The sequence below is a fragment of the Nocardia otitidiscaviarum genome (assembly GCF_007362295.1).
GTDB classification, from domain to species: Bacteria; Actinomycetota; Actinomycetes; order Mycobacteriales; family Mycobacteriaceae; genus Nocardia; species Nocardia otitidiscaviarum.
The window spans coordinates 2,698,787-2,814,129 of sequence record NZ_CP041695.1 but is presented as its reverse complement, the minus strand read 5'-3'; the positions used below and the strand labels follow the sequence as shown (position 1 = coordinate 2,814,129).

Sequence of the window (115,343 nt, the reverse complement as noted above, 5' to 3'; positions counted from 1 at the left end):
CCTCGAGCGTGCCGACACCCTGTGTCGGCGCGGGCAGCTGCTGTTCGAGTACACCATCGCCACCAGCGGTCCGGCCCGGCCCGGTCTGGCCGCCGTGCTGGCTCCGCTGGATCCGCAGCCGCTGCTCGCCGAAACCCTGGAAGTGTTCGTGGACAGCGGCTTCAACCAGCTGGCCACCGCCCGCATGCTCAATATCCACCGCAATACGGTGACCTACCGGCTGGCCCGCGTCCACGAGCTCACCGGCCTGGACCCGCATCGCCCGACCGACGCCATGACGCTGTCGGCCGCCCGCATCGCCCGCCGACTCGAGGCCGCCGACTTCGCGCCCTGAGCTTCGGCGACCCGACGGCCGCCGCTCGGTGTCGCCCCCGAGCCGAGCGAGTTCGGCCGAGTGCACAAACCGACCAGCCCCGCTCTTGGTTATTGCCGGTAGCAGCGACCGGGAACTGTGCGGTGTGCTGAATCCGACGAAGAGGTCTCCGGTACCGGGCGTGCCCGCACCGCGCGGCGACCTCCCGACTTCCGCAGAGGTAGACCCTTGAGAATTCCGATCCGGCCGCGCAGGGGCGGCCGTCTCGTCACCCTCGCCGCCGCGTGCCTGACCGCCGTCGCCGTGACGGTGACCCTGGCGCCACCGGCCGCGACGGTGCCCGCCGCGGGCCCGGTGCCGACCGCACCGGCGAACTTCGGACTCCCCGACGGCTATCAGCCGACCCCCGAGAAGTACGGTGTCGGTTACGAATTGGGTCATGTGGTGCCGCTCGCCGACGGCACGCAGATCCAGGCCGAGGTGCGCTACCCCACCGATCCGGCCACCGGGCAGCGCGCCGACGGCGAGTTCCCGGTGGTGCTCAACGTCACCACCTACGGCGCGTTGACCAGTGCCCTCACCGCCGCCCTCACCGGCGTGATCGACCAGTTCCAGATCCCGCTGCCCGATCAGCTGCGCGATGTGCGCCGGGTGATCAACCAGGCCACCAGCGCCCAGGATGTGCTGGTGCGGCGCGGTTATATCGAGGTGGTCGCCGATGTGCGCGGCACCGGCGGCTCCACCGGCGCGTGGAATCCGGCGTCGAAACAGGACGGCCTGGACGGCGCGCAGCTGGTGGACTGGGCGGCGAACCTGCCCGGATCCAATGGCAAGGTGGGCATGTACGGGTACTCGTTCCCGGCGCTCACCGCACTGCGCACCGCCCAGTCGGTGGGACCGGATTCGCCGCTGAAAGCCATTGTGCCCATGGCGATGCCGAACAACATCTTCAACGAGGTGCTCGGTCACGACGGCATGATGAGCCCCATCCTGCTCACCGCCATCTCGTTGCTGGTGCCGTATCTGAGCCTGATCGGCCCGTTCCTGACGGCCGTGGTGTCACCGCAGCAGTTCATTCCGGCGCTCGTCGACCACCTGCAGGCGCTGGTCTCCTCCGACAGCACCATCAAACTGCTCATCGAGGCGTACGCGGGCGGGCCGCTGGCCTACGACACCACCTGGTGGCAGGAGCGCCGCTTCGAGACCGAGATGCACAATCTGGTGGACAAGGGCATCGCCATGTACCAGGTGGGCGGCTTCTGGGATCTGTATCAGGAAGGGCCGCTGCGCAATTACGCGCAGTTGCAGAATCTGGCCGCGGGCCGTGACCAGTTCGCGCCCATGGCTCCCGACCAGCGCGCCGACGGCCGCTACCAGTTGCTCATGGGCCCCTGGTATCACGTGGGGCTGGGTGTCGGGCCGGGGTCGCGGCTCGATACCGACATGATCACCCTGGCCTGGTTCGACCGGTGGCTCAAGGACATTCCCAACGGCATCGACGAGACCGAGAGGCCGCTGCATGTCATCGACGCGAACAACAATGCCGCCGACACCGCCCGCTATCCGTTCGAACAGGCGACCATCGAGCAGCGCTGGTTCGACGGTGACCGGCTCACCGCGCGAGCGCCGACCGTCGCCGACGCCTCGGATCGACTGGACTACACCGGCATCGACAACATCTGCAACCGGCAGAGCCTGGCCCAGTACACCGGCGGCCTGCTCGACTTCCTGTTCCGGGTGTTCAACGCCTACAACCCGTGCACGGAGTGGGTGCAGGAACCGACGGCGGGGCTGAAGTACACCACCGATCCGGTGACCGAGGCGACCGTGCTGGCCGGACCGGCGAGCGTCACCCTCTACGCGTCCTCCACCGGAACCGATGCGGCGTTCCAGGTGTGGCTCGACGACGTGGCTCCGGACGGCACCGTCGTCAACATCACCGGCGGCTCGCAGCTGGCCAGTCAGCGCACGCTGAACGAGGACAAGACCTGGCGCGGACCGGACGGCACGATCTACGCGCCGGAGCATGTGCTCACCAAGGAGACCGAGCAGTTGCTGGTTCCCGGCGAGGTGACCCGGATGGAGATCAAACTGCGCCCGGCCTTCCACCGCCTGGAACCGGGTCATGCGCTGCGCCTGCGCATCACCACCGGTACGTTCCCGTCCACCATTCCGATTCCGACGGATCTGCCGCGCCTGCTGGGCACCTCGCAGCAGATCCACCGGGATGCCGTGCGGCCGTCGAGCCTGGTGCTCCCCCTGGCACCGGCGGGTGCGTTCACCCACTGAGCCCCGAGCACCTCCGATGGTGGCGCGTCCGGTCGCCGCGCCCGCGCCACCATCGCGGCCGTCCCAGGCAATAGTCGCCAACCTTGGTCGTCGACGGGTTCGGGCACTGTCCTCCGACCGCCGGTCATGCCACACTGAGGCAGTCGATCATCGGAGGTCAGAGATGCCCGATCCGCGACCGGGGGGACTGCGTCGGCTGTCCCGGCGCACCCCAGCCGATTCCAGCGGTGAGCCGCCGACGCGGTCGGCGGTTCGCAATGCCAAACTCGCGGCCCTGCCCCTCGCCTACGCGGGACGCCGCGTGACTGGGGTGGGGCGACGCGCCTTCGGCGAACCGGCCCGTGCCGTCGAACTCGACATCCAGGCCCGCACCGCCCAGCACATGTTCGAGGTGCTCGGCGAACTCAAGGGCTGCGCGGCCAAATTCGGGCAGATCCTGGCGCTCTACGAACTCGCCCTGCCGCCCGATCTCGGCGCGCCCTACCGGGAGGCGCTCAGCCGCCTGCAGGACTCCGCGCCCGCCATGCTGCCGCGTGCGGTCACCGACGTGATGGCCGCGCAGCTGGGGCCGAACTGGCGGTGTGCCTTCACCGAATTCGAGACCCGCGCCTGCGCCGCGGCCTCGGTCGGGCAGGTGCACCGGGCGCGCTGGCACGACGGACGCCGGGTCGCCGTCAAGATCATGTATCCGGGTGCGCGCGAGGCCGTCCGGCACGATCTCGAACACCTGCGCCGCATGGCCCCGCTGACCTCGGTCCTGCTGCCGGGGGCGGATGTGCGCGCCCTCAACGACGCGCTGGCCGCCTGCATCCACGAGGAACTCGACTACGAGCGCGAGGCGCGGACCCAGCGCGTCTTCGCCGACGCCTACGCCGACGACCCGGATTTCGCGGTGCCGCACGTGGTGCATCAGCAGGGCGACGTGCTGATAACGGAATGGGTGGACGGGATTCCGCTGCAGCGGCTGCTGGTGTCGGGTTCGCCCGCGGAGCGCGATCGGGTCGGCAGGCTGGTGCTGCGCTTCGTCGTCTCCAGCATCGTGCGCACCGGATTGCTGTACACCGACCCGCATCCGGGCAATTTCCGCGTGCTGCGCGACGGGCGGCTCGGCGTGGTCGACTACGGCGCCTGCTCCCCCGTTCCGGCCGATTTCCCGGCGCTGGTGGGCGATATCGCCGACGCGGTGTTCAACGGCGGGCCCGACGATCTGGACCGGGCCCTGCGGCAGTACGGATTCGTCCCGCCCGGCGGTGGCTTCGACGCCGTGGCGTTCGGCGAACTCGTCGACCCCATCCGCACCCTGTTCCGCACCGATACGGTGCGCATGACCACACCGTGGCTGCGTGAGCAGGTCCTGCGCATCACCGATCTGAGCCTGTCCAATGTCAGCAGGCAGTTGACGGCGCCGCCCGCACTCACTCCGGTGGGTCGCACCATCGCCGCCACGGCGGGTGTGCTGTGCCAGCTCGGTGCCGGTGGTGCGCTGCGCGCGGAGATCCTGGCCCATCTGCCCGAGGCCGCCGACGCCCTCGACCGCGCCGAGCGGGGTGCGGGTATGCGCCCGCGCACCCCCGACGAGCGGTTCGGCAATTCGGCCTGAATCCGGTTGCCCTGCGCGCCGCCCGACCCCAAGGCCGGCCGCCGCACCAGCTCGCGCGGCGGGTACGGGGAATCTCTCCGCGCGCGCCGAGTCTGCGTGTCATCCGAGCGGGTGCGACCCCGTCGTCCTGGAGGACGAGGTCCGCTCACTCCGCCATGCGTGCCTGGACGTAGTACTCCGCCCGCAGCGCCACCAGCCACTGTCGGATGCCGATCGGGGCCCAGCTCGCGGTGGCGTCGTGGCCGACCACCGGATCGGTGAGCATGATGGTGCGTCCGCGCGTCTCGAAGCCGAAGGCTCCGGCGGCACGAATGTTCTTCAGCCAGTCCACGTCTCGGCCGTAGGTGAGCGCGATGCGGTAGCCGCCGTCCCGCTCGAACACCGCGACCGGGCTGCGGTAGACGCGGCCGGACTTGCGTCCGACGTGCACCACTATCCCGAATCCCGGTGCGCGGCGCGCCAGTACGCCCAGCACCGGATTGGTGACTCGCCGATTGATCCTGGCCAGAGCCTGCGGCAGCGGCATGAGCATCGTCCTCTCCGACGACAGCGATTGCGTCCCAGAGGTTACGCCGGACGGGTCACGAAGACGCGGAACTCGTCGTCCGAATTCGATACCGAGCGTGCTCGGGCAATGGTGTGGACGCGCGTGCGCCGACACGTCCGATCGTGCGCGAGATCCCGCGGGGAGCGCGGATTTCCGACCGGCTATCGTGCCCGGGATACGACAGGACGGCCCCGCGGCGGCACCGTCGTCACGGGAGCGAGCGTCTCCGCGAGCTCGGAGCGGCGGAATGCCACGCCCGGTCACGGTGCGCCGCCGGGACCGCTGCCTCGGATACCCGGGAGGAAGGCAGGGCCGCGATGGCGGAGATGATCGCGCTGTACGACGCGGACGGACGCGAGGTCGGAGCCGAGGACCGGGCCGTGGTGTACGCCCGGGGACTGTGGCATGCCAGTGCTGGGGTGCTGGTTCGCTCGGGAGACGGGACGCGGGTGTACGTGCACCGGCGCACCGAGACCAAGTCGGTCTTCGCCGGTATGCACGACTGTCTGGCGGGCGGGGTGGTGGAACCCGGGGAGCGTCCGGAGCAGACCGCCGTGCGGGAGCTGGCCGAGGAGTTGGGCATCGTGCTGGACGGCGGTGCGCGGCCCCGGCCGGTGACGCGCGCGTCCTGGGACGGCAGCTGGGCCGGTCGGCCCATGCGCTGTCATCTGTTCGCCTACGAGGTGCGCTGGGACGGGCCGATCCGGCATCAGCCCGAGGAGATCGCCGACGGCTGGTGGTGGACCGACGCGCGGTTGCGCGCGCGGCTGGCCGATCCGGCGTGGCCGTTCGTCCCCGACACTCGCGTGCTGGTGCCCGACCTGCTGCGTTGACGCGCGAACACGGCCCGGAAACGCCGACAGCCCACCGGACCCGCGCGATCCGGTGGGCTGTCACAGCTGCGACTACTGGCCGCCGGCGCTGCCCGTGAACAGGCCCTGGACCATCTTGATCAGCACTTCGGCCAGGAAATCGGAAGCGGATCCGGACACGCGTATCTCCTCATCTGTGTGTCTTGCCATGTCGGACATCTGAAGCATGACCGATTCACAAATTTCGGACGAGAATTTCGCACGACTGTGGCGTGGATCACACCGTCAGCTGGACGAGGTCACCCGCCCGATCCACGCCGAGAAAGCCCCGGGATTGCGCGTCTGCAACAGCACCCGGCCCGGTCCGGTGAAATCGAAGACGAACCCCTCCCCGGAGGTCAGCGACTGGAACGACCGCCCCGATACCGCCCGCCGGATGGTGAACCGCATGGCCAGGTCGTAGGCCACCACATGCCCGGTGTCGATGGTGACCGGCTCCCCCGGCGCGAGATCGATCACGTCGATCGCCCCGAAGACGCCGAGCACCACCTCACCCTGCCCGTGCGCCCGCAACCCGAACCCGCCCTCGCCGCCGAACAGATTCGCGAAACCACCCCATTTTGCTTCCACGGTCACCCCGTGCGAGTTGGCGATCCACCCGCCGCGATTGATGAAGAACGGCCGGTCCGGGGTGATGGTCAGCGGCAACATATCCCCCGGCAACGCGGGTGCCACATCCACCCAGCCGCCCTCGTTCGGGGCGGTGAAGGTGGAGACGAAGAACGACTCCCCGGCCAGCACCGACCGCTTGATCCCGGCGAGGATGCCGCCCTCGGCCCGCGCCTGCAGGGTCACCCCGGCCGAATGCGCCACCATGGCACCGCTTTCCACCCGCATGGGCTCGCCACCGGCGAGGAGGCAGCGCGCGATCGTCGACGACGGGCTGTGCCGCAGTTGAACTTTCATATCCGGCGACGCTAGCAGCGCGGGGTGACCGGACGGCCCGGAATCCCGGGCTAGCGTCCGCCCTCGGCCAGCACCACCCGCACCGGCGCGTAGTCGGTGCCGGTGACGTCCACGCCGTCGGCCCGCAGCAGGTCCAGCGCCCGGGTGACATAGGCATTGGTGTAGGCGTCGGCATCCGGTTCCCGGGTGAGCACCGTCGCGCCCTCCTGGTTGCGGGTCTGCCGGGCGATGGTGACGGTCTGGTTCCACGCGTTCTCGTCCACCATGCCGATACCGTCCGGAGAGGGCCAGATGAGCTTGTTCACCTCGTTGATCTGCCACTGCTGATGACTCGCCCCGAGGGTGCTGCCCGCCGCCACGGTGATGTCGCGGCACCGGTCGACATTGTCGCGGCAGAAGATCCAGCCGCGCAGCGAGGCGGCCAGGAACCGCACGGTCAGATCCTGGTAGGCGCTGTCACCCAGCCGCTCGGTATTGGCCCACACCGCGTCCTGAAGCATGGCGACGCCCTGTTCGTTCCAATCGATGGTGGTGAAATCCGCGGCGGTGTAGAGCTGTCCGGTGGCCGGGTTCCTGGTTTCGAGCAGCTGCGCGTACTCGTTGTAGGACATGGCCTGGGCGGCGGCGATATCCCCGGCGAGGAAGGCGTTCATATCGAACTGCTGCTGGACCAGGCGCACATCCGCGGCCGGATCGAGTCCCGCCTTGGTCATTCCGGCGAAGAGTTCGAATTCGTTGCCGTAGCCCCAGTTTCCGACGGTTTTGCCGCGCAGATCGGCGGGACCGTCGATACCGGCGTCGGCGAACGCCACCTGGGTGGTGCCCGAGCGCTGGAAGATCTGCGCCACGTCGGTGATTCCGGCCCCGGCCTCCCGGGAGGCGAGTGCCTTCGGCACCCAGGCGACCGCGAAGTCGGCCTGCCCCTGGGCGAGCACGGTCTGCGGGACGATATCGGTGCCGCCCTCGAGGATGTCGACGTCGAGCCCCTGTTCCCGGTAGAACCCCTGGTCCACGGCGGCGAGATAGCCCGCGAACTGCCCCTGCTTGAACCACTGCAACTGCAACCGCACCTTGGTGAGTCCGTCGGCCGTCGTGGTGGTGCCGCCCTCGGTGGTGCTGCAACCGGTCAGCGCCGCCAGCCCGACCGCCAGCACGGCCAGACAGGTACGCAATTTCCTTACGGTACTGCTCATTTCGATCTCCAACTGATGGTGCGGGGTCGGCGGGTGAATTGTTCGGCGACGACGACGGCGGTGAGGAAGAGCAGGCCCAGCAGCATGGCGGCGGTGACATACGCCCAGGCCCGCGGATAGGCGGTATTGGCGGCGGCGGAGATGATGCGGCTGCCCAGGCCGTGCTGCAGCCCGCCGAAGTATTCGGCGATGATGGCGGCGATGACCGCACCGGGCGCGGCGATGCGCAATCCGGTGAACAGGTGCGGCAGTGCGGCGGGCAGCCGGACGGCGCGGGTGACCTGCCAGCCGGTGGCGGCATAGGAGGTCATCAGGTCCACGTGCACGCGCGGGGCCTGCCGCAGCCCCTTGACCGTGCTGACGTACACCGGGAAGAACACCACGATGGCGGCCACCATCCGGCGCGGCAGGTCGGTGGTGGTGGAGTACAGCGAGTTCAGCAGCGGGGCCAGCGCCACGATGGGGACGGCGGCGGCCGCGGCGGCCAGCGGTCCGAGCAGACCGTCGACGAGCCGGAATCGCACCGCCACCATGGCCGCGGCGATCCCCGCCACGATGCCGACCAGCAGACCGATGAGCGCATTGCGGCCGGTGGCGAGGGTGGCGTCGAGAATGCCGGATCGGTTGTCCCCGAAGGCTTCCGCGATGGCGCTCGGCGCGGGCAGCAGGAACGACGGCACTCCGGCGGCGACCGTGAGCACCTGCCACAGCACCAGGATCGCCACGCCCACCAGCAGCGGTGGCAGCCAGGTGCGCATCACCGCTCCCGTCCCGCGGGGGCGCTCGCGTGCCCGTCGTGCAGGGCCGCGCGCACCGCGGCCACCGCCTCGAAGAACGGTTCGGTCGCCCGGACGTCGACGTCCTCGGATTCGGTTCCCGTACCGCCGGTGTCGAGTACGGCGGTGATGCGGCCGGGGCGCGGCGACATGACCACCACGCGGTCGGACAGGTACACCGCCTCCGGGATGGAGTGGGTGACGAAGACGACCGCCGCGCCGGTCTCCCCGGCGATGCGCAGCAGTTCGCCCTGCATGCGTTCGCGGGTCATCTCGTCGAGCGCGCCGAACGGCTCGTCCATGAGCAGCAGCGGTGGTTTGCGGGCCAGGGCGCGGGCGATGGCGACCCGCTGCTGCATGCCACCGGACAGTTCGGCCGGGTAGCGGCGGGCGAAGTCGCCGAGACCGGCCATCTCCAGGAGTTCGCTACTGCGCCTGCGGCGTTCGCGTTTGGGCACGCGGTGCAGCTCCAGCGGCAGTTCCACATTCTCCTGCACGGTGCGCCAGTCGAGCAGGCCCGCCTGTTGGAAGGCGATGCCGTAGTCCTGGTCCAGCCGCGCCTGCCGGGCCGTCTTGCCGTGCACGGTGACGCTGCCGCCGGTGGGTTCCTCGAGGTCGGCGATGATGCGCAGCAGGGTGGATTTGCCGCAGCCGGACGGCCCGATGAGGGAGACGAACTCCCCGGCGGCGACGGTGAGCGAGACGTCCTCCAGGGCGGTGACGGCACCGGCGGAGTAGATCTTGCCGACCGACGCCAGTGTCACGGCGGCGTCCTGGTGATCGGGTGGATTGTGGTGTGGCACCGTCGCTTCGGGAGCGGCGGTGGATGGTTCGACGGTCAACGGGTACCTCCTGACGAGCGACCGCCCCCGGCCGGGCGGCTGTAGCGGCGCAGCGCCGCTTCCACGAGCGCCACCAGTGCCGCCACGGCGACGCCGAGCAGGGCGGCGGCCAGCACCGCCGCGTACAGGCGCGCGGCGTCACCGGTGGACTGCTGGGAGAAGACGATGATCTGACGGCCGATGCCGCCCGCGGTGCCGGTGGAGATCTCCGCCACCACCGCGCCGATCACCGCCGCCGCACCCGCCAGCCGCAGCGCGGGCAGCAGATGCGGGACGGCGGCGGGCAGCCGCAGCCGCAGCAGGGTCGCCCACCAGCCCGCGGCATAGCTGTGCAGCAGCTCCACCGCGGCCCGCGAGGGCGATTGCAGACCGCGCAGCATGCCGACGGCGACCGGGAAGAACACCAGGTAGGCGGCGATGACCACAATGCTCATCCAGGGCTGCCAGGGCCGCCCGGCGATGGCGATCTTGCCGCCCCACCCGGCGACCAGCGGGGCCAGCGCGATGAGCGGAACCGTCTGCGACAGCACCACATACGGCAGCAGTCCGCGCTCCACCCAGCCGAAGCGCTGCATGAGCACCGCCAGCGCGACGCCGACGACGGTGCCGAGCAGCAGCGCCAGCAGGGCCAGGCCGAAGGTGAATCCGGCGGTGCGCAACAGGGTTTCGCCCACGGTGCCGGAGCCGTCGGGCTCCCCCAGCACGGTCAGCACCGACCAGGTGTGCGGCAGCGCCGCGTCGGTGGTGCGCGGCAGCACGCGCTGCTCGCCGATGCTCACCCCATCGGCCGGGACGAACGCCTTCACCAGTTCCCAGACCGCGGCCACCAGCACGAAGGCGGCTAGCGGGTACAGCACCGCGCCCCAGCGTGATCCGTTCGCCGACCGGCCGGTCCCGATCCCACGCCGGCGCGGTGGGCGCACGACTCGCTGGGCGGCCGCCGCGGTGCGACCGCCCTCCGACAGCGCGGTCATGTCGTACTCGCCGTCGCCACGATCGGTTGCGCCAGCCGCGGCACGATCGACTCCCCGTAGGCGTCGAGGGTGGCGGTCTTGGCGTCGTGCTGGAGGTAGACGGCGAACTGGTCCACGCCCAGTGCCTCCAGCTCACGCAGCCGCACCACATGCTCGTCGGGGGTGCCGATCAGGCAGAACCGGTCCACGATGGCGTCCGGCACGAAGTCGGCGTGCGTATTTCCGGCGCGCCCGTGCTGGTTGTAGTCGTAGCCGCGACGACCGGCGATGTACTCGGTGAGCGCGGCGGGCACCTCGCTGTCCGCCCCGTACTTGGCGACGATATCGGCGACGTGGTTGCCGACCATGCCGCCGAACCAGCGGCATTGCTCCCGAGCGTGTTTCACGCCCGCGTCCGAGCCGTCGGTCACGTAGGCGGGGGCGGCCACACAGATGGTCACCTCCTTCGGATCGCGTCCGGCGCGCTCGGCGGCGGCGCGCACCCGGGCCACCGTCCAGGCGGTGATATCCGGATCGGCGAGTTGCAGGATGAAGCCGTCGGCCACCTCACCGGTGAGATCGAGGGCGCGCGGTCCGTATCCGGCCACCCAGACGGGCAGCCGGGAGGCGTGCGCCCACGGGAACCGCACCGTGGTCTCCCCGACGCGGGCACTGCGGCCGTTGCCCAGTTCCCGGATGACGCCGATGGATTCGCGCAGCGTCGCCAGGGTGGCGGGTTTGCCGCCGAGGGTGCGTACGGCGGAGTCGCCGCGCCCGATCCCGCAGACGGTGCGGTTGCCGAACATATCGTTGAGCGTGGCGAAGGTCGAGGCGGTGACCGTCCAGTCCCGGGTGGACGGATTGGTCACCATCGGCCCGACCACGACCTTGCGGGTGGCGGCGAGGATCTGACTGTAGATGACGTACGGCTCCTGCCACAGCAGATGCGAGTCGAATGTCCACACGTGCGAGAAGCCGTGTGTCTCCGCGATTCTCGCCAACTCCACCACTCGTGACGCGGGCGGTGTGCATTGCAGCACCACACCGATATCCATGGGTCACTCCGTTCCGGATCAGATGAGGTTCTGGGAGAGTTCGCGTTTGACGAATCGGCCGTGGCCCGCGCGGCCCAGGTACGCACCGTCGTCGACGATCACCCGGCCGCGCGAGAGCACCGTGTCCACATGCCCGTCGACCTCGAAACCCTCGTAGGCCGAATGGTCCATGTTCATGTGGTGGGTCTTGCCCACCCCGATGCTGGTGTGGCCGTTCGGGTCGTAGAGCACGATGTCGGCGTCCGCGCCCGGAGCGATGACGCCCTTGCGCGGGTACATGCCGAACATGCGGGCCGGGGTGGTGCAGCAGACGTCCACCCAGCGTTCGAGGGAGATGCGACCGTCCTTGACGCCCTGGAACATCAGGTCCATCCGGTGTTCGACGCCGCCGATGCCATTGGGGATCTTGGAGAAGTCGCCGCGGCCGAGTTCCTTCTGATCCTTCATGCAGAACGGGCAGTGGTCGGTGGCGACCGAGGTGACGTCACCGGTGCGGATATAGCGCCACAGCTCGTCCTGATGCCCCTCCGCCCGCGACCGCAGCGGCGTCGAGCACACCCATTTCGCACCCTCGAAACCCGGTGCGCCCAACTGTTCCTCGAGCGACAGGTACAGGTACTGCGGGCAGGTCTCACCGAAGACGTTCTGTCCGCTGCCGCGTGCGGCCGCGATCTGTTCCAGGGCCTGTTTGGCCGAGACGTGCACCACGTACAGCGGTGCGCCGGTCACCTGGGCCAGCATGATGGCGCGGTGGGTGGCCTCCTCCTCCAGCTGCCACGGCCGCGAGGTGCCGTGGAAGTACGGTGCGGTGTCACCGCGCTGGAGCGACTGTTCGACCAGCACGTCGATGGCGATGCCGTTCTCGGCGTGCATCATGAGCAGTGCGCCGAGTTCGGCGCTGCGCTGCATGGCGCGCAGAATGCGGCCGTCGTCGGAGTAGAAGACACCCGGGTAGGCCATGAACAGCTTGAAGCTGGTCACCCCCTCAGCCACCAATTCCGCCATGCCCTTGAGGGATTCGGGATTCACGTCGCCCACGATCTGGTGGAAGCCGTAGTCGACGGCGCACCGCCCGGCCGCCTTGTCGTGCCACAGCGCGAGGGTGTCCTGCACCGTCTCACCGGGTTTCTGGACGGCGAAGTCCACGATGGTGGTGGTGCCGCCCCAGGCCGCGGCCCGGGTGCCGGTCTCGAAGGTGTCGGATGCCTCGGTGCCGCCGAAGGGCAGCTGCATGTGGGTGTGCGCGTCCACGCCGCCAGGGATCACGTATTTGCCGGTGGCGTCGATGATCTGGGCGCTTGCCGCCACATCGCCGAGGGCGGTGGCGCCGGGTTGCAGGACGGCGACGACGGTTTCGCCGTCGATCAGTACGTCGAGGGGCTGGGATCCGGTGGCCGACACCACCGTTCCGCCCCGGATGAGGATTCGGCTCATGGCTGCACCAGCGGTCCGTAGGCGTCCGGGCGGCGGTCGCGGTAGAAGGCCCAGCGGTCGCGCACCACCTTGATGAGGTCCAGGTCGAGATCGCGGACCACCAGCTCCGGGGCGGTGTCGGAGGCGACCTCGCCCACGAACTTGCCCTCGGGATCGACGAAGTAGCTGGTGCCGTAGAAGTCGTCGTCGCCGTACTCGGCCTCGATGCCGACCCGGTTGATCGCGCCGATGAAGTACTCGTTGGCGACGGCGGAGGCGGGCTGCTCCAGCTTCCACAGGTAGCCGGACAGTCCGCGCGAGGTGGCCGACGGATTGAACACGATCTCCGCGCCGGCCAGGCCCAGCGCCCGCCAGCCCTCCGGGAAGTGCCGGTCGTAGCAGATGTACACCCCGACCCGGCCGACGGCGGTGTCGAAGACCGGCCAGCCCAGATTGCCCGGCCGGAAGTAGAACTTCTCCCAGAAGCCGTTCACGTGCGGGATGTGGTGCTTGCGGTACTTGCCGAGGTAGCTGCCGTCGGCGTCGATGACGGCCGCGGTGTTGTACAGCAGGCCGGGCTGCTCCTGCTCGTACACCGGCAGCACCATCACCATGCCGAGTTCGGCCGCCAGTGCGGCGAACCGGTCCACCGTGGGGCCGGGCACCGATTCGGCGTAGTCGTAGAACTTGGTGTCCTGGAGCTGGCAGAAGTACGGCCCGTAGAACAACTCCTGGAAGCAGATCACCTTCGCTCCCGCCGCGGCGGCCTGCCGGGCGTAGTCCTCGTGCGCCTTGATCATGGACTCTTTGTCGCCGGTCCAGTTGGTCTGAACCAGCGCTGCTCGAACGATTGCCATGCTTTGTGATACTGCATGGAGAACCAATTCCGCTGTGTTACAGAATGACGGAAACAGTTTCGTGACCGTAAATCCTCGGGGTGCCCGTGTTCGCGCCCGTGTCGCCATCGCAGAATGACGCTGTGACAACCGAACTCGGCCCGCTCGACGCGACCGCCCCCGATCCGCCCGGCGGCGGGTTGTTCGCGGGCGTCCACGACCGCACCGCCGCCGGTATCGCCGCCACCGTCGGGGGCCGCATCCGCTCCGGCGCGCTGTCGCCCGGCACCCGTCTGCCCACCGTGCGTGAGGTGGCGCGGGAGCTGAAGGTCTCCCCGGCCACCGTCACCCAGGCGTGGCGGGCGCTGGCCGCGGCGGGTGCGATCGTGGCCCGGGGGCGCGCGGGCACCTTCGTGGCGGACGCGCCCGCGCGGCCGGTGGCGGCGGGTGGGCGCTACCAGCGGCTGCACTCGCGATCCGACAGCGTGTTCCGGGTGGATCTGTCCCGGGGGATTCCGGATCCGGCGCTGCTGCCCGATCTCACCGCGGCGCTGCGCCGACTCGGCGACGATGATTCCATCGACGACCTGTCCGCCACCTATCTGGGCGAGGCCATGCTGCCGGAGTTGGAGCGGGTGGTGTGCGCGGACTGGCCGTTCCGGCCCGACCGGCTCACGGTGCTCGACGGCGCGCTCGACGCCATCGACCGGTTGCTGACCGCGCAGGTGCGCCTCGGGGATGCGGTGGTGGTCGAGAATCCGTGCTTCCCACCGTTTCTCGATCTGCTGGCCCGGCTGGGAGCGCGAGCGGTGCCGGTGGAGATGGACGAGTCGGGCATGCGGCCCGACGAACTCGCGGCGGTGCTGGCCGAGCACGCGCCGACCGCGCTGCTGCTGCAACCCCGCGCCCAAAACCCGACGGGCACGTCACTGTCGGCCGCCCGGCTGCGCGCCCTCGCCGATGTGCTCGCCCCGCACGACCTCGTCGTGATCGAGGACGACCACTCCGCGGGCATCGCCCACGCGCCACCCCGGTCGCTGGGCACCCGGCTGCCGCGGCACACCGTGCACGTGCGCTCGTATTCCAAATCCCATGGCGCGGACCTGCGTCTGGCCATTGTCGGCGGCCCGGCCGAACTGCTCGACCCGGTGATCGAGCGCCGTATGCTCGGCCCCGGCTGGTCCAGTCGCCTGCTCCAGCGCGTGCTGCTGCACATGCTCACCGACGACGCCGCCCGCACCCGGGTCGCCACCGCGCGCACCGAATACCGCCGCCGCACCACGGCGCTGCGCAGGGAGCTCTCCCGCCACGGGATTTCGGTATCCCCCGCCGACGGCATCAACCTGTGGCTACCCGTCCTCGACGAATCGGCCGCCATGATCTCCCTCGCCGCCGCCGGAATCAAGGCCGCCCCGGGCACCCCGTTCGAGGTGATCGGCCTACCGGCCGCCGACCATCTGCGCATCACCCCCGCCGCCGTCGCGGACGCCGATATCCCCCGGCTCGCCGCCGAACTGGCCGCCGCCGCCCAGGCCGCACCGACCTACCGCCGCCTGCGGCGCTGACCGCCGCCGGGCCGCGTGGCCGCGTGCGGAACGCGGCCACGCGGTCACCCCGCGGGCCGACCCCTTCCGTGAACTACATCACCCCGGCAGGTCGGCTCGTTACGGTGATCGCGCAGTACAGCGACCGGAACGGGGTGCGAATTCGCGCGATCGGTAGCGCGGACACCCGTAACAGCGGCATGATCGAGCCTCGATTCCCCAGCGACGGCATGCCGCCGATCGACCGATTGTGACCCGATCGCAGAGAGTGGGAGAGCCGATGACTTCGTTTGCCCGCAGCGTCACCCGCATCACCGCGACCGCCGCCGTCGCCGCCGGAGCCGCCCTGGCCCTGGGTACGGGTACGGCCGCCGCCGACGAATGGCCGGTGCAGCAGCCGAACAGCCCGGTCTCGGTCTTCGAGGCCGAGGGGTTCCTGACCCCGACCGATCTCGACTACTGGAATCCGCTGAACACCGGCTACCGCCTGACCTCGCCCTACGGCAACAGCACCCGCATCGTGTGCACCGCCTTTCACGGCGTGATCATGGAGTGCTACCAGGCCGATCAGGACGGCAACCCGCACAAGCTGGCCCGCCTGCCGTTCAACTTCCCGAACATCACCGGGTCGTCGCAGCCCGGCGGCGGTCCCAGCCACTTCGTGTACCCGGGTTACCTCCCCGGAATCAGCTGACCCGCCACGACCCGCCGGAAAGTCCTCAGCGCACCAACGCCCGGTGGTCCGTCGATGCCGCGCCCGCCACGGATTCCGCGTCCCCGACCGATCCCGCGTCGCCGACCGATCCCGCGTCGCCGACCGATCCCGCGTCGCCGACCGATTCCGCGTCGCCGACCGATTCCGCGTCGCCGACCGATTCCGCGTTCCTGACCGATCTTGCATGCGCGGCCGATCCCGCGCTTGGCGGCGACGCCGGGTTCGGTAGCGATGCCGTGCCCGGCCGGACCGTCATGCCCGGTGCGAGCACGCCGTCGCGCGCCAGCAGATCGGCATAGGCGATGCCGCGCGCGAGCAGTTCCTCGTGGGTGCCACGCTCGACCACCCGGCCGTGGTCGAGCACCACGATCTGATCCGCGTCGCGAATCGTGGAGAGCCGGTGCGCGATGGTGATGGTGGTGCGTCCGGCCGACAGGGCGTCGATGGCGTCCTGCACCTCGCGTTCGGTGCGGGTGTCCAGGGCGCTGGTGGCCTCGTCCAGGATCAGGATCGGCGGATTGCGGAGAATGGCGCGGGCCACCGCGAGGCGCTGCTTCTCACCGCCGGAGAACCGGTAGCCGCGCTCCCCGACCAGGGTGTCGTAGCCCTGCGGCAGACTCGCGATATGGTCGTGGATCCGGGCCGCCCGTGCCGCGGCGCGCAGTTCCTCGTCGGTGGCATCGGGTTTGGCGAAGCGCAGATTCTCGGCCACCGTGGCATGGAACAGGTAGGTCTCCTGCGAGACCACCCCCACGGCCGCGGCCAGGTCGGCGAAACTCAACTCGCGCACATCGATGCCGTCGATGGTCACCCGGCCCGAGGTGGCGTCGTAGAGCCGCGCCACCAGATAGCCGAGAGTGGTCTTCCCGGAACCGGTCTCACCGACGATCGCCAGGCCGCTACCGGCCGGGACGTCGATATCGATATCGCGCAACACCTCTCGGTCGGCGTCGTAGCCGAAACCCACCCGCTCGAACCGCACCGCGCCCGTCACGCCCGCCACCGGCAGCGGGACCGGCCGCTCGGGTTCGGTGATATCCGGTCGCAGATCCAGGTATTCGAAGATGCGGGTGAACAGCGCCAGCGAGCTCTGCACCTGCACGCCCGTGGACAGCAGCATGACGGCGGGCCGCAGCAGTCCCGCCTGCAAGGTCGTGAACGCCACCAGCGTGCCGATGGACACCAGCGGCGTCCCGGCGGCGGCGGTCAGCCCGGCCGCCCAGTACACCACCGCGGGCATGGCCGCCATGACGATGGTGATGGTCGACTGCCGCCACCGCCCCGCCATCCCGGCCCGGATCTCCAGGTCCACCAGTGACCGCGACTCCCGGTCGAAATCGTCGACCAGGGCGGGTGCGCGACCCATGGTGCGCCCCAGCAGGATTCCACTCACCGACAGCGATTCCTCCACCACCGCCGACATGGCGGCCAGTTGCCGCTGCCGCTGCGCGGTGATGCGCCGCCGCTCGGCCCCCACCCGGCGGCTGATCCACACGAAGAACGGCAGCATGGCCAGCGAGATCAGGGTCAGCCGCCAGTCCAGCGCGAACATGGCGACGACGGCGGCCAGCACCGAGGTGAAGTTGGCGATGAGCGAGGTCGCCGTGGAGGTGACGGTCGACTGCATGCCGCCGATGTCGTGGGCGAGGCGCGACTGCACCTCGCCGGTGCGGGTGGCGGTGAAGAACGCCAGTGGCATGGACTGCAAGCGCGCATAGACGGCAGTGCGCAGATCGTGCATGACGCGCTGCCCCACGGTGGTGGACAGATAGGTCTGCCAGACCCCGAAGACCGAGGTGAGCGCGGCCACCGCGATCATGCCCAGCGCCAGCAGGGTCAACAGCCCGGTGCGGCCGTGCGGCAGCGCGTCGTCGAGTACCGCGCGCAGCATGAACGGCGAGGCCAGACCCACCAGCGACGACAGGCCGACCAGGGCGCCCACCAGCGCGAGACGCGCCCGATAGGGGCGGAAGAGCCGGATGATCCGGCGAAGTTCGGATCGGGCGGCCATCGGCACCCTCCTTCCCACGGGAACCCCCGCTATAACTGAGCTTGACTCAATATTATTCCCCAGAACATTGATCTATGCTCACAAATATGACGGAGGCCATCGAGGACGACCTGCCCGAGCTGTTCCTGCGCACCGCCCGCCGCATCCGCCGTGCCCAGCAGGCCGACCTCGCCCCACTCGGCCTCACCCCCGCCCAGGCGCGCGCCCTGCGCATTCTCGGCCACAGCGCCGAACCGCTGCGCATGTCCGCACTCGCCGAACGCCTGGGTATCGTGCCCCGCTCCGCCACCACCGTGGTCGACGCCCTGGAAACCGCGGGCTGGGTCGACCGTGCCACCGATCCGGCCAATCGCCGCGCCACCCTGGTGGCGCTCACCGACTCCGGTCGCGCCGTACTGACCCGCATGTCCGACGCCCGCCGCCGCGCCGCCCGCGATCTGTTCGCCCGCCTGTCCCCCGGGCACCGCGCGTCGCTGCGCGCCATCCTCGCCGAATTGGCCGCCGACGGCGAATAGCCCGCCGACAGCGACGGGGCGCGCCTCCCGAAGGAAGCGCGCCCCGTCGTGTCGTACTGCTTACAGGTACTGCCCCGTATTCGACTCGGTGTCGATCGCTCGGCTGGCCGAGGCGTTCTTGCCGGTCACGAGCGTGCGGATGTAGACGATCCGCTCGCCCTTCTTACCCGAGATGCGGGCCCAGTCATCGGGATTCGTGGTGTTGGGCAGGTCCTCGTTCTCGGAGAACTCGTCCACGATCGAATCGTAGAGATGCTGGAGCCGCAGGCCCGGGTTACCGGTTTCCAGGACGGACTTGATGGCGTACTTCTTGGACCGGTCCACGATGTTCTGGATCATGGCGCCGGAGTTGAAGTCCTTGAAGTACAGGACTTCCTTGTCACCGTTGGCGTAGGTGACCTCCAGGAAGCGGTTGTCCTCGCTCTCGGCGTACATCCGCTCCACGACCCGCTCGATCATGGACTGCACGCACTTGCCGCGGTCGCCGGGGAACTCGTTGAGATCGTCGGCGTGCAGCGGCAATTCGTCGGTGAGGTACTTGGAGAAGATGTCGGCCGCGGCTTCGGCGTCCGGGCGCTCGATCTTGATCTTCACATCGAGTCGGCCGGGGCGCAGGATGGCCGGGTCGATCATGTCCTCGCGGTTGGACGCGCCGATCACGATGACGTTCTCCAGGCCCTCCACGCCGTCGATCTCCGACAGCAGCTGCGGCACCACGGTGGTCTCCACATCGGAGGAGACGCCGGAGCCGCGGGTGCGGAAGATGGAGTCCATCTCATCGAAGAACACGATCACCGGAGTGCCTTCGCTGGCCTTCTCGCGGGCCCGCTGGAAGATGATGCGAATGTGGCGCTCGGTCTCACCCACGAACTTGTTGAGCAGCTCGGGGCCCTTGATGTTGAGGAAGAACGACTTGGCTTCCTTGGCATCCTCACCGCGCGCCTCGGCGATCTTCTTCGCGAGGGAGTTGGCCACGGCCTTGGCGATCAGGGTCTTACCGCAACCGGGCGGGCCGTAGAGCAGCACACCCTTCGGGGGCCGCAGCGCGTACTCGCGGAACAGATCCTTGTGCAGGAACGGCAGTTCCACCGCGTCGCGGATCTGCTCGATCTGGCGCGACAGGCCGCCGATGTCCTCGTAGTCGACATCGGGCACCTCTTCCAGCACGAGGTCCTCGACCTCGGCCTTGGGGATGCGCTCGAAGGCGAAGCCCGCCTTGGTGTCGACCAGCAGCGAATCACCCGGCCGCAGTTTGCGAATCGGGGAATCCGGATCGTCCAGATTGTCGACGTCGACCAGACCCGAGAGCGGTCCGGACAACCACACCACGCGCTCCTCGTCGGCATGGCCGACCACGAGGGCGCGGCGGCCGTCGTCGAGAATCTCGCGCAGCGTGCCGATTTCACCGATGGCCTCGAAATGTCCGGCCTCCACGACGGTCAGCGCCTCGTTGAGGCGCACGGTCTGACCGTAGGTGAGTTCGGAGGTGTCGATATTCGGTGAGCATGTCAACCGCATCTTGCGCCCAGAAGTGAACACGTCGACCGTCTGATCGTCGTACACCCCGATGAGAACGCCGTAGCCGCTGGGCGGTTGCCCGAGGCGGTCCACTTCCTCGCGCAGGGCGACCAGTTGCTGCCGCGCCTCCTTGAGGGTGTCCATCAGCTTGGTGTTGCGAATTGTCAGCGAATCCACCCGGGCTTCCAATTCCCGTGTGCGATCCGGCGTGTCGGCGAGTTGCCTCCGGAGTGCAGCCGCCTCGGCGCGTACTACCTCGAGTTCCCTCCAGGCTGCCGAATCCGAATGTTCGATGGGGCTCATGATGCTGCTCCTCCCAGTCCCGGTCTATCAACGCTACCGGGGACAAGCCGTTCCCGCTTTCCGACATGGTTTCGTCGTGATCACATCTAGGCTGCGGTCACCGGGCCGGACGACCATGTTAGCCTGCCCTAACCTGTTTCCGGCGAGCTATTTCGCCGACCGAGCCGAAAGGGTGCTATCGATGCTCCTTCCCAGCAGTCGTACCCGTTACCGGGTTAACGCCACAAGGACGCTTCGTGTTTCCGTGGCTACCGTCGCGGCGGCCCTCGCCGTTACCGGCACCCTGGCGGGCTGCGGCTCGGACGACACCGATTCCGGGTCCACGACCGCTTCCGGCAGCGTTTCGGCCACCACGGTCGCACCTGACGATCATGCCGCCACACCCGCCGCCAGCGCGGCGGAATTGCAGTCCACGCTGACCACATTCGCCGATCCGGCGGTTCCCGCCACGGACAAGGCGAAACTCGTCACCGACGGCGACCAGCGGGTCGCGCTCATCGAGCGGATGAATCAGGGCCTGGCCAACTACCAGGTCTCCTTCACCGTCACCGAGGTGCGCCAGGACGGCGACCGCGCCGACGCCGACGTGGATGTCACCAGCCCGCACGGCACCATGCCCGGCGTGGCCATGACCTGGGAGTACGACGAGGGCACCTGGAAGATCTCGGACGCCTCCGCGTGCACCATCCTCGGCATGGCGCGCGCCGCCTGCCAGCCGTAGCACCCCGCGGTCCGCGCACCGATCGGCACGGTGCGCCGGACAACGGGTGATCGCCACGGCCCTCAGCCCTTGGACGGCCTCCGCTGCGGCTTGGGGGCCACCACCCCGTCGGCCAGCCGCCGCGCGCTCACCAGGAAGGCCGTATGCCCCTGCATGCGATGCTCCGGCCGCACGGCGAGGCCGACCACGTGCCAGGGCCGGATGAGCGACTCCCAGGCGCGCGGTTCGGTCCAGCACTGCTGGCGACGCAGCGCCTCCACCACCTCGGAGAGCTGGGTGACGGTGGCCACGTAGACGATGAGCACGCCGCCGGGAATGAGCGCCTTGGACACGGTCTCCAGGACATCCCAGGGCTTGAGCATGTCGAGGATGACGCGGTCGACTTGGTCGCCGGAGTATTCGGCGAGGTCGGCGACGGTGAGGTCCCAGTTCGCCGGGCGTTCCCCGAAGAACTTCTCGACATTCTTGACCGCGTGTTCGGCGTGGTCGTCGCGCACCTCGTAGGAGATGACCCTGCCCTCGGGGCCGACCGCGCGCAGCAGCGAGCAGGTGAGCGCACCCGATCCGGCACCGGCCTCCAGCACCCGCGCACCGGGGAAGATGTCGCCCTCGTGCACGATCTGGGCGGCGTCCTTGGGGTAGATGACCGCCGCGCCGCGCGGCATGGACAGCACGTAGTCGGTGAGCAGCGGCCGCAGCGCCAGATACGGCGTGCCGTTGGCGGAGTTCACCACGCTGCCCTCGTCGACACCGATGAGGTCGTCGTGGCGGATCTGCCCCTTGTGGGTGTGGAACTCCTTGCCCTCCTCCAGGATCACCGTGTGCTGGCGGCCCTTGGCGTCGGTCAGCTGCACCCGGTCACCGCTGCGGAAGGGGCCGGTCCGTCTGGCCGTCATGTATCTCCTGTCTCACATTTGCCGCGCTGTCGCCACGGCGGTCGTCCACCGCACCCTGTCGGTGCCTGGGTTTAGCCTGCCAGGTATGCAGGTGCCCGCGTCCACGACCCCGGATTCCGCGGGCGGTACGCCCCCGCCCACCGAACCGTTCGTGGGGCGGCCGCTCGCGCTGTCGCCTTCGCGGGCAATCGATTTCAAACAGTGCCCGCTCAAATACCGGTTGCGGGCAATCGACCGGATACCGGAACCGCCGTCCACGGCGGCGGTGCGGGGCACCCTGGTGCATGCCGTCCTCGAGGCCCTGTTCGGCCTCCCGGCAACCGATCGGCTACCGAAGGCCGCCGCGGCCCTCGTCGAGCCCGCGTGGGCACGCCTGATCGCCGACCGGCCCGAGGTGGCGGACGTGGTGGCCGACGGCGGCCTGCCGGTGCTGCTGGCCGAGGTCACCGACCTCGTCCGCGTGTACTTCACGCTGGAGGACCCGACCACCGTCGATCCGGAGTCGGTGGAGTTCTTCCTCGAAACCGAACTGCCCGATGGTTCGCCGGTGCGCGGCATCGTGGACCGCATCGACCGGGCGGCCGACGACGCCCTGCACATCGTCGACTACAAGACCGGCCGCTCCCCCGCCCCGGCCTACGAGGCCCGCGCGCTGTTCCAGTTGAAGTTCTACGCCCTGGTGCTGTTGCACACCCGCGGCGTGGTGCCCGCCCAGCTGCGGCTGCTCTACCTGGCCGACGGGCAGACGCTCACCTACGAACCGGATGCCGACGAGCTGCGCCGCTTCCAGCGCATCGTGTCGGCGCTGTGGGCGGCCATCGACGCGGCCACCAAGACCGGCGACTTCCCGCCCAACCGGGGCTGGATGTGCGACTACTGCGACTACCGCGCCCTGTGCCCGGAATTCGGCGGCACCCCGCCGCCGTATCCGGGTGTCGCGGCGGCGACCGCGGAATCGAGCGCGGCGGAATCGGGCCCAGCGAGGTCAGGCACAGAAGGCGTGGCCTGAGTCGTCCTGGCGCGCCGTGGTACCGGGCGCGCAGGCGCGGACGGTCCACCGTCCGTCATCGCAGATGGCCAGATGGGTCCAGTCCCAGATGACGGTCTCGCCGAGATCGTGGGCCGGACAGGGCAGCTCCTCGGCCGCCGCCGGACCGCCCGGCACGGCCGTCAGGACCGCAGCGGTGCCGAGAACGATTGCGACGCAGGACTTCCGCAGAATGAACATCGAGCCTCCGTGGTGTCGTTCGAGCGATCGATATGACACGGGTGAAGCAAGATGACGCGAGGCCACGCTAGCAAGCACCCGCCGCGCATCGCCACGGCGGGTGCTGAATCGTGATGTGGTTGTGTGGATGCGGCCGTGCTCAGAAGGCGCGGCAGGAGCGGATGTCGGTGGCCAGGATGGCCTTCGCGCCGAGATCGGCCAGCCGGTCCATGAGTTCGTTGCCGCTCTTGCGCGGGACCAGCGCCCGCACCGCCACCCAGTCCGGATCGGTGAGCGGGGAGACGGTCGGCGACTCCAGTCCGGGGGTGATCGCCACGGCGGCGTCGAGCAGCGTCTTGGGGCAGTCGTAGTCGAGCATCAGGTACTGCTGGGCGAAGACGACACCCTGGACCCGGGCCACCAGCTGGTTGCGCGCCTTGTCGCGCTGGTCCGCGCCCTTCGCCTCGATCAACACGCCCTCGGAGTCGCACAGCGAGTCGCCGAAGGCCACCAGATTGTGCTGGCGCAGGGTGCGGCCCGAACCCACCACATCGGCGATGGCGTCGGCCACACCGAGCTGGATGGAGATCTCCACCGCGCCGTCGAGGCGGATGACCTCGGCCTCGATCCCGCGCGCGGCCAGATCCGCGAGCACCAGATTCGGATAGGAGGTGGCGATGCGCTTGTCGTAGAGGTCCTCGACCTTCCATTCGCGTCCCGCCGGTGCGGCGTAGCGGAAGGTGGAGCGGCCGAAGCCGAGCGAGAGCCGCTCCTGCACCGGCGCACCGGAGTCCAGGGCGAGGTCGCGGCCGGTGATGCCGAGGTCCAGCTCACCGGAGCCGACGTAGATGGCGATGTCCTTGGGCCGCAGGAAGAAGAATTCCACCTGGTTGGCGGGATCGAGGACGCTCAGATCGCGGGAGTCGGTGCGCTTGCGGTAGCCCGCCTCGCTCAGGATGGCGACGGCGGATTCGGAGAGGGCGCCCTTATTGGGGACGGCGACGCGAAGCATAGGGTGTCCTTTCGGGACGGGTGGGGGGACGTGCGGACGGCGGTCGAGTGGGGTTCGGCCGTACGGCGTGTACGGCGATTCGGCGCGTCACAGATGTCGGTACACGTCCTCGAGCCGCAGTCCGCGGCCCACCATCAGCACCTGCACCCAGTACAGGAGCTGCGAGATCTCCTCCGCGAGCGATTCGTCGCTCTCGTGCTCGGCGGCCAGCCAGACTTCCCCGGCCTCCTCCAGCACCTTCTTGCCCTGCGCATGCACGCCGGCGTCCAAGGCGGCGACGGTGCCCGACCCCTCGGGTCGGTTGACGGCACGATCCTGCAGCTCGGCGAACAGGGCTTCGAAAGATTTCACGAGCAAACATTCTCGCAGACCAGGGGCGGCCCACCGCTGCCGGGCCTGCCCGCCCGGCGCATGCCCGCCGGCGGGAACCGGTTCCGGCCGCTGCGGGCGGCGTCGCGGCCACGCCCGCCAACGGTCCGGTACCCCGCCCGACCGGCCCCGCGTGGTGCCGGTCGGGCGGAACTCAGCCGCGCGTCGACGCCTCGGCGTGCAGCAGCTCGGTGAGCTCGGTCACGGCCGCCCGCAGCTTGCTCGCGAAGGTGTGCATCTGCGCGGCAACGGATTTGGGTGTGGCGAGGTAGAGGTTCCAGCGATCGGGCAGCATGACGTAGGCGACGCCGATGCAGGTGGGGCTGGTGGAGCCGAACCCGAAGTACTGGATGTTCACCGACGGCGCGGAACTGGTGCTCAGGTAGTCGTCACGGGTGATGCGCCAGCCGGGGCTGTCGTAGAAGGGCATCGGATCGGTCGCGCCCAGCTGCTCACCGCGGCGGCGCTGGATGAGTTGCAGCTCCCACAGATGCTGTTCGGGCGCCTCCCCGCGTTGACACTCCTTGGCGCGGGCCACATGGGCGTCCGCGGCGGCCCGCAGCGCCTGCCGCCGCCGCTCCGGGTCGGCGTCCGGATCCTCCATGGCGGCAATGAATTCCACGATCTCCGGGGTGACCACGCGCATGGCCTCGGTGCGGCCGTTGCGGAAGTGGCGGGTGGCGATGGATTCGTAGGTGGCCCCGATCATGCCCTTGCTGCGCTGGTGGGCGAGCTGATAGCTGAGCTGGGCGAAGGCATCCGGGGAGATGCCCAGCTGCTTGGCGCGACCGGTGCCGAAATCGGCGAAGGACACCGTCGAGGTGGCGTTGTCGGCCGCGTACTGTGCGAACGACGCCGCCGCGCTCGCGATCTCGCGCTTGCGGTCGTCGTCGAGCGCGAAGACGACGGGTTCGACCGCGGGCATGCCCTGCGGCTGCGCGCCCGACCGGGCGGCGTGCTCGGCCACCGGCGTCTCCAACAGCGCGTCGACGAAGGACAGGATGGTGGTGCCGTCCAGTCCGCAGTGCTCGACATTGATCCCGGCGGTGCCGTCGGCGAAGACGATGAAGGACACCGCCTTGTCGAACCAGCGGTTGCCGCTGTCCCCGTGCAGCAGCTGATCGCACGCCTGCTGGGTGTCGCGCGGCGCGAAATCCTCCAGGCAGACGAGGAACAGCGCGGTCTCGATGGTGTCGAGGGCCGCGACGTTCACCGGCACCGCGCGCAGCGCCCCGCGCACCCGCGCCCAGTCGGCCCGAGCCATGGTGGTCAGATGCCCGGGCGAGGTGTTGATGGGCGCGCGCCGCGCCCCCGCCTTCATGACCGAACGCAGGCCGTCGACGATATCGCCGGGAGCGTAGGGAGCACCGGCCGGGCCGATGACATCCATGCGGAACATATTGCCGCGGTAGCAGACCACGATGTGCCGGGCCTGCGACGGACCCGGCCACTCCGGGCTGTAGGGCACCCGCACCCCGTCCTGCGGATCGCCGGGAATCCGTGTCTCGGAGAACAGGAACTTGTTCTGCGCCATGTTCAGCCGCTGTCCGCGCTGGGTCGCGGGCGGAACCCGCTCGGCGTCGAGTTGCAGTTTGTAGTTCACCGCGGCGCTCACCAGCGCCCCCGCGCGCTCGGCCTGATCGGCGGCGGTGGCGGCGGCGAGCACGGTGTCGTCGCGGAACAGGAAGAAGAAGTTGGCATTGAGCGCGATCCGGTCCCGTCGCCCCAGGTAGCGCGAGGGCCAGAATTCGTCCAGCCAGCTGCCCACCCCGGGAGTGCTGTCGTAGCGCTCGAGGTCGGCCTGCAGCGCGCGGGCCGGGCTGTCGGGGCGGAGCATGAGCTCGACCGCGGCGGCGGTGGCCGCGTATTCATCGCCGGTGAGCAGCGGTGCGCACCAGTGCAGGAACCGCGTGCAGCTGTCCTCCAGGGTGGGCAGCGGCACCCGGGGCAGCTGGTCGTCGTGGGCGAAGGTCGGTTCGCTCAAGAGAGGTCCTCGTGGTCGAAGGATAGGGTCGGGGACGGGCGAGACACGTAGAGCTGCGCGTAGAGCCAGCCGTCGGATTCGTGCCCCTCGGTGTCGACGCCATTGTCGGCCAAGGTATTCAGGACCTGGGTGCGCTCGTCGGCGGCCGCGAAGCGGCGCTGCCGGAACGACCCGGGTACGCGTTCGGTGCGGTAGCCGAGTTCGGCCAGCCGCGCGGCGATCGGATCGAAGGAGAACATGCGCAGCACGAAATGCGCCATCCAGGGCAGCTTTCCGCCGTGCGCGCGGGCGACCCGCAGCAGGGTGCGGTCGGTGATGTAGCCGACGCATCCGGTGGAGATGACGAGGTCGGCGGTGGCCAGGGTGGCGCGTTGCGCCTCGGTGGGGTCGGCGGCTTCCAGGTCGGCGTGCACGGTGTCGTGCAGCAGTCCGGCGGCGCGGGCGTAGTCGAGTGCCGGGCGGGAGGCGTCCATGCCGATGAAGCGAACGCCGGGCAGTCGGTCGGCGGTGGTGAGGCGGGCGCGGTCGCGCGCGATGAGGGCGGCGGCGGGATCACCGTCACCGTCGCCGTCGGAGTCGGCGTCTCGATAGTGCTCGGTGAGTTCGGCCATGCTGATGCCCAGACGCAGCAGGGCCGCGTTCACGCCGTAGGAGCAGCCCAGATCCAGCACGGTCGGGGCGGCGATGCCGGTGGCGGCGCGGTAGTCGGCGATGAGGCTCGCGAAGTGCGGTGTCGCCAGTTCCGGTATGCAGTAGTCCAATTCGGCCATCCGCGCGTAATACTCGCGTGGATCGGGCCGGTCGTAGATGTGGTCGAACGAGGCTTTCCCGGTGCTGTGCAACGAAACCGGCACGTGTTCTCCTTCTTGGTCGAGCACTCAATCCAGCAGTCGATCGCCGCGTACGGCCATCGCGTCGCCGAGGTGTGCGGGCAGCACCCGGCCGAACAGCTGCCGACTGCGCTCCGCGGTGCCGATCACCCCGGTGGTCCGGCTGTAGGCGAAGATGGCGGTGTGCCGCTGCGCCGCGCCGGTGACCGGTGACACCCGGTGCAGCGAGTAGCGGCCCTGGAACAGCTGCAGATCCCCGGGGCGCAGGTCGAGGCGGCGAATCAGGTTCTCCCCCTTGCCTTCCAGCACGGCACGCACGTCGTCGAGATGTTCCGCCTCGGGGGTGCGGATGCCCGGACAGTATTCGAAGACGCCGCCGGATTCCGGACGCTGGGTGAGCATGCTGACGGTGAATTCGTTGGTGTCGAAGTGCCAGGGGTGCGACATGCCCGGCGCGACCACGTTCAGGCAGAGGCCCGCCAGCGGGTCGGTGTACTCGTGCAGCTGCTCGAGCTCGAAGCAGTCGGCCACGAACCGCTGGAACACCGGGCTGGTGTAGAGCCGCTGAATCAGCGTGTGCGCCGGAATGAGATCCCGTGCCACGAAGGCGTTTCCGCGTTCGAGCACGATGCGGCCCGGATGGCCCTCGGGCAGTTCGGCGTCCAGCGGGATGTTGTAGGCGTTGACCCGTTCGACGGTGTAGTAGGCCCGCGGGGCCAGTTCCGCGCCCTCGGCGCGCAGTGTCTCCAGGAACTCCGGGCGCACGAATCCGGTGAGCACGCTGCACCCGTCGGCCGCCAAGTCGGCGCGCGCCGCCCGCACGGCCCGCAGCCAGCCCGCACCGCCGGGCGCGTCCAGCGGGTAGCGCTCGGTGTCCATCACCTCGGTCACCGAATCATCCACTATCCCATCGCCAGTGGATGGGCACGCGTCGGTCCAACCCCCGCTCGTAACCATGCCGACCATTCTCACCAGAGGGGCGTCGGCGCGCCAGGGATTCGCTGGAATCGGTCACCTCACGCGGTCAGAGAGTTTTCTTGCATCCCAACAGAATTCATGCGTGCGGAGATCGCCGTCGGTCCGACGCACGATGGACGGCGCACTATTGCGTGCGGTGGCCATCAGCCGGATGCGCCGCGCGGGCCAGCGCCGCGGCGACCTCCGGGGGTGACAGATAGTGGCCGGTCTGCTCGAAATCGCCGATGGTGTGGGCGATTCGGTCGGTGTAGCCGATGCGCAGGAAGTCGTCACCGGCCAGTGCGTGCAGGGTCCAGTCGAAGACGGTGCGGGTGCGGGCCACCACGGTGCGCAGGGCCAGCAGATGGTAGGCGCGGGTGACGAACTGCGCGGGGACGCCCCGCAGTCCGATGCCGAGCGGGCGGGCGAGGGCGTCGCGGCCGCCCAGGTCGACCACCATGCCGAGATCGCGGTGCCGGTACGGGGTGCGCGCAGCGCCGCGCAGCGTGGCGGTGAGGTTGCGGGCCAGTCGGCGGCCCTGGCGGCTGGCGTGCTGGGCGGTGGGCGCGCAGACGGCGTCGCCGCCGATGGACAGGTCCGGGACGGCGGCGGCGTCACCACAGGCCCACACCCCCGCCAGGCCGGGGACGGTCAGATCCGCGGCCGCGACCACCCGACCGCGGGCGGTCTCGGCGCCCAGGTGGGCGGCCAGCGGACTGGGGGCGACGCCCGCGCTCCACAGCACGGTGCGGGTCGGGATCACGGCTCCGGTGGTGAGGGTGACCGACCGCTCGGTGACCTCGGCCGCCGACGCCCCGGGTCGGAAGTCGATCTCCCGCCGCGCCAGCAGCCGCTTGGCATCGGCTCCGAGCCGTTCGCCCAGTTCCGGCATGATGTGGTCGCCGTGGGTGATGAGGTGCCAGCGCACCATGGTCGGGTCCAGGCGCGGAAAGTACTGCCGCGCGGCGGCTTTGGTGAGCCGATTGAGCACCGCGGCGGTCTCGGTGCCCGCGTAGCCCGCGCCGATGGCGACGAAGGTCGACCGTTCGCGCCGCTCCGCCTCGGTATCGGCGACCGCCGCCAGATCGAGTTGGCGCAGCACGTGGTCGCGCAGGTACACGGCCTCGGCCAGGGTCTTCATCCCGAACCCGTACTCGCGCAGACCCGGCACATCCATGACCCTGGTGATGCTGCCGGGCGTGAGCACCAGATGGTCGTAGTCGAGCGCGTACTCCAGTCCGGACCGCAGCCGCCGCACCACGCACCGACGCGCATCCGGTTCCACGCCCACCACCATGCCCGGCGCGATCACGGTGCGCCGCAGCACCCGCCGCAATGACACCGACACCGCCCGCGCCGTCAGCACCCCCGCCGCCACCTGCGGCAGCAGCGGCAGATACAGCGCCGCGTCATCCGGCGCGACCAACGTCACCTCGGCCTCCCCCGGCCGCAGCGTCCGCTCCAACGTCCGAGCGCACTCCACTCCGGCGAAACCACTCCCGACGATGACGATCCGCGCAGGGGTCATCCGCCCAACGTAGCAACGCCCACCCCCGCGCCGGTGGAGGCTGTCGAAGAGCGGCCGACTCGTCGGCGCTCCTCCCGCCCCTGGAAACACGCACCCGCCCGTGCTTCCATGCGGCGTGGCCAGTGAGCTCGCAGCGGCGTTTCAGCGGTTGATCCGACAGGTCTCGGCGGCGCTGGAATCGGCGGCATCCGGCGTCTCCCAGCGGCTGCGCGCGGTATCCGAGGCGGGCCTGCGCGAACCCGCCCGCGCCCTCCCCGCTGCGGACACCGTCGTCGCGAAGCCGATCAAGTTTCCGCCACCGCCGGAACTGCGCGCACCGACCAGCCGGGAGCGCTGGCACGCCTTGGCCGATATCGCCGAGGGCCGCCTGCCGGAGCCGAAGATCTTCAACTCCCCCGATCTGGACGCGCTCGCGCGCTCGAAACTCCATATCGCGCTGGAGAATCAGTGGCCGGGCACCAAGTCCATCAAGGAGCGGGCCGCGCGTGTCGTGACCTCGAAACTGAACGATCTGCCTCCGGGGGTGCCGGTTCGCATCGCATCGTCGGGCAATCATGCGATCGCCTATGCGGGGGCGCTGGGCCGCCGTCGTATCCCGGTGATCGCGGTGGTACCGGAGAACACGTCCGCCATGAAGATCTCGAAACTGGAGGAGCGCGGCGCGACGGTGATCCGGTACGGGTCGTCCTACGACGACGCCTACTCGCACGCCAAACGCCTCACCGAGGAACAGGGAGGTCGGTTTCTGGACGTGTCGGCGCACGACTCGGTCGCCGCGCTGGGCACCGCGGTCCACGACATGCTGTCGCTGCGGCCCTCCGCCAGCACCTTGGTGTTACCCGCCGGTGGCGGTACGGTCGCCTCGGCCGCACAGGTCGTGCGGGATTTCGAAGAGGTCTGGGGCGGGCGCCGCACGGTACTCGTAGCCTGCCCGGAGAACGCGCCGACGGTCTACGAGTCCTTCAAGGCCGGCGAGCCGGTCACGGTCCCCGCCCACACCATGGCCGAGGCCGTGAACGTCGGCACTGTCGACGCCCATCTGCTTCCGCAGATCCTCGACGCCGCCGACGATGTCGTGCTCGTCCCGGAATCGTCGATCCGGGAGGGGGTGCCGTTGCTGAGCGCCGCGATCGGCAGTCCCGTCGAGGCCGGTGCGACGCTCGGGCCGATGGCCGTCATCGGATCGCAGGGTGTCCTGCACGGGGCCAGCGGAGCCGTGCACGACGTCCGCGGTCAGGAGGTGCTCACATTGGTCACCGGCGGCAATGTCGCCCCTGCGCAGGGGGTGTGATCGGGGAGCACTCGTCGATCAGGGCGGCCGACCACCGACCGTCACGCTGCCGCCCGCCATACCGGGCGGCCCTCACGCCGGTGGGTGACCGCCGCGCGGCCCTCACACCGGGGGGTGACCGGCGGCGAGGTGGCCGAGTTCGGTGACGGTGAGGCCGATGAGGGAGTCGCGGAAGACACGGCCGTCGCGGGCGGGAACGGGGATTTCGCAGGGGACGACCAGGACCGGGCAGCCCGCGGTCTCGGCGGCCTGGACGCCGGTCGGGGAATCCTCGATGGCCACGCAGTGTTCGGGGGCGACGCCGACCAGTTCGGCGGCGCGCAGGTAGATGTCGGGGGCCGGTTTGCCGTGGGGCACCTCGTCTCCGCAGACGGAGATGTGGAAGTGGTGGCGGCCCAGGGTGTCCAGGCCGAATTCGGTGAGCGAGCGTTTGGTGTTGGTGACCAGGGCCATGGGCACCTCCGCGGCGGCGAGAGCGGCCAGGGCGTCCTGGGCGCCCGGCCGCCAGGGGATCGCGCCGGTGGTGAACAGTTCGGTGACGCGGGCTTCCAGCCAGTGGCCCGCTTCGCCCAGGGCCGCCGGGGTCGGGTCCAAGCCCAGGCCGTTGAACATGATGCGCAGTGCGTTGGGTCCGGACGCGCCGATCAGAGCGTGCCGGATCTGGTCGGTCATCTCGCGGCCGAGTTCGGCCGCGAGTTCCCGCACGGCGATATCCCAGAGCTTCTCCGAATCGAGCAGGGTGCCGTCCATATCCCAGAGCACGGCGGCCGGGCGGGTCATCGGAGCAACTCCTCGGGGTCGGTGGTCAGAGGCCGGAGGCGGTGATGAGCATACGGCCACCGCTGTTGTCGACCTCGATCCAGCGGTTCTCGCTGTCGGTGGATCCGTTCTTCAGGACGTAGGTGAGGGCGACGACCGCCCGATTCGCGCCCTGCGGCGTGACGGAACCGACGCGCACCTCGGCGATGGTGCCCCAGAACTGCGCGTAATTGCTGTAGCCGCCGGTGACCGCCTGGTACGACGGTGACAGCATGGACCACGCGCCGCTCACATTGCCCGGCAGCATGCCGTAGTAGTTCCGCACGAACGCACTGACATTGCCCGGATTCGGCGGGGCCGGGGTGGTGGTCGGCGGCGTCGTGGTCGGCGTGGTGGTCACGGTCGTCGTGGTCGGATTCGCACTCGTGGTGGTGGACGGCGGCGCGGTGGTCGTGGTCGGCGCGGCGGTGCGCGACGGCTCCTGGCTGTCGGCCTGGCCGATCACCGCGGGCGAGGTCGGCGCGGCGCTCGAGGTACCGGCGACCGGCGGCGCGACCTCCGACGTGCCGGTGGCGACGGGCGGATTCTCCCCTCCCCCACCGCGGTTCACGGTGGTGGCGATCACCGCGGCGAGCAACAGCGCCGCGACCACCCCCACTCCGGCCAGCGCGAGCCGCCGCCGGTCGGGCCGGGTCCCCTGCGCCGCACCGGAATTCGGCACCACCGGCAGCGGACCGCTCGCCGGGCGCTCGGATGTCCCCGTACCCGCGTGCCGCGCGGGCGCACCCATGTCCACATGCATGGTCGGATCGGTGCTGTTGCCCGTCACACCGTGCGAATTGGACAGCACCGTGGTCTGCGCCGCCGCATCCGCGGCTGCCGCGGCGGGCAGCACCTTGGTCGGATTCGGATGCGCGTGCGCGGGCACACCGCGCCCCTCGGCCACCGCCTCCAACGCTTCGTGCGCCTGCTTCATGGTCGGCCGCGCGTCGCCTTCGGCCGCCAGCAGTTCCATCAGCACCGGGCCGAGCGGTCCGGCCCGCCGCGCTTCGGGCACCCGGGCCCGCGCCACCGAGTGCAGCACGGCGAGCGGGTTGTCGCCCTCACCGAAGGGCGGCGTGCCCTCCACCGCCGCGTACAGCGTGGACCCGAGCGCGAACACGTCGGAGGACGGTTCCGGATTCTCACCCCGCGCCACCTCCGGTGAGAGATATGCCGGTGTGCCCGCGAGGAATCCGGTGGAGGTGACGGTCACATCGCCCACCGCCCGCGAGATGCCGAAGTCGGTGATCTTCACGGTGCCGTCGTCGGCGACGAGGATATTGGCGGGCTTCACGTCCCGGTGCACGATGCCCGCGTCATGAGCCGCCGCCAGCGCCGCCGCCACCTTTGCCCCGATCCGGGCGACCTGGGTGGGCGGCAGCGGCCCCTTCTCCCGCATGACGGCGGCCAGGCTGGGCGCGTTCACGTACTCCATGACCAGCCACGGCTGGCCGTCCTCCTCGGCCACGTCGAAGACGGTGACGGCGTTGACGTGGTGCAGTCGCGCCGCGATCCGCCCTTCGCGCATGGCCCGCATCCGGGCCTCGATGGCCTGGGATCGGGACAGCCCGGGGCCCAGCAGCAGTTGCTTGACCGCGACCGTGCGCCGCAGGCGCACATCGGTCGCACGCCACACGACCCCCATCGCACCGGTGCCGATCGGATCCGTGAGCCGATACCGTCCCGCAATCAGCCGGTCTGCCGTCATGTGGTTGTACCCCTCCTGCTGGCGTCACGCCGAGTCCACCCTGCAACTCTGCGCGATAGCCCGGAAAACTTCCGAAAATCCTATGCGTTGAAGTACTTCGCTTCCGGATGCAGCAGTACGAACGCATCCGTCGACTGCTCCGGATGCAACTGCAACTCCTCCGACAGCGTCACTCCGATGCGGCCCGCTTCCAGCAGGTCCACCAGCTTGGCGCGGTCTTCGAGGTCCGGGCAGGCCCCGTAGCCGAAGGAGTAACGTGCTCCACGGTATCCGAGTTTGAAGTAATCCAGCACATCGGCCGGGTCTTCGTCGGCGACCGAATGTCCTTCCAGCACAAGCTCTTCCCGGATACGGCGATGCCAAAACTCGGCCATCGCCTCGGTGAGCTGCACCCCGATGCCGTGCACCTCCAGATAGTCGCGGTAGTTGTTCTCCGCGAACAGCACGTTCGCGAAATCGGCGATGGGCTGCCCCATGGTGACCAGCTGGAACGGCAGCACATCCACCTGGCCGCGCTCACGCGCCAGCTCCCGGGAGCGGATGAAGTCGGCGATGCACAGGAACCGGTCGCGCTGCTGGCGCGGGAAGGTGAACCGATACCGCTGCGGCGCATCGGGATCCGGCTCGGTGAGCACGATCACATCGTCGCCCTCGGAGACCGCCGGGAAGTAGCCGTAGACGAGCGCCGCGTGCGCGAGCACTCCTTCGGCGGTGAGCCGGTCGAGCCAGTACCGCAGCCGCGGGCGGCCCTCGGTCTCCACCAGCTCCTCGTAGGTGGGTCCGTCTCCGGCGCGCTGTCCGCGCAGCCCCCACTGCCCGAGGAACAGCGCCCGCTCGTCGAGCAGGCCCGAATACTCCTGTACCGACAGCCCTTTCACCACGCGGGTGCCCCAGAAGGGCGGCACCGCCACGGGCAGATCGGCGGCCACGTCGGAACGCGCGGGCACCTCGACGGGCGTCTCCTTGGCGCGGCGTTCGGCGGCGATGCGCTTGGAGCGCTCGTGGCGGGCCTTGCGTTCGGCGGCCTTCTCCCGTTCGGCGATGGCCTCCGGGGAATCCGGATCGGGGCCGCCGCCGCGCTTGCGGGTCATGATCTCGTCCATGAGCCGCAGCCCCTCGAAGGCGTCGCGGGCGTAGTGCACATCGCCCTCGTAGACCTCGGTGAGATCGTTCTCCACGTAGGCGCGGGTCAGGGCCGCACCGCCGAGGAGCACCGGGAACTGCTCGGCCACCCCCTTGGCGTTGAGTTCCTCCAGGTTCTCCTTCATGATCACCGTGGATTTGACCAGCAGCCCGGACATGCCGATCACATCGGCCTTCTTGTCCACGGCGGCATCGAGAATGGTGGCGATCGGCTGCTTGATGCCGAGGTTGACCACCTCGTAGCCGTTGTTGGACAGGATGATGTCGACCAGGTTCTTGCCGATGTCGTGCACGTCGCCCTTGACGGTGGCCAGCACGATGCGCCCCTTGCCGGAGTCGTCGGTGGCCTCCATATGCGGTTCCAGATGCGCCACGGCCGCCTTCATCACCTCGGCGGACTGCAGCACGAACGGCAGCTGCATCTGACCCGAGCCGAACAGCTCGCCGACGGTCTTCATCCCGGCCAGCAGCGTCTCGTTGATGATCCGCAGCGGCGGCACTTCGCGCATGGCCGCGTCGAGATCGGCCTCCATCCCGGCCTTCTCACCGTCGACGATGCGGCGCTCGAGGCGTTCGAACAGCGGCAGCGCGGCCAGTTCCTCCGCGCGCGAAGCCTTGGAGGAGGCCGCCGAGACGCCCTCGAACAGCGCCATCAGTTTCTGCAGCGGGTCGTAGTCCTCGCCGCGGCGGTCGTAGACCAGATCCAGCGCGGTCTGGCGCTGCTCCTCGGGAATCCGGCTCATGGGCAGGATCTTGGAGGCGTGCACGATGGCCGAATCCAGTCCGGCTTCGACGCATTCGTGCATGAACACCGAGTTCAGCACCTGCCGGGCGGCGGCGTTGAGACCGAAGGAGATATTCGACAGGCCCAGGGTGGTCTGCACAGTCGGGTGGCGGCGCTTGAGTTCGCGGATGGCCTCGATGGTTTCGATGCCGTCGCGCCGCGACTCCTCCTGACCGGTGCCGAGGGTGAAGGTCAGGGTGTCGATGATGATGTCGGATTCGGCCAGTCCCCAGTTGCCGGTGATATCGGCGATGAGGCGTTCGGCGATCTCGACCTTCTTCTCGGCGGTGCGCGCCTGCCCCTCCTCGTCGATGGTCAGCGCCACCACGGCGGCGCCGTGTTCGGCGACCAGGCGCATGGTCTGCTGGAACCGCGAGTCGGGTCCGTCACCGTCCTCGTAGTTGACCGAGTTGACCGCGCAGCGCCCACCGAGGTGTTCCAAACCCGCCTGCAGCACCGGGGTTTCGGTGGAGTCGAGCATGATCGGCAGGGTGGACGCGGTGGCCAGGCGACTGGCCAGCTCCCGCATGTCCTTGGTGCCGTCGCGGCCCACGTAGTCCACGCACAGGTCGAGCATGTGCGCACCGTCGCGGGTCTGGTCCTTGGCGATGTCCAGGCACTTCTGCCAGTCCTCGGCGAGCATGGCCTCGCGGAACGCCTTGGAGCCGTTGGCGTTCGTGCGCTCGCCGATCATGAGGATGGAGGCGTCCTGCTCGAACGGCACCGAGGTGTAGATGGACGACACGCTCGGTTCGTGCTCGGGCTTCCGGTGCGCGGGCGTGAGGTCGCGCACCGCCTCGGCCACCTGGCGGATGTGCTCCGGGGTGGTGCCGCAGCAGCCGCCGACCAGCGCCAGTCCGAATTCGGAGACGAACTGCCGCATGGCCACGGCCAGTTCCTCCGGCGTGAGCGGATACACCGCACCGTTCGCGCCGAGTACCGGCAGGCCCGCGTTCGGCATGACCGAGACCGGCAGGTTGGCATGCTTGGACAGATGCCGCAGATGCTCGCTCATCTCGTCCGGGCCGGTGGCGCAGTTCAGGCCGATCATGTCCACGCCGAGCGGTTCGATGGCGGTGAGCGCCGCGCCGATCTCGGAACCGACCAGCATGGTGCCGGTGGTCTCCATGGTGACGTGGGTGATGATCGGAATGCGACGGCCCGACCGCGCCATGGCGTGCTGGCTGCCCACGATGGCGGCCTTCACCTGGAGCAGGTCCTGGCAGGTCTCCACCAGGATGGCGTCCGCGCCGCCGTCGAGCATGCCGAGGGCGGCCTCGGTGTAGGCGTCGCGCAGCGAGGCGTAGGGCGCGTGCCCGAGGGTGGGCAGCTTGGTGCCCGGCCCCATGGACCCCAGCACGTAGCGGGGCGTGCCATCGGCGGAAGGCCCCATCTCGTCGGCGACCTCGCGCGCCAGGCGGGTGCCGCGCTCGGACAGGTCGCGGATGCGATCGGCGATGTCGTAGTCGGCCAGATTAGGCAGATTGCAGCCGAAGGTATTGGTCTCGACCGCGTCGGCGCCGGCCTCGAAGTACGCGCGGTGGATATGTCGCAGCACGTCGGGGCGGGTTTCGTTGAGGATCTCGTTACAGCCCTCGAGTCCCCGGAAGTCGTCCAGGGATAGATCCGCCGCCTGCAACATGGTGCCCATCGCACCGTCGCCGATCACGACACGCTTGCGGAGCGTGTCGAGTAGGGTGGTGTCGAACTCGGCGCGGGGGGACACAGACATGTACTCAAGAGTAGTGGTCTGTCCCGACAATCCGGGCCCCGGTGCCGCCGGTCCACGCTATGGGACGCGGCGTGTCCGCGCGCCTCGCCGCCGACACGTTCGCCACGTCACACCGTGGGCGGCGTCGGCGTGTCCCGGAGGTGCGCGTCGTTGGCGCGTCATCCCGGCCGACACCGTAGGCTGACCGGGTGAACGCCAGTGAACCCCCGGTGCCTGCCGAGACGGACCTCCCCACCCTGCGGGATCCGGTCCTCGTCGCGGCCTTCGAAGGCTGGAACGATGCCGCCGATGCCGCCAGTGGAGCGGTGGAACACCTCGAACTCATCTGGGACTCGCAACCGCTGGCCGAACTCGACTCCGAGGATTATTACGACTACCAGGTGAACCGCCCGACCGTCCGCCAGGTCGACGGTGTCACCCGTGAGATCCAGTGGCCGTCCGCCATGCTGTCGGTGTGCTCGCCGCCCGGCAGCGAACGCGATGTGGTGCTGCTGCGCGGTGTCGAACCGAATATGCGGTGGCGCAGTTTCTGTGACGACATCCTCGAGTTCGTCGAACAGCTCGGGGTGTCGACGGTGGTGATCCTCGGCGCGCTACTGGCCGATACCCCGCATACGCGGCCGGTTCCCGTCACCGGGACCGCGTACAGCAAGGAGGCCGCGGAGCGGTTCAATCTGGAGCAGACCCGCTACGAGGGACCGACCGGTATTACGGGCGTCCTGCAAGACGCCTGCGTCAAGGCCGGAGTCCCGGCGGTGTCGTTCTGGGCCGCCGTTCCGCACTATGTCTCGCAGCCGCCCAATCCGAAGGCCGTGATCGCCCTGCTGCACCGCGTCGAGGATGTGCTCGATGTGGAGGTGCCGCTCAGCGGTCTGCCCAAGCAGGCCGAGGAGTGGGAGGAAACCGTCAACGAGATGACCTCGAGCGATGAGGAGATCACCGAGTACGTGCGCTCGCTCGAGGAGCGCGGCGACGCGGACGTCGATCTCAACGACGCCATGTCCAAGATCGACGGTGATGCCATCGCCGCGGAATTCGAGAAGTACCTGCGCCGACGGGGGCGGGGCAGCTTCGGGCTGTAGCGGGGGCGAAGTTAGGGCACCATTACACTGGACCGAATGACCTCGCCACGGATCGCCGCGCACCTGCACGGGTTCGGTGACCGTATCGCGGCGGTCCAGCATGGTCACGAAGTCCGATATGCCCAATTAGCCGGATCAGTCACCGAATTCGCGGAACGCCTCGGTACCGGACGCCGGCTCGTCGCCCTGGCGGCCCGCAACGACATCGGATCGCTGGTGGCCTATCTCGGCGCCCTCGAGGCCGGGTGCACGGTGCTGCTCACCGAGACGGTGACCGCGGAACTGATCGACAGCTACGACCCCGACGTGGTCATCACGGCCACCGCCGACGGCTCGACGCCCGACCCGCTCGTCCGGCGCGACGGTTCGGCGCACACCCTGCACCCGGAGTTGGCGCTGCTGCTGAGCACCTCCGGCTCGACCGGCTCGCCGAAGCTGGTGCGGCTGTCCTACACCAATGTGCTGTCGAACGCCGCGGCCATCGCCGAATACCTGGAGATCGAGCCGACCGACCGCGCCGCGACGACGCTGCCGCTGTTCTACTGCTACGGGCTGTCGGTGGTGCACAGCTATCTGCTGCGCGGCGCGAGCCTGCTGCTGACCAGCCGGTCGGTGGTGGAGCCCGAGTTCTGGGACGAGTTCGGCGCACAGCGCGCCACCTCCTTCGCGGCCGTGCCGTACACCATCGACCTGCTCGACCGCATCGGATTCGAGCGCATGTCGCTGCCGCACCTGCGGTACGTCACGCAGGCGGGCGGACGGCTCGCGCCCGAACGGGTCGCCGCCTACGCCCGGCTGGGCGTGCGCCGCGGCTTCCGCTTCTATGTCATGTACGGGCAGACCGAGGCCACCGCCCGCATGGCCTATCTGCCGCCCGATCTGGCGACCAGCCACCCCGACTGCATCGGCGTCCCCGTCCCCGGCGGCTCCTTCACCCTGGAGCCGGTCGACGAGGGCGGCCACGAGCTGGTCTACCACGGCCCCAATGTGATGCTCGGCTACGCGGAGTCACCGGCCGACCTCGCCCTCGGCCCCACCCACCCCGCCCTGCGCACCGGCGACCTGGCCTGCCGCACCGAAGACGGCCTGTACCGGGTGATCGGCCGCCGCAGCCGCTTCGCCAAGATCTACGGCCTGCGCATCGACCTGCAACGCATCGAATCCGGGCTCGCCGCCGCCGGTTTCACCACCTGCTGCACCGAGGACGGCGAAGCACTGGTGGTGGCGGTCGAGTCGGCAGCGCCGACGGGCACTGACAGCGCGAGCACGGAACCGACCGGACCGGCAGATCCCACCGCGCGGCCGACGGGATCAGAAGTCACGACCGCACACCGGACAGGCGGGCCCGTCGCGGACACGACGTCGGCGAGTGTGAAGGTCGCGGACGCGACGCTATCGAGCGTCGACATCGCGGACACGACATCAGCGGGCATGCAGGTCGCGACTGCGACGCCAGCGGGCATGGACGTCGCGAACGGGAAGCCAGCGGGCACCGACGACGCGAACAGGAACCCAGCGGGCGAGATCGCGGGCTACTCGGCCTCCGCGAGCGCCGCACGTGGCACGGCCACGAGCGCCGCCATTCCCGTGCGGCACACTACGTCCATCCTCACCCTGCTGCGAGGTACCGCGTGCGGGGCATATCCGCTCGGAAGACATGTCAGCTCGCGCGGAAGCGCCGGGCACGCAGGCGTTCCCGACGCCGGGATGGAGAATGCGGGCGGCATTCATCGCGAAAGTGCCGTACGCGACGAGGCGGCCGGGCCGCACGATGCGGCCGTTGCCCGGGAAGCGGCACGGCTCTCCGGGTTGCCGGTCGCCGCGGTGCGGGTCTGTGTCGTGCCATCGATTCCACGGCTACCCAATGGAAAACCGGACTATCCGAGCATTCGTCGCTTGCCGGGCGCGCCCGGCGAGGCTTCCCCGCCGGGGCCCCACGGCGAATCCAGCACGGACGTCCGCACCCTCTTCGCCCACGCGCTCGGCCTCGATCGCGACCACATCGGCTCCCACGCCACCTTCGCCGATCTCGGGGGCGACTCACTGACTTTCGTCACCCTGGCGGTGCGGCTCGAACGGGCGCTCGGGCAGCTTCCGGCCGACTGGCCGTCCCGGACCATCGCCGAACTCGAGGCACTCCCCCGGCGGCGGACGCGATTCGGGCGGTCGCTCGATACCAGCACTCTGTTGCGGGCGATCGGCATCGTGACGGTAATCGGCTCACATATCGGACTTTTCGTTCTGTGGGGCGGGGCGCATGTGCTGTTGGCGGCGGCGGGATTCAATTTCGCGCGCTTCGCCGTCACCGCGGCTCCGGCCGCGCCGCGGTTGCGCCGCACGCTGCGCAGCGCGGCCTTCATCGCCGTGCCGACGGCCGCGTGGGTGCTGCTGACGCTGCTGGTCAGCGATTATTACGGCTGGCAGAATGTGCTGCTGCTCAACAAGATTCTGGGTCCGCACGACAGCCCGACGGCCGGGCACCTGTGGTTCATCGAGGTGGTGCTGTACCTCATCGTGGCCGCGGCGCTGCTGCTGCGCCTGCCGCTGGCCGATCGCTGGGAACGGTTGTCGCCGTTCTGGTTCGCGACCGGGCTGCTGGCGGTGGCGCTCATCTTCCGATACCGGACATTCGACCTGTACCGGCCGGAGGATGTGCCCTTCTCACCGCTGGTGGCCTGGTTCTTCGTCCTCGGTTGGGCAGCGGCCAAGGCCGAGACGGTGTGGCACCGGCTGTTGCTCAGCGCGATCGCGCTGGCGACGGTACCGGGTTATTTCGGCGAAACCGACCGAGAGCGCATGATTCTCGCCGGAATCCTGCTGCTCGTCTGGTTGCCGTCGGTGCGGGTACCCGCGGTGGTCGCGGGTGCGGCCGCGCTGCTCGCCGACGCTTCGCTGTTCGCGTATCTGCTGCACTGGCAGGTGTATCCGCTGTTCGGGCAGTATCACCTGGCGGCATTGGCGGCCTCGCTGGCGGCCGGGTGGGCCGCCGCGCGGCTGCTGAGCTGGGCGCGTACCGGATGGGCGAGCGCCGGGATCGGTCGGAACGCGGCCGTGGGCCGCCGGTCAGCTGTCGATCGTCCAGACCTTGGCGGACGCCTCCTGGGCCAGCTTCGCGATCAGTATGTCGCGCGGAATCGTCTGACCGGCAAGGTGATCGAGTGACGGCACCACCACATGGTGCGCGTCGGCTCGCTTGAGTTCGGCGGTCAACTCCGCGAACGCGGTGCCGTCGCCGGGGGTCGATTCATGGAACGTGGCGGCGAAGCAGAAACCGGCCGAGCTGGCGAGGGTGCACATGGCGCTCTCCCACTCGTCACCGCGGCCGTCGGCCAGATCGTCACGCACGTACCCATAGATCAACGCTTCCACCCGAACCTCCGTTGGATTGGGGATCTCGCTGTTCTGTTGTGTGCCCACTAACGACTATGGCGTTCTCGAAGATGCAATTGCAGATGTCAACCCACTGACATCCAGATGCCCTATCCGGGTCCACGCGGGGTTAACTGGTGAGATACTACAGAGCGTGTCCGGTGGTGACGATCGACCTGTCTGGGCTGTCCGAATGCGTGCCGAACGGGATGCTCGGGGGTGGTCACAGGCCGACGCCGTCCGCGCCATGCGCGGGAAATCGAGCCACAACCTCCCCACCGACTCCACGTTGCTACGCAACTGGCGGCGGTGGGAATCGGGCGAATCCCGCCCGGACGACTTCTACGCGCCCATTATCGCGGCGGCCTTCGACACCGTCACCGCGGCCTTTTTCCCCAAGTCACGGCCGAATCGGGACGATGAGATGCTCTCGGCGACCGGGATGGACACGCTCGAGTTCATCGGGCGGCTGCGCATGTCGGACGTCTCGGCGGCGACGCTGGACGCCATCCACATCACGGCCGACCGGCTGTGCTCGGAGTATCCGTGCACCGATCCGCACGAGCTGCACGCGGAGGGGACGGCGTGGTTGCGGCGAATTACCTCACTACTGGACGGTCGTCTTACTCTAGCCCAGCATCGCGAGGTACTGGTGCTCGCCGGGTGGGTCGCCCTACTGGTCGGTTGCGTAGATTACGACCTGGGCTGGCGCACCGCCGCCGAGGCCACCCGCCGCGCCGCCCTGTCCCTGGGCCAGGAGGCCGAGCACGCCGAAATCATCGGCTGGGGTGCGGAAATGGCGGCCTGGTTCGCCCTCACCCAGGGCAACTACCGCGGGGCCATCGACGCCGTCGACAGCGCCCTCCCCGGCGCGGGCGCGCTCGGGGTCGGCGTGCAGCTCTCGGCGCAGCGCGCCAAGGCGTGGGCCCGCATCGGCGATCGCCGCGAGGTGGAATCCGCACTGACGCAAGGCCGCTCGATACTCGACAAACTTCATCATCCCACCAATCTGGACAATCATTTCGTGGTGGACCCGCAGAAGTTCGACTTCTACGCCATGGACTGCTGCCGGGTGGCCGGGGACGACCGCCTCGCCGAAAGCTATGCGTGGCAAGTCATCCGCAACTCCACCGCACCCGACGGCACCATCCGCAAACCCATGCGCGTCTCCGAGGCCCACCTCACCCTCGCGGTGGTGGCGGTGCGCGATCGCAATCTGGAGCTCGCCGTGGACGAGGGGCTACAGGCCCTCACCGGCAAGCGCCGCTCCCTGCCCTCCCTCATGTGGATCGCGAGCGAAGCGGCCCGCGAGATGATCGAACGCTTCCCCGGCGACCCCCGCACCCGCACCTACCTCGAGCAACTGCGCACCCTCGCCGCCAGCTGATCCGGACGCGGCCCGACGCATTCGGACCTACCACGCAATACGGCACCGCCACGTCGGCATTCGGGCCGCTGTGGCACGCCGAACAGCGGGCGCATTGGGGACTCGGGCGGGGGCGGTATTAGTCTCACCCCGGTGACCGAGACCGCTGCCGGATTGCTGCCCGACCCGCCCGGGGTCGGTGGAGGGGATCTGCCGCACGCCGATCGGCTCCGGCTGTTCTCCTTCGCCACCGCCGAGAAACGGGCCGATTACCTGTGGGTGTTGCGCGCCTTCGACACCGCGCGCGCCGCCTATGTGGTGCTGCTGCACGCCAGTGACGTCGTGGAGACGCTCGGACGTTGCCCGGGGGCTCCCGCGCTGACCGCGACCGAGGTGGGACCGCTGCTCGAGCAGTTGCACCAGTGGGGTGTGCTGGAGCGCAGTTACGACGGCACCCGGGCGGCGACGCTGGCCGAGTATCGGAACCGGCATTTCGTCTACCAGTTCTCCCAGGCGGGCTATCAGGCGTACCGGGCGGTCTCCGATGTGCTGGACGCGCGACTGGACGAGGCCGCGCTCTCCCGTCTGGTGCTGCCGGAACTGCTGGCGGATCTGCACACCCTGGCCGAGGCCAATCGCACCGGGGACGCGCCCCGGGTGTACCGAGTGCTGAACCGGCTCGACCGGGCGCTGTCGGATCTGGCCGACCGGGCCGCGCACTTCTATCTCACGCTGGGCGATCTGGTGCGCACCACCGAGGTCACCCCCGAGGCCTTCCTCGTCCACAAGGACGCGCTGCTGGCGCATATGCGCGAATTCTCCATGGACCTCGCGCGTTTCGCGCCCCGCCTGGCCACCGCCATCCGCGAGGTCGAGGCGACCGGGGTGGACGAGCTGATCGAGCGCGCCGCCCGCTGCGACGAACGCGTCCTCCTCGATACCGCTGCGCGGCAGGCGGATTGGCGGGCGCGCTGGCAGGGCCTGCACGCCTGGTTCCTGCCGTCGGACGCCGAGGGTGCGCTCACCGAATGCGAGCGCCTGCGCGAGGCCACCATGAGCGCCATCGCGGCGGTGCTGTCGCTGCTGCGCCGCGTCACCGAGACCCGCAAGGGCGGCGTCTCCCGGGAATCGGCGCTGCGCCACCTGGCGGGCTGGTTCACCGCGGCCCCGACCGCCGAGGCCGCACACGCCCTCTACGACGCGGTCTTCGGCCTCGGCCGCCCGCGCCACCTGTCCATGCGGCATCCCGACGCGGACATCATCCCCGCCATCCGCTCCTGGTGGGACGCGCCGCCGCTGGAGATCGCCCGCACCCTCGCCGAGACGGGCCGCCCGCCCACGCCCGGCGCGCCCGCCCGCATCCAACGCAACGACGCCGGTATCCGCCGCCTGCGCCAGGCCCAGCTCGACGCCCAGCGCGCCCGCGCCGAGGCCGCCCGCTCCCTCGCCGCCGCCGACCTCTACGACCGCGTGCTCGACGAGGGCGAAACCGAGGTCCTGCTGAAGCTGCTCGACGCCGCCTCCACCGCCTGGGTTCCGGTCAGCGGCCGCGTCGGCGGCACCACCGGCACCGACAACGGCGTCACCCTCACCGTGCGCGAACACCCCGGCTCCACCGCTGTCCGCACCTCCCGCGGCCTGCTCCACCTCAACGGCCGCACCCTCGAGATCCGCGAGAACACCACCCGCCGCCAACGCGCCGCGACAGCGGGCAAGGCGAAAACGCCCGCCGCACCATCGGATTCGCCCGCCACAGCCACCGCCGCACATGGAACGGCCGCGCCCGAGGCGCGCAGCGGGCGAGCGCGCCGCACTCCGGACGGCGAGACGACGCCCACCATCGTCGCTACCGAGCCCCAGCACCCCGATCCGGCGACCGAAACCTTCGCGAGCGACGGCAGGGGGGCCGCTCCTACGCCCGCTGGGGATTTCCCCGCGACCGCGACATCTCCCGCCGATACCGACCAGGCGGCCGAGCGGCTCACCCCCGACAGCGCATCACCCGCCACCACGGCCGACGACGGGCCGGCGGCCGCCCGAGCCGACACGTCCGCGGATGTCCCGACCGCGGAGGTGCGCGGCTGATGCACGCTCGGACCATCGACTCGCTCGCGCTGGACAGCTATCAGCGTGCCGCCCGGGTGATCCTGGCCAACCACCTCGTCACCCGCACCTATCCGGATCGCATCGCGCTGGCCCTCATCCGCCGCTGGGCCACCGAACTGCGGGAAGACCTCGCCGAGCTCTTCGGCTACCGCCTGGAGGTCACCGAGACCACCGCGCGACTGTTCCCGATCGTGGACCGGCTCGACGGTGCGCGCCCGGCCCGCACGGTAGCCGACCGCGTCTTCGACCGCCGCCGCTACGCCTATCTGTCGCTGGCGCTGGCCGCGCTGGGCCGTGCCGGGGACCAGATCACCCTGTCGGAACTGGCCGACCAGGTGGCCGCCTACGCCGAGCAGGTGGACGGTCTCGAACTCGCTCCGGACCGGGCCGTCGATCGGGACGCGTTCGTGGATGCCGTCGGCTGGCTGGCGGCGCGCGGCGCGGTGGCCCTCGCCGACGGTGACGCGGGCGGTTGGGCGGCGGATCCCGAAGCGGGAGAGGCACTTTACGACATCGACCGGGCGGTGGTCTTCGCCCTGTTCCGCCCGCCGCGCGCCCTCCAGCACCTGCACAGCGTCACCGGGCTGCTGGGCGACGAGGCCACCGCGGCCGACACCCGCTCCCCCGCGGCGGCGCTGGCGGCCCGCCGGGTCCGGCGCGCGCTGGTGGAGCTGCCGGTCGTCTACGCCGCGGACCTCCCGCCCGCCGAGCGCGGCCTGCTGGCCCAGGACAAGCTGGTCGCCGAGGTGGAACTGCTCACCGGATTGCCGGCCGAACGCCGCGCCGAGGGCGTGGCGCTCATCGACAGTTCGGGCCGCCTGTCCGATATCCGTTTCCCGAGCACCGGCACCCTGGCCCAGGTCGCCCTGCTGCTGGTGGGCGAGATCGCGGACCTGGTATTGGATATCGACAAGCCGGTCGAGCGCCGTCCCCGCCCGGAACGCCCGTTGACCGATCTCACCGAGCAACTCGATGCCGCCATTCCGATGCGCACGGTCTTCGCGCCGCTGTCGGATCCGGTGGATCCGTTCGCCGCCGAGGACGCGACCGACGACGACCCCGAACCGGCCGAGATCCCGCCGTACCCGTTCATCGCGTCCTCCTGGATTCTCGACACGGTGCGTGCGCTCACCGACCGCTACGGCGCGACGTTCGCCGCCCAGTGGCAGGCCGACGCACCCGGTCTGACCGGTGAGGTGGTGGCGCTGCTGGAGCGGCTGTGCCTGGTGGAGGTGCTCGACGGCGGTCTGCTCGTGCTACCCGCCCTGGCCCGCTACCGGGGGGCTGTGGTGACCGTCCGCACGCGCGCGGAAACCGAACTCTTCGTGGCACCCGGCGATATAGAAGGGACTGTCTGACCCATGGGCGACCTCATTCACGGTGGTGTGCGCTTCGTCCCCACCCGCGCGGGGATCGTGAACCTGTGGGATTACCGCGATCAGGAATTCTGTTTCGCCGACGGGCGACTGGTGCTGCGCGGACCCAACGGCTCGGGCAAGACCAAGGCGCTCGAGGTGCTGTTCCCGTTCGTGCTGGACGGGCGGATCGAGCCGCGGCGGCTGAATCCGTTCGCCGGTGAAGAGCGCACCATGAAGTCGAATCTGCTGTACCGCAAACAGGAATCGGCGTACTCGTACGTGTGGATGGAGTTCGCGCGCGGCAGCTGGGCCGACCCCGAGGTGGTGACCGTCGGCATCGGGATGCGCGCCACCCGCTCCGCCGACAAGGTGACGCGCTGGTATTTCGTCGCGGACGGCCGGGTGGGCGTGGACTTCTCCCTGCTGGACTCCGAGGACCGGCCGCTGACCCGCAAACAGCTGGCCGAGCAGATCGGCACCGATGCCATCGTGGACCGGCCGGTGGAGTACCGCGCCGCCATCGACGCCCGCATGTTCGGGCTCGGGCAGCAGCGCTACGACCAGCTCATCAATCTCATTCTCACGCTGCGCCGCCCGCAGCTGGCGAAGAACCTGGACCCGCGCGGACTGTCGCAGGCGCTCACCGACGGCCTGCGGCCGCTCGACGAGCAGCTGATCCTCGACGCCGCCCGCTCCTTCAGCGATATGGAGGAGGTGGGCCGCACCCTCGAGGGTCTGGTGCAGGCCGACACCGCCACCCGCACCTTCGTCAACGTGTACCGCAAATACCTTGCGGTACAGGCGAAGACCGATGTCGACCAGGTGCGCACCCGGCTCGACGCGGTCACCCACGCGGCCACCGCCCTGCACGCCGCCTCGGCGCTGCGGCAGCGCCGCGACACCGAACGCGCGGCCGCCGAAACCCGCGCCGACGATGCCGACCGCGCCTACGAGCAGGCCCTCGCCGACCGCGAAACCCTCCAGCGCTCCAGCGCCTACGAGGGCAAACAGCAGCTCGACGACCTCGCCGACGCGGTGCGCCGCCTGGAGACCTCGGCGGCCGTGCACCGTGACAAGGCCACCAAGGCCAGTCAGACCGTCGATCAGCGCGCCGAGGAGTTCGAGCGCGCCCAAGCCGCCGTGCAGCACGCCGCCTCCGCCCTCGCTCGCGGCGAGGACGAACTGCGCAGTGCCGCAACCGAAGCGGGCATCGAATGGGCCGCGCTGCCCGAGCAGGCGCGCGGCGACCAGCTCACCACCACGGTGCGCAGCCACGCCGAGGAGCGCGACGCCGACGTGCGCGCGGTCCGCCGCGCCCTCACCCTGGTCGACACCGCCGCCACCGAACGCACCCGCGCCGAACGCGCCGCCCAGCGCGCCCTGGAACTCCGCGATGCCGCCGCCGCCGAACTCGCCGAGGCCGAGGCCGCCGTCACCCTCGCCCGCTCCGATACCGCCGCCGCCCTGCGCGAGTGGTGGAACACCCACCGCGATGTCTACGGCCCGGTGCGGGAGGGCCTGGTCGAAGCCCTCGAACACGCCCTCACCAGCACCGGCACCGAACCCGCCCCCGCACCCGCTGCCAGCGGCCGCAAGACGCGCAAGAAGTCGACCGCCGGGGCCGAACAGTCGGCACCCGCATCCGGCCCCGCCACCGAGCTCCGGCAGTCCGCGCCGGGGACCCGGGGTCGGCAGCCACAGCACACTCTCGACGGCGACGCGACGCCCACCGCCGACACCGGCCCCACCGACACCCTGTCCGCCACCGGCGCACCCGCCGCCGGATCCGGCAACGAATTCCTCACCCCGGCAGAGGTTCTCGCCGAGCGCACCGAACCCCTCACCGAGGACATCCGCGCCCGCCGCCTGCACGCCCGCACCCGGGCCGACCAGTCCACGGCCCACCTGGCCGAGCTGCGCGCCGAGCAGCAGCGCATCGCGGCCGAACGCGACGACGCCCCACCACCGTTCGCGGCCCGCACCGCCGATCGCGACGCCCGCCCCGGCGCCCCCCTGTGGCGACTGGTCCGCTTCGCCCCGCACCTCACCCCCGCCTCCGCCGCCGGTGTCGAGGCCGCCCTCCAGGCCGCGAACCTCCTGGACGCCTGGGTGCCCCCGGGTTCCGACATACCGGCGCACGATTCCGAGCAGTTCCTGCTCCCCCTCCCCTCGGCGGACCGCCCCACCGGCCCCACCCTGGCCGACGTCCTGGAGGTCGAGGACGACACCTTCGGCGTCCCCCGCACCACGGTCGCCGACATCCTCGCCTCGATCGCCCTGCACGAGAGCACCACGCCCCCGAACGCCGGTACGGAGGCCGGTGCCGCGTCCGGGGCGGACAACGCGCAAGCCCCTGCCGCATCCGGGGCGGACGGTGCCCGCGCCGCCGACCCGGCATCGCTGGCCGCCGTCACCGCGCACCCCCGCCTCACGGTGACCACCGGCGGCCACTTCCGCCAGGGCATCCAGCTGGGCCGCCACACCAAGTCCGACGCCGAATTCATCGGCACCACCGCCCGTGCCCGCCGCCGCGAACTGCGGCTGGCGGAACTGGCGGCCGCCATCGAGGCCACCGAGGCCGCCAATGCCGAGGCCGAGGCCGAGGCGGCCGCCGCCACCGCCGAGCTGACACGCATCACCGCCGCCGCCAAGGCGCTGCCGCGCACCGCCGCCGTCACCGCCGCCCTGCGCGCGGTGTCCGAGGCGGCGGGCATGCTGCGCTCGCGCTCCGAGGCCACCGCGCAGACCGAGCGGGACCTCGATCAGGCGATCGCCGACTGCACGGCCGCGGAGAAGAAGGTGCGCGCCATCGCCGCCGACCATCGTGCCCCGCGCGATCCGGCGGAACTGGACGCCCTGGCCGCCGCCGTCCGGCATTTCGAGAACGCCGGTACCGCCCTGCTGCGTCTGCGCGGCGATCACCAGCGCGAGCACGAACGCACCCGGGAGGCGCGCGACCGCCTCGACGAATCCCGGGATCTGGCCGAGGCTTTCGCCGAGGAGGCCGAGGCCGCCCGGACCGGCTACGAGGAGCAGCTGCGCAAGCTGGAGACGCTGCGCGAGGCGCTGGGTGCGGGCGCGGCCGATATCGACCGCGAACTGGAGGCCGCGCGGGAGAAGATCGACGCCGCCCGCGCCGAGCAGAAGGCCGCCCGCAAGGCCGCGCACGAGGCCATCGAGGCGGTCGGCAGCGCGGAGGGCGCACACCGCGCCGCCCACGACGCGCTCGGCACCGCCCTCGCCGAATTGCGCACCGATGTGCGGACTCTCGCCCCGTACGCCCGCCCGGATCTGCTCACCCTGCTCGGCGCGCGGGCCGAAAGCCGCTGGCCCAGCAGCGATGCCGCCTGGTCCACCCCCGAGCAGCTGCTCTACCGCATCGAGAACGGCGATCCGGAGCAGCAGCCGCAGGTGCTCCCGCCCGAGGTGCTCGAGCTGTTCGAGAACCTTTCCGCCGCAACCGCTTCGGTGCGGGCGGGCGAGGCGGCCCGCAAATCCACCCGCAGCGCGGTCACCACCGCGCTGCAGGAATTCGATGCCGCCCTGGCCGCATCCCGCCAGGACTATCGGCTGCACTGGGACGCCGCCGACGGTCTCACGGTGGTGCAGGTGCACGACGAGCACGGCCTGTCGGCCCTGGCCGATTTCGCCGAGCGCATCGCCGCCGCCCGGCGCGATCAGGAACTGCTGCTCACCGATTCCGAGCGCCGCATCCTGGAGGACGCCCTGCTCACCGGCCTGGCCCAGCAGATCCACGAACGCACCGGCGATGCCCGCGATCTCATCGCCAAGATGGGCGCGGAGATGAAGCAGCGGCACATGTCCTCGGGCAACACCATCGGCGTGCACTGGGTGCTCGCGGATACGCTCTCCGATCCGGCACGGGCGGTCTGCAAGATTCTCGACCGCGACTCCTCGGAGCTCACCGCCGACGATCTGTCGACCATCCGCTCACATTTCGCCGCGGAGATCCGCGCCGCCCGCGCCGCCCATCCAGAGCGGTCGTTCCCGGAGATCCTCGCGACCACCCTGGACTACCGCACCTGGCGAGTGTTCTCCTTCACCATCATCACCGCCGACGGCACCGAGGACCGGCTCACCGTGGCCCGCCACAGCGCCCTGTCCGGCGGCGAACAGTCGGTCTCGCTGCATCTTCCGCTGTTCGCGGCGGCCCACGTCATGCTCGATTCGGCCGATCCGCAGGCGCCGCGCCTGCTCGCCCTGGACGAGGCGTTCGCCGGTGTAGACGACAACGGTCGCAGCGAATTGCTCGGTCTCTCGGTGCAATTCGATCTCGACCTGTTCATGACCGGCTACGACCTGTGGATCACCTACGACCACGTCCCCGCCTGCGCCCACTACGATCTCGCCCACTCCGCGGCCGAGAACACCGTCAGCGCCACCCTGCTCGTCTGGGATGCGGGTGACCTGCTCGCCGAACACGACGGCACCGACCTCACCACCGCCCTCGGCTCCCCCAACCGCCGCCGCACCCCGCACACCATCGAAGGCGGCATCCCCCTCACGGTCGCCTGACCGCGAGGGGGAACTGGTGGCGGAGCCCTCTCGGGCGTTACCGCCACCAGTTCCCCGTGATCGCTCGACCTACTCGGCGCGGGTGGGGGTGTCGAGGGGGACCACCACGGCGGGCTGGGGGTGGGTGGGGCCGGTGGGGTGGGCGTAGCCGAGCCAGCCGGTGCCGATGAAGACGGCGAGCAGGATGGCGGTAGGGAGTTCGAGCAGGAGCCAGCCCGGCGGGTAGAGGGGTTCGCTGCGGGCGGCGCGACGGATCGGGGGTCTCGGGTGTGCGAGGGCGGAGCGTGCCGTGCGGTTGGTGCTGCGGTTGCCGTGCCTGACCACCCGAAAAACCTCCCGAATCGTCCCCGCGGGTGTGCGGGGCGCAACGATGCCTGATCGATGTCGACCGTCGTGACGACGGAGTGCTGGCACGTGCGCCAGCGTCACACTATGCCGAACCACCTGCGCACACACCGGGCGAATGTGCGGACATCGCCTTGTCCGCAAGTTTGTCGCCCGGTGCGGTGTTCAGCGCGCGGAGGCGTCGGGTAGTCGGGCGGGGCAGGGCTGGCCGGGCAGGGTGGCGAGTTCGAAATGCCACCATTCGTTGTCGAAGGTGCGGCACAGACCCCAGCGGTTGCCGTTGGCCTCCAGCCACGCCGCGCCCTCCCGCGGGCCGACGTCCACGGCCTGGCCGGTGACATGGGTGGATTCCTCGGGCGGCAGCACCCAGCGGCGAGCCTCCTCCGGGCTGCCGTAGGTGGCGATGCCGTCCTCCCACATGGCCTGCTGTTCACCGGGGCTGCGGTAGCCGGAGGTGATGGACAGCGGAACGCCCTGGGCGTGCGCCTCGGCGGCGGCCAGATCGTAGGCGATGGCCAGCAGCGGGTCCAGGCCCGCGGTGGTGGCGACGAACTGCGCGGGCGGCTGACCGGCACCGGCGGAGACCAGGTGGGTCGCGAAGTCCGCCACGCGGGTGCCGCCGAAGACGAGCAGGGCGGCGGCATCCGACGGCGTGAAGGACCGCGCCGCCGCGGGCTCCCCGCCCGCGCCCGACGGCCACACCGTGGCGACCACCCCGTCGCGCGGGGACACCGTGGCGTCCGCCACCCCCGCCGGGGCGGTACCGGTTTCCTCGGTGGCGGCGGGAACAGCGGGTTCGGGGTGCGCGTGCGCCACCGATGTGCTCACGCCGCCGAACGCGGTACCGGCCAGCAGCGCGAGCACGGCTCCACGCCGCACCCCGCGCCCACCCTCGGCACCGCGAGAACCACCCTCGCCCTTGTTCATCCGCATCCGCTCACCTCCACGTATTCGTTCGCACACCCGACTCGGATCGGTCCCCGAACCCGACCCGATGCCACCCGACACCCGGCCCCGCAGGAGAACGCCGAAAACTCGCGAACCAGATCTTCCGCACAGCGACCGTCCGCGCATCCTATCGGCCACACACCCCCACGGCGTTTCGCACCGCAGCACGCCGGTGCGCCGTCGGCAGCGTCGGCCCCTCCGGCTACGCGCGACGTGCACGGCGTCGGGCCCGTAAGCGCAGTTCGACTGACCGGGCGCGGGCGCACCCCCGGCGCTCCCGCCACGCCGAGCGTGCCGTACCCGGAACGGTGGGCCGGGCGGCGGGCGAGTGCGGTTGGATGCGGAGGGAGGTCCAGGCGACCAAGCCGTATTCGGTGCGTTGGCGACGGCGAGGCTCGGCCTTGCCGCCCGGGCCACGGTCGCCCCGCCACGGGTGCGGCCCAAGTCGCGGGTGTAGAGGTGGCCAAGCCGTGTTAGGTGCCGTTGGCGACGGCGAAGCCCGACCTGGCTGCCCGGGGCCACGGTCGCACCGCCGCGGGCGGCCATCCGCCGGACTTCGGGTGACGAATCCCCGTCGCGCGCCGACTGTGAGGGGTACTCCGACGATATGGACGCCGATTCGAGGTCACCGCACAGCGGGTCCGATTCGCCTGCTCCGGGTTCGGGTGGCGGGGGCCCAGCGCTGTCGCGGCGCGGGGCGCTGCGGCTGGGGGTCGGCGCGGCGGCGGTGTTGGGCAGTGGCGGGGGTGTGAGCGCGCGGGCCGATCCGGGGATGTGGGCGGAGTTGCGGGATCGGGTGCGGGGGCGGGTGCTGGTGCCCGGGGACGGCGAATACGCTACCGCCGCACGGTTGTTCGATCCCCGGTTCGACGGCCGCGTTCCGGCCGGGGTCGTGGCCGCCGTGGATGCCGACGATGTCCGGGCGGCAGTGGGTTTCGCGGCCGAGCGGGGGCTCGCGGTTGCGGCGCGGGCGGGTGGGCATTCGTATGTGGGCGCGTCCGCTACCACCGATGCCGTGGTGGTCGACGTGCGGCGACTCGACCGGGTGGTAGTCGCGGGCGATACCGTGACCGTGGGGGCCGGGGTGACGCTGTTTCCGCTGCTGCGCGAGCTGGCGCGCTTCGGGCGGGCGCTGCCGGTCGGCACCTGCCCGACCGTCGGTCTCACCGGGCTCACACTGGGCGGTGGTCTCGGCGTCGATTCCCGGGCGTACGGGTTGACGTGTGATCGGCTCGTCGCCGTCGATCTGGTGCTGCCCAACGGTGAGGCACGCACGGTGTCGGATTCCCGGTTCCCGGATCTGTTCTGGGCGCTGCGGGGCGCGGGCGGCACGGTGGGTGTGGTCACGTCGCTGACCCTGCGCACCCATGCCGCGACCGCGAAAGACGTCGTGCGGCTGACCTTTCCGCGCGATGCGACGGTGCGAGCCCTGCTCGGGTGGGCGCGCTGGATGCCGACGGCCGAGCGATCGGTCTGGGCGGGCCTCACCGTCTCGGTCGAGGCCGGGGACGCGGTGTGCCGGGCGCTGCTCGTCTGCCCGGCCGGGCTCGGCGACGCCGCCACCGCCGAATTCGCCGCCGCCGTGGGCGTTTCGCCCAGCGCGAAGGAGAGCTACACCCTGGACCATCTCGACGCGGTGCGCACCCTCGCCGGTGGCACCACCGACACGCCCCGCTCCACCAAGGCCGCCGGTTCCGATGTCGTCACCGATCTCACGGCGGCCGCCGAGCACATCGTCGCCCACGTCTTCGCCGGATCCCGTTCGCGAGCACCGGGTTACGCATTGATCGACCCCCTCGACGGCGCGGTCCGCGACACCGACCCGAGGGCGTCGGCCTTCCCCTGGCGTCGCCACGCCGCCACCGTGCAGTGGCTGGTCGACTCCCCCGCCGACCCGGCCGCCGCCGACCGCTGGGTCACCGAGGCACACACCGCCCTGGGCACTGCGACGGCGGGGGCCTACGTCAACTATCCGGAACCGGATACCCCCGCCGCACGATATTTCGGCGACAACATCGGTCGCCTCCGCACGATTCGCCGCCTGGTCGACCCGGATCGCCGCCTACGCACCGGCGCGGGAGTCTGACCGGCCCGCGCCAGCTCTGTAGCGCCCGCTACGAGCGGCGCGGCGAGCTCACCGCGTCAGACGCGTTCCTTGGACCGTGTCCGCACCCGCAGCGCGATCGGCTTCTGGGTTTCGGCGAAGAAGTCGTTGCCCTTGTCGTCGACGACGATGAAGGCCGGGAAGTCCTCGACCTCGATCTTCCACACGGCTTCCATGCCGAGTTCCGGGTATTCGAGCACCTCGACGGATTTGATGCAGTCCAGGGCCAGTCGCGCGGCCGGTCCGCCGATGGAGCCGAGGTAGAACCCGCCGTGCTCCTTGCACGCGCGGGTGACCTGCGCGGAGCGATTGCCCTTGGCCAGCATGACGAACGAGCCGCCCGCGGCCTGGAACTGGTCGACGTAGGAGTCCATGCGCCCGGCGGTGGTGGGGCCGAAGGAGCCGGAGGCGTACCCGTCGGGGGTTTTGGCCGGTCCGGCGTAGTAGACGGCCATATCGCGCAGGTACTGCGGCATCTCCTCGCCCGCGTCGAGCCGCTCCTTGATCTTGGCGTGCGCGATGTCGCGCGCCACCACCAGCGGCCCGGTGAGCGAAAGCCGGGTCTTCACCGGGTATTTCGACAGTTCGGCGCGGATCTCGGACATGGGCCGGTTCAGGTCGATCTTGACGACGTCGCCGCCCAGGATCTCGTCGGTCTGCTCCGGCAGATACTGCGCCGGTTCGCGTTCCAGCTGCTCCAGGAACACGCCCTCCGGGGTGATCTTGGCCTTGGCCTGCCGGTCCGCCGAGCAGGACACCGCGATGGCCACCGGGCAGGACGCCCCGTGCCGCGGCAGCCGGATGACCCGCACGTCGTGGCAGAAGTACTTGCCGCCGAACTGCGCGCCGATCCCGAAGGACTGGGTGAGCTTGAACACCTGCTCCTCGAGTTCGAGGTCGCGGAAGCCGTGCGCGGCCATGGACCCCTCGGTCGGCATATTGTCCAGGTAGTGCGCGGAGGCGTATTTGGCCGTCTTCAAAGCGAATTCGGCCGAGGTGCCGCCGATCACGACCGCCAGGTGGTACGGCGGGCAGGCGGCGGTGCCGAGCGAGCGGATCTTCTCGTCCAGGAATTCCAGCATGCGATCCGGATTCAGGATGGCCTTGGTCTCCTGGTACAGGAAGGACTTGTTGGCCGATCCGCCGCCCTTGGCCATGAACAGGAACTTGTAGGCCGGATGCGTGGGATCGCCCGCCGCCGAGTACAACTCGACCTGTGCGGGCAGATTGCTGCCGGTGTTCTTCTCGTCCCACATGGTGAGCGGCGCGAGCTGGGAGTAGCGCAGGTTCAGCTTGGTGTAGGCGTCGTACACGCCGCGCGAGATCCACTCGGCGTCGTCGACGCCGGTGAGCACGCCCTCGGACTTCTTGCCCATGACGATGGCGGTGCCGGTGTCCTGGCACATGGGCAGGATGCCGCCCGCGGAGATGTTGACGTTCTTGAGCAGATCCAACGCCACGAAGCGGTCGTTGCCGCTGGACTCCGGATCGTCGATGATCTTGCGCAGCTGCTTCAGGTGATCGGGCCGCAGGTAGTGGCTGATGTCGTGCATGGCCTCCTGGGTGAGCATGCGCAACACCTCCGGCTCGACCTGGAGGAAGGTGCGGCCGCCGGTGGAGAAGGTGCTGACGCCCTCGGTGGTGAGCAGCCGATACGGGGTGTCGTCGGCACCCGTCGGCAGCAGATCCGAGTACAGGAAGTCAGGCGCGGTCACGAATCGCACTCCTCGAGCAGGGCCGGGGGCGGCCGGGGCGTGTTGAAGCACCGGAGAGCCTAGCCAGCACGCCGCCGACCCCGTGTCTAAGGCAAACCTTATTTCTGCGAACCATGCAAAGGTTGCACCTTCAACCCGCACGGTGTTACCTGTCCATGATGCGGTCGTCTGCGGTGGGGAGGGAAACAGCGTGGCAACAGAGTCCGAGAGCGGCACCGTCACCGAGCCCCGGTGGCTCGACGATCTCGAGCGGCGTGCCTGGCTCGGCTTCGTCTTCACCCGCGACCTGATCGCCGCCGCGGTCGGCCGGGACTCCCTACGTGAGTCCGATCTCACCTATGTCGAGTACACCGTGCTGGCCCGGCTCGCCGACGCGCCCGACCACCGCCGCAGCTTCGCCGAACTGGCCGCGGTCCTGGAGTGGTCGCAGAGCCGCCTGTCCCACCAGATCACCCGGATGGAGAAGCGCGGCCTGGTGGCCCGGGAGTCCATTCCCGACGATGCCCGCCGCACCGCCGCCGTCCTCACCGACAAGGGCGCGCAGGTGCTGGAATCCGCCGCTCCCGCCCACGTCGACAGCGTCCGCCGGCACATGATCGACGTGCTGGACCGCGACCAGTTGGCGGCCCTGGCCGATATCTACGACACACTGCTGGACCACCATCGAAGACCGTCGGCCCAGCAACAACCCCGGAACCGTCATTCCGCGTGACGATTTCTCCGCCCCGCCCGTGTTTGGTTTCGCGCCCATCGGGTATTGGGTAAGACTAGGCTCGGCAACGGCTGCTCTGTCATGTGTTCCACGCAGACTGTCGGCAACCGAGCGCACACCGAGCACCCGAACCTGGCCTTAGTGAAAGGGGCAGGAGTTTCCATGTCCGACGTGTCCATCGGCCTTCCGGCGGATTCACTGCCCGCGGGGTCCGTCGACAACCTGCTTCCACAGCTGGTCGAACACCTGCGGCAGAATCGCACCGAGCTGCGCGAGGAGTGGGCCCGCCGTATTACGGACGCCCAGCTGCTGACCGCCATGACCCCGGAGGAGATCTTCTCCGAGGCGACCTCGATCTTCGACAACTACGTCGAGGTTCTCGAGACCGGTAGCGTCGAGGCGCTGCAGGCGTACGCGCGCGACCTGTCCGAGCGCATCATTCCCAGAGGCGTCGAGACCGACGAGGTCCTCGGCATCGTGCTGCTGCTGCGAGACGTGCTGGCCCGCTCGCTGTTCGAGAAGTACCAGTCGAACTTCGAGCTGCTGAACCAGGTGCTCGACGCCTACGAACCCGCGGCCAACCGCATCGCCAACACCGTGGGCGTGTCCTTCGTGCAGGAGCGCGAGCGCGTCATCCGCCAGCAGCAGGAGGCCATCCGCGAGCTGTCGACGCCCGTTCTCCAGGTGCGTGAGCAGCTGCTCATCCTCCCGATCATCGGCGTGCTGGACTCGCAACGCGCCCGGCAGCTGACCGAACAGCTGCTGCGGGCCATACGAGCCAATCGCGCCAAGGTGGTCGTCATCGACATCACCGGTGTGCCCGCGATCGACTCCACCGTGGCCAACCATCTGGTGCAGACCGTCGACGCCTCGGGCCTGATGGGCGCGAACGTCATCATCACCGGCCTGTCCTCGGAGATCGCCCTGACCCTCGTCACCATCGGCCTGGATCTGTCCAAGATGAATGCCGTCGGCGACCTGCAGGGTGGTATCGAGGAGGCGGAGCGGCTGCTCGGCTACGAGGTGTCGCGCGTGACCGCCGAACGCGACGGAAGGTAGACCGGGCCCGCTCATGCCGGTACCCATTCTGAAACAGGGGACCTACCTCATCGCGTCGGTGCAGTCCGCCCTCACCGACGCCGATACCGAGCGCCTGCAGGACGACCTGATGAAGTACGTCAGCAAGTACCGGGCGCAGGGAATCATCGTCGATGTCACGGCAATCGACGTGATGGACTCCTTCGCGGCCAGATCGCTGCGTACCATCGCCCACATGACCAAGCTGCGGGGTGCGGAGACGGTCATCGTGGGTCTGCAGCCCGAAGTCGCGTTCGCCATGGTTCAGCTCGGACTCACCTTCGAGGACATGCACACCGCCCTCGATCTGGAGGAGGGTTTGGCCTGGTTGAACATCAAACTCGATACCCGCCGCCAGCGAGACGGTCGTGATCGTGGCCGCTGACTACGTGGTGATCGCGGTGAAAGAGTCGAACGACATCGTCACCGCACGACAGGCCGGGCGGGAACTCGCGCTGGAGCACGGGTTCTCACTCACCGACATCACCATGATCTCCACCGCCATCTCGGAGGTAGCCCGCAACATCACGAGTTACGCAGGCAGCGGGGAGATCCGGCTGTCGGTGACCGACAAGGAAGGCCGCCGGGCACTGGTGGTGCAGGCACAGGATCAAGGCCCGGGCATTCTCGATATCCCGCGGGCACTGGAGGACGGCTACTCCACGGGGCGCGGCCTCGGGCTGGGGCTGCCGGGCGCGCGACGACTCATGGACAAGCTGATCGTCGAGTCCACGCCCGGGCACGGCACGCTCGTGGAGATGTGGAAGTGGGTGCCCACCGGTGCATGACGACGGATTCATCGGTGCGGTGGAATGGGCGGTCGCCGGACGGGCGCTACCCGGGCAGCGAGTCTCCGGCGATCGGTCGGTGATACTCGACGCGGGCGGCGATTCGGTGCTGTTCGCGGTGATGGACGGGCTCGGGCACGGTGCGGCCGCGGCCGACGCGGCGGACCGGGCGGCCCAGGTGCTGTCGGAGAATCGCGCCGAACCCCTGGACGTGCTGATGCTGCTGTGTCATCGCGCCATGGCCGACACCCGCGGTGCGGCGGTATCGCTGGCGCTGCTCGACGCCGGGGAGAAGGTGCAGTGGCTCGGGGTCGGCAATGTCGAATCCCGGATCATCGCCGCGGCTCCCGGCAAACCGGCGATACGGGCGGCGGCGCTGCTGGTCGGCGGGATCGTCGGCTATCTGCTGCCGCCCAATCTGCAAGCGCAGACAGTGGCGGTGCGGCCCGGTGATCTGCTGCTGATGTCCACCGACGGCATCGTGCCCGACTACGCCGACGGCATCGACCTGGCCAAGCCGACCGCCGACATCACCGCCGAGATTCTGGCCAAGCACGCCAAGGACACCGACGACGCGCTCGTGCTCGCCGCGCGTCACCGCGGGCATACGGGGCCGACGCCGTGAGTGCGGTGCTGGCCGCCTTCCGCGCGGCGTACACCGGCGCACTGCGCCAGCACCTGCGCGCGCCCAACCAGACCACCCTCGCCGAGGGCTACGAGCTGGGCCGCCGCGCTTTGGTCGAGGGTGTCAGCATCCTCGACCTCACCGAGCACCACTTCCGCATCCTGGAGGACGAGGGGCTGCTGCCCGCCGCGCACGACGAACGCGCCGACGCCGCACTGGAATTCCTGCTGCAGACCATGGCGGCGCTGGATGTGGCCACCCGCGGCTTCCTGGACGGGGCGCGGCGCTACGAGGCGGAGCGTTCCCGCGCCGAGGATCTCGCCGGACGTGACGCGTTCCGGACCGCTCTGGTGGAGTCGCTCCAGGACGGCTTCTTCGTGGTGGACTCGAACGGCACGCTGGTGGAGGTGAATTCGGCCTTCGGCGCGCTCACCGGTTACGGTCCGGACGGGGTGCCGTATCCGCTGCCGCATCCGTGGTCGGTGCCGGACGGGCCGCGCTACCCGGATCTGGGCACCGACGCTGCCCGTTTCGTCATGCCGGTGCGGCATCGCGACGGGCGGCGGCTGTGGCTGGCGGTGAGCACCTCGTCGCTGGTGAAACCCGAAGACGGGGAACGGATCTTCGTCGGCACCATCCGCGATGTCACCGCCGAGCACGATGCGCAGGCCCGCGATCAGGCGGTGTCGCGGCTGGCCACCGCGGTAGGCGCGGCCACCAGTGTGGTGGAGGTGCTGGCGGTCGGGCTGGAGGAACTGCGCCATACCGTCGGCGCGGAGTCGGCGGTGGTGTCGGTGTGGCCGAACCGCCACACCGGGCCGGAACTGTATGTCTCCGAGGACAATCCGCGCACGGGCGAATCCCGGCAGGTGCTGGACGCGCGGGCGCGGGCGCTGCTGGACCGGGCCCGGCTGCGGCCGGGGCGCAGTATGTTCGCGATTCCGGAGGGCGCGTCCAGCTCCGAGGGGATCGTCGCACCGCTGGGCGAGACCGGGGATTCGGCGCTGTGGCTGCGCTTCGCCGCGCCGCGCGCCATCAGTCCGGGTGACTGGGCGCTGTTCTCGCTGCTGGTCGGGCATCTGAGCCTGGCGGTGCAGCGGGCGCGCAACTTCGATCAGGCGCGTTCCACCTCGCTGACGCTGCAACGGGCCATGCTCGGTCCCATCGAACTGCCGCCGCGCTTCTCCGTGCACTACGAACCGGCGTTGCCGCCCTTGGAGATCGGCGGCGACTGGTACGACGTCGTCCGGCTCGAGGACGGCACCATGGGCGTGGTGGTCGGCGACTGTGTCGGGCGCGGGCTCTCCGCGGCCGTGGTGATGGGGCAATTGCGCACCGCCGCACGGGCATTGCTGCTGCGCGGGGCCGGTCCGGCCCAGTTGCTGGCCGAACTCGACACCGTGGCCGCGCGGATTCCGGGCGCCATGTGCACCACGGTGTGCGCGGCCATCCTGGATCCGGTGCGCGGTCTGGTGCGCTACTCCAGCGCGGGGCATATGCCGCCGGTGCTGGCCGAACCGGGCAGCAAGGGCCGTCTGTTGGAAGGCGGCCGGTCGGTTCCGTTGGCCACCTTCGATCCGCCCCGCCGCCCCGAGGCCACCACGCCGATGGCTCCGGGATCGACGCTGGTGTTGTTCACCGACGGTCTCGTCGAACAGCGCGGCGTGGATATCGACGAACGCTTCGTGGAACTGGCCGATGAGCTGTCCGGGGTTGCCGGGCAGATGCCGCGCGAGGTGGCCGATTCGGTGCTGTCACGATTGCGCCCGGTCGGTGGTTATGACGACGACGTCGCCATGGTGGTGTACCGGCAGCCACCGGCGCCGCTGCACCTGGACTTCCCGGCCGCCGCCAACGAGCTCGCCGGGATGCGGCGTAGGCTCGAGGCGTGGCTGGATTCGGCGGCGGTCCCACAGGAGATCGCCACCGACATCATCGCCGCCGCCAACGAGGCATGCAGCAACAGCATCGAACACGCCTACCTGGGTGGGCGCCCGGCGCGGGTGGAACTGCTCGCCGAATCCGGGATGGACACCGTCACCATCGATGTCTGCGATACCGGCGTGTGGCGGCCGCTGCCCGCCGATCCCGGGCACCGCGGGCGTGGTATCGCCATGATGCAGGCGCTCACCGACAAACTCGATATCGACCACGGCGGGCCGGGAACCCGGGTGCGGATGGTGGTGCGGCTGCCCGCGGTGTCGTTCTCCGCGGCGGCGAGTCGCCTATGAGCGGCACCATTGCGCCACCGCACTGTGGTGTATCCGCCGAAATGCCGCGATAGCTGGGTATTTCACCAACGGCCCGGCTACCGATCCGATACCGATGTGGCCGACGATGCAGCGGGAAAGGACCGTTCATGGCAGATTGTTCTGATGTGACCAACACTTCCGGAGACGCGTATCCCCTCGCCGACACGATGACCACCACGGTCTCGGTGCGCGACGAAGCGACCGTGCTCACCGTGGCCGGCGAGGTCGATCTGGCTACCGCCCCCGCGCTCGAGAACGCCATCGACGCGACGCTGGGCGGCAAACCCGCGGCGCTCGTGATCGATCTGTCCGACGTCAGCTTCCTCGCCTCGGCGGGAATGGCGGCGCTGGTCGCCGCCCATCAGCGTGCGGGTGACACTCGGATCGCCGTCGTCGCCGACGGCCCCGCCACCGGCCGCCAGCTCAAGATGACCAATCTGGACCAGGTCTTCGCGTTGTTCCCCACTCTCGACGAAGCCTTGTCCTCCCTCCGCCCCAACTGACCGTGGCAGGGCCGCGGTCCGATGGGGCCGCGTTCCCGCACATCGTCCCTGTGCCGTCCCCACGACTAGTGCACCGGGCATCCCGTGAAACGACCGCGCGCCCGCCGACCGGCGGGCGCGCGGTGCTGTATCCGAACCTCGCTCAGACCAGATCGCGCAGCTGCTCGATGAGCTTCACGCGCTCGGCGGGCGTGCCCGCCAGCGGCACCACATTGAGCACGGTCACCCCCGCCTCGCGGAAGGCCGCGATCCGTTCCTTCACGAATCCGGCCGACCCGATCAGGCTCACATCGCGCACCAGATCGTCGGGCACCACCTTGACGGCTTCTTCCTTCTTCCCCGCGAGGTAGAGCTCCTGGATCCGGTCGGCTTCCGCGCCGTACCCGTACTTGGTCGCCAGCGCGTGGTAGAAGTTCTTCCCCTTCGCGCCCATACCACCGATGTAGAGCGCCAGATGCGGCTTCACCCATTCCCGCAGCGGTTCCACATCGTCACCGATGGCCAGCGCCGGACCCGCGTACACATCGAGCGTGCCCAACTCCGGATCCCGTTTGGCCAGACCGGCTTTCACCGCATCGCCCCACACCGCGTCGGCCTTCTCGGGCAGGAAGAAGATCGGCTGCCACCCCTCCGCCATTTCGGCGGCCAACTCCACGTTCTTCGGCCCCAGCGCCGCCAACAGCACCGGAATCCGTTCGCGCACCGGATGGTTGATCAGCTTCAGCGGCTTCCCCAGCCCGGTCCCCTCCCCCTCGGGCAGCGGAATGGTGTAGTACTTGCCCCGGTGTTCCAGCCGCTCCCGCCGCCACACCTTCCGGCAGATCTCCAGCACCTCGCGAGTCCGCCCGATCGGCGCGTCGTAGGGCACCCCGTGGAACCCCTCGATCACCTGCGGGCCCGACGCCCCGAGACCGAGCACGTAGCGGCCGTCGGAGACGTAGTCGAGCCCCGCCGCCGTCATGGCGGTGAGCGTAGGTGTGCGCGTGTACAGCTGCAGAATGCCCGAAGCCAGCTGTACCCGCTCGGTCTTGGCGGCCAGATACCCCAGCGCGCTCACGGCGTCGAACGAGTACGCCTCCGGCACGAAGACGATATCGAGCCCGGCCCGCTCCAGATCGGCGACCTCGGCCGCCACCTCTCTGAAGCCGTCGGTGTAATTGATCGACAGTCCGATACGCATGACCCGAAGCTTAAGCGCTGCCCAGCGGGAGCCTCCACCGCGCCCCTGGTGAGGGGCGTGCTCACCGAGTACGTCCCTCACTATCCCGGAGCGACCCGGGTATTCCCGCAAAAAAGTGGCACGGATTTTGACACTTCGAGTCCCGGATTGTCCCGACTCCCGACTCCACCAAACACGATCACATGACCTCGCGGGAACCTGATCGCAGCCCTCCCACCCCCACGCTGGCAACTTCTCAGCCAACACAGCCGCCACGGCACGCACGGGCTATCATTCGAAACTATATTCGACAACGGCTCTACAGACACACCCTCCGTACGCCGCCATGTCGACCCACCCCGCCCCGTCACCGTCGACATCAGCAAAGCCCTCCCCTCCGGCGGCACCCGCTTCGCCGCCAACAGCCTGCCCCTCCACGTCCGCGCCGAAGGACTCGACCTCTCCGGCCTACGCCCCGGACTGCTCTACGCCTGGGCGCGCACCACCACCGGCGGCTGGCTCGGCTTCGTCCAAGCCACCATCACCACCGGCAACGGCCGCGACACAAACTCACCCTGCGTCAATGGTTCCCCGAATCCGCGCTCAGCCCCCGCGAGGACACCCCATGACCGTCCACCGCGCCGACGCCATCCTCGGACTCGTCATCGACATCATCGACGACAGCCACGGCCCCTTCACCGCCCGCGAGATCACCCGCGCGACCCGCCCCCTGATCGACCCGCCCCCGACCCTCGACGAGGTCGCCGCGGTACTCGACATGCTCGCCCACCCGACATCGCCGGAATCAGCGCGCGAAGCGAGGGCACCTTCGCACCCGTCCCCGGTGTCGACATCGTCGAACTGCTCTGGCGGGCGCTCAACGACGACGACAGCGACGATGAGGAAGGACAGCGACCAGTTTCTCGCCGAGATCGACGATCGCTACTGACCAGCCAAACAGGCTAGAGAATGCTCCAGCGGATCTGTTGGCCGGCACGCAGCGCTTCGATACGCTGACGCACCTCCACGGCCGTGCGCGACCCCACGGCGGACTTTCGCGCATTGGTGGTGATCACCGCACCAAACCGACGACGTCGATGTGGCGATGTTCCGGCCGACCGATCTTGACTACGACCTGCTCGCGGGCCAGCACATAGACAGCGTTCGTGTGATGCCGTAGCAACGTCGCGTCACTGCCGTCGATACCCACTCGACGGCACGCGGCCTCCGAGATCGGAAGAGTCCGGGCGGGGGCGAACTCGGATTCCGAGAGACGGGCGGGTTCGATGTCTTGGCCCGTCATCAGCTCGCCACGTCGGGCGTGCGTCGTGTGCCGCATGTAGGTCAGTGTTCCAAACATGCAGCGGCGCATAGTCAGGAATGAAGTTGCAGCACGTGGACGACGTCAAACGGGTAGGCTGCCGTTCCCATACAGGCAGGTATCTACACGACTTCCATCGAAGGAAGCGAAACGCAATGGACGGCGATCAGATCCGTTCCGCACGGAAAGCTCGTGGATGGTCTCAAACCGCACTCATGGGGGCGATGCGCACCCTCGCTGTGCGGAAACACATCACGCTCATGGGTCCCGATAGCTTACGGGTCGCGTTGAGCCGGTGGGAGAACAACCACACGACGCCCGACACCCCCTACCGCGAATTGCTGTGCGAAGTCCTGGAGCTGACCACCGAGGATTCGCAACCGGTCGCCGAATTCGACCAGCCGGCCGACGGCTCGCTGTTCGCGCTCCTAGCCCACCACACCGACAGCCTGCGCCTGCTGGACCGCAAGCTGGGCGCCCCGGCGGTTCGTGCCCAAACCTCCAGTCACGTCGCCGCCCTTGAAGATCTGTGGCGTCGCAGCGTCGGCGCGGACCGGGCCGATGTCGCGCGAGCACAAGCTGACACCGCCGCCCTCGCGGGATGGCAGGACTTCGATTGCGGCGACACGCACAACGCCGCGAAGCACTACGCACTCGCACGAACATCAGCGTCACGGTGCGGCGATTCGACACTCCTCGCCCACGCTATGGGCGAACAAGCCGCTATCCTCGCCGAAATCGGCAGGGCCGATACAGCATTCACCGAGGTGATCCGCGCGGAGAAGCTTCCGGCGCTGCCGCCACTGCTGAGGTCCTGGCTCGCAGCCACACGTGCCCAGGTGGCTACTTACCTGCCCGATGGAGCCGCTATCGCCCACTCCGCATTGCACGCAGCCGAGACCGCCCTCGCCCACGTCCAATGCGGCGATGACGCCTCCCTGCCGTATCTTGCCCTCGATCAGGTTCACTTCGAACGATGGAAAGGGCATATCCTCGTTCGCCTCGAAGATCCCGCCGCAGCACGGATCACAGAGCAGGCCATGCAGGCATTGCCCGGCGACTTCGTCCGCGCAGGATCAGCGCAACTGCTCGACCTCGCCGAAGCCGCCGCGACCAGGCGAGAACTCGACGAAGCAACAGCGCTGCTCGAGCAGGCCGATGCCCGGATCAGCGTCGTGAAGTCAGCCCGCCTCAAAAGGCGTCACACACTCTTGTCCCGGCGAGTCGAACTCGCGACCGCGCGCCAACTGTAGGGCAGCGAGCATCCCCACAGCCGTACCGGCACCCATCAACTCGCCTCGTGCTAGAAGGTCCACGGCCTCGTAGACGGGCACCCACACGAGCCGTCCGGCTTCCTCCGCGTCGGTCGGCGTGTTCACTTGGCGTGGGTGGTCGGCGATGAAGACGTAGTGCTTGCTCTGAACGAGCCCCGGCATCGGCTCCAGCTCAGCCACGAGAATGAACGTCTCCGCTTCGAAACCGGTCTCCTCGAGCAGTTCTCGTCGTGCGCATGCCTCGGGGTCTTCTCCCGGGTCGACGATGCCGCCGGGAGACTCCCAACCGACCTGATCAATGATCCAGCGGTGACGCCGCACCATCAGTACACGCTCATGGTCGTCGAGCAGCATCACGGTAGCGACGGTGTTGAGTTGCACTGAGTGGTGCGACCGCGTCATGCCGTCGGGGGTCGTGATGTTGTGGCGTTTGACGTGCAGCCACGGGCTGCCGTCGTAGACCGTCCGCTCGTCGTGAACGTGCGTGCGCGGCGGTTCGAGCATGCTTCTCACGGTACAGGCGATCTTGCTACGGGTTGCTACGTTCCGCCCGGTGCTGCGGCCGTCGACGCTGACTGCATGTCATGCACACTCGACGACCCTGGATCGAGCCCGGATTGGTGCACCGCCTATAGGCGCTGCGGTCTGCCCGCCACGGTGCGAGATGGGCTCGTCGAAGTGATCACCGACGACTGGACGTCTGTCCTGGTACTGCCGGATCGGCTAGCACGGAGAGTGTTCGAGACAACAGCCACCGGGCCGGTGCTGGTACGGCCCCGAAACGGGGTGCTGCCTCCGCGTTGGCGGTTCTTCACCTGGATTGACAAAGACCCTAGCTACGAAGTCGTATACCGGCTGATTCGCGTCGGCGGGTTCATCGCCGACCGTGGCACGCCGATTGTCCTGCCAACCAGCTTGCGTTCGCGCATCTACTGGGCACGTCTGCCGGAACATGACCTTCCCGCGCTGTCGGCGCTGATCGCGACCGCCTTGGACGCGGCGACACGCCCCTCCGGTGACACCGAGAGGTGACCGGACATGCGATGCGAACCGCCTTCTCTGCCGTCCCAGCATGAACTTCTGCTGGCCCTCTATGGGACGCCGGTCGACGACGAACCGTTGTGCTGGCACGCCCTCGAACTGAGGAAGCTCCATGCGCGACGACGGCGTGAATCAGATGGAGCCCGCGAATTCGACCACCAGCGCGCGGAACTCAGGGCATCAGTGGACCAGTGGGCAGCCACCCACCTGCCGCCACTGCCGCCCAGCGGTGCGGGCGAGTTGTTGGGCACATTCATCGACCGTCTGTCCGAGGCCGCCGCCGATGCCTTCCATTTGCTGATGACCGAGGACCCCGGCAGCGACACCGTGCACGCCGCCTGGACGCGCCTCGCCGAACTCGAAAACGCCTACAGCGACCTCACCGACGACCTCACCCGCGGCTGGCGCCGACTCCCCCACACCGAATGCGACACCACCGAAAGGAGCCTCACCGAATGACCAACGAGGACAACACCTCCGAGATCTCGACACCCACCCCGGCACTGCAAGCCCTCTTCCAGGCAGCCGTCGAACTCGCCGCCGCCGCGGGCACCCACCAGGTCGGCCCCGAACACCTGTTCCTCGTCTGGCACAACAACCCCGGCGTCTTCCCGGCAGAACCACTGCGCGCCATGGGATTCGACCCCGTCGCCATCCTCGAACACCTCACCACCGCCGTCTCCGATATGACGCCCTGACCACTACGCCAAGCCCCGCCCCCTCCAGAAAGGCAAAGAAATGTCTCTTACCACCGACGAACAGTTCCTCACAGCGTGCTCCACCGAGAACATCGACCCCCACGACGCCGAACAACGCATACGCACTGGAACGCTCGTCTTCCCCCGATGCTCAACCAGCCGCCACAGCAGCGCCTTCACACCCATCCTGATCGGGTCGGGCACCCGCGCGAAGGTCACCGCATTGATCGGGCTGGGACCCCGCGACACCGACCGGGACGCGATCACACAGACAACGAACGTCATCCTCGCCGCCCGTCCCGACGCGATCATGGACCTCACCACCAATCCGGCCGGGATCGCATTGCGCCGCGAACTCAAAGACATCGTCAACGTCCCCCTGGCCGCGTGCCTCACCTACGACCTGTTCACGAACCCCCGTAAAAGGCTGTCGCGCAACGAATTTCTCGACCGATTCGAGAACGGTCTCGCTGGCGGCCTACTCGACTTCGTCCTCATCCACATCGGCATGACACCTGCCCTCGCCGACCGCATGGCGCGCTCCGACCGTGTCATGCCGACCACGTCACGAGGCGGCGGCCTCATCGCCCGCTACATGCGGCTACACCACTGCGAAAACCCGTTGATCGAATTCCTCGACGGCATCATCGATATCTGCCGCCGCACCGGCGTAACCCTCGACCTCGGAGACATCTTCCGACCCGGCTGCGCCCACGACGCCGGCGACGATCTGAAATGGGCCGAAATCCAGCTGCAAGCCGAATTGCGCAAAGAACTCCTGCGCGGCGGCGTGCAGGTGCTGTGCGAGACCGGCGGACACATGCCCCTGCACCGCATCCCGGAACTCATCCCCGCCTACAAGGCAGCGCTGGGCGGTGCGCCTCTGTGGCTGGCCGGGCCGATGGTGATCGACAACGCCGTCACCCTCGACGACACCGTCAACACACTCGGCATCCTCACCGCCGGACAACACGGCGGCGACATGTTCGCCTCCATCACCCACAACGAGCACTACGCCATGCCCACCGCAGCCGATACCGCCACGGCCCTGCGCATGGCCCGCGTCGCGATCACCGCCCTCGAGGTCGCCCGCGGAAACGACTCCGAGACCGCCCGACAGCACCGCATGAGCGTCGCCCGCCGCGCCAACGCCTGGACCGTCCAAGCCGACGAAGCCCTGTACCCCGACCTCGCCAACCAGGTGTTCATCCAACACGGCCTCAAAGAAGGAGCCCCCTGCACCATCTGCGGCCAATTCTGCCCCCACGTGATCACACCCAAGAAAGCCCCGATCAACACGGAGACCGCCGATGCCCGTGAACACTGACGCCCTGGCCCGCCGCATCACCCGATGCCACCCACAAACCGCCGCCGTCGCCCGGACCGGACGCCAAGTCGCCAACGAACTGCTCAACCTCGGGGCGATGGTCCCCGCCGACGACTGGCTGATCATCGGCGGATCACTGGCGCGCGGAGAACCGACCTTCATCCCCCACGGCGGTGAGCTGATCCTCGGCAGCGATATCGACTGCATGTACGTGCACTACGGCGACGAACCATCGATGCCTGTCGCCGACCTCGTCACCGTCGCCGAGAAGACATTCCCGCACGTCGACATGATGACCATGCCACTCGCCGACTACCGCGCGCTGGGCACACTGCTCGGATTCGATGTGAAGAACATCGGCCTGTCCGTCACCGACCGCGGGCTTCCCCCACACGACAGCGTCCAACTCGACATGCCCCGCGACGCCTACGAAAACCTGCTCTACTACACGCAGGCATGGTTCTGGTCACGATGCACACAGCGCTGGCTCACCGGCCCTGATACCGCCTTCCACCACACCGTCAGCCGACTGTGCGTCAAAATCCTGCGCTCGACAGCCATGCTCGACGGCGCCTACTGCCACCACGACCTGCACAAGATGCCGACGAACGTAGCCGAACGGATGCGCAGCGAACTCGCCTGGCGCGCCAACCCGACCCAGCCCCAAATGAACCCCGGCCGGTTCTGGACCTACCTCGCCGACGCCTTCGACCGATTCGACACCGCCTACGGCTGCGTCCACACCGACGCCATCACCGGCACCCGATACTCACGCAGCCTCCACGGCCACATCATCGCTGGCCACCACCAACGGGTCCACCGCCTCGCCCGACACCTCGCCTACACCTGGCTGGCCTCACCGGACCCTCACCAGTTGGCTAATGTCATGCGCCAAGTGTGGGACTCTGTCACCGGCTGGACCGGGACCATCCCGCACGAGGGGCCGGAAGACTACTTCGCGGCCCACCAGCGTGAAATCCACGACCATCTACTCGAGATGAAAGTGCGCACATGAAACTGCTGGCCACCGGGGGCGCAGGCTACGTCGGCGCGACCGTCACCCGCCTACTGCTCGATGCCGGGCATCAGGTCACCGTTATCGACGACCTGTCCCGCAACGACGCCACCCAGATCCCGGCCGGCGCCGAATTCGAGCAGCTGCGCGTCCACGACGTCGCACAGATCCTCACCCCCGGAGCCGGTTTCGACGCCGTCCTCCATTTCGCTGGGCTCATCGCCGCCGGCGAATCCATGGCGCACCCGGAATGGCACTGGGACAACAACACCCGCGCCTCCCTCGCACTGCTCGACGCCATGAGCGCAGCGGGCGTCGACAAACTCGTCTTCTCCTCCACCGCCGCCGTCTACGGCGAACCCACCGAACTGCCGCTCACCGAGACAGCACCGACAAACCCGGTGAACACCTACGGCGACACCAAACTCGCCATCGACCGCGCCATCACCTCCTTCACCCGCGCCTCCAACCTCGGTGCGATCAGCCTGCGCTACTTCAACGTCGCAGGCGCCCACCAGTGCTCGGACGGAACCTGGATCGGCGAACGCCACTCCCCCGAAACCCACATCATCCCGCTCGCCCTGACCGCGGCAGCCGAGGGACGCAAATTCCAACTGTTCGGCGACGACTACCCGACCGCCGACGGCACCTGCGTCCGCGACTACATCCACATCACCGACCTCGCGCGCGCCCACCTGCTCGCACTCGACGCCGTCACGGCCAGTGAGCATCAAATCTTCAACTTGGGCAACGGTGTCGGATTCTCCAACCTCCAGGTCATCGACGCTATCCGCGAGGTCACCGGACTCCCCCTCGACCTGGAAATCGCCCCCCGCAGGCCCGGAGACCCCGCAACCCTCTTCGCGTCGTCATCTCGCGCGCAGACCATGCTCGGCTGGCAGCCTGACAAGCCCGATATCCGAGACATGGTGGCTGACGCGTGGGCATTCCACCAGCATTTCAGCAAGGGCATCGCGCACTGACGTTCTGTGCCAACTTCCCGCTGCGACTAGCGGCAACGGGACTGCTGCAAGATCAGGTGTCAGGTTGACCCGCCCCCAGGGAGCTTGGGGGCAGATCTCGTTGCGGTACATGGAGTTCGGTATCCGAGTTCCGCTGTCGCGCGCTACTTCACCAGCCAACGGCGGAACGGACGAGGTGGCCGCGGACGGCCGTGACGGCGGGGTGGGTCGGACCGTTGCGGGTGGCGACGAACAGGGTGTTGATGGGGGGGATAGCGGGATTGTGGAGTTGGTGGAGGCGTCCGTCCGCCAGTTCATTGGCGCACAGGTAGGTGGGTAGCACTGTTATGCCCGCGCCGGCGGTGGCGGCGGCGAGTACGCCGCGCAGGTCGGGGACGACGACGGAGGGGGTGCGGGTGAGGCGGGTATCGAAGACGGTGCGCCAGTAGCGGCGCAGGATGGGGAGGTTTTCGGCGTAGGCGATCAGGGGTGCGTGGTCGATGTCGTCGAAGGTCCAGTTGGGGGCGGCGACGAGGTCGAATTCCTCGTCGGTGAGGGCGTCGACGGATAGGCCGCGGTGGCGGGGGCGCACGGTGGAGACGACCACGTCCAGTCCGCCCGCGGACAGGTCGGCCAGTAGCCGGTCGGGGAGACCGAGGGTGATGCGCAGGCGCAAGCCCTCGGTGACCGGTCCTGCCAGCGAGGGCAGTACGCGGGTGCAGACCAGTTCGGCGGGGCCACCGAGATGGACTGTGCGGCTGAAGGTTTCAGCGGGGCCGCGCAGCTCGTGGTGGACCGCTTGCGCGAGGTCGTCCAAGGCCGGGGCGATGCGTGCCGCGAGGTGGTCGGCGGCGGGCGTGGGTGTCATGCCGCGGGCGACGCGCTGGAACAGGGGTCGCTCCAGGTCGGCTTCGAGGATTTTGACGTGCGCGGTGACGGTGGGCTGGGCCAGGCCGAGCAGGTCGGCGGCGGCGGATACCGAACCTGCCCGGTAGACGGTCAGGAAGCTTCGCAACAGATCCAGAGAGACACCGCTCACGACTGCCTTACCTATCAGAATTCTGATACGCAGAGCAAGATCCACTATTGGTTTCCGATAGGCGGGGCCGGGCAGTATCGGACACGTCGCAGCGAAAGGGATTGCGGCGGTTGTCCGAACGAAGGAGATCGACCTCATGTCCAAGCGCATCCTCATCGCCCTGACCAGCCATGCGGTCCTGGGTGAGACGGGCCGTTCGACCGGATTCCATCTGGGTGAGGCCGCGATCCCGTGGGAGGTGTTCACCGCCGCCGGCTACGCGGTGGATCTGGTCAGCGTCGCCGGGGGCAACCCGCCGCGCGACGGCGCGGACCCCGCCGACCCGTCGCAACATCGGTTCCTCACCGACCCGGCCATCGCCGCCCAGCTGGCGCACACTCCCACCCCGGATGCGCTGGACAGCAGCGTATTCGAGGCGGTGTTCTTCGCCGGTGGCCACGGGACCATGTGGGATTTCCCGGACAACCCGGCGCTGGCCCGGCTGGCGCGGGAAATCTACGAACGCGGCGGTGTCGTCGGCGCGGTCTGCCACGGACCGGCCGCGCTGGTCGGTGCCACGCTGTCGGACGGATCGTATCTGGTAGCGGGCAAGCGGGTCGCCGCGTTCACCAACGACGAGGAGGCCGCGGTCGGGTTGAGCGGGGTGGTGCCGTTCCTGCTGGCCGATCGCCTCACCGCCCAGGGCGCCACCCACATTTCCGCCGACAATTTCACCGCCCAGGTCGTCACCGACGAGCGCCTGGTGACCGGCCAGAACCCGGCCTCCGCGCGTGGTGTCGCCGAAGCGATGGTGGACGCCCTCACACGGTGATCTCCGGATCGGGCCGGGGAGTCGGGCGCACCGATCCCATCACATCGACATATCAGTCCGTCGGGACGGCATGAGCGCGGCGGTCCAGGCGCCGCTGTGTCCCTTCGATCATCGCGACCACCAGATCAGCGAATCCCAGCGCACCTTCCGCATCGTCCGCTGGCCGCTGTACCTGCGCGATCGGACCGACCTCGTCGAGCACGACACCGTCCTTGCCCAGCACGAACGCCAACGCCAGCAATGCCGATCGGGCGTTGCCGTCGGCGAAGGGATGGAAGAAGCAGACATCCAGATAGACGCGGGCAGCGCGCGCCGCGACAGGGACCTCGTGATTTCGGCTGTCGGCCAGGCATTCCGCGAATCGGGCGGGCGTGTTCGCATGAAGACCGTAAAGTTCCCTGCCGCCCTTGGCGAACGCGGGACCGTCGCGGAACGGTGCGGCAGCGATACCCAGGACGGTTCGCTGCCACCCGGCGAGCAGGTCGAAATCCAGGACCTTGTCCGCGGCAGCGTCGCAGCGCATTTGTTCATATGCCTGTAGCAGCCGCTGGGCTCGCGCGGGATCACGCACGTGCTCAACTCTTCTGATGCGGTCCGTGAAGCCATCCCGCTTGGCGCGCACAGGACCCACCGGCCAACCGAGGCCATGGCGGACACTGCCCCACGGCACTTGATCACGGAGCCCACACCAAGCCAGCAGATGGTCAACCACGGTCAAGGCCGATATTCGTCTGACCGAGCGATCGCGCGAGTTGCTCGGCGACATCCCCGACCACCGATTCAACCGGACCGATCCAGCTGTCGAATCGGCCGCCGATCGCCTGGTCCACCAGGCCCCGCGCACGGTCCTCGGCCACTCCCCATCGGGCCAGGAACCACGTCAGCACCTGTGCACAGTGTCGATACCAGGCGTCGCCCGCGCCCGTGCGATCCACCACATGATGGATCAGATGCACCGCACCGCGCTCCCACACCAGCATCTCGTCGGCGCTCGACAGATCCGTCAGCGGGTAGCGCTCGAACCTCTCCGCAAGATCCTCCAACCAGCGCCGCCACTCCACCAGCGCCTCGACCACCCGATCCAGCGTCTCGTCCGGCTCGGTAATGGAGTGCACGGTGCAGCACCAGCTACCCACCGGTCCGCCACCGAAGTCGCCTTCGTCCATTGCCCACCGCCAGCCGCAGGCCCAACGCCCGAACCGTTCGACCAGCGCCCGCGTCATGGAATCCACCCAGGGTTCTCCGACCTCGTGCGCCCAGTCCGTAATACGCCGATCACCGGGCCACCCCGCGGCCGGTGTCGGCACGGCTGACGCCGGCGACAGCTGTCTCGCGGCCTCGGAAACCGTGTCCACGTCGAACCGATGGCGAATCGGGTCGACATCGTCCCATGTCAGCGCATCCGGCGTCAGGGAGTAATCCATGCCGCTCCCGCTTCCTCCGGGATCACAGCCCGGTGCCTCGACCCCTTCGGCTCCGATCACGGTGCCCTCGGGAAGAATCGAACTTCCGACCCCCGCCTTATCAGGGCGGTGCTCTCACCACTGAGCTACGAAGGCATCGTGACCTCGACGGGAATCGAACCCACGTCGCCCTGAGTGAGAGTCAGGGTGCCGAACCAGCACAGCACGAGGCCATCCATGACGTAGATCGGAGTCGAACCGACGAGGGTCCTGATTGAAAGTCAGGCTGCCCATACCGACAGAGCAACTACGCCATGCGTCCGGTTGGATGGAATCGAACCACCTGCGCCCGCGGGCGGGAGGGTTACAGCCTCCGTGCACGCCATGTGCTCAACCGGTGGATCCGGCCTGCCCGACGCGCCGGTGCGGCCGAATACCCGATGCGGTGGCCGGATTCGAACCGGCGTCATTCCAGCTTATGAGGCTGGCGTGCGACCGAACTGCACTACACCGCAACAACGCGGCCGACATGCGCCGGACCGCGCTCGCACGGGCGGAGAGAATCGAACTCCCGACACGCGGTTTTGGAGACCGCCGCTCTGCCACTGAGCTACGCCCATCTGTACCGCTGCTCGGATGAGCCTGCGGTGTAACCACATTCGCAGGAACGCGGTAGCGCAGCAACTGATTTTCCGAGCGGTGAGATGTCACCGCGGTGGCGGTTCAGGTGCGTGGGCGATGTGCAGGCCGCCGCATACGATGTCGTACACCCCGTGGTCGTCGAACGCGATGCGATAGTGGCGGATATCGCCCCTCGCCATGGAGCTGCCGTACCATTCCGCGGGATCGAGTCGGTCGGCGCCGTTGAGCAGCTGGTCCACCAGCTCTGATTCCGTGATCCGGATAAGGCCGAACTCGAACTGATCCCGATCGGTACGCGGGTCGCCGAGATCGAAGTCGCTCCACCGGTAGGCGAGAACGGTTTCGAACGTGACACTCGCCCACTGCGCACCGTCCGGGGCGGTACACCAGTGCATTTCGACCGTGGTCGGATTGCCCGCTGGCTGATTCAGGACCCGCACCACGGGCGGGTCGGCCCATCCCGTCGTCACACTCGCGGACGTACTGTCGCTCACCCGACAACGATAAACACCGTCATCGAGAGGTGCCCAACGCCGCCCGCAAGATCCCGACCACCGTCGTCCACGCACCGACGGCAATAGCACCGGCGCGACCGGGGTGCGCGGAATGCTTCGAGGTCGAGGCCCGGTAGCGTAGGGCGCGAAAGTTCGCTCACGGTACGACTCCCCGGGAGGGCATCGCTCATGACTCAGGACACCGCGCAGGACATCGCCTCGTTCGGTGACTCGACACTGCAGGGGTACCTGGATCAGCTGGCCGCCAAGGTGCCCGCGCCCGGTGGAGGTGCGGTCGCGGCGTTGCATGCCGCCCAGGGCGCCGCACTGGTGGCCATGGTGGCGCGGTACACGACGCGGGCCAAGGATGCCGAGCATCGGCCCGTCGTGGACCGGATCATCACCGCCGCCGATTCCGCGCGGGCGCGGGCGCTGGAGTTGGCCGATGCCGATGCCGAGGCGTTCACGGCTGTCGGCAATGCCTACAAGCTGCCCAAGGACAGCGAGGAGGAGCAGGCCGCGCGCACCGAGGCGATCACCGCGGCGCTGCTGGGTGCGGCGCGGGTGCCCGCCGATGTGGTGGCCGTCGCGGACGAGATCATCTCCCTCGCCGCCGAGCTGCTGCCCATCGGCAATCCCAATGTGGTCACCGATATCGGTGCGGCCGCCGACTGCGCGCGGGCGGCGGCGGCCACCTCGCAGCTGAATATCGCCATCAATGTCGCCTCGCTGGGAGCGGGGGCGGGCAGCGAGTTCGAGCCGGTGCTCACGCAGATCGACGAGCTCACCGCCCGCGCCGACGCCGTGCACGACGACGTGGTCGCGGCCATCAACAAATAAGGTCGAACACTCGTTCGCCCACCGGGACCGATCCGGTCCGCGACCGGTGAGCAGTCCATCTCATCGCCCGACGGTGCATTAGCACCGCCGGGCGATCGTGTTAGAGCACCACGCCGCCGGGTAGGTCACGAACAGAGAACTTTTCTCGCTGGTCTTGATCATGAAGCCATAGGCTGGTGATCCGAGAGCACACCATCCTCGAAAGGGGTGGAAACATGCGGAACGCGATTCGCTATCTGTTCCTCGCGACCGTGGTCGCGGCATTGACCGCCTTCGGGTCGGGGCTCGCCGCGGCGGCGATCATCCGGCCCACTGTCCCTGCGGTGCAGGCGATTTCACCGGGCGCGGGGGAAACGGTCGGTATCGCCGCACCCGTGCGGGTGCAGTTCGCACAGCCGGTCGAGAACCGCACGCGCGCAGAGCAATCGGTGAGCATTCGAGCGGGAACCGAACTGGCGGGCAGCTTCTCGTGGCAGAGCGACCGCGAGCTGACCTGGACGCCTGAGGGATTCCTGCCGGCATCGACCCCCATCTCGGTGTCCGCGGGCACCGCGCGCACCGAGTTCAACACCAATGCCGGGGTGACCGCCGAGGGCAATATGTCGAACCACACCTTCACGGTGAGTATCGGCGGGGTCCCGGTGCGCACCATCCCCGCCTCCTTCGGCAAACCCGGCTGGGAGACGCCCACCGGCACCTTCCCCGTGCTGGAGAAGTTCCGGAGCATCGTCTTCGATTCCCGCACCATCGGCATCCCGCTGAACTCGCCGGAGGGCTATCTGATCGACGGTGAGTACGCCGAGCGCCTCACCTGGAGCGGCGTCTTCGTCCACTCCGCCCCGTGGTCGGTGGATTCGCAGGGCAACGCGAACGTCAGCCACGGCTGCATCAACCTGCCGCCGGCCGACGCCGCCTGGTACTACGAGAATGTGAGCGTGGGCGACCCGGTGTATCTGCACTGGTGAGTCGGATACCGCGAGCCACCCAGCGCGGAGTCACACCCGGCCCGGACCTCCGGGCCGGGTGTCGCGCGGTCAGCGGGCGTTCTCGGCGGCCTGAACCACGTGCCGCATGAGCAGCGCGGTGGTGACCGGCCCGACGCCGCCGGGGACCGGGCTCAGCGCGGCGGCCTTGCCGGTGACGGCCGCGGCGTCCACATCGCCGGTGATGGACCCGTCCTCGCCCTCGTTGGTGCCCACATCGATGACCACGGCCCCCTCGCGCACATGCTCGGCCTTGATCAGCCCGGCCCGCCCGACGGCCGCGACCACCACATCGGCGGCCGAGGTCACGCCCGGCAGATCGATGGTCCGCGAATGACACACCGTGACGGTGGCGTTCTCCGCCAGCAGCAGTTGAGCGAGCGGCTTGCCCACCACATTGGAGCGGCCCACCACCGCGACATGCTTGCCGGACAGCGCGATGCCGTGATGCTTCGCCAGTTCCACCACGGCCTCGGACGTGGCGGGCGGGAAGCCCGGCAGGCCGGTCGCGAGCAGGCCGAGTGACAGCGGGCTGACGCCGTCCACATCCTTGGCGGCGATGATGGCCGGGCTCACGTCGTCGAGGCCGACGCCCTGGGGCAGCGGGGTCTGCAGCATGATGGCGTCCACGCTCGGATCGGCCGAGAGTTCCACCAGCTTCGCGCGAATATCGGCAGCGCTGGCGTCTACCCCCAGTTCGATGTTCTCGCAGGCGATTCCATTGCGTTCGGCGGCGCGGTTGAGCGACTTCACATACCAGGCGCTGGCCGGATCGTCATTGGAGACCACCAGGGCCAGGCGCGGTGCGGCACCGGTGCCCGCGAGTGCGGCGGCGCGCTGCTTGGTGTCGGCATTGATGGCGGCGGCGAGTTCCTTGCCGGTCAGCGAAGTCGTATCCACGGGGGTACAGCCTATCGCGCGGCCGCATCCCGGCCCCCGTTCCCCTCCGCGTGGAGCTCCAAACCCGGAATTTCGCTGTGGCAAATCCCCGACCGACGCGCTGGACAGTCGTATCGTGTCCCCATCCGGCTTCGAGCCAATAGTCAGCAAGCAGTGCGTGTGAGACCTCGTTCGTTCGCGGAAAGGTGTCGTTGCGGTGCAGAAAGCAAGGCATTTACCCTCCCTGGTCGTGGCCGCCGCGGCCGCGCTCACCATCTTCGGATCGCCGGTGGCCATGGCCGAACCGGGACCCCTCTACAACTCGGCACAGAGCAATTTCGTCAATGGCGACGACGCGGCGGGGCTGGAGGACCTGCGCCGCCTGCTCGCCGAGGCCCCCGACGACGCCGAAGCGTTGGCGCTGCAGGCGGTCTGGTCGGATTACACCGGTGACCTCGTCACCCGTGAGGCGGCGCTGCTGCGGTTGAACGCCGTGAATCCGCGCCTGGCCGACGGCGTGCGGACCATCTTCCGGGCCGTGGCCGCCGCGGTGGGCACCCTGCCCAATCCGATCCCCGCCATCGCGGGACCGCAGACCGGCATCGTGGTGCTCGGCTACGGCCTGCTGCCCGACGGCGCGATGCGGCCCGAACTGGTGAACCGCATGCAGGCGGCCTGGTTGCAGGCCATCGCCTCGCCGCTCTCCCCGATCGTGGTGACCGGCGGCAATCCGCGCAACGGGATCACCGAGGCGGCCGCCATGGAACGCTGGCTGCTCGATCGCGGCATTCCGGGCAGCCGGATCATGGCCGAGCATCGGGCCGGATCCACCGTCGGCAATGCCCTGCACGCCTCGAAGATGCTGCGTGACGCGGGCGCGACCAGCGCCATCGTGGTGACCTCCCCCAACCACATCCGCCGTGCGGTCGCCGACTTCATCGTGGCGGGTATCCCCGTGGTCGGGGCCACCACCTCCCTGGAACAGCTCGTCTCCCAACTCCCCCCGCCCAACCGCGCCGCCCAGCGCGGCATCTACCTCGACGCCACCCGCACCCTGCTGCTGCCGGCGCAGCGGTAGGCACGGCGGGGCGGATAGGCCGATGATGTCCCCGGGTCCGGGACGGACCCGGGGACATCGCGTTCCGCGTCGTGGCCGCTGGCGCGGCGGATCGGACAGGGGCACACGCCAAGCACGCTCAGGGTGGCCCAGTCCGCTGTGCATAACTCGGCACTACCGCCGGGTCGGCGGCAGGCCAGCCCAGTTCGGCGACGCAGTGCGATCCGGTGAAGATACTCGCCCCGGCGGGGCAGCGTGGTCCGGCGAGGCGGCACAATGGGCGGAATGGTTGCGGTGGGTTTCGACGAGTTGGTGGCGCGGTTGCGGGCGGCGGGGTGTGTATTCGCCGAAGATGAGGCGCGGCTGCTGGTCGGGGCCGCGGAGAATCCTGAACGGTTGGAAACGTTGGTAGCGCGGCGGGTCTCGGGGATGCCGCTGGAATATGTGCTGGGATGGGTGGAGTTCCGAGGGCTGCGGGTGGCGGTATCGGAGGGGGTCTTCGTGCCGCGGCAGCGGACCGGGTACTTGGTCGAGCGGGCCGTGAGCTTGGCGCGGGCGCGGATCGCCGGGACCGCACAGACCACAGGGGCGGTGCAGGGCGCGCAGACGGCGCGGGCGTCGATGCCCGCGAATTCGCACGGATCGCAACCGTTCCCGGGCAGTCGGTCCGGGATCGTGGCGATCGATATGTGTTGCGGATCTGGGGCACTCGGGCTGGCGTTCGCGACGGAGCTTGCCGCCGAGGGTATTTCGGTGGCGTTGACGGCGGCCGATATCGAGCCTGCGGCGGTGGCGTGCGCGCGGCGAAACCTCGAGGCGTTGGGGGCCGGGGTGTTTCAGGGGGATCTGTTCATGGCACTGCCCCGGGAGCTGGCGGGGCGGGTGGATGTGCTGCTCGCGAATACGCCGTATGTGCCCACCGCCGCCATTGCGGGGATGCCGCCGGAGGCGCGGGAGTACGAGCCCGCGGTGGCCCTCGACGGCGGTGCGGACGGCCTCGATATCTTCCGGCGGGTCGCGGCGGCGGCTCCGGGGTGGCTGGCGCCGGGCGGGCATGTGCTGGTGGAGACGAGCGTCGGGCAGGCCGAGACGGCGGTGGGGATTCTCACCGCGCACGGCCTGACGCCGAGGGTGGCCGCGGACGAGGAAGCGGGCGCGACCGTCGTGATCGGTTCGCTGGCCGGTAGCGTGGACGTGTGACTGTTCGCGGCATTCTCTTCGATGTCGACGACACCCTCGTCGACTATTCGGCCACCGCGCGCGCCGGAATTCTCGCGCACCTGGCGGCGGAGGGGCTGCTGGACCGGTTCGAGTCCCCCGAGCACGCCGTGGCGCTGTGGAAGGAACTCGAGGAGCGAGAGTATCCGCGCTACCTCGCCGGTGAACTGACCTTCAGCGGGCAGCAGGAATTGCGGTCGGAGCTGCTGCTCGCCCACATCGGCGCGACCACCGACGACCCGCGCGCCTGGTTCGACCGCTATGTCGCGCTACGCGACACTACCTGGGCGGCCTTCCCGGATGCCGAACCGCTGCTGTCCGCGCTGACCGGCCGCATCGCGGTGGGTGTGGTGTCGAATTCCTCGCGGTCACACCAGGTCGGCAAGCTGCACACCGTGGGCCTGCTCCCCCATTTCGGCGAGGCCGTGCTGTGCTCGGCCGAATTCGGCACGCCCAAACCGCATCCGGAGATCTTCCTGGCGGGCTGCGACCTGCTCGGCCTGCCACCCGAGCAGGTCGCCTACGTCGGCGACCGCTGGGATGTGGACGGCCTCGGCGCACGCGACGCCGGTCTGCGCGCCTTCTGGTTGAACCGCGCGGCCACGAGCACCGCTGTGCGGGACGGCGTCACGGTCATCCACTCGCTGACTGCGATGTCCGCACTCTGAGAAGCTGCCCACGCCCACGCCATCATGGCCAGGAGCATCACGGACCGACCACGCCTCGGCGCCAGACGAACGCACGATAATGCCGAGTGGCGTGCCATCGACGGCTTGAAGGTTCGCGGTGTTGGTGTTCCGGCGGGCAGCCGATTGGGGCACCGACCGGGCGCACCTGGAATGATCTCGGCTACTCGTCGGCTGTGACGCCGCCGCGAAGCCCCCACCTGTCAAGGCCCGAATAGATCAGCGCGACACGTGCCCTGGGGAAATCGAGGCCCTCGGCCTCCCCGGTGTACAGCGCCACCAGCGAGTCCTGACCTCGCCACCAGGTATCCGCGAGGCCCATCACCTCGCGCACCGGTTCGTAGCCGTCCAAGTCGATACCGTCGAGTTCATCGCCGATGAGCCTGGTGATCTGGCGCGCCCACGTCGATGCGTGGTGGGCCAGAGCGAGTGATTCCACCCAGCCCTCGATGGTCGAATGCAGAGGTACCCACTGATCGGCTTGGATTCCGAACTCGCCGGACGGGCCGATCATGAACATGAAGGGCACCGCGGTCCGTTGCGTGCCGGCTTCGAACCACCATCCCGCAGTATCTGTTTCGGGGGAATCCGGATAGTAATAGCGTGGGCCGCCGTCGTACTGCGGTGCGGGTGGTAGATGCAGGCCGCCCCACTTCTGCTGGTAGGCCGTCATGCGGTCGATCAACCCGGCGGGAAGGCCTCGCTCGAGCCACCATTGCCGGTGGTCTTCCACAGACTGGACCTCGACCTTGACGCCGTGTGTGCCGACATACGATCGGGCTCGAGAGGTTAGACCGTCGGGTATGCCTTCGACGGAACGCAGGATCACCCCGGCGAGCTTATCCGGTGGAACAAGCCAGTGCGCTTCTGCGGTAGACGTCGGTGCGCTCGGCCTACCGCACACGGCGGCGAACGCACTCATCCGCCGCGACCCGCGCGACTGCTCGGGCGGTTCGCCTGGGTTGCGGAATCGTGAAGGATGGCTCCCTCACCCGAACTCGATGTCTCCTTCGCCGGTGACGACCTCGTGCTCCGGCTGGCAGCCCTCGCCTACATCGCCCGCATCTCGGCAGCCTCCCGTATCCACACCAAATCCGATCTGCGCCTGTACTTCTACTGGTGTACCGACCACCAACTCACCCCGCTCACCGTCGCCCGCACGGAGGTCGAACGCTACATGCGGTGGATGCAGGAAATCCGACGCTTCAAACCCGCCACCGTTGCCCGTCACCTGGCCGTCGTGGCGGGCTGCTACCGCACCTGCGTCATCGACGGCGTGCTGGTACCCGTGGATGCCGTAATAGGACACCGCACGATTATCGGCGGTGGCACTCTTCCTCCACGCAAGTGCATCGGCTACAGGGCGTGTCGCCGCATCGCACTGAACGCACTCCACTGCCGCTGTGATGGGCCGTGATTCAGCGGCCGAGCTTGTCCGCGTTCGCTACCGCCCAGTCCGCCAGCGCGGAGATCGGGGGTAAGAGTGAGGTGCCCAGTTCGGTCAGGCTGTATTCCACGCTCGGCGGCACTGTGGGGTATACCTTGCGGTGTACCAGGCCCTCGGACTCCAGCGTGCGCAGGACCCGGGTCAGCATGCGCTGGCTGATGCCTTCTATCGCGCGGTGCAGCTCGTTGTAGCGGTGGGCGCGGCCACCCAACAGGACGATGACCAACATGCTCCAGCGGTCACCGAGCCGCCGGAAAACCTCGGTCACCGGACAGGCGTCCACCTCCACCTGCGGCACCGGGCGGGGCAGCTCGTGCGCCAGCACGGAGGGCACACCGGTGTGCGTACCGGACATCGAACTGCCTTCTTTCGCTATCGGAGCTCCGCTCCCACGATGGTGCCATGAAGAACGTGATCATCGCCGGTGGTACGACCGGCATGGGGCGGGCCACCGCCGTGGCGCGCGCGGCCCGGGGGGATCGGGTCACGGTCCTGGGGCGAGATCGGCGCGATCTCCCGGCCGGCATCGACTTCCTGCCGGTGGACCTGTCCGAGATCGGCGAGGTCGAGCAGGCCGCTGCGGAGATCGCCGACCGACACGACCGGGTGGACGCCCTCGCCCTCTTCGCCAATCGGCCCATGCGCGAACGCACCGAGACGACAGACGGGCTGGAGTACACCTTCTCCCTCTACTACCTCAGCCGGTACTTGCTCGGCGTGCGCCTCGCGCCGCTGATGGACGCCGCGTCGACGATCGTCAACGTGGCCGGCGTAGGGACGACCAAGGGCCGGATCCACTGGGCCGACCCGCAACTCCGCGGCAATTACGGGCTCATCACCGCTCAACTGCAGGCCGGTCGGGCCAATGATCTCCTCGGTGTCGCCTACGACGGCAGGGCTCGGTACGTGCTCTACCACCCCGGCTTCACCCGCAGCGGCCTCGACGGGCATCCGAACCCCGTGGTCCGCGGGCTGCTGAAGGCGCTCGCGGCCGTCGCGGCCCGGCCGATCGAGGAGGCGGTCGCGCCAATCGTCGAGTGGGTGGATCGGCCGCCATCGGCACCGCTCACCGCAGTGGACCGGGGCACGGTTCTAGATCTGGGGCTTTCCACCCTCGATCCGGTCGAAGCCAGGAAGCTGCGGGATTACACCGAGTCCTTGCTCTGCTGAGCCGCGGTGGACAGGCCCGTGTGGCCCTGAGCGAGCCTCAGGCGATCCGGCACGATAGGGGCGGTCGCAGCCGCTGCGCGCCCCTTCGCCCCGACGCGAAACTCTACTTCCGCCCGCGGAATTCGTCCATGGAGTGGTACACGCCGACCGTATTGAGGTAGAAGTCGCGCACCTTCAGCGGGAGCAGGCCGGTGATGGCGCGGTTCAGCCGCGAGGTCCACGGCATGACCACCAGCGCCGAGCCCTTCTTCATCTCCGTCCAGGAGGTGTCGACCACCTTCTCCTGCTCGAGGATGGGGGTGAACCAGAAACCCTTGGCCCCGTCGAACATGCCGGTATTGATGTAGGTCGGGCAGACGGTGGTGACCTTCACGTGCTCGTTGCCGGACTGCTCCAGTTCCAGTCGCACCGAATCCGACCAGCCCAGCGCCGCCCATTTGGAGGCCGCGTACACGCTCATGCGCGGATTGGAGACCAGTCCGGCCGAGGAGGCGATGGTCATGACCCGCGCCTGCGATCCCTTGTTCGCCACCATGGCGGGTAGGAACTCGAGGGTCACGTACATGGGGGCGAGCGAATTGATCGCCATGGTCTTGTCGATGTCGCCGCGGTTCTCGGTCTCCCAGAAGTAGCCGTTGCCGCGCACGATGCCCGCGTTGTTGACCAGCACGTCGATATCGCCGACCTCGGTGCGCACCGACGTGCCCGCATCCCGGATGGCCTGCTGTTCGGAGACGTCGACCACGTAGTGGTGGATGCGGCTGCTGCCGAGGGCGCTCAGTTCGGCGACGGTCTCCTTGAGCGTCTCCTCGTTGATGTCCCACAGCACCACGTCGGCGGCGCGCTCCCGGACCGCCCGGACCGCGAACGACTTGCCCAGTCCCATCGCGGCCCCGGTGATCAGCACCTTCTTGCCCGCTACGTCCTTCATACCCGTGTGTACCCCTGTCTCGAGTGGCAGATTACTTCTGCCGCAATGCCTTCATGGTGGTGAGGAACAGCGTCATGGTCTTGGCCCAGAGCTTCTCCGACATACCGGGCAGCGGTGCGATCGGCAGGACGCGCTGCACCGCGATGGTCTGGGTGTCGACGTATTTCAGCAGACCTTCCGGTCCGTGCCGCCGCCCGGTCCCGGAGATGCCCAGTCCGCCCGAGGGCGCGGCCACCGATCCCCAGGCGGCGATGAAGCCCTCGTTCACATTCACCGATCCGGCGTGGATGCGCGCCGCCACGGCACGTCCGCGATCGGTATCCCGGCTCCACACACTGGCATTGAGCCCGTAGGCGGTGTCGTTCGCCTGATGCACCGCCTCGTCGTCGCTGCCGACGCGGTAGACGGAGACGACCGGCCCGAAGGTCTCCTCGCGGTAGACGGTCATCCCCTCGCGCACCCCTTCGAGGATGGTGGGCTCGTAGAAGTACGGACCCAGATCCGGACGCGCCCGCCCGCCCGCGCGCACGGTCGCGCCCTTGGCCACCGCGTCGTCGACATGCGCTGCGACGGTGTCGATCTGGCGCTGGAAGGTGAGCGAACCGATCTCGTAGGAGAAGTCGCGCTCCTTGCCGAGGGTGAGTGTGCGGGTGTTCTCGGCGAATTCGGTGACGAACCGGTCGTAGACGCTGTCGTGCACGTAGATGCGCTCGATGGATTCACACAGCTGTCCGGCCGAGGCGAAGCAGGCCCGCACCGCGATCTTGGCGGCGGCGGAGACATCCGCGTCGTCCAGCACCAGCAGCGGATTCTTGCCGCCCAGCTCCAGGGAGTAACCGATGAGCCGCTCCCCCGCCTGCTGGGCGATGGTGCGCCCGGTGGCGCTGGATCCGGTGTAGTCGACATAGTCGGCGCGCTCGATGACTTGGCCGCCGATCTCGCGGCCGCGGCCCAGCACCGCCTGCCACAACCCCTTGGGCAGTCCGGCGCGCTCGGCGATATCGATGGCCCACAGTGCGGTGAGCGCGGTCTGATTGTCCGGCCGCGCGATGACGGCATTGCCGGCGACCAGGGCGGGCAGGGCGTCGGAGGCGGCCAGGGCGAGCGGGTAGTTCCACGGCGAGATGACCGCGACCACGCCCTTGGGCCGGTTCAGCACCTCCACCTGGGTGAGCACCGGCATGACGCCGCGCGGGGTGCGGCGGGCGAGCAGCTTCTTGGCCTCGGCGGCGTAGTAGCGCGCGTTCACGGCCACATCGCTGACCTCGTCGAAGGCGTGCACCCGGGACTTGCCGGTCTCGGTCTGCACGATATCGAGGATCACGTCCTGTTCGGCGAGCACCAGGTCGTGGATGCGGCGCAGCACGGCCACGCGGTCGGCGATCGGGGTGCGTGCCCATTCCCGCTGCGCCTCGCGGGCGGTGGCGAAGGCGGCGTCGATATCGGCGGTGGCGGACTGCGGCAGATCGACGATCTTGGCGCCGGTGGCGGGTGCGAAGACCTCCACGGACGGCCTGCCGGCCGCGCGCGCATGGGTCAGCAGGCGCTGCACGAGGTCGAAGGGAAGCGCATCGGCGGCGGCGAGCTGCGGGGCAGTCGTCATTGGTCGCCCTCTCGGTGGGTGGATCGCGGGCGCACCCGCTATTTGCTGAACACCAGTGTTACGTGAACACTGATGTTAGATTAATAGACGTGACGCACCTCATGTCAAGCGCTCCGCGGGGGTTTGTGAAATGACCCAGTCCGCCACGGCCGCTCCTCGACGGGGACGGCCGCCGCAAACAGCCGAGCAGGCCGATCAGGTGCGCGCCCGCATCGTGCTGGCCACCTCCGAGGTGTTCGCCGAACACGGTTCGCGCGGACTCAATGTCGCCCGCATCATCGAGAAGGCCGGATTGGCGCGGCCCACCTTCTACCGCTACTTCGCCAATGCCACCGAACCGCTGCACGCGCTGCTCAGCATCTCCAACGACGATCTGGTCGGCGGCGTGCGCGCGGCGCTGGAACGCAGCGCGGAGCCGGTGCAGCTGGGCATCAATATGATCGAGGCGTACCTGTACTGGGCCGACGGCCACGGCACCATGCTGGCCCCGCTGTTCGCCGAACTACACGATCCCGGGTCACCGGTCTCGTCCTATCGCGAGAGCGCGCTGAACGACATCCGTGCCCTGGTGCGCGCCAAATTCGCCGAGATCGGCCGCCCCGCCCCCAGCGACCTGAATCTCGATACGGCGCTGCAGATCTGCGAATTCGTGGTCTACCGGATCTCGGCCACCGCCCCGCACGGTGAACCGACCCCGGAGGCCATCGCGGAGGCGCGGCTCACCATGATCCGCGGGGTACTGGTGACGCTGGGACGCCGCGAGGACGTGGAGTACGCCCTCACCGTCCCCGGCATCTTCGATCCGGCCTAGCCCGCGGCGCGCGCCGGTGCGTCGCGGTGGGCGCGCTCGAAGACCATGGCGTCGTCGGTGATCCGGCCGTAGCGCAGTTTCGGCAGATCGCGCAGATAGTTCATGGTCAGCTTCCACGGTGCGCGGTCGCCCTGTTTGGGCAGGTGCTCCAGGGCGCGCAGTACATAGCCGGGCTCGAAGTTCAAAAAGGGTGAAGTGCCGACGGCGGGGTCGCGGACCGGGGTGGCCTTGGCGTAGCCGTGCGCGTCCATATGCTTCAGCAGCCGAACCACGTACTCGCACACCAGATCCGCCTTCAGGGTCCAGGAGGCGTTGGTGTAGCCCAGCACGTAGGCGAAGTTGGGGATGCCGGAGAGCATCATGGCCTTGTAGGCCATGGTGTCGGGCAGGGATATCGGCCGCCCGTCCACCACCAGCTCCATACCGCCGAAGACCAGCAGGTTCAATCCCGTCGCGGTAATGATCACATCGGCGTCGAGGTCCGCGCCCGACCCGAGCCGGAGCCCGGACTCGGTGAAGGTGTCGACGGTGTCGGTCACCATGGTCAGCTGCCCCTTGCGGATGGCGCGGAAGAAATCGCCGTTGGGCGCCAGGCACAGCCGCTGATCCCACGGGTTGTAGCGCGGGGTGAAGTGGGTGTCGATGTCGTAGCCCGCGGGCAGCCACTTCTCCTGCCAACCGCGGATCCACGCCCGCATGCGCTGCGGATACCGTTGGCACAGTTGGTAGATGGCGGTGCTGAAGACGACGTTCTTGGCGCGGGTCAGCCCGTAGGCGGCGCGCGCGGGCAGGAAGCGCCGCAGCCGCGCCGCGGTGGGGTCGCGCTCGGGCAGCGAGAGGATGTAGGACGGCGACCGCTGCAGCAGGGTGACGTGCGCGCCCCGCCGGGCCAGCGCCGGGCCGAGGGTGACGGCGGTCGCGCCGGATCCGATGACGACCACCCGCTTGTCGGCGACCTCGAGGTCCTCGGGCCAGTGCTGCGGATGCACGATCGGTCCCGGGAAGCGGTCGGTGCCCGCGAATTCCGGGGTGTAGCCCTCGTCGTAGCGGTAGTAGCCGGAGCAGCAGAACAGGAAATTCGCGGTCACGGTGCGGGTGTCGCCGTCGTGGTCGGCGGTGACAGTCCAGCGGTCGTCCACCGAGGACCATTCGGCGCGAATCACCCGGTGGCGGTAGCGGATACGCCGGTCGATGCCGTTCTCCGCGGCGGTCTCGCGGACGTAGGCCAGAATCGAGTCGCCGTCGGCGATGGCCTTGTCGCCCAACCAGGGCCGGAAGCGGTAGCCGAGGGTGAACATATCCGAATCGGAGCGAATGCCCGGGTAGCGGAACAGGTCCCAGGTGCCGCCGCTGGCCGCGCGCGCCTCCAGGATGAGGTAGCTCCGTGTCGGGAAGGCCCGTTGCAGATGGTAGGCGGCGCCGATTCCGGACAGTCCAGCTCCCACTATGAGCACATCGACGTGCTCCGGCGCATCGCTCATCGTTCCCGTCCTCGCTGCTTCCGCCGAACCGGCATCAGTGCCGGTCGGTGCCCTGCGCACCCGACTCCAGGGTATCGATGCCACCCAGCAGGCCGTCCACGAACCTCCGGATCGCCGTATCGCCGGGCAGCAGTTCCCGCACCGCGCTCCACTGCGGCAGGATGTCGCGCACCTCCGGGAATTCGGCCAGATCCTCCGGGGTCACGAACTCGGTCCATCGGGGCGGCCGGGCGTCCGCCGGCGCGGCCGCGCGCTCGGCGTCGGCGCGCCGCATGAGCAGCTCACCGAGCACGAAGCGCCACAGTGCGGAGTACATGTAGGCGGCGTACTGCGGGCTGGCGCCCAATGCCCGTGCGCTGCGGATGAATTCGTCCAGGATCCAGAGCGCGGCGCGGCCGAAGGACTCCCCGCCCACCAGCAGCTCGGCCACCCACGGCAGCTCCTGGAGTATGTCGATGAGATAGGCGATGAGCGCGACCAGGCGTTCGCGCGGATCTTGCGGCAGTCGAGGCGCGGGCAGTTCCTCGGCGCGGGCGCTGAGCACGGCGATGAACAGCTGCGCCTGCGCCGGGAAGTGGTGGTAGACGGCGGCGGTGCTGACGCCGAGTTCATCGGCGAGTTTGCGCATGCTGAACGCGTCCTTACCGCCCGCGGCCAGCAGCCGCGTGGTCGCGGCGATGATGTCTGCCCTGCTCACGCGCACGGGTCGGCCGCGCCGCCGGGGTGTGGTCGCACTGTCGGCCATGGCTCCCATTCTGCGAAATCACCCTCTCGACACCGGGGTTAGGCTGTGCTAACCATACTAAACACACGCGTTATTTAATTATGGAGGTTGCCGTGACCGATCGCCCCGACGGCCGGGTGGGCTGGACGCTCGCCGTCGTCTTCACCGTCATGTTCCTGGTGTCCCTGGATCTGTCGATCGTCAATGTGGCGCTCCCGGATATCGACGCCGACCTGCACTTCAGCGGCTCCGGGCTGAGTTGGGTGATCAACGCCTACCTGCTCACCTTCGCGGGCCTCATGCTGTTGGGCGGGCGGCTGGCCGATCTGGTGAGCCGCCGCACCCTGCTGCTGGGCAGCCTGGCGGTCTTCGCACTCGCCAGCGCCTGGGGCGGGCTCGCCCAGCACGCGTGGGAACTGCTCACCGCCCGCGCCGTCCAGGGCGTGGCCGCGGCGGTGCTCGCGCCGATGTCACTGGCCCTGGTCACCTCCGAATTCGCCGAGGGCCCGGCGCGTTCCAAGGCCATGGCGGTCTGGGGCGGCGCGGGCGCGGCGGGCGGCGCCGCCGGTGTGGTGCTGAGCGGGTTGCTCACCGAGTACGTCGGCTGGCGGGCGGTCATGTGGGTGAACGTGCTCTTCGCGGTACTGGCCGCGGCCGCGGTGCTGCGCGCCGTCGCCCACCGGGACGTGACGCGGCGCGCGGGTCTGGACCTGCCGGGCGCGGCACTGGTCACCGCGGGCGTGACCGCGCTGGTGGTGGCGGTGATCTCGACCGAGGAGCACGGCTGGACCTCGGCGCGCACCCTCGGCTGGGCGGCGGCCGGAGCGCTCGCCCTGGTCGCCTTCGCACTGGTGGAGGCGCGTACCGCCGATCCCCTGGTGCCGCTGGGCTTCCTGCGCCGCCGCTCCCTCGTCGGGGCCACCGTCTTCGGGTTCATGCTGGCCTCGGCGCAGTTCGCGAGCTTCTACTTCGTCTCCCTGCTCATGCAGCGGGTGCTGGGCTACTCGCCGGTGGCGACCGGGCTGGCCTTCGTGCCGTTCTGCCTCGGCGTGGGCATCGGCCTGCGGGTCGCCATGCTCACCGCGCCGAAATACGGTCCGCGCCCGGTGCTGCTGATCGGCGGGCTGCTGGGGGCAGCGGGTCTGCTGTGGTTCGGATTCGCCACTCCCACATCGCATTTCCTGGTCGCCGTGCTGGGTCCGTCGATGGTGGCGAGCATCGGGGTGGGCGCGGCCACGGTGGCGATGGGAGTCGCGGCCGTCAGCGGCGTGCCCGCCGAGCAGTCGGGGCTGGCCTCCGGAATCCTCAACAGCGCACGGCAACTCGGCGGCTCATTGGGGCTGGCGGTGCTGGCCACCACGGCCGCGACCGTCATCGGTGACAGCGGCGCGCCCGACGTGCTCGCCGACGGGTACACCACCGCGCTGCGGCTGGCGGCGGCACTGCTCGCGGTCGGGGCCGTGGCCGCCGCGCTCATCCTGCGCGCACCGGCCCGGCAGCCCGCGCCCGCTGCCGCGCCCGCGCCATAGTCCGCGGCGGCACCGGCGTACGAAGTCGCGGCAGCGGCGACGTGCGATAGTCCGCGGCTCACCGGCGGCGGAACCCGCAGCGCGTCGCCGCCGGCACCGGATTCCTATGGCGTATCGAGGAATTCGGCGACGGTGGCGGCCACCAGGGCCGGATCGTTCTTGTCGATGCCGAAGTGGTCGAGGCCCCGGAAGGTGTAGCGGACGCAGTGCGGGATGACCTCGGCCAGCCGGTCGCGGTCGGCGTCGTCGCGGGCGAGCCGGTCGCGGTCGCCGTCCATGAGCAGCACCTCCGCCGTGATGTCGCGATAGTGCGGATAGGTGTCGTCCAGGCGGATGACCTCGCGGTGCTCGCGCAGGTTCTCCCACAGCAGACTCGAGATGATGTCGCGCTCAGGCGCTTTCATGGCCAACGGCATGGCGCGCTCCAGCATCCACTTCGGCACGCGGCGGATGCCCTCCGGACCGACCGCACGCAGGTACTGCACGAACGCCTTCCAGGGCTTGTCCTGCCGCAGATACTTCTCATAGGACGGGATCCAGTTCGAGGGCATCGAACCGTTGACGGAGACACCGGGTTCGTATATCGCGACCTTCCGGATCTCCGGATCCCGCGCCGCCTCCAGGGCGATGAGCCCGCCGTAGCTGTGCCCGACCAGCAGGGTCGCGCCGGTCTTGTCGCGCAGTGCGCGCAGATCCTCGAGTTCGGTGTCGATGCTGTAGTCCTCCCCCTGCGGCCCGCTGTCGCCGCGGCCGCGCCGCTCCATGATGTGGACCGTGAATCGCTCCCCCAGGGTACGGGCGAAGCGGGCGAAACCCGCGGCCACCGACAGCGCCCCCGGAATCACGATCACCCCCGGGCCGTGCCCGGTGGTGTGAAAGGCGATCGGCGTGCCGTCGGCGGCGATGATCGTCTCGCTGGTTCCCTCGAATTCGGCAGGCATTCCCATATCCCCCAGTCTGCTCCAAACGGACGAATCAGCGGTCTAGTTCACGCGCAGTCCGCTCGCGCGCAGCACCCGGCGGTCGATTCCGGAGCGAATGGACTCCTCGGTGCCGATGATCCGGACCCGCTTGCGCGCACGAGTGATGGCCGTGTACAGCAATTCCCTGGTGAGCAGCGTGGATTCGGGCCCGGGCAGCACCACCGAGACGGTGTCGTACTGGCTGCCCTGGCTGCGGTGGATCGTCATGGCGTACACGGTGGTAACGCCGGGGAACTGGGTGGGGTGCACCAGATACGGTTCGGTGCCGCGCTGCAGGGCGGCGCGCAGCGTGCCGTCGGGCGCGCGCACGATCACGCCGGTGTCGCCGTTGTAGATGCGGGCCTCGTGGTCGTTGGCGGTGACCAGCAGCGGCTGACCCGGATACCACTGTCCCGCACCGGGATCGGAGGCGATACCGGCGGCGGTGACCCAGCTGGCGGCGAGCCGGTCCCAGCGCTCCACGCCGTAGGGGCCCTGCCGGTGCGCGCACAGCAGCCGATGCGATTCCAGGGCGGTGAGCGCGGCGGCGGCATCACCGCGCAGGGCGGCGTCGGTGGCGTCGCCGGAGGCGCGCAGCAGGTCCTCGCGCACCTTGGTGACGTCCTCGGGGGCGTGCAGGGACAGTTCGTGGCCGCCGTCGGCCAGCAGCGCGAGAGCGGCGTCCGCGTCACCCGCGCGTACGGCCACCGCCAGTTCGGCGATGCGCCCGCCGAAGCGGCGGCCCCGGGTGAGCCGGACGATGCCGCCGCGCAGGCGTTCCCGTTCCCGCCCGGACAGCGCGGCCGGGTGGGCGGCGGTGGCGGACAGGTCCGCGCCGAGGATTCGGTCCAGCGCCGGATTCGCCTGTCCCGGTACGGGTCCGGCGACCAGGTCGGCCAGCACCGCGCCCGCGTCCACCGAGGCCAGCTGGTCCGGATCGCCGACCAGCACGAGGCGGGCGTCCGGGCGGACGGCGGGCAGCAGGTGGCTCATCATGGTCAGCGACACCATGGAGGTCTCGTCCACCACGATCACGTCATAGGGCAGGCGGTTGAATTCGTTGTGCCGGAAGCGGGACGCGCCGCCGCGCTGCCAGCCCAGCAGGCGGTGCAGGGTGGCGGCGGTGAGTTCCGGCAGGCCGATATCCCCGGCCTGCTCCCGCACCGACTCCTGGAGGCGGGCGGCGGCCTTGCCGGTCGGCGCGGCCAGGGCGATGCGCAGCGCGGGCGCGCCCGGGGCGGCCAGCTGATGCGCCACCAGCAGCGCCAGCACCCGCGCGATGGTGTGGGTCTTGCCGGTGCCGGGGCCACCGGCGACCACGGTGGTCCACTGGGTGGCGGCCAGCGCGGCGGCCAGCCGCTGCCGGTCGGGCGGCTCCCCCGGCCCGGTCTGATCGGGGAAGAGCCGATCCAGTTCGCGCCGAACCAGTTCCGCGTCCACCATCGGATGGGTGGCGGCGCGTTCGGTGAGCACCCGGCGGATGGTCTGTTCCTGCTGGTAGTAGCGGCTCAGGTAGAGCAGCGGTCCGGCGGGCGTGTCGACCAGGCGCAGCGGGGTGAGCGGTCCGGCCGGGCTGCCGCACACCAGCGGGCTCACCCGCAGCGCCGCGATGACGGCGTCCACATCGGGCCAGGGCAGGGTGGCGGGGTCGATGGCCGACTCCTCGGTCCCCTCGGCGTCCACACCGATCTCGTGCATGCGCCGCAGCTCCAGACAGACCGAGCCGGAGCGCACGGCACGCACCGCCAGCGCGGTCGCGAACAGGACGAGGGGTGAATCCTCCCGGCCCAGCCGCCCCAGCCGCACGGCGACATGCACATCGGCGGCGGACAGCACACCCGCCTCGTTGAAGGTGCGCAGCGGCCCGGTGCCGCGCTGCGCCACCGCGATCGACGTCATCGCCCGGTCACCACCCTTCGCCTCGGCCCGACCGTCATGCCCGTCCTCCGCCCGTCTCGCCCGCCAGCAGGCCGGACAGTTCGACCACCAGCGCGGCGGGCGGTTCCCAGTCGAAAACGCCCGCACCGTCCGGGGTGTCGGGGCCGATCATGCCGCGCACGAACAGGTAGCGGATGCCGCCGAGGTGGCGCTCCGGGGCGTAGTCGGGCAGCCGCCAGCGCAGATAGCGGTGCAGGGCAACCGAATACAGGATCGCCTGGAGCGGGTAGTGGGAGCGCATCATCTCGGCGGCCATATGTTCGTGGGTGTAGTGGGCGACGGTGAGGTCGCCGGTGCCGAGACGGTTGGTCTTGTAGTCGACCACCACGAAACGCGGGCCCGGAATGCGCAGCACGGCGTCGATACTGCCGGTGAGGTAGCCGCGCAGCGGGGTGTCGTCCAGATCGGCGAGCTGGTCGGCGTAGTCGGCCAGCGGATCGCCGGGCGGGAGATGTCGGCGCAGCAGGGTGGCGATATGGGGCACGGTCACCCGCTCGCGGGCGGGCGTGTCGCCCCCGGCGAGGGGCAGTTCGAAATCGAGTTCGCTGAGCCGGTCGCGGGTGGGGATGTCGGCGAGGCAGCCGAAGCCGATCGGGGTGCGCATGACCGCCAGCAGTGCCCGCGACAGCACCTCGGGGTCGGCGTCGAACATCTGCTCGGCCACGGCGTGCGCGGTGCGGTCGCGGATCTCGGCGGCGAGGTCGGGGGCGTCGGTGTCGACGTACTCCAGCACCTCGTGCACGAGGGTGCCGAATTCGGCACCGTAGGGCAGATCGTTCATGAGTGAGGGCGCGGCCGCCGCCACGGGGGCCGCGCCGTCGGCGAGCACGCTCGGCGCGTCGGGTTCGTCGGCGATGCCGCGCCCGTCCGGGGTGTCGGTGGTGGGTGCGTGGTCGTGGGCTCCGGCGGTGAGCGCCGAATAGGACGTGCGCCGCCAGTCGTGGTCGAGTACCCGGTCGAAGCGGGCGGCGGCGAGTTCACCGACCGCGCCGTCGGTGGTGGCGGCCGCCAGTCGGGCCGACCGCGCCCGGTCCACCGGTTCCACCGTGATCACGCCGTCTCCGGCGGTGGCGGCCCAGGTGGTGATCCGTTCCAGGGCAACGTGATCGGCGGGCACCGCCACCTTGTCGGCGACCTCGTCGCCGCCGGGTTCGCGGCCGAACAGCATGCGGTGCAGCGGGCCGGTGGCGGTGTTGTAGCTGGGCGCCCACCAGGCCACCACCTGCGCGCCGGCGCGGGTGAGCGCCACGTACAGCAGCCGCAGCTCCTCCCCCGCCGCCTCGGCCTCGGCGCACCGCTTGCGCTGAGCGTGGCCGGGAGCGTCGGGACCGCCGACATCGAGCACGCGGCGGTCCCGCTCGTCGTGGAACAGCAGGGCCGCGTTCTTGGGCAGCATCATCGAGTCCCACGCGAAAGGCAGGTAGACGACCGGGAATTCGAGGCCCTTGCTGGCGTGCACGGTGGCGATCTGCACCGAACGGGCGTCGCGGTCCAGGCGGCGACTGCGGCCGGTGACCGCACCCGACGCCGGATCGCGCACCCGGTCGGCGAGCCAGCGGGCCAGTGCGGTGAGACCGAGGGATTCGCGCAGCGCCGCCTCGTCCAGCAGCTGGGCGAGCTGCCGCAGGTCGGTGAGTTGCCGTTCCCCGCCGTCGAGGGCGAGCAGGCGCGGTGCGAGTTCCCTTTCGGCGGAGAGCTTTTCGAAGACAGCGGCGAATCCGGCGCGGGTGAACAGGCGGGCGGAGTCGCGCAGCAGAGCGCTCAGCTGGCCGACGAGATCGGCTCCGCCGCTGTCGATCTCGACGGCGGACAGGCCGAACAGGGCGGTGCCCGCGGCCAGGCGGACGCGGTCGGCGCGGTGCGGCTGCTCCAGGGCGCGCAGCACCCACAGCCAGTCCATGGCCGATTCGGTGCCGAAAACGCTGGCCCCGCCGGTGAGTACGGAGGGCACCCCGGCCTTCTCCAGGGCGGCGCGCACCAGGTTCAGCTGGGTGTGGGTGCGCACCAGCACGGCGATATCGCCCGCGTCCACCGGGCGCTCGCCCGCGGACGTGGTGACCCCGGATTCGAGCAGGCGCACGATATCGGCGGCCACATCGGTGGCGACGCGTTCGCGCTGGCGGCCCACGGTGGGGAAGCCGGACTTGTTGAGCGGTCCGGCACCGCTGCGTGGGAAACAGCGCAGCCGCAGCGGGGTGATGGCTTCGGCCGGGCCGGACAGCCGGGTCCACGGGCGGGTGGCGGCGACCGGGTGGACGCGAATCTCCTGATGTCCCAGGGCCGCTCCGCTCTGCACGTGCGCGAGGGCCTGGAGCAGGCCCGCGTCGCTGCGCCAGTTGACGGTGAGTTCGCGGCGGCTGTCGGCGACGGAGACGGCGGTCAGATAGCTGAGCACCTCCGCGCCCCGGAAGGCGTAGATGGCCTGCTTGGGGTCGCCGACCAGGACGAGGGTGGCGTGGCCGTGGAAGGCGCGGCGCAGGATGTCCCACTGCAGCGGGTCGGTGTCCTGGAATTCGTCCACCAGCGCCACCCGGAACCGGTCCCGGATGCGGCGGCAGGCGCGCTCGCCGTGCTCGGTGTCGGCCAGCACCCGGTGCAGCAGCACCAGCAGGTCGTCGAAGTCGCGGATGCCCGAAAGCTGTTTGCGGCGTGCCACTTCCGCGCGCACCGCCTCGGCGAAGGCCACCCGCTCGGCCGCCGGATCGCCGTCGTACTCGGCCTGCGGCACCAGCATCGACTGCCGATCCCCCACCGCGGACACCGCCAGCTCGTGCGCCTCCGACGGGCTGAACGGCGCACCGTCGCGCGCGTACCGGCTCACGTACAGATCGTCGGCCACGGTGGCGACGACATCCTCGATGCTCTCCACCAGCCGGGCCCCCGGATCCCGCTCCCCCGCCAACCCCAGCTCGTCCAGCATGCGCTGGCAGAAGCTGTGCGTGGTGGCGATCGACCCGGCGTCGAAATCCGACAGCGCCGCCAGCAGCCGCTCCCGCCGCAGCGCCACCTCCGCCGAAGCCGCTTGCGCCAGCAGGGAAACCAGCTCATCCCGGGACTCTCGGGCCGCCTCCGGATCGGCCAGCTCGGTCGCCACCTCCACGAACCGGTTCCGCGTCCGCTCCCGCAGTTCCTGGGTGGCCGCCCGGCTGAACGTCACCAGCAGCAGCTGCGAGATATCCACCCCCGCCTCGGCCACATACCGCACCGCCAACCCCACGATGGCGTACGTCTTCCCGGTCCCCGCACTGGCCTCCAGCACCATGGTCCCGGCGGGCAGCGGCCCCAGCAGATCGAACCGCGACTCGGCCCGCCCCTGCGGCCCCGGCGCACCACCGTTCCCCGTCGTCTCGTCCCCGGATCCCCGCTCCGGGGCGAGCTCTGATGCGTCTCGCCCGACGTCCGCGACCGGTCGCGGCCGATCGTGCGCACCGTGGCGGTCCGCACCCTGCTCGGTACGCTCGCCGGTCGAAGGTTCGGCGGCAAAACCCGTTTCGGGGGCGGCGTCGTGCCGCGGCGGCGCGGGTTCGGATCGCGCGGTGCGGGCCTGTCCACCGCTGTCGTCCGCACCGAGCGCGGGGTCCCGGGGCAGGTCGTCGAGCGGTAGGGCCAGCACGTCCAGGGCGGTATCGGTATTCGCGGGCTCCGGGTCGCGGGGCGGGCGGGGGCGGCGGCGGGCCGGGGTGGCCGGGTCCGCCGCCGTGTCGGTGAGGGAGAAGAGTTCGTCGCTCATCCGTGCTTCGCGGTCGTCGTCATGGTCTCCCCTGATTCTCGTTGGCGAGCAACGGATTCCACAGCATTCGGGCCAGTTCGCCGAAGCGTGTCGGCTCGTCGCCGCCGTGTTCGGCCGGGGCTCGGGTCAGGTCCGGGAAACGCAGGGCCGGACCCCACACCTGGCGGAGGTAGCGGTCGGTGCGTTCACCGTACGCGCTGTCGAAGTCCTGTTCCGCGGAGAGGGTGGCGTCGTCCACGGACGCGCCCTTGCAGCGGCGGTCGGCGTAGACGGCGGTCGCCGACGGGGCGATGGGCAGGGGTTCGGTGAGTCCGGCGTCGCGCAGGTGCACGAGTTGGCGCAGGATGGCGCGGGCGGTCGCGGCGTCGGGGGCGGTGAGGGTGGACTGCCAGACCGGATTGCGGAACTGGCCGCGGCCCAGGGTGAGGGCGCGCCAGCTCTGATGCGAACCGCTGGCGGCCAGGGCCAGCAGCCGCACCCAGGCGGCGAGCCGGTGTTTGGGGGCGAGCCGCGAGTAGGTGGCGCGCAGCAGCGCGTCGTCGTGCACGTCGGCGACGGTGCCGGTGAGGCGGCGGCCGTCCCCGAGGTCCACCGCCACGTCGATGGTGCGGCCCGGGATCTCGTGCATGGGGCGGGCCACCCGCACCAGCTGGTCCACGGTGCCCTCGATATCGTCGAGCACCGCCGCGCCCATGCGCGCGGGCGGCAGGGTGCCGCGCCGCCATTCGGCCGCGCGCAGCATATCGGCCTCCACGCCGTTGAGCCGCGCGGCCAGCATGCGTTCGCCCATGGACCATTTGGTGAGTCCGTCCAGGGCGATCGGCAGCCGGTCGTCGATCTCCTCTTCCTCCTCGGGCACGCGGATGCCGAGCCGCTGCCACAGGAAGGCGCGCACCGGATGTTCGGCGAAGGCCACCAGATCGGTGAGCTCCACATCGCCCGGCGCCGCGGAGGGCAGCGGGGCGGCGAGGAATACCGGCCGCGACCGCTGCGGCCGGCGCGCGGCCACCGCGCCCGCGAGGGCCACCGGATCGAAGCTGAACGGGTCGTCGGCGCGGAAGTTGGCGGCGTCGAAGGGTTGCAGTGGATGCCGCCGCACGATCCGTGCCATGGCCGCACGGCCGACATGGGCGCGCACGGTGTCGAGCACCTCGGCGAGCGGGATGGCGGGCGGCCGGTGCGCCCCGGTGACCGGATCGGATCCGGTGTGCAGCAGCACGAGTCGCTCCCCCGCCGCCATGATGGCGTCCAGCAGCAACTGCCGGTCCTCGCTGCGCGGGTCGCGGTCGCCGGGGCAGCGGTGCCGGGCCAGCACATCGTCGCCGTCGATGCCGCCAGCGCGCGGGAAGACCTCGTCGTCGAGTCCGAGCAGTACCACCACCCGGTGCGGCACCGACCGCATGGGCACCATGGTGCACACGGTCAGCTCGCCGGTGCGGAAGTTGGCGCGCGAGGCCCGCCCCGCCAGCCGGGTCGCCAGCAGCGCCGCGATATCGGGCAGGCGCAACGGCACGTCCCCGGCGTGTTCGAGGGCGGCGGCGAGTTCCCGCCGCGCCTGCACGCCCGTCCACGCCTGAGCGCGGGTCACGTCGGTGAGCAGATCGAGCGCGCGGCCGAGGACCGCGGCCCACTCCCCGGCCGGGCGGGCGGTTCCGGCCGGTTCGGCCAGGGTGGGGCCGCGCAGGTCGCGCAGGCAGACCGCGAGCCGGTCCACGAATTCCGCGAAGCGCCCCGCCAGATCGATGTCACCCGAGTCGACATCGTCGAGCGGCAGCGCCAGATCCAGCCAGTCGGCGCCGGATTCGCCCGCGGCCACGCCGAGCAGAATGCGGTCCACGGCGGCATTGAGCGTGTTCTGCGCGAAATCGCCGAGTCCGAACGCCTGCCGCTGCCGCTGCCCGATACCCCAGCGCGCCCCGGTCTCGGCGGCCCACTCCCGCAGTCGTTCCAGATCGTCGTCGTCGAATCCGCAGCGTAACCGCACCGGTTCGGCCGCGGCGAGGTCCAGCACCTCGGTGACGGTGACCCGGCCGTCGGCCAGCTCCAGCAGTGTCCCGATCACGCCCAGCAGCGGATTCACCGCCCGCTGCGCCCGATCGGCCAACCGCACCCGCAGTGCGTGCCCGGGATGCCCGGCTTCGGCGGTGTCGAGGGACCACTGCCCGAAGGCCGCCCGCACCAGCGGCGCATAGCTTTCCACGTCCGGGCACATGACCACCACATCGCGCGGTTGCAGCGTGTGATCCGCGGCGAAGATGTGCAGCAGACAGTCCCGCAGCACCTCCACCTGCCGCGCCGGACCGTGGCAGGCGTGCACGCCGACGGTCCCGTCCCCGGCCAGCTCGGGTTCGACCGCCACCGGCCACCGATCCTCCCGGATCGCGGCCTGCAACGCGGACAGCAGGGTGCGCTGGAGGTCCGGCGTGTCCGACGCGGCCTCCGCCGTCCGCGCGGCGGGTCGTTCGCCCCGGCCCGGCGCTGCGGTTGTACCGGGCGATATCGCGGCGGGCGGGTGGTAGGTGTCGGTGTGGTCGTAGGCGTGCAGGCGCTGCTGCAATTCGCGCACGTCGCGGCCGAGGGCGGCGAGCAGCGGATGCCGCACCCGCACAAGGGAATCTGGCATCTCGCTCGAAGGTGACGATCCGTCCGCTCGGTCCACCCGCTCCCGATCGGAGACCGCGCGCACCGATGCGGAGGTATCACCCGCCGCATTGGAACCCGACCGGTCTGCCGAATCAGCCTGCGTGTCCGCACCGTTCGACGCCAGTTCCGTCCACAGTGTCGGACTCGGGTGCACCAGCCACAGGTGTACCTCCCGCCCCGCGGACAGTGCCGACAGCACCTCGAGCTGGTCGGTGGTCAGTCGCGTCACGCCGAACAGTGAGATCCGCCGTGGCAGCGACACCACCCCGGGCTCCGCCCGCAGGTGTGCGCATGCGGCGGACAATCGCTCGGCCGGGCTCGGCACTCCCACGGCTTCCCGCAGCGTCCGCCACAGGCGCGGCTGCCAGCGCAGATCCTCCGGCAGCTCGCGCCCGGTGCCGTCGGTGTCGAGCCCGTCCGCCCACGCGGTGATCATGCCGGGGCGCTGGGTGCCGTAGCCGTCGAACAGGTCCGCGATCCGCGCGGCGGTGGCGTAGCGCCGCCCCACCTTGTGCCCGGCGGCATCGCCCCGGCCGAGATGCCGCGACAGCACACCGCACCACGGTTCCGCCAGCACCGCGTCCAGCACCGGCAGCAGCGTCCACACCAGTCGTTCGGGAGCCCACGGGTCCGTATCGGGGGTCAGCCCGGTCGCCTCCGCCAGCACCGCGCCCACCAGGCTCGCCGGATCCGGGAATTCGATATTCGCGGCGATGCCGTCACCGCCGGTCGCACTGCCGAGCACCGTGGCCAGCCGCTGGATCACCCAGCGCTCGATCCCCTTGGCCGGTACCGCGACGACCTCGGCGGCGAAGGGGTCGTCAAGGGGTCTGGCCAGCAGCTGGGCGAGCGCGTCGACGAGCGTGTCCGCTCGCTCGGCCCGGTGAATGTGCACGAGCTGTGTTTATACAGTCGGCGAACCGGATGCAAACACCGGGTGCCGCGCGCCTTACGGTGACACGCGCCACACGCCGCGGATTTGCTCGGGCGCGTCACACGGGATTCGGCAATCGGTGTGCGACAGTGCTTTGCGGGGAGGGCTTTTCGGGGAGGTAGGCAGTAGCGCAGTAGGTACGGAAAGGCTGGTTCGCGTCGATGTCCGCCACGGTGATTCCCCTGGTGCCCAGAAGCGGGTTCACGGTTCGTCGCGTCGGCGACCGCTGGGAGTTGATCAACTCGCGCCACTACGGCCGCGGCATCGTCCTGCACACCTGGCCGCGCGAGCGCCACTCCGAGGCGTTCGAACACTGCTACCGCCTCAACGGCCGCAGCGTCGAGGAGCTCGAGGCCGCGTTCCGCTGATCGCGGCGGGCATGCGAAAGCCACTGCGGGCAGACGTATTTCGCCAGCTCCCGCACGAATTGTCCGCAAGACGTGCAGAGCGGACACTTCACTGTCTATTGTGGTCCACCGTGCGTTCTCCGAAGCCTCGGCGCAACCGTGTGGCCGCCTCCGCCGCCGTCCTCACCGCCGCCGCCCTGATCCCCACCGCGCCCGCACTGCTGCCGGATGGGATGGGACCGTCCTTACCGACGGCCGCCGCGCAGTGCATGGCCGGCTTCGACTGCGATATGTCCAGCCGCATCGCGCGGGTGGACGACTACCTCCAGGGCCGCCCGGGACTGGTCGGATACGTGGTGCGCGACCGGGTTACCGGCGGCATCTACCGAAACGCCAACGCCGAGACCATGTTCTGGACGGCCTCCACCATCAAGCTGGCGATGGCCGAGGATCTGCTCAACCGCGCCCGGGTCGGCGCGATCGCTCTCGACGCCGGTGATCGCGGCCTGCTGGAATCCATGCTGGCAACCTCCAACGACACCGCCGCCGACATCCTCTGGAACAAGTACGCGGGCGTGGACCGCATGGCCTTCCAGAACGCCTTCCGCGCCAACGGTATGGGCGGGCTGGTGCCGATGCCGCCCACCAGCTCCATGGCGCAAACCAAGCTCTTCCCCGACTGGGGCTTCCAGCAGTGCACCCCGTCCGATCTCGACCGGCTGATGGACAGCGTGCTGACCGGTATGCATCCCGACGACCGGAACTATCTCGTCGACCGCATGCGCCGGGTGGACACCAACCAGCACTGGGGGGTGTGGGGTGCGGGCGCGGCCATGCGCCCGGGCCTGAAGAACGGCTGGTCGCAGGAGCAGGGCGGCTGGGTGGTCAACTCGGTCGGCTTCGCCGGACCGGACGAGCGCTACACCCTGGCGATCATGAACTCGCTCGGCGGTGCGGGCGGGTACGCCGAGGGCGCGGAGACCACCACCCGCGTCGCGGAGATCCTGTTCAAGGGCCGCGGCTGATCCGACCCCCGTGCCGCCGCTCCCTCAGTCCGCACCCGGGCCGGAGCGGCGGCGCAGCAGCGTCGGCGCATCGTCGCGCGGGAACGGGATGGTGGAGAAACCCCACGGCATGAGGTAGTCGCCGGGGACCGTCCACTCGTAGTCGCGGGCCAGCGCCGCGATGATGGTCTTCACCTCCATGACCCCGAAGTGCATGCCGATGCACTTGTGCGCACCCGCGCCGAAGGGCAGCCAGGCCAGCCGGTGCGCGCGATCCTCCCGCCGGTGTTCGGCGAACCGCCCCGGATCGAAAAGTTCGGGGCGCGTCCAGAACTCGGGCAGCAGGTGATTCACACCGTGGGCGATGTCCACCTGGGTGCCGGCCGGGACGAAATGCCCGGCGATCTCGGTGTCGCGGGCGGCGCGCCGCACCAGGCCGGGCACCGGCGGCAGCAGTCGCAGACTCTCACGGATCACCAGATCGAGGTCTCGCAGCCGGTCCAGATCGGCGATGGTGGGCGGGGCGCCGTCGAGTTCGGCGTGCAGGGCCAGGGCTTCGGCGCGCACCCGGCGCTGCCACTCCGGATGCCGACCCAGGTAGTAGGCGGTCGCCGTGACGGTGGTCGTGGTGGTGTCGTGGGCCGCCATGATCAGGAAGATCATATGGTTCACCACGTCCGCGTCACTGAACACCGCGCCGTCCTCGGTGCGGGCCCGGCACAGCGCGGAGAAGAAGTCCGGTCCCGGTGCGCGCCGCTTGGCGGGGATCATGCGGGTGAAGTACTCCTCCAGCACCTTTCGACCGCGCAGCCCCGCATACCAGTTGCCGCCCGGCACCGGGAAGCGCAGCAGGGCCAGGGCCGCGTGAGTGCAGCGCAAGAACGCCCGGCCCAGCCGTTCGCGTTCGGCGCCGGAATCGACCGCCATGAACACATCGGTGGCGATGCGCAGGGTGAGCTCCTTGAAGGCCGGGTACAGCGGCACCCGCCGTTCCCCGGCGGGCGCCCAGCGGGCGACGGCGGCGTCCACGACCGCGGTCAGTTCGGTCAGATGCTCCTGCAACCGGTCGCGGGTGAACGCCTGCTGCATGATGCGGCGGTGGAACATGTGCTCGTCGAAGGAGAGCAGCAGCAGTCCGCGGTGGAAGAACGGGCCGATGAACCAGTCCCAGCCGGAGCCGAAGTCCTGGCGGCGTCGGCCCAGCACCTCGTCGATGGCCTCGGGTCCGGCCACCAGAACCCGGCGTGCGCCCAGCGCATTGTTGAACGAGACCGGTCCGTACTTGCGATAGCGACCCATCATCTCGGCCGGACCCCAGCGCAGGTACTGCAGACTCCGCCCCAGATACGGCAGCCCGGCATCGCCGCGCACCGCCCGCAGCCCGCTGTCCGGGGGCGGTGCGGCGAGCTCCCGCGCTCGCTCGGGCAGGCGGCGCAGCAGCCGATCGACCACCGCGGTATCGGGAATCTCGAGCAGGGACAGGTTCTCCGCCTCGGCGCTGACACGACCGGCCACAGCGACCATGGCATTCCTCCCTGAGCGACTGCCCATATTGTATTTTCGAGGCAGTAGCGATGTCGGTCGTTTTCCCGATGCGTCCTGATTGGTCGACTCAGCTCACGCCGTACTACCGTTGGGCGTGATGTGTCGTAGCAATACCGTCTTCTCCAGGGAGCAGGACTAGATGAGCACCGATTCTGTAGTGAAGCGCCACCGCGTGGCGGTGATCGGGTCCGGGTTCGGTGGCTTGTTCGCCTGCAAGCACCTGAAGAACGCCGACGTCGACATCACCCTCATCTCCAAGACCTCCACCCACCTGTTCCAGCCGCTGCTGTACCAGGTGGCCACCGGCATCCTCTCGGTCGGCGAGATCGCCCCCGCCACCCGCATGGTGCTGCGCAAGCAGAAGAACGTGCAGGTCGTCATGGGCGACGTCCACGATATCGACCTCGAGAACAATATCGTCACCTCACGGCTGCTCAACCAGGACCATCAGACCCCGTTCGACAGCCTCATCGTGGCCACCGGCGCACAGCAGTCGTATTTCGGCAACGACCACTTCGCCACCTACGCGCCCGGTATGAAGACCATCGACGACGCCCTCGAACTGCGCGCCCGCATCCTGGGCAGCTTCGAGGAGGCCGAACTCGCGCCCACCCAGGAGATGCGCGACCGGTTCATGACCTTCGTGGTGGTCGGCGCGGGACCCACCGGCGTCGAATTGGCCGGGCAGATCGCCGAACTCGCCGACCGCACCCTCGAGGGCACCTTCCGCAATATCGATCCCCGCGACGCCCGGGTGATCCTGGTCGAGGGCGCCGACGCGGTGCTCAAGCCCATGGGCCCCAACCTCGGCGGCAAGGCGCACCGGCGGCTCGCCCGGATGGGCGTGGAGATCCAGCTCAACGCCATGGTCACCGATGTGGACGCGCGCGGCGTCACCATCAAGGACGCCGACGGCACCGAGCGCCGCATCGAATCCGCCTGCAAGGTCTGGTCGGCCGGTGTGCAGGCCAGCGCGCTGGGCCGCCAGCTCGCCGAGCGCTCCGACGGCACCGAGGTGGACCGGGCGGGCCGCGTGATCGTGGAACCGGACCTGACCGTCAAGGGGCACCCGAACGTCTTCGTGGTCGGCGACCTCATGGCCGTGCCGGGCGTGCCCGGCCAGGCACAGGGCGCGATCCAGGGCGGTACCTACGCGGCCAAGGCCATCAAGGCCGGACTCAAGGGCGAAACGCCCGAGCAGCGCAAGCCGTTCAAGTACTTCGACAAGGGCTCCATGGCCACCATCTCGCGCTTCAGCGCGGTATGCCAGGTGGGCAAGCTGGAATTCGGCGGCTTCATCGCCTGGCTGGCCTGGCTGGGCCTGCACCTGTGGTACCTGGTCGGCTTCCGCAGCCGGTTCGTCACCGTCTTCGAATGGTTCGTCTCCTTCCTCGGCCGTCACCGCGGCCAGATGGCCGCCACCGAGCAGTGGGTGTTCGCGCGGCTGGCCCTGGAGGCGATCAACGCCGGGGATGTGGACGCGCGCGATGCGGTCCGGCCCTTCGACGGTGAAACGTCCACGGGTAACGGCAAATCCGTAGCGAACGAACCGACCACGCCGTCGAGCGACCGCAGAGTGGGGTAACCCCTAACGTCGACCGGGGGTACGCCCGGACCAATCCGGCACATGGACCGGATCCGAATGTTCGAAAGCCGTGAACATTCGTGAGAAAGGTCATTCATGGGCAAACGCCAACAGGTTGATCGTCTTTCGCCCCGGCGGCGGCTGAGTTCACTCGCCGTCGTCGGGGCGCTTCCGTTCAGCGTCGCACTCGCGGGCACGGCCTCGGCCGAACCGATACATCCGGAGGACATGTCCGTCCCGCCCGCCACGGCCACCGAGGAGATCCCGCAGACCGATATGGTGCTGCACTCCCCGCTGGGTCCGCTGACGGTGCCGATCCCGCCGGAACTCGCCGACGGCGTGCGCGGCTGGCTCGACACCACCGCCGCGGCCACCGCGTCGACATCCACCCCGGCCGCGGGAACCGAAGCCACGGAAGCGATGTCGGACGGCACCCAGCCGGTCGCCGACGCGCCCACCACCCGGGTGAGCCGCAACTCCCCCGTCGGCGTGCGCGACATTCCCGGCGGATCGCTCGCGGCCGTCGACCCGGAGCAGCTGCGCATGCCCGATCCGGCCAGTGCGCCGGCGGTCGCGCCCATCGCCGCGCCCGAGGGGAAGCTGCGGTTCGGCGATACGCAGGTCGACGTGCCCGGGTGGCTGTCACCCGAACAGGCCGACCAGGTCAATACGCTGTCGGCCACCGCCGAGGCGGAACTGGCCCGCACCCTGGACTCGGCCGGGTTCGAGCCGAGCCGGTCCGATCGCATCGCCGCGCAGACCATCGGCACCGCTGCCGTCGGCGCGGCCGTGGGAGTGGGCGTGGCGGCCCCGGCCGAGGCCGCCGCCCTCGTCATGGGCGGTTTCATCGGGGCCATGGTCGGCACGCCGTTCGCTCCGGCGGGCTGGGTGGTGGGTCCGGCCGTGGGCGCGACCGCGGGCGTCACCCTGGTCGCGGTCCCCGCGGCCGCGGCGGGTGCGGCGGTCGGTGCGGCCGTCGGCGCGGCCAATGGCTATCTGGCTCCGGCGACCGAGGTTCCGGCCGCGGCACCGACGGAGTCGGCAACGGCGCAGTAAGGCCGATTTGTCCGGAGGCCGAATCCCGTAGCAGGGGTTCGGCCTTCGACATCATCCGAGTCCGCGATCGGGCAATCTTTCAGCAACGCAATCGATCTCGAAGTCGTCCGATTCCGCGACCCATCCAGGTGACCGCCGGGTCCGAATGTGGGGCGTCGATTGTTCCCCGATGAAAGGTCGTCTATGGCCGCAGGCAAGCACAGAGCCCTCAACCCGCATCGCAATCGAGTCGGCAATGTGGTGGCGGCGGGCGCGGTTCCGCTAGTCCTCGCGATCGTCGGTTCCGGCCAGGCCAATGCCGCACCGGTCGAGCCCGCTCCGGTGGCGCATCACGACGACGCGCCGCAGCAGTGGCCGCCGGCCGAGGCGCCCAATGTCGCGCCGTACGAGGGTCTGAACATCCCCGACGAGACCCACAGCTCGATCCAGTGGTCGCGGCCGGCTCCCGACAAGAGCTACCTGGCTCCCGTCGGCGTGCTGCATCCGCCCGTCCCGGTGGCACCGGTGCCGCCGATCGCCCCGCCGCCCGGCAAGTTCCGGTTCGGCGACGTGGTGGTCGACGCGCCGAACTGGATCGACAAGGAACAGGCGATCCAGATCAACGACAATGCCGCGCAGGTCGAGGCCAATCTCGCCACCTTCCTCGACTCCATCGGCATGGAGCGCAGCCGGTCCGACCGGATCGCCGGTCAGACGATCGGCACGGCCGCCGTGGGCGCGCTCGCCGGAGCCGCCACCGCGGCCCCGTTCGCACTCACCTCCGCGGCCGTCGGCGGTGCGGTCGGCCTGGTCACCGGCCTGGCCTTCGTCCCCGTCGGGCTGGTCGCCGGACCGGTGCTCGGTGCGGCCGCGGGCGCCGCGGTCATCACCGTGCCCGCCGCGGCGGTCGGTGCGGCGGCCGGTGCCGTGGTCGGAGCGGTGAACTCGTTCAACGCCCCACCGCGCGTCGTCGGCGACTGATACAGCCGCCCAGCAGTGCCGGATGCGGCGGGAACCGGGGGTGAGGTCCGGTTCCCGTCGCACCCGGGATCTCTCCGAACCCGGGATATCCGAACCCGGGTCTCCGACTCCGAAGGGAGCGACCATGTTCCGAGCCCAGCCCCTGCGCGTCGGCGCCGACTGGCTGTTCGCCCTGCTCTCCATCGACGGCTACTTCGGAGCCATGCGCCCCTGACCGAACCGCCGGCACGTGCGCCGTCACGCGGAAGCACCGCGGTCGCGCATGCCGGGCGCCCGGGCGAGGTCACCCGATCGCGGTCGCCGTCCGACTCGCCGTCCGCTCGACGATGCCGGGCGGAGGTGCCGTGACGAGCGTGGAACCCGTTCGGGTGTAGAGAGTTCCGCCTGCGGCCAGGGGTAGCAGTGCGGCTTCGAGACCGGTGGTGTGCACCGTGCGGTCATCCGGGTAGCTGAGTACGCTCTCCAGCGCGCGCGGACCCGACAGCGCGTCGTCGGTCACCGCGTCCGCGCCCAGATCCAGGCGATGCCGCAAGAGCGGCAGCTCGCCGATATCGGCGTGCAGCTCACCGCTCCAGTAGCCGTGATCCTCCCCGGTCCGACCGATCCGCACCCGCTCGCGCAGCCGCAGCCGCGCCCCTTCCGCCAACCGCACCGTCGTCGTCGTCACATGCTCGGCCCCACCCGCCACCACCGTGGGCTCCGGATCGACATCCAGCTCGCCTCCGGCCGCGACCTCGAAATGCCAGCGCGCCACCGACTTCCGCGTCCCCCGCCCGGGCAGCGCGATGGTCGCCGCCACCGACCGCACCGCCAACCGCGCCCCCTCCCCCACCACGATGGCGATATCGAGTTCGTCCCCGCCCAGCGGCGTGGCGGCCGTACCGATCAGATGCACGGTATCGACCCCGGTCCGCCGCCCGGCCAATCCCCCTATCGCCTCGATTGTCGGCAACCGCCCCGCGACCGCGACGATCCGCACCTCAGTCCGCACGGCACACCCGCCCCGCACCCACTCGTCCGCACCCACGACTCCGACTGGCTGACAACAGCGCGCCTACTCCCGCCCGCCCAGCGAACGATAGCGGGCACACGCCGCCCGGCCCGACGAGCACCCGTGAGCACGCCGCGTATGCACACATACAGCGGAGCGCACCCCCGACGCCCTCGGGTACGCAGCGGCGGGCGCCCGTTCCGTTCGCTTCCACCGCCGTCCGCCCGGGCACGGCGGTCCCGCCCCACGCGCTCATTGGCGGCCGGGCCGGATTCGACGCCCGCCCCTGGCCGCCGAGCCCGGAAACGCGACCGGCACCACCCGACTCCACCGCGGCGCGTGCGTGCCCCCGCATCGCCCTGCCTGCCGGCATCCTCACCGCCGAGCGCACCGATGCGGATCGGGGTCGAACGGCATGCCGCGCGGACACTCCGTTCATCCGCCGCGCGTCAGTGTGCGTGGGAGGCACCGGCTGCCGCATCCTGTTCCGCGGCCAGGCGGAGCTGTTCGCGCACCCAGTTCAGGACCGGGGTGGCGGCCGGGTCCTCGGTGAGGGAGGTGAACACGAACGGGCGGCCCTCGCGGACCTTCGTGGAATCGCGGTCCATCACCGACAGATCCGCGCCGACCATGGGCGCGAGGTCGGTCTTGTTGATGACCAGCAGGTCGGAGTAGGTCACGCCGGGTCCGCCCTTGCGCGGTACCTTGTCGCCGCCGGCCACGTCGACCACGAAGATCTGCGCGTCGATGAGTCCGGAGGAGAAGGTGGCGGTCAGATTGTCGCCGCCCGACTCCACCAGGATCAGATCCAGCGGCGGATTGGCCTCGATGAGATCGTCGATGGCGTCCAGGTTGGCGGTGATGTCGTCGCGGATGGCGGTGTGCGGGCAGCCGCCCGTCTGCACCGCGGTGATCCGCTCGTCCGGCAGCACCGCGTGCCGCCGCAGGAAGTCCGCGTCCTCGGTGGTGTAGATGTCGTTGGTCAGCACGGCCAGCGACAGCTCCTCGCGCAGCTGGCGGCACAGGGCCGCCACCAGCGCCGTCTTCCCCGACCCCACCGGTCCGCCGATCCCGATCCGCACCGGCTCCCCGGGCGTGCGCTCCCGCCGGGGGCGGTCGTGGCCGTGATCGTGCGGTTCTCCGTCGATGAAATGAGGTGGCATGGAACCCATCCTTACCGACGCGTGTAAACCCGGTGTTACCCGGCTCAGGAGGCGAACAGCGGCATATCCCGTTCCAGGTGGCGCTCGGCCAGCACATCCTGGAGCGGATCGGACAGCGCGGCCAGGGTGTCGACGGCCTCGCGGGCGGTGCGGTCGCACACCTCGGCGAGCCGCACCGTGCAGGCCGCCACCGCCGCCGGGTCCAGGGCCAGCAGCCGCTGCGCGGCGGTCGCGGCCCCGGTCATGGTGGTGTAGACGACCACACCGGCGATCTCCTCCGGCCCCGCCCCGCACACCCGGGCGACGACGCCGAAGACGGTGGACAGATGCGGCCGGGTGCCGAGCTCACGCCAATCGGCCTGCGGCCACACCTGTTTCGCCAAGCGCAGCAGTCCCCGCCCCTGCGCCCGGGAAGCGGCGCGGGCCGCCGGAGAGGGGGTGCGCGCATCGGCCTCGGCCTCGGCGCGGGCGGGTTCCAGGGTTCCGGCGCACACTGCGGCGGCCAGCGATGCCGCCACCAGCCCGGAGGTGCGAATCCGGCGGCGCAGGTACAGCTCCACCGACGGCACGTCGCGCACCATGCCGGAACTCACGGCCTCCTCCACCCCGCCGGAGTGCACGTGCCCGCCGATCGGCAACCGCGAGTCCGCCAGGTTCAGCAGTATCGCGAGGCTCATGACCGCCGCTCCGGAGTACCCATGGCCCGATCCTAGGCCAACCACCGGGCACGTCCCGGCCCGCCCATCCCGGCCCGACCAGCGCTGTCCGGCCACCCCGGCCCGACTATCGCTGCCCTCGACCACCGCGACCCAACTACCTTTGCCCGACCACCCGGGGTCCGACCGTCGCTGCCCTCGACCAGCGCGACCCAACTACCGCTGCCCGACCACCCAGCCCGGCCAGCGCTGCCCGTGCACCCCCGGCCCGGTCATCCCGGCCCGACCAGCGCCGCCCGCCCATCCTCGGCCCGGCCATCCCGGCCGGCCGTCACCGGCGGCGGAAGCTGCGGGCCATGAACCGGTGCGCGGGCCCGCGCGCGAGATCGCTCCACGCCTGCACGGGGCCGGACCACCAGGGCGTGATCTCGTACGGCCGGGCCGTGACGGCGTGGCAGACCAGGTCGGCGGCCTCGTCGGCGGTGAGGCCGGGGACGCCGGAGAAGTCGGTCGGGGCGCTCATCCGGGTGTGCACGAGCGGCATGTAGATGGTGGTCGTGGTGACCTTGTCGGCGGCGACTTCCGTTGCGACCGAACGCAACCAGCTGTCGAACGCGGCCTTGGAGGCGTAGTAGGCCGACCACTGCGGGGCGGGCGGCACCCGCAGTCCCCAGGTGGAGATATTGACGATATGGCCGCTGCGGCGCTCCCGCATATCCGGCAGCAGGGTGAGCAGCAGCCGCACCGGCCCCAGATAGTTGATGTCCATGGTCCGGGTGAAATCGTGGAACCGGTCGTAGGACTTGTGGATCGGCCGGCGAATGGACTTGCCCGCATTGTTGATCACCACGTCGATATGCCCGTGCTCGGCGAGCAGTCCCACCCCCAGCCGCTGCACCGCGTCCATATCGGTGAGGTCGGTGGGGTAGGTGAACGCCGTCCCGCCCGCCGCGCGGATATCGTCGGCCACCCGCTCCAGATCCGCCGCGGTGCGCGCCACCAGCAGCACCGTCGCCCCGGCCGCCGCGAGTTTGCGCGCACTCGCCTTGCCGATGCCGTGCGAGGCCCCGGTGATCAGCACGATGCGACCCTCGACCGCCTCGCGCAGCGATTTCTCGCGTGGGCGCGAGGTCGGGTACAGCAGGCGGGTCGCCACCCGTTCCGAGAGCGGGCGGCCATTGCCGGTGGGCGCGGTCTCGTTCACGACATCGAATGTATTGCGGTACGCGCTGGTTCGCTGCCGTTGCCGCCGAATACGCTTACTCGCGCGCCCCGGGGACAGGAGAAGGACATGGCTGGCGGTCGGATGGACGCCCGGCGGACCCACTCGGTCTCGCCCGCGCAGTGGATCGCGCGCGGTATCGCGATCGTGGTGCTGCTCCCGTTCCGACTGGTATGGGAGGGGCTGAAGCTGCTCGCCCGAGCGATCGACGTGGCCGTCGAACGGTTGTTCACCGCGGTCCTGTTCCCGCTGGGCCGATTCCTCCGAGATCGAATAGCGCTGCCGATCGCCGCCGTGGTGCGCGACTTCCTGCTGCGGCCCGTCGGGCGTGCGCTGGCCTTCCTGTGGTGGCGTGGCCTGGCTCCGGCCGGGAACTGGATACTGCGCGTGATCCTGGATCCGATCTGGAACGCGCTGTGGCGCTTCGTACTCCGGCCGATCGGCGTGGCGGTCGCGGTAGTGGTCACCTACGCCGTGCGGTATCTGATCATCGCCCCCGCCATGGGACTGTGGCGCTGGATCCTCGCCCCGCTGTGGCGAGGAGTGCGCACCGTGCTCGGCTATGCCTGGCGCGCGACGGCATCGCTCGTGCGCGTGCTGATCGTGGACCCGTGCCGCTTCGTCCACCGCACGACGCTGCGGCCGATCGGCGCGGGGCTGGCCGCCACCTGGCGGCTGCTGGTGGTGCGGCCGGCCGCCTGGATCGACCGCACCACCGTGCGACCGGCGCGGCGCTGGCTCGCCGATATCATGCGGGCTGTATTCGGCCGCTGAACCGGCTCGCCGAACCATACGGGCCGCCTTCGGCCGCTGATCAGTGTGCGGCGGTCCCGGGCTCGGACAGTTCCACGTCGCGGGTCTTGGCGAAGGCAGCGACCAGCGCCATGGCGATGAGCAGCACCGCACCCGTGGTGGTGGCGACGTGCATGCCGTCGACGAACGCCTCGCGCGCCGCATGGATGAGGGCGGCATCGTCACCGGCGCGGGTGATGGTCTCCCCCAGGGTGGGAGCGAAATCGCCGCCGTTGCGGAACACCAGCGCAGCCAGCGAACCCAGCAGCGCCAACCCCAGACCGTTGCCGAGTTCGAAGCTGGTCTCCGAGATGCCGACCGCCGATCCGGCCCGCTCCGGCGGCACCGACGACACCGCCACCTCCGACACCAGCGTGAACATGGTGCCCAGACCCAGGCCGGCCACCACGGTGCCCGCGATGTACCAGCCGACGCCGCCGTCCACCCCGACGCCGAACAGCATGAGATTGCCCAGCGCCGCCGCGCTCGAACTGAGCACGAAGGTGGTGCGCACGCCCAGCCAGCGGCCGATCTGTCCGCCGGTCATGGAGGTGGTGAACACCACCACGGCCATCGGGATGCCCAGCAGCGCCGCCTGCAGGGCGTCGCGCCCGGTGACCGATTGCAGGTACATGCTGGTCAGATAGCTCATACCGGCCAGTGCCAGCATGCCGACGGTGCTGGAGCCGATGGCGACCGCGAACAGTCCGCGCCGGAACAGTCCGAGATCCAGCAGTGGTTCGGCCAGGGTGCGCTGGCGGCGGATGAAGACCGTCAGCACCAGGACGCCGACCGCGCCCGCGATCACCGCCTCGGCGTCGACACCCTCGGCGGCCATATGCTTGACCGCGTAGATCAGCGGCAGAATGCCGCCGATGGACAGCGCGACGCTGGGCAGATCCAGCGGTCCGCGCCCGGCCGAGCGGTGCTCGGGCAGCAGGATGGGCCCGAAGACGAGCAGCACCAGCACCACCGGAGCATTGATCAGGAAGACCGAACCCCACCAGAAGTGGTGCAGCAGCACGCCACCGATGATCGGCCCCACCGCCGAACCGCCCGCGAAGAACGCCGTCCACACGCCGATGGCGGTGGCGCGATCCCGGGCACTGGTGAACAGACTGGAGATGAGCGCCAGGCTGGAAGGCAGCAGGGTGGCGCCGCCGATGCCCATGAGCGCCCGCGCCGCGATGAGCACCTCGGCGCTGGGCGCGAAAGCGGCCACGGCCGAGGCGATGCCGAAGATGGCCGCGCCGACCAGGAGGATATTGCGCCGCCCGATGCGGTCGCCGAGATTGCCCATGGTGATGAGCAGGCCCGCGATCATGAAGCCGTAGATGTCGAGGATCCACAGCTGTTCGGTCGCCGAGGGGTCCATATGCGCGGTGAGCGTCGGCATGGCCAGGTACAGCACCGACATATCCATCGACACCAGCAGCACCGGCAGGATGAGCACGCCCAGCCCGAGCCAGGCTCGCGGGGGCGCGGACGTGCGTCGCGGCGTGTTCGAGTGCGCGAGAGTCCCGGTCATTCCCTATCCTTCGGTGCTTGCTGCGTGGAGTCGTTCACGGAGTGCGTGCGTACGGCGTACGCGAGAGCCGGGGTACAGTGTACGCACGCCGGTAGGGGAAAGGAAAGCGAGTTATCCCATGACCGAGGCCAAGCTGACGCGAGCCGCCATTGTCGACACCGCCATCACGCTGGCCGACAAGTCCGGACTGGAGGCGCTCTCGATGCGGCGCATCGCCGATCACCTGGGAGCGGGCGCGATGTCGCTGTACCGGCACATCCCCAACAAGGATGTGCTGCTCTCGGATATGACCGACGAGGTGGCGCGGCGCAATCCGTACCCCGATCCGACCGGGCAGGACTGGACGTGGCGAGACCGGGTGCGCATCGCCGCCGAGGTGGACTGGCGGCTCTACCAGGAGCATCCGTGGGTGCTGTTCACCTTCGCCGTCCCGCGCTACAACTTCGGACCGCACAGCCTCACCTGCCTGTCCTGGCTGGTCGAGGGATTTCGCGAACTCGACGTCGACACCCGCGAGGCCACCCGCATGTCGCTGTCGGTCTGGAGCTACATCGCCGGTGTCGCACTCCAGCAGGTGAGTTCGAATCTGCTGGCGAGCAAGGAGACCGACCCGGACCAGAAGTCCGGCCTGGCCGCCCTGCTGGACGGCACCCCGCGTTGGGAGACACCGCCGGGCCTGGCCGCATTGCACGGCACCGGCGCGACCGACCTGCTCGATCCGGTGCTGATGCTCGACGCCGGACTCACCGCGCTCTGCGACGGCTTCGCCACCGCCCACCGCTGAGTTCTCACCGCCACCACCCGACCGATCACACCCCGCACGCACCCGCCGCGCGCAGGCCGCCGGGCATGTCGCGTTGCCACACGCGATCCGAACCGGCACCGAGAGATCCGCACGATGTGTCGCATTTGCACCGAATGCACGAGAGCACGGCATGCCGCTACGCACCCCGCGCGCCGAGGCACCGGCCGCCACTCACGACGAGCCGGGCCATCAGCCGCCGTCCGATTCGGCGGCCGGTTCCGAGCCCGAACCAGTAGCAGCGCCCGCCGCCGAGAGCGGCCGGACCCCCATCCGGATTGCGCGCTCGGGGACGGTGAGGCCGCTCCGGGCACGGATCGCCGACCACGCGTCACCCCGGTCGGCGGCCGACAGCGCGGTACGGAGAATAGGGGCATGTCGAAACGTCGGAAGTCCGCCGCCGGACCCGTCGCATGTCCGTGTGGTTCGTCCGCGCCCTACGCGCAGTGCTGCGGCCCGCTGCACCGGGGTGAGGGGCGGGCGGCGACGGCGGAGGCGCTGATGCGATCGCGGTTCAGCGCCTTCGCGGTGGGCGACGAGGCGTATCTACTGCGCAGTTGGGCTCCCGAAACCCGCCCGGCCACCGTGGAATTCGAACCCGGGATGCGCTGGGAGGCTCTGGAGATCGTGGGCAGCACCGGCGGCGGGCCGTTCCACACCGCGGGCACCGTCGAATTCCGGGCGCACTATCGCGCCCACGGGCGGGCGGGAACGCTGCACGAGCACAGCCGTTTCCGCCGCGACGACGGGGAATGGGTCTACGTGGACGGCGATATCACGCCGTGAATCGTCAGCCCTGGGCGTCGAGCACGACCGCGTAGATGAATCCGTCCCAGCCCTTGCTGCCGACGGTCTGGAGCACGGTGGCGTCCAGGCGCGGTTCGGCGGCG

General features: G+C 69.7%; 101 protein-coding genes, 5 tRNA genes and 1 pseudogene (2 of these 107 running past the window's edge). 51 read left to right on the top strand and 56 right to left on the bottom strand.

The features are described 5' to 3' along the window. The 3 genes from FOH10_RS12335 to FOH10_RS12325 all read left to right on the top strand — a co-directional run. Positions 1–334: the end of a PucR family transcriptional regulator gene (locus FOH10_RS12335; protein ID WP_143980804.1), read on the top strand. It extends 842 nt beyond the left edge of the window; the window shows 334 of its 1,176 coding nt (coding positions 843–1,176); its start codon lies off the left edge, out of view; it ends in the stop codon at positions 332–334. Positions 335–541: 207 nt separating this feature from the next. Continuing rightward, the gene (locus FOH10_RS12330; protein ID WP_186000809.1) at positions 542–2,602 is read left to right on the top strand and encodes a CocE/NonD family hydrolase; all 2,061 of its coding nucleotides are present in this window, start codon (positions 542–544) and stop codon (positions 2,600–2,602) included. Between the two features lie 163 nt (positions 2,603–2,765). Next, a complete protein-coding gene (locus FOH10_RS12325; RefSeq protein ID WP_186000808.1) occupies positions 2,766–4,202 on the top strand; it encodes an ABC1 kinase family protein in 1,437 nt (478 codons plus the stop codon). A gap of 145 nt (positions 4,203–4,347) precedes the next feature. On the opposite strand, the gene FOH10_RS12320 is transcribed toward FOH10_RS12325, so the two are convergent. Continuing rightward, a complete protein-coding gene (locus tag FOH10_RS12320) occupies positions 4,348–4,734 on the bottom strand; it encodes a nitroreductase family deazaflavin-dependent oxidoreductase (RefSeq protein WP_308212874.1) in 387 nt (128 codons plus the stop codon). Positions 4,735–5,066: 332 nt separating this feature from the next. On the opposite strand from FOH10_RS12320, the gene FOH10_RS12315 reads away from it, so the two are divergent. Continuing rightward, entirely contained in the window at positions 5,067–5,582 is a 516-nt protein-coding gene (locus tag FOH10_RS12315; RefSeq protein ID WP_143980801.1) for an NUDIX hydrolase, read from the top strand. A 264-nt stretch (positions 5,583–5,846) separates the two neighbouring features. Here FOH10_RS12315 and FOH10_RS12310 read toward each other — a convergent pair whose 3' ends face one another. From FOH10_RS12310 to FOH10_RS12275, 8 genes are all read right to left on the bottom strand, one after another. Next, positions 5,847–6,527 (bottom strand): TIGR00266 family protein, encoded by a 681-nt coding sequence (locus FOH10_RS12310; protein ID WP_143980800.1) that lies wholly within the window; start codon positions 6,525–6,527, stop codon positions 5,847–5,849. Positions 6,528–6,577: 50 nt separating this feature from the next. Beyond that, positions 6,578–7,720 carry an ABC transporter substrate-binding protein gene (locus FOH10_RS12305; RefSeq protein WP_143980799.1) on the bottom strand — a complete coding sequence of 381 codons (1,143 nt, stop codon included), beginning with the start codon at positions 7,718–7,720 and terminating at the stop codon, positions 6,578–6,580. After that, the gene (locus FOH10_RS12300; RefSeq protein WP_143980798.1) at positions 7,717–8,478 is read right to left on the bottom strand and encodes an ABC transporter permease; all 762 of its coding nucleotides are present in this window, start codon (positions 8,476–8,478) and stop codon (positions 7,717–7,719) included. Before FOH10_RS12300 ends, FOH10_RS12305 begins: the two co-directional genes overlap by 4 nt. Further along, a complete protein-coding gene (locus FOH10_RS12295) occupies positions 8,478–9,338 on the bottom strand; it encodes an ABC transporter ATP-binding protein (RefSeq protein WP_244961919.1) in 861 nt (286 codons plus the stop codon). The genes FOH10_RS12300 and FOH10_RS12295 overlap by 1 nt, the downstream gene beginning before the upstream one ends. After that, entirely contained in the window at positions 9,335–10,195 is an 861-nt protein-coding gene (locus FOH10_RS12290) for an ABC transporter permease (protein WP_244961916.1), read from the bottom strand. The genes FOH10_RS12295 and FOH10_RS12290 overlap by 4 nt, the downstream gene beginning before the upstream one ends. A 113-nt stretch (positions 10,196–10,308) precedes the next feature. After that, entirely contained in the window at positions 10,309–11,346 is a 1,038-nt protein-coding gene (locus tag FOH10_RS12285) for a TIGR03842 family LLM class F420-dependent oxidoreductase (RefSeq protein WP_143980796.1), read from the bottom strand. A gap of 18 nt (positions 11,347–11,364) precedes the next feature. Continuing rightward, complete coding sequence (gene hydA, locus FOH10_RS12280) at positions 11,365–12,780, bottom strand: dihydropyrimidinase (protein WP_143980795.1); 1,416 nt, start codon at positions 12,778–12,780, stop codon at positions 11,365–11,367. Then, entirely contained in the window at positions 12,777–13,616 is an 840-nt protein-coding gene (locus FOH10_RS12275) for a nitrilase-related carbon-nitrogen hydrolase (RefSeq protein ID WP_029923572.1), read from the bottom strand. Before FOH10_RS12275 ends, hydA begins: the two co-directional genes overlap by 4 nt. 122 nt (positions 13,617–13,738) lie before the next feature. Here FOH10_RS12275 and FOH10_RS12270 point away from each other — a divergent pair, with 122 nt between their 5' ends. From FOH10_RS12270 to FOH10_RS12265, 3 genes are all read left to right on the top strand, one after another. Beyond that, positions 13,739–15,160 (top strand): aminotransferase-like domain-containing protein, encoded by a 1,422-nt coding sequence (locus FOH10_RS12270; protein ID WP_255055993.1) that lies wholly within the window; start codon positions 13,739–13,741, stop codon positions 15,158–15,160. Between the two features lie 68 nt (positions 15,161–15,228). Continuing rightward, positions 15,229–15,393, top strand: coding sequence for a hypothetical protein (locus FOH10_RS34790; protein ID WP_186000807.1), 165 nt, complete (start codon positions 15,229–15,231; stop codon positions 15,391–15,393). A 26-nt stretch (positions 15,394–15,419) separates the two neighbouring features. Then, the gene (locus FOH10_RS12265) at positions 15,420–15,833 is read left to right on the top strand and encodes a hypothetical protein (protein WP_143980794.1); all 414 of its coding nucleotides are present in this window, start codon (positions 15,420–15,422) and stop codon (positions 15,831–15,833) included. Positions 15,834–15,858: 25 nt separating this feature from the next. On the opposite strand, the gene FOH10_RS12260 is transcribed toward FOH10_RS12265, so the two are convergent. Continuing rightward, on the bottom strand, positions 15,859–17,865 hold the full coding sequence (locus FOH10_RS12260; protein WP_280525740.1) for an ABC transporter ATP-binding protein: 2,007 nt from the start codon (positions 17,863–17,865) through the stop codon (positions 15,859–15,861). Between the two features lie 86 nt (positions 17,866–17,951). Between FOH10_RS12260 and FOH10_RS12255 the strand changes: the two genes are divergently transcribed. Then, positions 17,952–18,380 carry a MarR family winged helix-turn-helix transcriptional regulator gene (locus tag FOH10_RS12255; RefSeq protein WP_143980793.1) on the top strand — a complete coding sequence of 143 codons (429 nt, stop codon included), beginning with the start codon at positions 17,952–17,954 and terminating at the stop codon, positions 18,378–18,380. A 60-nt stretch (positions 18,381–18,440) separates the two neighbouring features. Here FOH10_RS12255 and arc read toward each other — a convergent pair whose 3' ends face one another. After that, complete coding sequence (gene arc, locus FOH10_RS12250; RefSeq protein WP_029923568.1) at positions 18,441–20,201, bottom strand: proteasome ATPase; 1,761 nt, start codon at positions 20,199–20,201, stop codon at positions 18,441–18,443. A 244-nt stretch (positions 20,202–20,445) separates the two neighbouring features. On the opposite strand from arc, the gene FOH10_RS12245 reads away from it, so the two are divergent. After that, on the top strand, positions 20,446–20,922 hold the full coding sequence (locus tag FOH10_RS12245) for a WKL family lipoprotein (protein WP_244961914.1): 477 nt from the start codon (positions 20,446–20,448) through the stop codon (positions 20,920–20,922). 62 nt (positions 20,923–20,984) lie between these two features. On the opposite strand, the gene FOH10_RS12240 is transcribed toward FOH10_RS12245, so the two are convergent. Further along, positions 20,985–21,818: a tRNA (adenine-N1)-methyltransferase gene (locus tag FOH10_RS12240; RefSeq protein WP_143980791.1), complete on the bottom strand. Its 834-nt coding sequence runs from the start codon at positions 21,816–21,818 to the stop codon at positions 20,985–20,987. An 85-nt stretch (positions 21,819–21,903) separates the two neighbouring features. Between FOH10_RS12240 and FOH10_RS12235 the strand changes: the two genes are divergently transcribed. After that, a complete protein-coding gene (locus FOH10_RS12235) occupies positions 21,904–22,827 on the top strand; it encodes a RecB family exonuclease (protein ID WP_143980790.1) in 924 nt (307 codons plus the stop codon). On the opposite strand, the gene FOH10_RS12230 is transcribed toward FOH10_RS12235, so the two are convergent. From FOH10_RS12230 to FOH10_RS12200, 7 genes are all read right to left on the bottom strand, one after another. Next, the gene (locus tag FOH10_RS12230) at positions 22,804–23,046 is read right to left on the bottom strand and encodes a hypothetical protein (RefSeq protein ID WP_029923564.1); all 243 of its coding nucleotides are present in this window, start codon (positions 23,044–23,046) and stop codon (positions 22,804–22,806) included. The two genes, FOH10_RS12235 and FOH10_RS12230, sit on opposite strands and share 24 nt — an antisense overlap. 139 nt (positions 23,047–23,185) lie before the next feature. Next, a complete protein-coding gene (hisG, locus tag FOH10_RS12225; RefSeq protein WP_029923563.1) occupies positions 23,186–24,037 on the bottom strand; it encodes an ATP phosphoribosyltransferase in 852 nt (283 codons plus the stop codon). 87 nt (positions 24,038–24,124) lie between these two features. Further along, a complete protein-coding gene (locus FOH10_RS12220; protein WP_029923562.1) occupies positions 24,125–24,388 on the bottom strand; it encodes a phosphoribosyl-ATP diphosphatase in 264 nt (87 codons plus the stop codon). A 172-nt stretch (positions 24,389–24,560) separates the two neighbouring features. Beyond that, entirely contained in the window at positions 24,561–26,390 is a 1,830-nt protein-coding gene (locus FOH10_RS12215; protein ID WP_143980789.1) for a choline/carnitine O-acyltransferase, read from the bottom strand. Further along, positions 26,387–27,244 carry a class I SAM-dependent methyltransferase gene (locus tag FOH10_RS12210; protein WP_143980788.1) on the bottom strand — a complete coding sequence of 286 codons (858 nt, stop codon included), beginning with the start codon at positions 27,242–27,244 and terminating at the stop codon, positions 26,387–26,389. Before FOH10_RS12210 ends, FOH10_RS12215 begins: the two co-directional genes overlap by 4 nt. 24 nt (positions 27,245–27,268) lie before the next feature. Next, complete coding sequence (locus tag FOH10_RS12205; protein WP_244961913.1) at positions 27,269–28,111, bottom strand: HalD/BesD family halogenase; 843 nt, start codon at positions 28,109–28,111, stop codon at positions 27,269–27,271. A gap of 211 nt (positions 28,112–28,322) precedes the next feature. Next, the gene (locus FOH10_RS12200; RefSeq protein WP_143980787.1) at positions 28,323–29,705 is read right to left on the bottom strand and encodes an NAD(P)/FAD-dependent oxidoreductase; all 1,383 of its coding nucleotides are present in this window, start codon (positions 29,703–29,705) and stop codon (positions 28,323–28,325) included. A 115-nt stretch (positions 29,706–29,820) separates the two neighbouring features. On the opposite strand from FOH10_RS12200, the gene FOH10_RS12195 reads away from it, so the two are divergent. Continuing rightward, positions 29,821–30,996 (top strand): pyridoxal-phosphate dependent enzyme, encoded by a 1,176-nt coding sequence (locus tag FOH10_RS12195; protein WP_186000806.1) that lies wholly within the window; start codon positions 29,821–29,823, stop codon positions 30,994–30,996. A gap of 102 nt (positions 30,997–31,098) precedes the next feature. Here FOH10_RS12195 and FOH10_RS12190 read toward each other — a convergent pair whose 3' ends face one another. From FOH10_RS12190 to metH, 3 genes are all read right to left on the bottom strand, one after another. After that, on the bottom strand, positions 31,099–31,776 hold the full coding sequence (locus FOH10_RS12190) for an HAD family hydrolase (RefSeq protein ID WP_143980785.1): 678 nt from the start codon (positions 31,774–31,776) through the stop codon (positions 31,099–31,101). A 25-nt stretch (positions 31,777–31,801) separates the two neighbouring features. Further along, positions 31,802–33,505 carry a serine/threonine-protein kinase gene (locus FOH10_RS12185; protein WP_143980784.1) on the bottom strand — a complete coding sequence of 568 codons (1,704 nt, stop codon included), beginning with the start codon at positions 33,503–33,505 and terminating at the stop codon, positions 31,802–31,804. Positions 33,506–33,585: 80 nt separating this feature from the next. Then, positions 33,586–37,164, bottom strand: a complete 3,579-nt coding sequence (gene metH / locus FOH10_RS12180) for a methionine synthase (protein WP_143980783.1) — start codon at positions 37,162–37,164, stop codon at positions 33,586–33,588. A gap of 188 nt (positions 37,165–37,352) precedes the next feature. Between metH and FOH10_RS12175 the strand changes: the two genes are divergently transcribed. Continuing rightward, positions 37,353–38,246, top strand: a complete 894-nt coding sequence (locus FOH10_RS12175) for a PAC2 family protein (RefSeq protein WP_029923554.1) — start codon at positions 37,353–37,355, stop codon at positions 38,244–38,246. Positions 38,247–38,282: 36 nt separating this feature from the next. Beyond that, entirely contained in the window at positions 38,283–41,408 is a 3,126-nt protein-coding gene (locus FOH10_RS35575) for an AMP-binding protein (RefSeq protein ID WP_244961911.1), read from the top strand. On the opposite strand, the gene FOH10_RS12160 is transcribed toward FOH10_RS35575, so the two are convergent. Continuing rightward, on the bottom strand, positions 41,310–41,615 hold the full coding sequence (locus FOH10_RS12160) for a hypothetical protein (protein ID WP_081592491.1): 306 nt from the start codon (positions 41,613–41,615) through the stop codon (positions 41,310–41,312). The two genes, FOH10_RS35575 and FOH10_RS12160, sit on opposite strands and share 99 nt — an antisense overlap. A gap of 193 nt (positions 41,616–41,808) precedes the next feature. Between FOH10_RS12160 and FOH10_RS12155 the strand changes: the two genes are divergently transcribed. The 4 genes and pseudogenes from FOH10_RS12155 to FOH10_RS12140 all read left to right on the top strand — a co-directional run bounded on the left by FOH10_RS12155 (position 41,809) and on the right by FOH10_RS12140 (position 50,981). Next, positions 41,809–43,002, top strand: a complete 1,194-nt coding sequence (locus tag FOH10_RS12155) for a helix-turn-helix domain-containing protein (RefSeq protein ID WP_221937957.1) — start codon at positions 41,809–41,811, stop codon at positions 43,000–43,002. 153 nt (positions 43,003–43,155) lie between these two features. Continuing rightward, positions 43,156–44,655: pseudogene (locus FOH10_RS12150) on the top strand (TIGR02677 family protein); the annotation flags it as partial. A gap of 410 nt (positions 44,656–45,065) precedes the next feature. After that, the gene (locus FOH10_RS12145) at positions 45,066–46,445 is read left to right on the top strand and encodes a TIGR02678 family protein (protein ID WP_143980782.1); all 1,380 of its coding nucleotides are present in this window, start codon (positions 45,066–45,068) and stop codon (positions 46,443–46,445) included. Positions 46,446–46,448: 3 nt separating this feature from the next. After that, a complete protein-coding gene (locus FOH10_RS12140; RefSeq protein WP_143980781.1) occupies positions 46,449–50,981 on the top strand; it encodes an SbcC/MukB-like Walker B domain-containing protein in 4,533 nt (1,510 codons plus the stop codon). Positions 50,982–51,050: 69 nt separating this feature from the next. On the opposite strand, the gene FOH10_RS12135 is transcribed toward FOH10_RS12140, so the two are convergent. Next, on the bottom strand, positions 51,051–51,305 hold the full coding sequence (locus FOH10_RS12135) for a hypothetical protein (RefSeq protein ID WP_039814558.1): 255 nt from the start codon (positions 51,303–51,305) through the stop codon (positions 51,051–51,053). Between the two features lie 186 nt (positions 51,306–51,491). Then, complete coding sequence (locus tag FOH10_RS35570) at positions 51,492–51,914, bottom strand: M15 family metallopeptidase (RefSeq protein ID WP_228814096.1); 423 nt, start codon at positions 51,912–51,914, stop codon at positions 51,492–51,494. A gap of 967 nt (positions 51,915–52,881) precedes the next feature. Here FOH10_RS35570 and FOH10_RS12125 point away from each other — a divergent pair. Continuing rightward, on the top strand, positions 52,882–54,360 hold the full coding sequence (locus FOH10_RS12125; protein WP_143980780.1) for an FAD-binding oxidoreductase: 1,479 nt from the start codon (positions 52,882–52,884) through the stop codon (positions 54,358–54,360). Positions 54,361–54,416: 56 nt separating this feature from the next. Here the strand turns inward: FOH10_RS12125 and FOH10_RS12120 are convergent, their stop codons facing one another. After that, positions 54,417–56,093 (bottom strand): fumarate hydratase, encoded by a 1,677-nt coding sequence (locus FOH10_RS12120; protein WP_186000805.1) that lies wholly within the window; start codon positions 56,091–56,093, stop codon positions 54,417–54,419. Between the two features lie 190 nt (positions 56,094–56,283). Here FOH10_RS12120 and FOH10_RS12115 point away from each other — a divergent pair, with 190 nt between their 5' ends. The 7 genes from FOH10_RS12115 (at position 56,284) to FOH10_RS12085 (ending at position 62,050) form a co-directional block, all read left to right on the top strand. Next, on the top strand, positions 56,284–56,805 hold the full coding sequence (locus tag FOH10_RS12115) for a MarR family winged helix-turn-helix transcriptional regulator (RefSeq protein WP_039814561.1): 522 nt from the start codon (positions 56,284–56,286) through the stop codon (positions 56,803–56,805). Positions 56,806–56,967: 162 nt separating this feature from the next. Beyond that, on the top strand, positions 56,968–57,864 hold the full coding sequence (locus FOH10_RS12110) for an STAS domain-containing protein (protein ID WP_029923542.1): 897 nt from the start codon (positions 56,968–56,970) through the stop codon (positions 57,862–57,864). Positions 57,865–57,877: 13 nt separating this feature from the next. Continuing rightward, on the top strand, positions 57,878–58,267 hold the full coding sequence (locus FOH10_RS12105) for an STAS domain-containing protein (RefSeq protein WP_029923541.1): 390 nt from the start codon (positions 57,878–57,880) through the stop codon (positions 58,265–58,267). Beyond that, positions 58,257–58,670, top strand: coding sequence for an anti-sigma regulatory factor (locus tag FOH10_RS12100; RefSeq protein ID WP_029923540.1), 414 nt, complete (start codon positions 58,257–58,259; stop codon positions 58,668–58,670). The genes FOH10_RS12105 and FOH10_RS12100 overlap by 11 nt, the downstream gene beginning before the upstream one ends. Beyond that, the gene (locus FOH10_RS12095) at positions 58,663–59,295 is read left to right on the top strand and encodes a SpoIIE family protein phosphatase (protein ID WP_029923539.1); all 633 of its coding nucleotides are present in this window, start codon (positions 58,663–58,665) and stop codon (positions 59,293–59,295) included. The genes FOH10_RS12100 and FOH10_RS12095 overlap by 8 nt, the downstream gene beginning before the upstream one ends. Beyond that, entirely contained in the window at positions 59,292–61,526 is a 2,235-nt protein-coding gene (locus tag FOH10_RS12090) for a SpoIIE family protein phosphatase (protein ID WP_143980778.1), read from the top strand. Before FOH10_RS12095 ends, FOH10_RS12090 begins: the two co-directional genes overlap by 4 nt. Positions 61,527–61,714: 188 nt before the next feature. Continuing rightward, complete coding sequence (locus FOH10_RS12085) at positions 61,715–62,050, top strand: STAS domain-containing protein (protein ID WP_143984035.1); 336 nt, start codon at positions 61,715–61,717, stop codon at positions 62,048–62,050. A 142-nt stretch (positions 62,051–62,192) separates the two neighbouring features. On the opposite strand, the gene FOH10_RS12080 is transcribed toward FOH10_RS12085, so the two are convergent. Then, a complete protein-coding gene (locus FOH10_RS12080; protein ID WP_143980777.1) occupies positions 62,193–63,230 on the bottom strand; it encodes an LLM class F420-dependent oxidoreductase in 1,038 nt (345 codons plus the stop codon). Between the two features lie 604 nt (positions 63,231–63,834). Between FOH10_RS12080 and FOH10_RS12070 the strand changes: the two genes are divergently transcribed. Next, on the top strand, positions 63,835–64,158 hold the full coding sequence (locus FOH10_RS12070; RefSeq protein WP_143980776.1) for a hypothetical protein: 324 nt from the start codon (positions 63,835–63,837) through the stop codon (positions 64,156–64,158). 123 nt (positions 64,159–64,281) lie between these two features. Here the strand turns inward: FOH10_RS12070 and FOH10_RS12065 are convergent, their stop codons facing one another. Then, the gene (locus FOH10_RS12065) at positions 64,282–64,548 is read right to left on the bottom strand and encodes a hypothetical protein (RefSeq protein WP_143980775.1); all 267 of its coding nucleotides are present in this window, start codon (positions 64,546–64,548) and stop codon (positions 64,282–64,284) included. Positions 64,549–64,685: 137 nt separating this feature from the next. Here FOH10_RS12065 and FOH10_RS12060 point away from each other — a divergent pair, with 137 nt between their 5' ends. After that, positions 64,686–65,783, top strand: coding sequence for a helix-turn-helix domain-containing protein (locus tag FOH10_RS12060; RefSeq protein ID WP_143980774.1), 1,098 nt, complete (start codon positions 64,686–64,688; stop codon positions 65,781–65,783). Here FOH10_RS12060 and FOH10_RS12055 read toward each other — a convergent pair. Next, positions 65,712–66,308: an NUDIX hydrolase gene (locus FOH10_RS12055; protein WP_143980773.1), complete on the bottom strand. Its 597-nt coding sequence runs from the start codon at positions 66,306–66,308 to the stop codon at positions 65,712–65,714. The two genes, FOH10_RS12060 and FOH10_RS12055, sit on opposite strands and share 72 nt — an antisense overlap. Before the next feature lie 174 nt (positions 66,309–66,482). Between FOH10_RS12055 and FOH10_RS12050 the strand changes: the two genes are divergently transcribed. The 6 genes from FOH10_RS12050 to galE are packed head-to-tail and all read left to right on the top strand — an operon-like array spanning position 66,483 to position 70,868. After that, on the top strand, positions 66,483–66,836 hold the full coding sequence (locus FOH10_RS12050) for a hypothetical protein (RefSeq protein ID WP_143980772.1): 354 nt from the start codon (positions 66,483–66,485) through the stop codon (positions 66,834–66,836). 6 nt (positions 66,837–66,842) lie between these two features. Beyond that, complete coding sequence (locus FOH10_RS12045; protein ID WP_143980771.1) at positions 66,843–67,304, top strand: DUF4254 domain-containing protein; 462 nt, start codon at positions 66,843–66,845, stop codon at positions 67,302–67,304. Then, positions 67,301–67,543, top strand: a complete 243-nt coding sequence (locus FOH10_RS12040) for a Clp protease N-terminal domain-containing protein (protein WP_029923842.1) — start codon at positions 67,301–67,303, stop codon at positions 67,541–67,543. The genes FOH10_RS12045 and FOH10_RS12040 overlap by 4 nt, the downstream gene beginning before the upstream one ends. 40 nt (positions 67,544–67,583) lie before the next feature. Further along, complete coding sequence (locus FOH10_RS12035) at positions 67,584–68,870, top strand: phosphomethylpyrimidine synthase ThiC (protein ID WP_143980770.1); 1,287 nt, start codon at positions 67,584–67,586, stop codon at positions 68,868–68,870. Beyond that, entirely contained in the window at positions 68,854–69,885 is a 1,032-nt protein-coding gene (locus tag FOH10_RS12030) for a hypothetical protein (RefSeq protein WP_143980769.1), read from the top strand. The genes FOH10_RS12035 and FOH10_RS12030 overlap by 17 nt, the downstream gene beginning before the upstream one ends. Then, the gene (gene galE / locus FOH10_RS12025; protein ID WP_143980768.1) at positions 69,882–70,868 is read left to right on the top strand and encodes a UDP-glucose 4-epimerase GalE; all 987 of its coding nucleotides are present in this window, start codon (positions 69,882–69,884) and stop codon (positions 70,866–70,868) included. The genes FOH10_RS12030 and galE overlap by 4 nt, the downstream gene beginning before the upstream one ends. A 148-nt stretch (positions 70,869–71,016) precedes the next feature. Here galE and FOH10_RS12020 read toward each other — a convergent pair whose 3' ends face one another. Further along, positions 71,017–71,886: a LysR family transcriptional regulator gene (locus FOH10_RS12020; protein ID WP_244961909.1), complete on the bottom strand. Its 870-nt coding sequence runs from the start codon at positions 71,884–71,886 to the stop codon at positions 71,017–71,019. 136 nt (positions 71,887–72,022) lie between these two features. Here FOH10_RS12020 and FOH10_RS12015 point away from each other — a divergent pair, with 136 nt between their 5' ends. After that, positions 72,023–72,697, top strand: coding sequence for a type 1 glutamine amidotransferase domain-containing protein (locus FOH10_RS12015; RefSeq protein ID WP_186000803.1), 675 nt, complete (start codon positions 72,023–72,025; stop codon positions 72,695–72,697). A gap of 52 nt (positions 72,698–72,749) precedes the next feature. On the opposite strand, the gene FOH10_RS12010 is transcribed toward FOH10_RS12015, so the two are convergent. The 8 genes from FOH10_RS12010 to FOH10_RS11975 form a co-directional block, all read right to left on the bottom strand. After that, the gene (locus FOH10_RS12010) at positions 72,750–73,319 is read right to left on the bottom strand and encodes a Fic family protein (RefSeq protein ID WP_221937956.1); all 570 of its coding nucleotides are present in this window, start codon (positions 73,317–73,319) and stop codon (positions 72,750–72,752) included. An 82-nt stretch (positions 73,320–73,401) separates the two neighbouring features. Continuing rightward, a complete protein-coding gene (locus tag FOH10_RS12005; protein ID WP_186000802.1) occupies positions 73,402–74,121 on the bottom strand; it encodes a hypothetical protein in 720 nt (239 codons plus the stop codon). A 62-nt stretch (positions 74,122–74,183) separates the two neighbouring features. After that, positions 74,184–74,256, bottom strand: a tRNA-Ile gene (locus tag FOH10_RS12000). A gap of 4 nt (positions 74,257–74,260) precedes the next feature. After that, a tRNA-Glu gene (locus FOH10_RS11995) sits at positions 74,261–74,333 on the bottom strand. Between the two features lie 5 nt (positions 74,334–74,338). After that, positions 74,339–74,414: transfer RNA gene (locus FOH10_RS11990), tRNA-Glu, on the bottom strand. 126 nt (positions 74,415–74,540) lie between these two features. Further along, positions 74,541–74,615, bottom strand: a tRNA-Met gene (locus tag FOH10_RS11985). Positions 74,616–74,648: 33 nt separating this feature from the next. Next, positions 74,649–74,720, bottom strand: a tRNA-Trp gene (locus FOH10_RS11980). 87 nt (positions 74,721–74,807) lie between these two features. Further along, positions 74,808–75,236, bottom strand: a complete 429-nt coding sequence (locus tag FOH10_RS11975) for a hypothetical protein (RefSeq protein ID WP_143980764.1) — start codon at positions 75,234–75,236, stop codon at positions 74,808–74,810. A 189-nt stretch (positions 75,237–75,425) separates the two neighbouring features. Between FOH10_RS11975 and FOH10_RS11970 the strand changes: the two genes are divergently transcribed. Together FOH10_RS11970 and FOH10_RS11965 are read left to right on the top strand one after the other, a co-directional pair. Continuing rightward, positions 75,426–76,076, top strand: coding sequence for a cyclodeaminase/cyclohydrolase family protein (locus FOH10_RS11970; RefSeq protein WP_143980763.1), 651 nt, complete (start codon positions 75,426–75,428; stop codon positions 76,074–76,076). A gap of 215 nt (positions 76,077–76,291) precedes the next feature. Then, positions 76,292–77,041, top strand: a complete 750-nt coding sequence (locus FOH10_RS11965) for a L,D-transpeptidase (RefSeq protein ID WP_143980762.1) — start codon at positions 76,292–76,294, stop codon at positions 77,039–77,041. 69 nt (positions 77,042–77,110) lie between these two features. On the opposite strand, the gene FOH10_RS11960 is transcribed toward FOH10_RS11965, so the two are convergent. Further along, positions 77,111–77,959, bottom strand: a complete 849-nt coding sequence (locus FOH10_RS11960) for a bifunctional 5,10-methylenetetrahydrofolate dehydrogenase/5,10-methenyltetrahydrofolate cyclohydrolase (RefSeq protein WP_143980761.1) — start codon at positions 77,957–77,959, stop codon at positions 77,111–77,113. A 229-nt stretch (positions 77,960–78,188) separates the two neighbouring features. Here FOH10_RS11960 and FOH10_RS11955 point away from each other — a divergent pair, with 229 nt between their 5' ends. The 3 genes from FOH10_RS11955 (at position 78,189) to FOH10_RS11945 (ending at position 80,881) form a co-directional block, all read left to right on the top strand. Beyond that, a complete protein-coding gene (locus tag FOH10_RS11955) occupies positions 78,189–79,016 on the top strand; it encodes a YdcF family protein (protein WP_244961907.1) in 828 nt (275 codons plus the stop codon). A 264-nt stretch (positions 79,017–79,280) separates the two neighbouring features. Further along, on the top strand, positions 79,281–80,195 hold the full coding sequence (locus FOH10_RS11950; RefSeq protein ID WP_143980760.1) for a methyltransferase: 915 nt from the start codon (positions 79,281–79,283) through the stop codon (positions 80,193–80,195). Continuing rightward, the gene (locus FOH10_RS11945) at positions 80,192–80,881 is read left to right on the top strand and encodes an HAD family hydrolase (protein WP_143980759.1); all 690 of its coding nucleotides are present in this window, start codon (positions 80,192–80,194) and stop codon (positions 80,879–80,881) included. Before FOH10_RS11950 ends, FOH10_RS11945 begins: the two co-directional genes overlap by 4 nt. A 181-nt stretch (positions 80,882–81,062) precedes the next feature. On the opposite strand, the gene FOH10_RS11940 is transcribed toward FOH10_RS11945, so the two are convergent. After that, complete coding sequence (locus FOH10_RS11940; protein ID WP_143980758.1) at positions 81,063–81,728, bottom strand: hypothetical protein; 666 nt, start codon at positions 81,726–81,728, stop codon at positions 81,063–81,065. Positions 81,729–81,878: 150 nt separating this feature from the next. Here FOH10_RS11940 and FOH10_RS11935 point away from each other — a divergent pair, with 150 nt between their 5' ends. Next, complete coding sequence (locus FOH10_RS11935; RefSeq protein WP_143980757.1) at positions 81,879–82,316, top strand: hypothetical protein; 438 nt, start codon at positions 81,879–81,881, stop codon at positions 82,314–82,316. Position 82,317: 1 nt separating this feature from the next. Here FOH10_RS11935 and FOH10_RS11930 read toward each other — a convergent pair whose 3' ends face one another. Further along, positions 82,318–82,701: a winged helix-turn-helix transcriptional regulator gene (locus tag FOH10_RS11930; protein ID WP_143980756.1), complete on the bottom strand. Its 384-nt coding sequence runs from the start codon at positions 82,699–82,701 to the stop codon at positions 82,318–82,320. A 47-nt stretch (positions 82,702–82,748) separates the two neighbouring features. Here FOH10_RS11930 and FOH10_RS11925 point away from each other — a divergent pair, with 47 nt between their 5' ends. After that, complete coding sequence (locus FOH10_RS11925; RefSeq protein ID WP_143980755.1) at positions 82,749–83,516, top strand: SDR family NAD(P)-dependent oxidoreductase; 768 nt, start codon at positions 82,749–82,751, stop codon at positions 83,514–83,516. A 103-nt stretch (positions 83,517–83,619) separates the two neighbouring features. Here the strand turns inward: FOH10_RS11925 and FOH10_RS11920 are convergent, their stop codons facing one another. Further along, a complete protein-coding gene (locus tag FOH10_RS11920; protein ID WP_143980754.1) occupies positions 83,620–84,447 on the bottom strand; it encodes an SDR family NAD(P)-dependent oxidoreductase in 828 nt (275 codons plus the stop codon). Positions 84,448–84,478: 31 nt separating this feature from the next. Then, positions 84,479–86,050 carry a succinic semialdehyde dehydrogenase gene (locus FOH10_RS11915; protein ID WP_143980753.1) on the bottom strand — a complete coding sequence of 524 codons (1,572 nt, stop codon included), beginning with the start codon at positions 86,048–86,050 and terminating at the stop codon, positions 84,479–84,481. Positions 86,051–86,180: 130 nt separating this feature from the next. Here FOH10_RS11915 and FOH10_RS11910 point away from each other — a divergent pair, with 130 nt between their 5' ends. Next, positions 86,181–86,861: a TetR/AcrR family transcriptional regulator gene (locus tag FOH10_RS11910; protein WP_143980752.1), complete on the top strand. Its 681-nt coding sequence runs from the start codon at positions 86,181–86,183 to the stop codon at positions 86,859–86,861. Here FOH10_RS11910 and FOH10_RS11905 read toward each other — a convergent pair. Then, positions 86,858–88,342 carry a flavin-containing monooxygenase gene (locus FOH10_RS11905; RefSeq protein ID WP_143980751.1) on the bottom strand — a complete coding sequence of 495 codons (1,485 nt, stop codon included), beginning with the start codon at positions 88,340–88,342 and terminating at the stop codon, positions 86,858–86,860. The genes FOH10_RS11910 and FOH10_RS11905 overlap by 4 nt on opposite strands. Positions 88,343–88,376: 34 nt before the next feature. Further along, positions 88,377–89,087, bottom strand: coding sequence for a TetR/AcrR family transcriptional regulator (locus FOH10_RS11900; protein WP_143980750.1), 711 nt, complete (start codon positions 89,085–89,087; stop codon positions 88,377–88,379). A gap of 92 nt (positions 89,088–89,179) precedes the next feature. Between FOH10_RS11900 and FOH10_RS11895 the strand changes: the two genes are divergently transcribed. Next, entirely contained in the window at positions 89,180–90,595 is a 1,416-nt protein-coding gene (locus FOH10_RS11895; protein WP_244961906.1) for an MFS transporter, read from the top strand. Between the two features lie 104 nt (positions 90,596–90,699). On the opposite strand, the gene FOH10_RS11890 is transcribed toward FOH10_RS11895, so the two are convergent. The 4 genes from FOH10_RS11890 to recC form a co-directional block, all read right to left on the bottom strand. Next, the gene (locus FOH10_RS11890) at positions 90,700–91,542 is read right to left on the bottom strand and encodes an alpha/beta fold hydrolase (RefSeq protein WP_143980748.1); all 843 of its coding nucleotides are present in this window, start codon (positions 91,540–91,542) and stop codon (positions 90,700–90,702) included. A gap of 36 nt (positions 91,543–91,578) precedes the next feature. After that, entirely contained in the window at positions 91,579–93,456 is a 1,878-nt protein-coding gene (gene recD, locus FOH10_RS11885; protein ID WP_143980747.1) for an exodeoxyribonuclease V subunit alpha, read from the bottom strand. Between the two features lie 34 nt (positions 93,457–93,490). Further along, complete coding sequence (locus FOH10_RS11880; RefSeq protein ID WP_143984033.1) at positions 93,491–96,757, bottom strand: UvrD-helicase domain-containing protein; 3,267 nt, start codon at positions 96,755–96,757, stop codon at positions 93,491–93,493. A 487-nt stretch (positions 96,758–97,244) separates the two neighbouring features. After that, positions 97,245–100,763 (bottom strand): exodeoxyribonuclease V subunit gamma, encoded by a 3,519-nt coding sequence (gene recC / locus FOH10_RS11875; RefSeq protein ID WP_143980746.1) that lies wholly within the window; start codon positions 100,761–100,763, stop codon positions 97,245–97,247. A 200-nt stretch (positions 100,764–100,963) separates the two neighbouring features. Between recC and FOH10_RS11870 the strand changes: the two genes are divergently transcribed. Together FOH10_RS11870 and FOH10_RS11865 are read left to right on the top strand one after the other, a co-directional pair. Beyond that, a complete protein-coding gene (locus FOH10_RS11870; RefSeq protein WP_029930573.1) occupies positions 100,964–101,170 on the top strand; it encodes a hypothetical protein in 207 nt (68 codons plus the stop codon). Positions 101,171–101,268: 98 nt separating this feature from the next. Continuing rightward, positions 101,269–102,174, top strand: a complete 906-nt coding sequence (locus tag FOH10_RS11865) for a serine hydrolase (protein WP_411157794.1) — start codon at positions 101,269–101,271, stop codon at positions 102,172–102,174. 24 nt (positions 102,175–102,198) lie between these two features. On the opposite strand, the gene FOH10_RS11860 is transcribed toward FOH10_RS11865, so the two are convergent. Next, on the bottom strand, positions 102,199–103,677 hold the full coding sequence (locus tag FOH10_RS11860; RefSeq protein WP_143980745.1) for a cytochrome P450: 1,479 nt from the start codon (positions 103,675–103,677) through the stop codon (positions 102,199–102,201). A gap of 160 nt (positions 103,678–103,837) precedes the next feature. Between FOH10_RS11860 and FOH10_RS11855 the strand changes: the two genes are divergently transcribed. The 3 genes from FOH10_RS11855 to FOH10_RS11845 all read left to right on the top strand — a co-directional run bounded on the left by FOH10_RS11855 (position 103,838) and on the right by FOH10_RS11845 (position 107,299). After that, complete coding sequence (locus tag FOH10_RS11855) at positions 103,838–105,283, top strand: NAD(P)/FAD-dependent oxidoreductase (protein WP_143980744.1); 1,446 nt, start codon at positions 103,838–103,840, stop codon at positions 105,281–105,283. Between the two features lie 228 nt (positions 105,284–105,511). Continuing rightward, positions 105,512–106,339 carry a hypothetical protein gene (locus FOH10_RS11850; RefSeq protein ID WP_221937955.1) on the top strand — a complete coding sequence of 276 codons (828 nt, stop codon included), beginning with the start codon at positions 105,512–105,514 and terminating at the stop codon, positions 106,337–106,339. 183 nt (positions 106,340–106,522) lie between these two features. Next, positions 106,523–107,299: a hypothetical protein gene (locus tag FOH10_RS11845; protein ID WP_063821488.1), complete on the top strand. Its 777-nt coding sequence runs from the start codon at positions 106,523–106,525 to the stop codon at positions 107,297–107,299. 283 nt (positions 107,300–107,582) lie between these two features. Here FOH10_RS11845 and FOH10_RS11840 read toward each other — a convergent pair whose 3' ends face one another. The 4 genes from FOH10_RS11840 to FOH10_RS35565 form a co-directional block, all read right to left on the bottom strand. After that, positions 107,583–108,290 (bottom strand): urease accessory protein UreD, encoded by a 708-nt coding sequence (locus FOH10_RS11840; protein ID WP_143980742.1) that lies wholly within the window; start codon positions 108,288–108,290, stop codon positions 107,583–107,585. Between the two features lie 449 nt (positions 108,291–108,739). Further along, entirely contained in the window at positions 108,740–109,453 is a 714-nt protein-coding gene (gene ureG / locus FOH10_RS11835; RefSeq protein ID WP_029930580.1) for an urease accessory protein UreG, read from the bottom strand. A 44-nt stretch (positions 109,454–109,497) separates the two neighbouring features. Next, positions 109,498–110,130 (bottom strand): urease accessory protein UreF, encoded by a 633-nt coding sequence (locus FOH10_RS11830; protein WP_143980741.1) that lies wholly within the window; start codon positions 110,128–110,130, stop codon positions 109,498–109,500. Between the two features lie 310 nt (positions 110,131–110,440). Beyond that, positions 110,441–111,313 (bottom strand): SDR family NAD(P)-dependent oxidoreductase, encoded by an 873-nt coding sequence (locus FOH10_RS35565; protein WP_425326139.1) that lies wholly within the window; start codon positions 111,311–111,313, stop codon positions 110,441–110,443. Positions 111,314–111,400: 87 nt separating this feature from the next. On the opposite strand from FOH10_RS35565, the gene FOH10_RS35560 reads away from it, so the two are divergent. Then, positions 111,401–112,105 carry a hypothetical protein gene (locus tag FOH10_RS35560; RefSeq protein ID WP_244961905.1) on the top strand — a complete coding sequence of 235 codons (705 nt, stop codon included), beginning with the start codon at positions 111,401–111,403 and terminating at the stop codon, positions 112,103–112,105. A 40-nt stretch (positions 112,106–112,145) separates the two neighbouring features. On the opposite strand, the gene FOH10_RS11820 is transcribed toward FOH10_RS35560, so the two are convergent. Continuing rightward, positions 112,146–113,651 (bottom strand): MFS transporter, encoded by a 1,506-nt coding sequence (locus FOH10_RS11820; RefSeq protein WP_143980739.1) that lies wholly within the window; start codon positions 113,649–113,651, stop codon positions 112,146–112,148. A gap of 118 nt (positions 113,652–113,769) precedes the next feature. On the opposite strand from FOH10_RS11820, the gene FOH10_RS11815 reads away from it, so the two are divergent. Together FOH10_RS11815 and FOH10_RS11810 are read left to right on the top strand one after the other, a co-directional pair. Then, positions 113,770–114,435 carry a TetR/AcrR family transcriptional regulator gene (locus FOH10_RS11815; RefSeq protein ID WP_143980738.1) on the top strand — a complete coding sequence of 222 codons (666 nt, stop codon included), beginning with the start codon at positions 113,770–113,772 and terminating at the stop codon, positions 114,433–114,435. A gap of 393 nt (positions 114,436–114,828) precedes the next feature. Further along, positions 114,829–115,239 (top strand): YchJ family protein, encoded by a 411-nt coding sequence (locus FOH10_RS11810; RefSeq protein ID WP_143980737.1) that lies wholly within the window; start codon positions 114,829–114,831, stop codon positions 115,237–115,239. Positions 115,240–115,243: 4 nt separating this feature from the next. Here FOH10_RS11810 and FOH10_RS11805 read toward each other — a convergent pair whose 3' ends face one another. Further along, positions 115,244–115,343: the final stretch of an O-methyltransferase gene (locus FOH10_RS11805; protein WP_143980736.1), read on the bottom strand. 569 nt of this gene lie beyond the right edge of the window; 100 of the gene's 669 nt are visible here — the last part of the coding sequence; its start codon lies beyond the right edge, outside the window — the gene reads right to left on this strand; the stop codon is at positions 115,244–115,246.

Excerpts from the sequence above, each read along its gene's own strand:
- FOH10_RS11855 (WP_143980744.1), top strand. The coding sequence starts at position 103,838 with ATGAGCACCGATTCTGTAGTGAAGCGCCACCGCGTGGCGGTGATCGGG.
- arc (WP_029923568.1), bottom strand. The coding sequence starts at position 20,201 with ATGAGCCCCATCGAACATTCGGATTCGGCAGCCTGGAGGGAACTCGAG.
- FOH10_RS12285 (WP_143980796.1), bottom strand. The coding sequence starts at position 11,346 with ATGGATATCGGTGTGGTGCTGCAATGCACACCGCCCGCGTCACGAGTG.
- metH (WP_143980783.1), bottom strand. The coding sequence starts at position 37,164 with ATGTCTGTGTCCCCCCGCGCCGAGTTCGACACCACCCTACTCGACACG.
- galE (WP_143980768.1), top strand. The coding sequence starts at position 69,882 with ATGAAACTGCTGGCCACCGGGGGCGCAGGCTACGTCGGCGCGACCGTC.
- FOH10_RS11880 (WP_143984033.1), bottom strand. The coding sequence starts at position 96,757 with ATGGTGCTGGAGGCCAGTGCGGGGACCGGGAAGACGTACGCCATCGTG.
- hisG (WP_029923563.1), bottom strand. The coding sequence starts at position 24,037 with ATGCTTCGCGTCGCCGTCCCCAATAAGGGCGCCCTCTCCGAATCCGCC.
- FOH10_RS11850 (WP_221937955.1), top strand. The coding sequence starts at position 105,512 with ATGTCCGTCCCGCCCGCCACGGCCACCGAGGAGATCCCGCAGACCGAT.
- FOH10_RS11860 (WP_143980745.1), bottom strand. The coding sequence starts at position 103,677 with ATGGTCGCTGTGGCCGGTCGTGTCAGCGCCGAGGCGGAGAACCTGTCC.
- FOH10_RS12140 (WP_143980781.1), top strand. The coding sequence starts at position 46,449 with ATGGGCGACCTCATTCACGGTGGTGTGCGCTTCGTCCCCACCCGCGCG.
- FOH10_RS11890 (WP_143980748.1), bottom strand. The coding sequence starts at position 91,542 with ATGGGAATGCCTGCCGAATTCGAGGGAACCAGCGAGACGATCATCGCC.
- FOH10_RS12265 (WP_143980794.1), top strand. The coding sequence starts at position 15,420 with ATGACTTCGTTTGCCCGCAGCGTCACCCGCATCACCGCGACCGCCGCC.
- FOH10_RS12065 (WP_143980775.1), bottom strand. The coding sequence starts at position 64,548 with ATGCGGCACACGACGCACGCCCGACGTGGCGAGCTGATGACGGGCCAA.
- FOH10_RS12190 (WP_143980785.1), bottom strand. The coding sequence starts at position 31,776 with ATGACCCGCCCGGCCGCCGTGCTCTGGGATATGGACGGCACCCTGCTC.
- FOH10_RS12185 (WP_143980784.1), bottom strand. The coding sequence starts at position 33,505 with ATGACGGCAGACCGGCTGATTGCGGGACGGTATCGGCTCACGGATCCG.
- FOH10_RS12325 (WP_186000808.1), top strand. The coding sequence starts at position 2,766 with ATGCCCGATCCGCGACCGGGGGGACTGCGTCGGCTGTCCCGGCGCACC.
- FOH10_RS12015 (WP_186000803.1), top strand. The coding sequence starts at position 72,023 with ATGTCCAAGCGCATCCTCATCGCCCTGACCAGCCATGCGGTCCTGGGT.
- FOH10_RS12235 (WP_143980790.1), top strand. The coding sequence starts at position 21,904 with ATGCAGGTGCCCGCGTCCACGACCCCGGATTCCGCGGGCGGTACGCCC.
- FOH10_RS12255 (WP_143980793.1), top strand. The coding sequence starts at position 17,952 with ATGACGGAGGCCATCGAGGACGACCTGCCCGAGCTGTTCCTGCGCACC.
- FOH10_RS12305 (WP_143980799.1), bottom strand. The coding sequence starts at position 7,720 with ATGAGCAGTACCGTAAGGAAATTGCGTACCTGTCTGGCCGTGCTGGCG.
- FOH10_RS12300 (WP_143980798.1), bottom strand. The coding sequence starts at position 8,478 with ATGCGCACCTGGCTGCCACCGCTGCTGGTGGGCGTGGCGATCCTGGTG.
- FOH10_RS11845 (WP_063821488.1), top strand. The coding sequence starts at position 106,523 with ATGGCCGCAGGCAAGCACAGAGCCCTCAACCCGCATCGCAATCGAGTC.
- FOH10_RS12240 (WP_143980791.1), bottom strand. The coding sequence starts at position 21,818 with ATGACGGCCAGACGGACCGGCCCCTTCCGCAGCGGTGACCGGGTGCAG.
- hydA (WP_143980795.1), bottom strand. The coding sequence starts at position 12,780 with ATGAGCCGAATCCTCATCCGGGGCGGAACGGTGGTGTCGGCCACCGGA.
- FOH10_RS12045 (WP_143980771.1), top strand. The coding sequence starts at position 66,843 with ATGCGATGCGAACCGCCTTCTCTGCCGTCCCAGCATGAACTTCTGCTG.
- FOH10_RS12315 (WP_143980801.1), top strand. The coding sequence starts at position 5,067 with ATGGCGGAGATGATCGCGCTGTACGACGCGGACGGACGCGAGGTCGGA.
- FOH10_RS11970 (WP_143980763.1), top strand. The coding sequence starts at position 75,426 with ATGACTCAGGACACCGCGCAGGACATCGCCTCGTTCGGTGACTCGACA.
- FOH10_RS35575 (WP_244961911.1), top strand. The coding sequence starts at position 38,283 with ATGACCTCGCCACGGATCGCCGCGCACCTGCACGGGTTCGGTGACCGT.
- FOH10_RS12005 (WP_186000802.1), bottom strand. The coding sequence starts at position 74,121 with ATGGATTACTCCCTGACGCCGGATGCGCTGACATGGGACGATGTCGAC.
- FOH10_RS11930 (WP_143980756.1), bottom strand. The coding sequence starts at position 82,701 with ATGTCCGGTACGCACACCGGTGTGCCCTCCGTGCTGGCGCACGAGCTG.
- FOH10_RS12080 (WP_143980777.1), bottom strand. The coding sequence starts at position 63,230 with ATGCGTATCGGACTGTCGATCAATTACACCGACGGCTTCAGAGAGGTG.
- FOH10_RS11950 (WP_143980760.1), top strand. The coding sequence starts at position 79,281 with ATGGTTGCGGTGGGTTTCGACGAGTTGGTGGCGCGGTTGCGGGCGGCG.
- FOH10_RS12320 (WP_308212874.1), bottom strand. The coding sequence starts at position 4,734 with ATGCTCATGCCGCTGCCGCAGGCTCTGGCCAGGATCAATCGGCGAGTC.
- FOH10_RS12145 (WP_143980782.1), top strand. The coding sequence starts at position 45,066 with ATGCACGCTCGGACCATCGACTCGCTCGCGCTGGACAGCTATCAGCGT.
- FOH10_RS11905 (WP_143980751.1), bottom strand. The coding sequence starts at position 88,342 with ATGAGCGATGCGCCGGAGCACGTCGATGTGCTCATAGTGGGAGCTGGA.
- FOH10_RS12055 (WP_143980773.1), bottom strand. The coding sequence starts at position 66,308 with ATGCTCGAACCGCCGCGCACGCACGTTCACGACGAGCGGACGGTCTAC.
- FOH10_RS12230 (WP_029923564.1), bottom strand. The coding sequence starts at position 23,046 with ATGTTCATTCTGCGGAAGTCCTGCGTCGCAATCGTTCTCGGCACCGCT.
- FOH10_RS11910 (WP_143980752.1), top strand. The coding sequence starts at position 86,181 with ATGACCCAGTCCGCCACGGCCGCTCCTCGACGGGGACGGCCGCCGCAA.
- FOH10_RS12125 (WP_143980780.1), top strand. The coding sequence starts at position 52,882 with ATGGACGCCGATTCGAGGTCACCGCACAGCGGGTCCGATTCGCCTGCT.
- FOH10_RS12035 (WP_143980770.1), top strand. The coding sequence starts at position 67,584 with ATGTCTCTTACCACCGACGAACAGTTCCTCACAGCGTGCTCCACCGAG.
- FOH10_RS11815 (WP_143980738.1), top strand. The coding sequence starts at position 113,770 with ATGACCGAGGCCAAGCTGACGCGAGCCGCCATTGTCGACACCGCCATC.
- FOH10_RS12275 (WP_029923572.1), bottom strand. The coding sequence starts at position 13,616 with ATGGCAATCGTTCGAGCAGCGCTGGTTCAGACCAACTGGACCGGCGAC.
- ureG (WP_029930580.1), bottom strand. The coding sequence starts at position 109,453 with ATGCCACCTCATTTCATCGACGGAGAACCGCACGATCACGGCCACGAC.
- FOH10_RS11810 (WP_143980737.1), top strand. The coding sequence starts at position 114,829 with ATGTCGAAACGTCGGAAGTCCGCCGCCGGACCCGTCGCATGTCCGTGT.
- FOH10_RS12040 (WP_029923842.1), top strand. The coding sequence starts at position 67,301 with ATGACCAACGAGGACAACACCTCCGAGATCTCGACACCCACCCCGGCA.
- recD (WP_143980747.1), bottom strand. The coding sequence starts at position 93,456 with ATGACGTCGATCGCGGTGGCGCAGCGCGGCACCGGGCCGCTGCGCACC.
- FOH10_RS11900 (WP_143980750.1), bottom strand. The coding sequence starts at position 89,087 with ATGGCCGACAGTGCGACCACACCCCGGCGGCGCGGCCGACCCGTGCGC.
- FOH10_RS12105 (WP_029923541.1), top strand. The coding sequence starts at position 57,878 with ATGCCGGTACCCATTCTGAAACAGGGGACCTACCTCATCGCGTCGGTG.
- FOH10_RS12200 (WP_143980787.1), bottom strand. The coding sequence starts at position 29,705 with ATGACCCCTGCGCGGATCGTCATCGTCGGGAGTGGTTTCGCCGGAGTG.
- FOH10_RS11920 (WP_143980754.1), bottom strand. The coding sequence starts at position 84,447 with ATGAAGGACGTAGCGGGCAAGAAGGTGCTGATCACCGGGGCCGCGATG.
- FOH10_RS35560 (WP_244961905.1), top strand. The coding sequence starts at position 111,401 with ATGGCTGGCGGTCGGATGGACGCCCGGCGGACCCACTCGGTCTCGCCC.
- FOH10_RS12110 (WP_029923542.1), top strand. The coding sequence starts at position 56,968 with ATGTCCGACGTGTCCATCGGCCTTCCGGCGGATTCACTGCCCGCGGGG.
- FOH10_RS11830 (WP_143980741.1), bottom strand. The coding sequence starts at position 110,130 with ATGAGCCTCGCGATACTGCTGAACCTGGCGGACTCGCGGTTGCCGATC.
- FOH10_RS12310 (WP_143980800.1), bottom strand. The coding sequence starts at position 6,527 with ATGAAAGTTCAACTGCGGCACAGCCCGTCGTCGACGATCGCGCGCTGC.
- FOH10_RS11915 (WP_143980753.1), bottom strand. The coding sequence starts at position 86,050 with ATGACGACTGCCCCGCAGCTCGCCGCCGCCGATGCGCTTCCCTTCGAC.
- FOH10_RS12070 (WP_143980776.1), top strand. The coding sequence starts at position 63,835 with ATGACCGTCCACCGCGCCGACGCCATCCTCGGACTCGTCATCGACATC.
- FOH10_RS12060 (WP_143980774.1), top strand. The coding sequence starts at position 64,686 with ATGGACGGCGATCAGATCCGTTCCGCACGGAAAGCTCGTGGATGGTCT.
- FOH10_RS12030 (WP_143980769.1), top strand. The coding sequence starts at position 68,854 with ATGCCCGTGAACACTGACGCCCTGGCCCGCCGCATCACCCGATGCCAC.
- FOH10_RS11870 (WP_029930573.1), top strand. The coding sequence starts at position 100,964 with ATGTCCGCCACGGTGATTCCCCTGGTGCCCAGAAGCGGGTTCACGGTT.
- FOH10_RS11935 (WP_143980757.1), top strand. The coding sequence starts at position 81,879 with ATGGCTCCCTCACCCGAACTCGATGTCTCCTTCGCCGGTGACGACCTC.
- FOH10_RS12155 (WP_221937957.1), top strand. The coding sequence starts at position 41,809 with ATGCGTGCCGAACGGGATGCTCGGGGGTGGTCACAGGCCGACGCCGTC.
- FOH10_RS12260 (WP_280525740.1), bottom strand. The coding sequence starts at position 17,865 with ATGGCCGCCCGATCCGAACTTCGCCGGATCATCCGGCTCTTCCGCCCC.
- FOH10_RS11820 (WP_143980739.1), bottom strand. The coding sequence starts at position 113,651 with ATGACCGGGACTCTCGCGCACTCGAACACGCCGCGACGCACGTCCGCG.
- FOH10_RS11925 (WP_143980755.1), top strand. The coding sequence starts at position 82,749 with ATGAAGAACGTGATCATCGCCGGTGGTACGACCGGCATGGGGCGGGCC.
- FOH10_RS12085 (WP_143984035.1), top strand. The coding sequence starts at position 61,715 with ATGACCACCACGGTCTCGGTGCGCGACGAAGCGACCGTGCTCACCGTG.
- FOH10_RS11965 (WP_143980762.1), top strand. The coding sequence starts at position 76,292 with ATGCGGAACGCGATTCGCTATCTGTTCCTCGCGACCGTGGTCGCGGCA.